At 71.4% G+C, this 114197-nt stretch carries 111 protein-coding genes, 1 pseudogene and 1 riboswitch (2 of these 113 running past the window's edge); of the genes and pseudogenes, 43 read left to right on the forward strand and 69 right to left on the reverse strand.

The features are described 5' to 3' along the window. The 20 genes from FS532_RS03800 to FS532_RS03895 all read right to left on the reverse strand — a co-directional run. On the reverse strand, positions 1–222 hold the start of the coding sequence (locus FS532_RS03800; RefSeq protein WP_144750410.1) for an RluA family pseudouridine synthase. It extends 702 nt beyond the left edge of the window; the window shows 222 of its 924 coding nt (coding positions 1–222); its start codon is at positions 220–222; the stop codon falls past the left edge of the window. Continuing rightward, positions 219–887, reverse strand: coding sequence for a signal peptidase II (gene lspA / locus FS532_RS03805; RefSeq protein ID WP_260852539.1), 669 nt, complete (start codon positions 885–887; stop codon positions 219–221). Before lspA ends, FS532_RS03800 begins: the two co-directional genes overlap by 4 nt. Before the next feature lie 2 nt (positions 888–889). Then, positions 890–1579 carry a DivIVA domain-containing protein gene (locus FS532_RS03810; protein WP_186321896.1) on the reverse strand — a complete coding sequence of 230 codons (690 nt, stop codon included), beginning with the start codon at positions 1577–1579 and terminating at the stop codon, positions 890–892. 183 nt (positions 1580–1762) lie between these two features. Continuing rightward, positions 1763–2050 (reverse strand): YggT family protein, encoded by a 288-nt coding sequence (locus tag FS532_RS03815; protein ID WP_402739348.1) that lies wholly within the window; start codon positions 2048–2050, stop codon positions 1763–1765. A 71-nt stretch (positions 2051–2121) separates the two neighbouring features. Beyond that, entirely contained in the window at positions 2122–2688 is a 567-nt protein-coding gene (locus tag FS532_RS03820) for a cell division protein SepF (RefSeq protein WP_144750412.1), read from the reverse strand. A gap of 43 nt (positions 2689–2731) precedes the next feature. Beyond that, entirely contained in the window at positions 2732–3457 is a 726-nt protein-coding gene (locus tag FS532_RS03825) for a YggS family pyridoxal phosphate-dependent enzyme (RefSeq protein ID WP_144750414.1), read from the reverse strand. A 6-nt stretch (positions 3458–3463) separates the two neighbouring features. Then, positions 3464–4624: a cell division protein FtsZ gene (gene ftsZ / locus FS532_RS03830; RefSeq protein ID WP_097179446.1), complete on the reverse strand. Its 1161-nt coding sequence runs from the start codon at positions 4622–4624 to the stop codon at positions 3464–3466. 150 nt (positions 4625–4774) lie between these two features. After that, positions 4775–6046, reverse strand: a complete 1272-nt coding sequence (locus FS532_RS03835) for an FtsQ-type POTRA domain-containing protein (RefSeq protein ID WP_144750416.1) — start codon at positions 6044–6046, stop codon at positions 4775–4777. After that, positions 6043–7467: a UDP-N-acetylmuramate--L-alanine ligase gene (murC, locus tag FS532_RS03840; protein WP_144750418.1), complete on the reverse strand. Its 1425-nt coding sequence runs from the start codon at positions 7465–7467 to the stop codon at positions 6043–6045. The genes FS532_RS03835 and murC overlap by 4 nt, the downstream gene beginning before the upstream one ends. Then, positions 7464–8621 carry an undecaprenyldiphospho-muramoylpentapeptide beta-N-acetylglucosaminyltransferase gene (murG, locus tag FS532_RS03845; protein WP_144750420.1) on the reverse strand — a complete coding sequence of 386 codons (1158 nt, stop codon included), beginning with the start codon at positions 8619–8621 and terminating at the stop codon, positions 7464–7466. The genes murC and murG overlap by 4 nt, the downstream gene beginning before the upstream one ends. Then, a complete protein-coding gene (gene ftsW / locus FS532_RS03850) occupies positions 8618–9922 on the reverse strand; it encodes a putative lipid II flippase FtsW (RefSeq protein WP_144750422.1) in 1305 nt (434 codons plus the stop codon). The genes murG and ftsW overlap by 4 nt, the downstream gene beginning before the upstream one ends. Then, on the reverse strand, positions 9891–11417 hold the full coding sequence (gene murD / locus FS532_RS03855) for a UDP-N-acetylmuramoyl-L-alanine--D-glutamate ligase (RefSeq protein ID WP_144750424.1): 1527 nt from the start codon (positions 11415–11417) through the stop codon (positions 9891–9893). Before murD ends, ftsW begins: the two co-directional genes overlap by 32 nt. Further along, positions 11410–12513 (reverse strand): phospho-N-acetylmuramoyl-pentapeptide-transferase, encoded by a 1104-nt coding sequence (mraY, locus tag FS532_RS03860; protein WP_079238834.1) that lies wholly within the window; start codon positions 12511–12513, stop codon positions 11410–11412. The genes murD and mraY overlap by 8 nt, the downstream gene beginning before the upstream one ends. Beyond that, positions 12510–14045: a UDP-N-acetylmuramoyl-tripeptide--D-alanyl-D-alanine ligase gene (locus tag FS532_RS03865; protein ID WP_144750426.1), complete on the reverse strand. Its 1536-nt coding sequence runs from the start codon at positions 14043–14045 to the stop codon at positions 12510–12512. Before FS532_RS03865 ends, mraY begins: the two co-directional genes overlap by 4 nt. Then, on the reverse strand, positions 14042–15694 hold the full coding sequence (locus FS532_RS03870; RefSeq protein WP_144750428.1) for a Mur ligase family protein: 1653 nt from the start codon (positions 15692–15694) through the stop codon (positions 14042–14044). The genes FS532_RS03865 and FS532_RS03870 overlap by 4 nt, the downstream gene beginning before the upstream one ends. 14 nt (positions 15695–15708) lie before the next feature. Further along, complete coding sequence (locus FS532_RS03875; RefSeq protein ID WP_260852540.1) at positions 15709–17478, reverse strand: peptidoglycan D,D-transpeptidase FtsI family protein; 1770 nt, start codon at positions 17476–17478, stop codon at positions 15709–15711. Between the two features lie 50 nt (positions 17479–17528). Continuing rightward, the gene (locus FS532_RS03880) at positions 17529–18227 is read right to left on the reverse strand and encodes a hypothetical protein (RefSeq protein WP_144750429.1); all 699 of its coding nucleotides are present in this window, start codon (positions 18225–18227) and stop codon (positions 17529–17531) included. A gap of 1 nt (position 18228) precedes the next feature. Next, positions 18229–19203, reverse strand: coding sequence for a 16S rRNA (cytosine(1402)-N(4))-methyltransferase RsmH (rsmH, locus tag FS532_RS03885; RefSeq protein ID WP_144750431.1), 975 nt, complete (start codon positions 19201–19203; stop codon positions 18229–18231). A gap of 106 nt (positions 19204–19309) precedes the next feature. Continuing rightward, positions 19310–19741: a division/cell wall cluster transcriptional repressor MraZ gene (gene mraZ / locus FS532_RS03890; protein WP_022906684.1), complete on the reverse strand. Its 432-nt coding sequence runs from the start codon at positions 19739–19741 to the stop codon at positions 19310–19312. Positions 19742–20485: 744 nt separating this feature from the next. Then, positions 20486–20878 carry a DUF3040 domain-containing protein gene (locus FS532_RS03895; protein ID WP_144750433.1) on the reverse strand — a complete coding sequence of 131 codons (393 nt, stop codon included), beginning with the start codon at positions 20876–20878 and terminating at the stop codon, positions 20486–20488. Between the two features lie 83 nt (positions 20879–20961). Between FS532_RS03895 and FS532_RS03900 the strand changes: the two genes are divergently transcribed. After that, positions 20962–22080: a polyprenyl synthetase family protein gene (locus tag FS532_RS03900; RefSeq protein ID WP_144750434.1), complete on the forward strand. Its 1119-nt coding sequence runs from the start codon at positions 20962–20964 to the stop codon at positions 22078–22080. Between the two features lie 72 nt (positions 22081–22152). On the opposite strand, the gene FS532_RS03905 is transcribed toward FS532_RS03900, so the two are convergent. Then, positions 22153–22509 (reverse strand): Rv2175c family DNA-binding protein, encoded by a 357-nt coding sequence (locus FS532_RS03905; RefSeq protein ID WP_260852541.1) that lies wholly within the window; start codon positions 22507–22509, stop codon positions 22153–22155. 229 nt (positions 22510–22738) lie between these two features. Here FS532_RS03905 and FS532_RS03910 point away from each other — a divergent pair, with 229 nt between their 5' ends. Both FS532_RS03910 and pknB read left to right on the forward strand, forming a co-directional pair. Then, on the forward strand, positions 22739–23893 hold the full coding sequence (locus tag FS532_RS03910) for a LysM peptidoglycan-binding domain-containing protein (protein ID WP_144750436.1): 1155 nt from the start codon (positions 22739–22741) through the stop codon (positions 23891–23893). A 151-nt stretch (positions 23894–24044) separates the two neighbouring features. Beyond that, on the forward strand, positions 24045–26069 hold the full coding sequence (gene pknB, locus FS532_RS03915) for a Stk1 family PASTA domain-containing Ser/Thr kinase (protein WP_144750438.1): 2025 nt from the start codon (positions 24045–24047) through the stop codon (positions 26067–26069). Positions 26070–26396: 327 nt separating this feature from the next. Here the strand turns inward: pknB and FS532_RS03920 are convergent, their stop codons facing one another. The 3 genes from FS532_RS03920 to FS532_RS03930 all read right to left on the reverse strand — a co-directional run bounded on the left by FS532_RS03920 (position 26397) and on the right by FS532_RS03930 (position 29549). After that, positions 26397–27782, reverse strand: a complete 1386-nt coding sequence (locus tag FS532_RS03920; protein ID WP_144750440.1) for a class II 3-deoxy-7-phosphoheptulonate synthase — start codon at positions 27780–27782, stop codon at positions 26397–26399. Between the two features lie 61 nt (positions 27783–27843). Beyond that, positions 27844–28584, reverse strand: a complete 741-nt coding sequence (locus tag FS532_RS03925; RefSeq protein WP_144750442.1) for a lysophospholipid acyltransferase family protein — start codon at positions 28582–28584, stop codon at positions 27844–27846. Positions 28585–28595: 11 nt separating this feature from the next. After that, positions 28596–29549 carry an ROK family glucokinase gene (locus FS532_RS03930; RefSeq protein WP_079238825.1) on the reverse strand — a complete coding sequence of 318 codons (954 nt, stop codon included), beginning with the start codon at positions 29547–29549 and terminating at the stop codon, positions 28596–28598. Between the two features lie 121 nt (positions 29550–29670). Here FS532_RS03930 and FS532_RS03935 point away from each other — a divergent pair, with 121 nt between their 5' ends. Then, the gene (locus FS532_RS03935) at positions 29671–31515 is read left to right on the forward strand and encodes an AMP-dependent synthetase/ligase (protein ID WP_260852542.1); all 1845 of its coding nucleotides are present in this window, start codon (positions 29671–29673) and stop codon (positions 31513–31515) included. Positions 31516–31820: 305 nt separating this feature from the next. Here the strand turns inward: FS532_RS03935 and FS532_RS18985 are convergent, their stop codons facing one another. From FS532_RS18985 to FS532_RS03945, 3 genes are all read right to left on the reverse strand, one after another. Continuing rightward, complete coding sequence (locus FS532_RS18985) at positions 31821–31952, reverse strand: hypothetical protein (protein WP_260852543.1); 132 nt, start codon at positions 31950–31952, stop codon at positions 31821–31823. A 117-nt stretch (positions 31953–32069) separates the two neighbouring features. Beyond that, positions 32070–32573: a peptide deformylase gene (locus FS532_RS03940; protein ID WP_144750446.1), complete on the reverse strand. Its 504-nt coding sequence runs from the start codon at positions 32571–32573 to the stop codon at positions 32070–32072. A gap of 1 nt (position 32574) precedes the next feature. Then, on the reverse strand, positions 32575–35985 hold the full coding sequence (locus FS532_RS03945) for a pyruvate carboxylase (RefSeq protein WP_144750448.1): 3411 nt from the start codon (positions 35983–35985) through the stop codon (positions 32575–32577). A 60-nt stretch (positions 35986–36045) separates the two neighbouring features. Between FS532_RS03945 and FS532_RS03950 the strand changes: the two genes are divergently transcribed. Next, on the forward strand, positions 36046–36858 hold the full coding sequence (locus FS532_RS03950; protein ID WP_079238821.1) for a ParA family protein: 813 nt from the start codon (positions 36046–36048) through the stop codon (positions 36856–36858). A gap of 322 nt (positions 36859–37180) precedes the next feature. On the opposite strand, the gene FS532_RS03955 is transcribed toward FS532_RS03950, so the two are convergent. The 7 genes from FS532_RS03955 to FS532_RS03985 form a co-directional block, all read right to left on the reverse strand. Further along, on the reverse strand, positions 37181–37741 hold the full coding sequence (locus tag FS532_RS03955; protein ID WP_070418635.1) for a MerR family transcriptional regulator: 561 nt from the start codon (positions 37739–37741) through the stop codon (positions 37181–37183). Between the two features lie 150 nt (positions 37742–37891). Next, positions 37892–38596, reverse strand: a complete 705-nt coding sequence (gene ftsR, locus FS532_RS03960; RefSeq protein WP_144750450.1) for a transcriptional regulator FtsR — start codon at positions 38594–38596, stop codon at positions 37892–37894. Next, positions 38596–39075, reverse strand: a complete 480-nt coding sequence (locus FS532_RS03965) for an FHA domain-containing protein (RefSeq protein WP_144750452.1) — start codon at positions 39073–39075, stop codon at positions 38596–38598. Before FS532_RS03965 ends, ftsR begins: the two co-directional genes overlap by 1 nt. Positions 39076–39265: 190 nt before the next feature. Then, entirely contained in the window at positions 39266–40819 is a 1554-nt protein-coding gene (locus FS532_RS03970) for a chitinase (protein ID WP_186321897.1), read from the reverse strand. Next, the gene (locus FS532_RS03975; protein WP_144750454.1) at positions 40819–43221 is read right to left on the reverse strand and encodes a glycosyltransferase family 2 protein; all 2403 of its coding nucleotides are present in this window, start codon (positions 43219–43221) and stop codon (positions 40819–40821) included. Before FS532_RS03975 ends, FS532_RS03970 begins: the two co-directional genes overlap by 1 nt. A gap of 382 nt (positions 43222–43603) precedes the next feature. Beyond that, on the reverse strand, positions 43604–44599 hold the full coding sequence (locus tag FS532_RS03980; RefSeq protein WP_144750456.1) for a FecCD family ABC transporter permease: 996 nt from the start codon (positions 44597–44599) through the stop codon (positions 43604–43606). Next, entirely contained in the window at positions 44596–45630 is a 1035-nt protein-coding gene (locus tag FS532_RS03985; protein ID WP_144750458.1) for a FecCD family ABC transporter permease, read from the reverse strand. The genes FS532_RS03980 and FS532_RS03985 overlap by 4 nt, the downstream gene beginning before the upstream one ends. Before the next feature lie 159 nt (positions 45631–45789). On the opposite strand from FS532_RS03985, the gene FS532_RS03990 reads away from it, so the two are divergent. Next, a complete protein-coding gene (locus tag FS532_RS03990; RefSeq protein ID WP_260852544.1) occupies positions 45790–47274 on the forward strand; it encodes a S1C family serine protease in 1485 nt (494 codons plus the stop codon). Here FS532_RS03990 and FS532_RS03995 read toward each other — a convergent pair. Both FS532_RS03995 and FS532_RS04000 read right to left on the reverse strand, forming a co-directional pair. Beyond that, the gene (locus tag FS532_RS03995; protein WP_144750460.1) at positions 47271–48428 is read right to left on the reverse strand and encodes a hypothetical protein; all 1158 of its coding nucleotides are present in this window, start codon (positions 48426–48428) and stop codon (positions 47271–47273) included. The genes FS532_RS03990 and FS532_RS03995 overlap by 4 nt on opposite strands. 201 nt (positions 48429–48629) lie before the next feature. Next, entirely contained in the window at positions 48630–48887 is a 258-nt protein-coding gene (locus FS532_RS04000) for a hypothetical protein (protein ID WP_260852545.1), read from the reverse strand. A 33-nt stretch (positions 48888–48920) separates the two neighbouring features. Here FS532_RS04000 and FS532_RS04005 point away from each other — a divergent pair, with 33 nt between their 5' ends. Beyond that, the gene (locus tag FS532_RS04005) at positions 48921–49283 is read left to right on the forward strand and encodes an RNA-binding S4 domain-containing protein (protein ID WP_070418630.1); all 363 of its coding nucleotides are present in this window, start codon (positions 48921–48923) and stop codon (positions 49281–49283) included. Here the strand turns inward: FS532_RS04005 and FS532_RS04010 are convergent. The 4 genes from FS532_RS04010 to FS532_RS04025 all read right to left on the reverse strand — a co-directional run bounded on the left by FS532_RS04010 (position 49277) and on the right by FS532_RS04025 (position 52682). Beyond that, entirely contained in the window at positions 49277–49648 is a 372-nt protein-coding gene (locus tag FS532_RS04010) for a DUF6578 domain-containing protein (protein WP_186321898.1), read from the reverse strand. The genes FS532_RS04005 and FS532_RS04010 overlap by 7 nt on opposite strands. Beyond that, entirely contained in the window at positions 49648–50595 is a 948-nt protein-coding gene (locus FS532_RS04015) for a J domain-containing protein (protein WP_144750462.1), read from the reverse strand. Before FS532_RS04015 ends, FS532_RS04010 begins: the two co-directional genes overlap by 1 nt. A 202-nt stretch (positions 50596–50797) precedes the next feature. Next, positions 50798–51874 (reverse strand): winged helix DNA-binding domain-containing protein, encoded by a 1077-nt coding sequence (locus FS532_RS04020; protein WP_144750464.1) that lies wholly within the window; start codon positions 51872–51874, stop codon positions 50798–50800. Between the two features lie 61 nt (positions 51875–51935). Beyond that, a complete protein-coding gene (locus FS532_RS04025; protein WP_144750466.1) occupies positions 51936–52682 on the reverse strand; it encodes a phosphotransferase enzyme family protein in 747 nt (248 codons plus the stop codon). 138 nt (positions 52683–52820) lie between these two features. On the opposite strand from FS532_RS04025, the gene FS532_RS04030 reads away from it, so the two are divergent. Beyond that, a complete protein-coding gene (locus tag FS532_RS04030) occupies positions 52821–53471 on the forward strand; it encodes a GntR family transcriptional regulator (protein ID WP_222121928.1) in 651 nt (216 codons plus the stop codon). Beyond that, the gene (locus FS532_RS04035; RefSeq protein ID WP_144750470.1) at positions 53468–54703 is read left to right on the forward strand and encodes an MFS transporter; all 1236 of its coding nucleotides are present in this window, start codon (positions 53468–53470) and stop codon (positions 54701–54703) included. The genes FS532_RS04030 and FS532_RS04035 overlap by 4 nt, the downstream gene beginning before the upstream one ends. 4 nt (positions 54704–54707) lie before the next feature. On the opposite strand, the gene FS532_RS04040 is transcribed toward FS532_RS04035, so the two are convergent. Further along, entirely contained in the window at positions 54708–55697 is a 990-nt protein-coding gene (locus FS532_RS04040) for an NUDIX domain-containing protein (RefSeq protein WP_144750472.1), read from the reverse strand. Positions 55698–55765: 68 nt separating this feature from the next. Next, a riboswitch (TPP riboswitch) is annotated at positions 55766–55861 on the forward strand. On the opposite strand from FS532_RS04040, the gene thiM reads away from it, so the two are divergent. From thiM to thiD, 3 genes are all read left to right on the forward strand, one after another. After that, the gene (gene thiM / locus FS532_RS04045) at positions 55850–56725 is read left to right on the forward strand and encodes a hydroxyethylthiazole kinase (RefSeq protein WP_144750474.1); all 876 of its coding nucleotides are present in this window, start codon (positions 55850–55852) and stop codon (positions 56723–56725) included. It overlaps the preceding riboswitch by 12 nt. Then, the gene (gene thiE, locus FS532_RS04050) at positions 56722–57378 is read left to right on the forward strand and encodes a thiamine phosphate synthase (RefSeq protein WP_144750476.1); all 657 of its coding nucleotides are present in this window, start codon (positions 56722–56724) and stop codon (positions 57376–57378) included. Before thiM ends, thiE begins: the two co-directional genes overlap by 4 nt. Next, on the forward strand, positions 57375–58844 hold the full coding sequence (thiD, locus tag FS532_RS04055) for a bifunctional hydroxymethylpyrimidine kinase/phosphomethylpyrimidine kinase (protein ID WP_144750478.1): 1470 nt from the start codon (positions 57375–57377) through the stop codon (positions 58842–58844). Before thiE ends, thiD begins: the two co-directional genes overlap by 4 nt. A 240-nt stretch (positions 58845–59084) precedes the next feature. Here thiD and FS532_RS04060 read toward each other — a convergent pair whose 3' ends face one another. From FS532_RS04060 to FS532_RS04075, 4 genes are all read right to left on the reverse strand, one after another. Then, the gene (locus FS532_RS04060) at positions 59085–59594 is read right to left on the reverse strand and encodes a metallophosphoesterase family protein (RefSeq protein WP_144750480.1); all 510 of its coding nucleotides are present in this window, start codon (positions 59592–59594) and stop codon (positions 59085–59087) included. Then, on the reverse strand, positions 59591–60061 hold the full coding sequence (locus tag FS532_RS04065) for a MarR family winged helix-turn-helix transcriptional regulator (RefSeq protein WP_144750482.1): 471 nt from the start codon (positions 60059–60061) through the stop codon (positions 59591–59593). Before FS532_RS04065 ends, FS532_RS04060 begins: the two co-directional genes overlap by 4 nt. A 101-nt stretch (positions 60062–60162) precedes the next feature. Next, positions 60163–60624, reverse strand: a complete 462-nt coding sequence (locus tag FS532_RS04070) for a VOC family protein (RefSeq protein WP_144750484.1) — start codon at positions 60622–60624, stop codon at positions 60163–60165. A gap of 22 nt (positions 60625–60646) precedes the next feature. Then, a complete protein-coding gene (locus FS532_RS04075) occupies positions 60647–60943 on the reverse strand; it encodes a GNAT family N-acetyltransferase (protein WP_097179476.1) in 297 nt (98 codons plus the stop codon). Between the two features lie 78 nt (positions 60944–61021). Here FS532_RS04075 and FS532_RS04080 point away from each other — a divergent pair, with 78 nt between their 5' ends. After that, entirely contained in the window at positions 61022–61669 is a 648-nt protein-coding gene (locus FS532_RS04080; protein WP_144750486.1) for an NADPH-dependent F420 reductase, read from the forward strand. A gap of 126 nt (positions 61670–61795) precedes the next feature. Here the strand turns inward: FS532_RS04080 and FS532_RS04085 are convergent, their stop codons facing one another. Continuing rightward, positions 61796–62764 (reverse strand): aldo/keto reductase, encoded by a 969-nt coding sequence (locus FS532_RS04085; RefSeq protein ID WP_144750488.1) that lies wholly within the window; start codon positions 62762–62764, stop codon positions 61796–61798. A 255-nt stretch (positions 62765–63019) separates the two neighbouring features. Here FS532_RS04085 and FS532_RS18590 point away from each other — a divergent pair, with 255 nt between their 5' ends. Beyond that, a complete protein-coding gene (locus tag FS532_RS18590; protein WP_186321899.1) occupies positions 63020–63865 on the forward strand; it encodes a hypothetical protein in 846 nt (281 codons plus the stop codon). A 113-nt stretch (positions 63866–63978) separates the two neighbouring features. On the opposite strand, the gene FS532_RS04100 is transcribed toward FS532_RS18590, so the two are convergent. Continuing rightward, complete coding sequence (locus tag FS532_RS04100; protein WP_079238798.1) at positions 63979–64836, reverse strand: LysR substrate-binding domain-containing protein; 858 nt, start codon at positions 64834–64836, stop codon at positions 63979–63981. A gap of 135 nt (positions 64837–64971) precedes the next feature. Between FS532_RS04100 and FS532_RS04105 the strand changes: the two genes are divergently transcribed. Continuing rightward, a complete protein-coding gene (locus tag FS532_RS04105) occupies positions 64972–66297 on the forward strand; it encodes an MFS transporter (protein ID WP_144750494.1) in 1326 nt (441 codons plus the stop codon). Positions 66298–66449: 152 nt separating this feature from the next. Here FS532_RS04105 and FS532_RS04110 read toward each other — a convergent pair whose 3' ends face one another. Further along, on the reverse strand, positions 66450–67097 hold the full coding sequence (locus FS532_RS04110) for an NAD(P)-dependent oxidoreductase (protein ID WP_144750497.1): 648 nt from the start codon (positions 67095–67097) through the stop codon (positions 66450–66452). A 92-nt stretch (positions 67098–67189) separates the two neighbouring features. On the opposite strand from FS532_RS04110, the gene FS532_RS04115 reads away from it, so the two are divergent. Both FS532_RS04115 and FS532_RS04120 read left to right on the forward strand, forming a co-directional pair. Further along, positions 67190–67558, forward strand: coding sequence for a winged helix-turn-helix transcriptional regulator (locus FS532_RS04115; protein WP_144750499.1), 369 nt, complete (start codon positions 67190–67192; stop codon positions 67556–67558). A 177-nt stretch (positions 67559–67735) separates the two neighbouring features. Continuing rightward, complete coding sequence (locus FS532_RS04120) at positions 67736–68764, forward strand: NADPH:quinone reductase (protein ID WP_144750501.1); 1029 nt, start codon at positions 67736–67738, stop codon at positions 68762–68764. Between the two features lie 25 nt (positions 68765–68789). On the opposite strand, the gene FS532_RS04125 is transcribed toward FS532_RS04120, so the two are convergent. Beyond that, positions 68790–68975 (reverse strand): hypothetical protein, encoded by a 186-nt coding sequence (locus FS532_RS04125; protein ID WP_079238793.1) that lies wholly within the window; start codon positions 68973–68975, stop codon positions 68790–68792. Positions 68976–69016: 41 nt separating this feature from the next. Then, the gene (locus tag FS532_RS04130) at positions 69017–69844 is read right to left on the reverse strand and encodes a GAF domain-containing protein (RefSeq protein WP_144750503.1); all 828 of its coding nucleotides are present in this window, start codon (positions 69842–69844) and stop codon (positions 69017–69019) included. Positions 69845–69957: 113 nt separating this feature from the next. Here FS532_RS04130 and FS532_RS04135 point away from each other — a divergent pair, with 113 nt between their 5' ends. The 3 genes from FS532_RS04135 (at position 69958) to FS532_RS04145 (ending at position 73963) form a co-directional block, all read left to right on the forward strand. Continuing rightward, on the forward strand, positions 69958–70695 hold the full coding sequence (locus tag FS532_RS04135) for a S1 family peptidase (RefSeq protein WP_144750505.1): 738 nt from the start codon (positions 69958–69960) through the stop codon (positions 70693–70695). Positions 70696–70911: 216 nt separating this feature from the next. Continuing rightward, complete coding sequence (locus FS532_RS04140) at positions 70912–71784, forward strand: patatin-like phospholipase family protein (protein ID WP_144750507.1); 873 nt, start codon at positions 70912–70914, stop codon at positions 71782–71784. Positions 71785–71857: 73 nt separating this feature from the next. After that, entirely contained in the window at positions 71858–73963 is a 2106-nt protein-coding gene (locus FS532_RS04145) for a S9 family peptidase (RefSeq protein ID WP_144750509.1), read from the forward strand. 69 nt (positions 73964–74032) lie between these two features. On the opposite strand, the gene FS532_RS04150 is transcribed toward FS532_RS04145, so the two are convergent. Beyond that, a complete protein-coding gene (locus tag FS532_RS04150; protein ID WP_144750511.1) occupies positions 74033–75226 on the reverse strand; it encodes an acyl-CoA dehydrogenase family protein in 1194 nt (397 codons plus the stop codon). Between the two features lie 47 nt (positions 75227–75273). Here FS532_RS04150 and FS532_RS04155 point away from each other — a divergent pair, with 47 nt between their 5' ends. The 3 genes from FS532_RS04155 (at position 75274) to FS532_RS04165 (ending at position 77811) form a co-directional block, all read left to right on the forward strand. Further along, entirely contained in the window at positions 75274–75882 is a 609-nt protein-coding gene (locus FS532_RS04155) for a QsdR family transcriptional regulator (protein ID WP_144750513.1), read from the forward strand. Then, positions 75879–76322, forward strand: coding sequence for an acyl-CoA thioesterase (locus tag FS532_RS04160; RefSeq protein WP_144750515.1), 444 nt, complete (start codon positions 75879–75881; stop codon positions 76320–76322). The genes FS532_RS04155 and FS532_RS04160 overlap by 4 nt, the downstream gene beginning before the upstream one ends. Before the next feature lie 373 nt (positions 76323–76695). Continuing rightward, positions 76696–77811, forward strand: a complete 1116-nt coding sequence (locus FS532_RS04165) for a hypothetical protein (protein WP_144750517.1) — start codon at positions 76696–76698, stop codon at positions 77809–77811. Positions 77812–78138: 327 nt separating this feature from the next. On the opposite strand, the gene FS532_RS04170 is transcribed toward FS532_RS04165, so the two are convergent. Together FS532_RS04170 and FS532_RS04175 are read right to left on the reverse strand one after the other, a co-directional pair. Then, positions 78139–78579, reverse strand: coding sequence for a VOC family protein (locus FS532_RS04170; protein ID WP_144750519.1), 441 nt, complete (start codon positions 78577–78579; stop codon positions 78139–78141). Between the two features lie 157 nt (positions 78580–78736). After that, positions 78737–82207, reverse strand: coding sequence for a proline dehydrogenase family protein (locus FS532_RS04175; RefSeq protein WP_144750521.1), 3471 nt, complete (start codon positions 82205–82207; stop codon positions 78737–78739). Positions 82208–82288: 81 nt separating this feature from the next. Between FS532_RS04175 and FS532_RS04180 the strand changes: the two genes are divergently transcribed. From FS532_RS04180 to FS532_RS04200, 5 genes are all read left to right on the forward strand, one after another. After that, positions 82289–83218 (forward strand): LysR family transcriptional regulator, encoded by a 930-nt coding sequence (locus FS532_RS04180; RefSeq protein WP_144750523.1) that lies wholly within the window; start codon positions 82289–82291, stop codon positions 83216–83218. A 91-nt stretch (positions 83219–83309) separates the two neighbouring features. Beyond that, positions 83310–84896 carry a hypothetical protein gene (locus tag FS532_RS04185; RefSeq protein WP_144750525.1) on the forward strand — a complete coding sequence of 529 codons (1587 nt, stop codon included), beginning with the start codon at positions 83310–83312 and terminating at the stop codon, positions 84894–84896. A 227-nt stretch (positions 84897–85123) separates the two neighbouring features. Next, complete coding sequence (locus tag FS532_RS04190; protein WP_144750527.1) at positions 85124–86530, forward strand: hypothetical protein; 1407 nt, start codon at positions 85124–85126, stop codon at positions 86528–86530. A gap of 295 nt (positions 86531–86825) precedes the next feature. After that, positions 86826–88424, forward strand: coding sequence for a putative Ig domain-containing protein (locus FS532_RS04195; protein WP_144750529.1), 1599 nt, complete (start codon positions 86826–86828; stop codon positions 88422–88424). A gap of 132 nt (positions 88425–88556) precedes the next feature. Next, positions 88557–89189, forward strand: coding sequence for an FMN-dependent NADH-azoreductase (locus tag FS532_RS04200; RefSeq protein WP_144750531.1), 633 nt, complete (start codon positions 88557–88559; stop codon positions 89187–89189). A gap of 24 nt (positions 89190–89213) precedes the next feature. On the opposite strand, the gene FS532_RS04205 is transcribed toward FS532_RS04200, so the two are convergent. The 3 genes from FS532_RS04205 to FS532_RS04215 all read right to left on the reverse strand — a co-directional run bounded on the left by FS532_RS04205 (position 89214) and on the right by FS532_RS04215 (position 91028). Then, the gene (locus FS532_RS04205; RefSeq protein ID WP_144750533.1) at positions 89214–89594 is read right to left on the reverse strand and encodes a hypothetical protein; all 381 of its coding nucleotides are present in this window, start codon (positions 89592–89594) and stop codon (positions 89214–89216) included. A gap of 11 nt (positions 89595–89605) precedes the next feature. Beyond that, positions 89606–89809 (reverse strand): type II toxin-antitoxin system HicA family toxin, encoded by a 204-nt coding sequence (locus FS532_RS19170; protein WP_369008464.1) that lies wholly within the window; start codon positions 89807–89809, stop codon positions 89606–89608. 145 nt (positions 89810–89954) lie between these two features. Next, a complete protein-coding gene (locus tag FS532_RS04215) occupies positions 89955–91028 on the reverse strand; it encodes an MBL fold metallo-hydrolase (protein ID WP_186321900.1) in 1074 nt (357 codons plus the stop codon). A gap of 88 nt (positions 91029–91116) precedes the next feature. Here FS532_RS04215 and FS532_RS04220 point away from each other — a divergent pair, with 88 nt between their 5' ends. Continuing rightward, positions 91117–92166: an ATP-dependent DNA ligase gene (locus FS532_RS04220; RefSeq protein WP_144750537.1), complete on the forward strand. Its 1050-nt coding sequence runs from the start codon at positions 91117–91119 to the stop codon at positions 92164–92166. 79 nt (positions 92167–92245) lie between these two features. Beyond that, positions 92246–92389 carry a hypothetical protein gene (locus tag FS532_RS18595; RefSeq protein WP_158521929.1) on the forward strand — a complete coding sequence of 48 codons (144 nt, stop codon included), beginning with the start codon at positions 92246–92248 and terminating at the stop codon, positions 92387–92389. 4 nt (positions 92390–92393) lie between these two features. Here the strand turns inward: FS532_RS18595 and ligD are convergent, their stop codons facing one another. Then, on the reverse strand, positions 92394–93425 hold the full coding sequence (ligD, locus tag FS532_RS04225; RefSeq protein ID WP_144750539.1) for a non-homologous end-joining DNA ligase: 1032 nt from the start codon (positions 93423–93425) through the stop codon (positions 92394–92396). A gap of 32 nt (positions 93426–93457) precedes the next feature. Here ligD and FS532_RS04230 point away from each other — a divergent pair, with 32 nt between their 5' ends. After that, a complete protein-coding gene (locus tag FS532_RS04230) occupies positions 93458–94342 on the forward strand; it encodes a DUF429 domain-containing protein (RefSeq protein ID WP_144750541.1) in 885 nt (294 codons plus the stop codon). Here FS532_RS04230 and FS532_RS04235 read toward each other — a convergent pair. Both FS532_RS04235 and FS532_RS18600 read right to left on the reverse strand, forming a co-directional pair. Further along, a complete protein-coding gene (locus FS532_RS04235) occupies positions 94317–94910 on the reverse strand; it encodes a Fic/DOC family protein (RefSeq protein ID WP_186321901.1) in 594 nt (197 codons plus the stop codon). The genes FS532_RS04230 and FS532_RS04235 overlap by 26 nt on opposite strands. Then, positions 94907–95098 (reverse strand): antitoxin VbhA family protein, encoded by a 192-nt coding sequence (locus FS532_RS18600; RefSeq protein ID WP_186321902.1) that lies wholly within the window; start codon positions 95096–95098, stop codon positions 94907–94909. The genes FS532_RS04235 and FS532_RS18600 overlap by 4 nt, the downstream gene beginning before the upstream one ends. A gap of 57 nt (positions 95099–95155) precedes the next feature. On the opposite strand from FS532_RS18600, the gene FS532_RS04240 reads away from it, so the two are divergent. After that, positions 95156–96358: a glycosyltransferase gene (locus FS532_RS04240; RefSeq protein ID WP_144750545.1), complete on the forward strand. Its 1203-nt coding sequence runs from the start codon at positions 95156–95158 to the stop codon at positions 96356–96358. A 142-nt stretch (positions 96359–96500) separates the two neighbouring features. Then, the gene (locus FS532_RS04245) at positions 96501–97121 is read left to right on the forward strand and encodes a uracil-DNA glycosylase (protein WP_144750547.1); all 621 of its coding nucleotides are present in this window, start codon (positions 96501–96503) and stop codon (positions 97119–97121) included. A 146-nt stretch (positions 97122–97267) separates the two neighbouring features. Here FS532_RS04245 and FS532_RS04250 read toward each other — a convergent pair whose 3' ends face one another. Further along, a complete protein-coding gene (locus tag FS532_RS04250) occupies positions 97268–97696 on the reverse strand; it encodes a DUF6892 domain-containing protein (protein WP_144750548.1) in 429 nt (142 codons plus the stop codon). Positions 97697–97828: 132 nt separating this feature from the next. Between FS532_RS04250 and FS532_RS04255 the strand changes: the two genes are divergently transcribed. Together FS532_RS04255 and FS532_RS04260 are read left to right on the forward strand one after the other, a co-directional pair. Beyond that, positions 97829–99286, forward strand: a complete 1458-nt coding sequence (locus FS532_RS04255) for an APC family permease (protein ID WP_144750549.1) — start codon at positions 97829–97831, stop codon at positions 99284–99286. Positions 99287–99377: 91 nt separating this feature from the next. After that, positions 99378–99998, forward strand: a complete 621-nt coding sequence (locus FS532_RS04260) for a hypothetical protein (protein ID WP_144750550.1) — start codon at positions 99378–99380, stop codon at positions 99996–99998. Here the strand turns inward: FS532_RS04260 and FS532_RS04265 are convergent, their stop codons facing one another. From FS532_RS04265 to FS532_RS18990, 3 genes and pseudogenes are all read right to left on the reverse strand, one after another. Then, positions 99999–100436 carry a hypothetical protein gene (locus tag FS532_RS04265; protein WP_144750551.1) on the reverse strand — a complete coding sequence of 146 codons (438 nt, stop codon included), beginning with the start codon at positions 100434–100436 and terminating at the stop codon, positions 99999–100001. A 94-nt stretch (positions 100437–100530) separates the two neighbouring features. Beyond that, a pseudogene (locus FS532_RS18885) lies at positions 100531–101028 on the reverse strand (DUF6264 family protein); the annotation flags it as partial. Continuing rightward, complete coding sequence (locus FS532_RS18990) at positions 100992–101372, reverse strand: DoxX family protein (protein ID WP_144750553.1); 381 nt, start codon at positions 101370–101372, stop codon at positions 100992–100994. The pseudogene FS532_RS18885 and the gene FS532_RS18990, both read right to left, overlap by 37 nt. 150 nt (positions 101373–101522) lie before the next feature. On the opposite strand from FS532_RS18990, the gene FS532_RS04280 reads away from it, so the two are divergent. Further along, on the forward strand, positions 101523–101858 hold the full coding sequence (locus tag FS532_RS04280) for a hypothetical protein (RefSeq protein WP_144750554.1): 336 nt from the start codon (positions 101523–101525) through the stop codon (positions 101856–101858). Positions 101859–101990: 132 nt separating this feature from the next. Here FS532_RS04280 and FS532_RS04285 read toward each other — a convergent pair whose 3' ends face one another. Continuing rightward, positions 101991–102482, reverse strand: a complete 492-nt coding sequence (locus FS532_RS04285) for a DUF427 domain-containing protein (protein ID WP_144750555.1) — start codon at positions 102480–102482, stop codon at positions 101991–101993. A gap of 184 nt (positions 102483–102666) precedes the next feature. Between FS532_RS04285 and FS532_RS04290 the strand changes: the two genes are divergently transcribed. Together FS532_RS04290 and FS532_RS04295 are read left to right on the forward strand one after the other, a co-directional pair. Next, positions 102667–104079, forward strand: a complete 1413-nt coding sequence (locus FS532_RS04290) for an amino acid permease (protein ID WP_144750556.1) — start codon at positions 102667–102669, stop codon at positions 104077–104079. A gap of 233 nt (positions 104080–104312) precedes the next feature. Beyond that, a complete protein-coding gene (locus tag FS532_RS04295; protein WP_144750557.1) occupies positions 104313–105092 on the forward strand; it encodes a glycoside hydrolase family 16 protein in 780 nt (259 codons plus the stop codon). 4 nt (positions 105093–105096) lie between these two features. Here the strand turns inward: FS532_RS04295 and FS532_RS04300 are convergent, their stop codons facing one another. Then, positions 105097–105546, reverse strand: a complete 450-nt coding sequence (locus FS532_RS04300) for a BLUF domain-containing protein (protein WP_260852546.1) — start codon at positions 105544–105546, stop codon at positions 105097–105099. 69 nt (positions 105547–105615) lie between these two features. Between FS532_RS04300 and FS532_RS04305 the strand changes: the two genes are divergently transcribed. Beyond that, positions 105616–105810, forward strand: a complete 195-nt coding sequence (locus tag FS532_RS04305; protein WP_144750558.1) for a hypothetical protein — start codon at positions 105616–105618, stop codon at positions 105808–105810. Between the two features lie 14 nt (positions 105811–105824). Here the strand turns inward: FS532_RS04305 and FS532_RS04310 are convergent, their stop codons facing one another. Both FS532_RS04310 and FS532_RS04315 read right to left on the reverse strand, forming a co-directional pair. Then, positions 105825–106133, reverse strand: a complete 309-nt coding sequence (locus FS532_RS04310) for a hypothetical protein (protein ID WP_144750560.1) — start codon at positions 106131–106133, stop codon at positions 105825–105827. A 24-nt stretch (positions 106134–106157) separates the two neighbouring features. Then, on the reverse strand, positions 106158–106700 hold the full coding sequence (locus FS532_RS04315; protein WP_144750574.1) for a hypothetical protein: 543 nt from the start codon (positions 106698–106700) through the stop codon (positions 106158–106160). 89 nt (positions 106701–106789) lie between these two features. Here FS532_RS04315 and FS532_RS04320 point away from each other — a divergent pair, with 89 nt between their 5' ends. Continuing rightward, positions 106790–110077: a DEAD/DEAH box helicase gene (locus FS532_RS04320; RefSeq protein ID WP_144750576.1), complete on the forward strand. Its 3288-nt coding sequence runs from the start codon at positions 106790–106792 to the stop codon at positions 110075–110077. Positions 110078–110094: 17 nt separating this feature from the next. Here the strand turns inward: FS532_RS04320 and FS532_RS04325 are convergent, their stop codons facing one another. After that, entirely contained in the window at positions 110095–110874 is a 780-nt protein-coding gene (locus tag FS532_RS04325; RefSeq protein WP_144750577.1) for an aldo/keto reductase, read from the reverse strand. 119 nt (positions 110875–110993) lie between these two features. Between FS532_RS04325 and FS532_RS04330 the strand changes: the two genes are divergently transcribed. Next, complete coding sequence (locus FS532_RS04330; protein WP_144750580.1) at positions 110994–111806, forward strand: HNH endonuclease family protein; 813 nt, start codon at positions 110994–110996, stop codon at positions 111804–111806. Here FS532_RS04330 and FS532_RS04335 read toward each other — a convergent pair whose 3' ends face one another. Then, a complete protein-coding gene (locus FS532_RS04335; RefSeq protein ID WP_144750582.1) occupies positions 111807–112571 on the reverse strand; it encodes a hypothetical protein in 765 nt (254 codons plus the stop codon). A gap of 111 nt (positions 112572–112682) precedes the next feature. Between FS532_RS04335 and FS532_RS04340 the strand changes: the two genes are divergently transcribed. Both FS532_RS04340 and FS532_RS04345 read left to right on the forward strand, forming a co-directional pair. After that, positions 112683–113471, forward strand: a complete 789-nt coding sequence (locus tag FS532_RS04340; protein WP_144750584.1) for an SDR family oxidoreductase — start codon at positions 112683–112685, stop codon at positions 113469–113471. Between the two features lie 92 nt (positions 113472–113563). After that, positions 113564–114197: the 5' portion of a GOLPH3/VPS74 family protein gene (locus FS532_RS04345; protein WP_144750586.1), read on the forward strand. 35 nt of this gene lie beyond the right edge of the window; the window shows 634 of its 669 coding nt (coding positions 1–634); the start codon lies at positions 113564–113566; its stop codon lies beyond the right edge, outside the window.

Genomic DNA, 114197 nt, shown 5'->3' on the forward strand with positions numbered 1-114197 from the left:
GATGATCCGGGGGGCTTCCTTCGGGGTCCATTCGACCTGGAGCCACGAGTCAGCGTGCAGCCGGTCGGACTTGTCCACGGTGACCCCGTCGACGGTCACACCACCGGCAGCGACGACGTCGGCCGCGAAGGAGCGGCTGAACCCGAGGAGCTTGGCGATGGCGGCGTCGACACGCTCACCGGCGAGCCCGTCCGGCACCGGCAGGGAACGCGACTCGGTCACGTCGCGTCGTGCCCGAGGGACTCGCGGCCGTCACGCGGCGCGCGCGGGTCGTCGGAGGCAGGAGCGGACGTGGAGGCGCCTGCGGCGTCCGGCGCGGACGCACCGGCCCCGGAGTCGGCCGCGTCCGCCGCTCGCTGCTGCTTCGCGGTGAGGGCGCGCGAGCCGTCGAGGTTCACGCCGAAGATCACGAGCAGGACGAAGATCACCATGCTGACGCAGATGAACGAGTCCGCGATGTTGTAGATCGCCGGCATCATCCACGGTGTCGAGATGAAGTCCACCACGTGGCCGCGACCGAAGCCGGGCTCACGGAAGAGCCGGTCGAGCAGGTTCCCGAGGGCCCCGCCGAGCAGCATGCCGAGCACCAGGGCCCACCACATCGAGCGGATGCGACGCGCGAACACGATGATCGCGACCACGACGGCGGTCGACACGATCGAGAACACCCACGTCATGTTCACCGCGAACGAGAACGCGGCGCCGGGGTTCCGCACGTACAGCAGCTGCAGTGCGTTGCCCAGCACGGGGACGACGGTGCCGTACGGCAGGTTGGCGACGACGAGCGCCTTCACGCCCTGGTCGAGCGCCACCACCACGACAGCGGCGAAGGCCAGTGCCGCGATCGCGCGGACACTGACCTTCGCTCGTGATGCTGGTCGCGACAACGTCAGTTGCCGACGCCCTGCGCCGACGCCGGCGCGGGGGTGAGACCGGACTGCTCGGGGGCCGAGCCGTCCAGCTCGTTGAGCTGCCCCTGGATGTAGCTCTTGAGCTGCGCACGGTAGTCGCGCTCGAAGGTGCGGAGCTCGTCGATCTTGCCCTCGAGCTGGCGCTGCTCCTGCTCGAGCACCGCGACACGCTGACGGTTCGTGTTCTCGGTGTCGGCGATGATCTGGCGCTGCTTGGCCTCGGCCTCGGAGACGAGGCGGGCGGCCTGGGCGGTGCCCTCGGCGATGAGCGCGTCGCGCTTCTCGACACCCTCGCGCACGTGCTCCTCGTGGAGACGGCGGGCCAGGGTGAGGAGGTTCGTGGTGCCCTCGGTGTCCTCGTCCGCGGCGACCGTGGTGGCCGGAGCGGCGGCGGCGACCGGAGCGGGCTCCGGAGCAGCGGCCACGGGGGCGGGCTCCGGCTCGGGCTCGGGGGTCGCGACCGGAGCGGGCTGCTCCGCCTGGGCCGGCTTCGGCGCCGACTCGGCGGCCTGCAGGCGCTGACGGAGCTCGTCGTTCTCGGCCGTCAGGCGGCGCAGCTCGACCACGACCTCGTCGAGGAAGTCGTCGACCTCGTCCTGGTCGTAGCCCTCGCGGAACTTCGTCGGCTGGAACCGCTTGTTGACTACGTCTTCCGGCGTCAAAGCCATTGCCGTCACCTCAATAGAACTGCTGAACGTGTGGAACCGTCTCGGTCCGACCGAATGTACCAGTCGTGCCGGGCGGTGCGGATGCCACGCCGGGGCGAGCATCGATCCCGACCACCGTACACCGACGGGGACCGTGAACCGTGACCATGACCGGGCGTGGCGCGTGTCGCGGCTGGTCCGCGACTAGATCAGGTAGCGCACGACCGTCATCGCGATGATGACGACGAGCATCACGATCGTCCACCCGAAGTCGAGCGCCACCGGCCCCATCCGCAGCGGCGGGAGCGCCTTGCGGACGGTGCGGATCGGCGGGTCGGTCACGGTGTAGACGAACTCGGAGACCACGAGGAGTCCCCCGCGGGGCCGCCAGGAGCGGTTGTACGCCTGCACGATGTCGAGCGCGAACCGGCCCCACATCGTGAAGAAGTACAGCAGGAGGAGGAAGTACAGGATCGTGAAGATCGCGGACACGATGGGGCTCGCTCGGCTCGGGTGGGCGTCGTCACGTGACGACGCTCACGGGGCGGGTGGGCCTGAGGGACTCAGGACTGGGCGAAGAAGGACGCCTCGATGTCGGACTCTACCTCAGGCGCCTCACCGCTCACCGCGACGTGCGCCGGGGAGAGGAGGAACACCTTGTTGGTGACCCGCTCGATCTTGCCGTAGAGGCCGAGCGACAGGCCGGAGGCGAAGTCGATCATGCGACGGGCGTCCGCCTCGGTCATCTGCGAGAGGTTGATGATGACGGGGATGCCATCGCGGAAGCTCTCGGCGATGGACTGGGCGTCCTTGTACTCGCGCGGGTGGACGGTGAGGATCTCGTTCATTTCCTGGACCGGTGCTGCCTTCTGTGCGGTCGTGTGCGAGCGGCGGAGCGGGGTGACCTGGGCACCGCGCTGGTGGGTGTGCGTCTTGGTCTCGACGGGGGCGGGCGCCACGGGCGCCGCAGTCGCCGCGGGGGCCTCCTGCGCTGCCGGGGACGGCGTCGGAGCCGCGGCCGGAGCGGACTGCTGCCGCGCAGGCTGCTGCTGCGGCTGCTCGTCCTCGTACTCGAGTTCCTCGTCGGCGAGGCCGAGGTAGACCATCGTCTTCTTCAGCGGGTTGGCCATGGTTCCTCCGGAGTTCGTGCTCGTGGATGCCCTTGGGACGAGGCTAGGGCGTGACCGGGCGTTCTCCCGTGATTGCGGTGCCGATCCGGAGGTGTGTCGCGCCCTCCGCGATCGCCTCGGCGTAGTCGTTGCTCATCCCGGCGGAGATGTCCGTGGCGTCCGGCGCGAGCGACACCACGCGTTCGGAGATCGACCGGAGCCGGGCGAAGGCCGCGCGGGGTTCTTCGTCGAGCGGCGCGACGGCCATCACCCCGCGCAACCGGATCGTGCCGGTGCCGAGCACCCGCGACACCATCGTCTCGACGTCGTCGGGCTGCACGCCCCCGCGACCCGGGTCGGAGGTCAGGTTCACCTGCACGAAGCCGTCCACGACGGGTGGCTCGGGTTCCGCCTCGGTCGGCGCGAAGGCGTCGACGACCGACGCGCGGTCGAGCGACTGCACGACGTGCGCGTAGCGCCGGACCTGCCGGGCCTTCTTCGACTGCAGCTGCCCGACGAAGTGCCACGTCAGCGGCAGGTCGGCCAGCGCCGCGGCCTTCTCCTGCGCCTCCTGGTGGCGGTTCTCCCCCACGTCGGTCACGCCGAGCGCGGCGAGGTCGCGGACGAGCGACGCCGGGTGGTACTTCGTGACGACGACGAGCGTCAGCTCGTCAGCCGACCGCCCTGCGGCTCGCGCCGCGTCGGAGATGCCCTGCCTGACGGACGCGAGACGCGCCTCCAGTCCGCCGTCTGGTGACGGATCGGTCTGGAGGCGCGGGTCGTCTGACAACGCTGCTTACTTCAGGAAGTCGGGGACGTCGAGCTCGTCGTCATCGTCGTCGAAGGCCGGGTCGGCGGCGCGCTGCGCCGGCGCCTCGTGCTCCTGCGACGCCCAGGAGGGCGACGAGTCCTCGATCGACCCGGTACCGACGGCGGAGGCCACGGGGAGCGTCGCGCCGGCCTCGGGGTCGACGTAGCTCGAGCGGCGTTCCTTCTGCTGCTGCTGCGGTTCGCCACCGTCGAAGCCGGCGGCTATGACGGTCACGCGCACCTCGTCGCCGAGGGTGTCGTCGATGACCGCACCGAAGATGATGTTCGCCTCCGGGTGGACGGCTTCCTGCACGAGACGCGCGGCGTCGTTGATCTCGAAGATGCCGAGGTTCGAGCCGCCCTGGATCGAGAGCAGCACACCGTGCGCACCGTCGATCGAGGCCTCGAGCAGCGGGGACGCGACGGCGAGCTCGGCCGCCTTGATCGCCCGGTCGGCACCCCGCGAGGAGCCGATGCCCATGAGCGCGGAGCCGGCGCCCTGCATGACCGACTTGACGTCGGCGAAGTCGAGGTTGATGAGACCCGGGGTCGTGATGAGGTCGGTGATGCCCTGCACGCCGGCGAGCAGCACCTGGTCGGCGGTCGCGAAGGCCTCGACCATGGAGATGCCGCGGTCGCTGATCTCGAGCAGACGGTCGTTCGGCACGACGATGAGCGTGTCGACCTCGTCCTTGAGCCCGGCGACGCCGTTCTCGGCCTGGGACTGGCGACGCTTGCCCTCGAAGCTGAACGGCTTCGTCACGACACCGATGGTGAGCGCACCGATGGACTTCGCGATGCGGGCGACCACGGGCGCACCACCCGTGCCGGTCCCACCGCCCTCGCCGGCGGTGACGAACACCATGTCGGCGCCCGCGAGTGCTTCCTCGATCTCCTCGGCGTGGTCCTCGGCGGCTCGTCGGCCGACCTCGGGGTCCGCGCCGGCGCCGAGGCCACGGGTGATCTCGCGGCCGACGTCGAGCTTGACGTCGGCGTCGCTGAGGAGCAGTGCCTGCGCGTCGGTGTTGATCGCGATGAACTCGACCCCACGGAGGCCGAGCTCGATCATGCGGTTGACGGCGTTGACGCCGCCGCCGCCGACACCGACGACCTTGATGACGGCGAGGTAGTTGTGGTTCGTGGTCACGTCAGTCAGGCCTCCGGTCGAACCCTCAACCTCTACTTGAAGTTCAGGGGCAATGCTGGTAGATGTGGTGCTGGCTTCGACGCTACGGGTGCGCTCCGGGCACTGTCGCCCCGCCACGCCGCGTGTCGCGCGATTCCGCGACTTCTTCCGCTACTTCTTCGCGCGGATGACGCCGTTGTCGGGAGCGCTGACGTCGTACTCGACGACGACACCGGGGTTCCGGGCCGCGTGGTCCTTGACGAGGGCCGCGAGCAGGGCCGCCTTGGCGTCCGACTGCTCCGGGTTGCCCCAGACCACGCTCGACCCGTCCTTCAGGGTGAGCGTCACGTCGTCCGCGGTCGACGCCTTCACGCTCGTCACCTGCTGGCGCACCGTCGACGGGAGCGCGAGCACGACCTCGGTCATGGTGCGGAACACCGACGAGCCGAGCTTCGCGCTGCCGATGTCGGCGACGGGCATGTTCGCGGGCTGCGTGGGCGAGGACTGCACGACGATGCCGGCCGGGTCCACCAGGTCGAAGGACTTCCCCGACTGCACGGCCACGACCGGGGTGCGCTCGGTCACGGTCACCACGAGGGTGTGCGGCGGCGCCTCCTCGGTCACGTAGCTCTCGATCAGGGGGAAGCCGGCGATGTCCTTCTTGATGGCGTCGAAGTCGAGCCGGGCGAGCGGGGTGCCGATCTGGTCGGAGAGGGCCTGCCGGAGCTGGGTCTCGTCGACGCGGTTCGTGCCCTTGATCTCGATCGTCTGCAGGGCCATCAGCGGCGAGAACACCGCGACGAGGATCGACACGCCGAACACCAGGACGATGCTCGCGGCGGTGATCCAGGCGGCGCGGCGGTGCCTGCTGCGACGCGTGAAGCGGCGGACCTCGGCGCGTTCGAGCAGGCGACGGCGACGCTTGGCGACCCGGGCCTCTCGGGCGGTCTCGGCGGCCCGGACACCGGCGCCGATCGGGGTCTCGTGGGCGTCGGTGGCCGCGTCGCGGTGCTCGTCCGCGAGCAGGTCCGCCACGGTTGCGCCCGCCTGCGGACGTCGCGCCCCGTCACTGTCGGGCGCGATGTCCGCCGCGGGGCGCGATTCGGGGTGGTCCTCGTCGGGCGTGTACTCGCGCAGCCGGTCCTTGACGGTCGAGAACCCGGCGCCGATACCGGCACCGAGGCGGCGACCGGCGGCGCCGGCGAAGGCGCCCGCTCGGTCGCGGGTCGACGTGCCGGACTCCTCCGGGGCAGTGGACGCGACCGCTTCGTCGACCGTGTCCTGCGGGGCGGGGTCGGGCTGCGCTTCCCGGACGTCCTGCCGTGCGTCCCGGGACGGACGCCGCGGGATCAGCGGGGCACGGCGCTGCCGGGGCGCCTGGGCGTCACCGGCAGGTGCGTCCGGCTGCTCCGGACGCTCGTCGAACCCCTCCGGACGCTTCACCGGGACAGCGCGCTCTCGTCGTGCTGCAGGGCGCCGATGACCTGGGGGATGATCCGGTACACGTCGCCGCAGCTCAGCGTCATGATGATGTCGCCCTCGCGCGCCACGGCGGCGGCACGGGCGGCGGCCTCGTCCCAGTCGGGCAGGAACTCCACGCGGGACTGGTCCGCGAAGCGCTCCTGAACGAGGGCACCGGTCACACCGGGCTCCGGGTCCTCGCGTGCGCCGTAGACGTCGAGCACGACGGTGTGGTCGGCGAGCTCCTCGTAGACCTTCGCGAAGTCCCCGGCCATCAGGCGCGTGCGGGAGTACAGGTGCGGCTGGTGGATCGCGATGATCCGGCCGTCGCCGACGACGTTGCGGGCGGCCTTGAGCGCCGCGGCGACCTCGGTCGGGTGGTGGGCGTAGTCGTCGTACACGGACACGCCGCGCTCGACACCGTGCAGCTCGAAGCGCCGCTGGGTACCGCCGAAGGACTCGATGCCGCGGATCGCGTCCGCCGGGGCGACGCCGAGTCCGGTCAGCACCGCGAACGCGCCGACGGCGTTGATCGCGTTGTGGCGTCCGGGGACGCGGAGGGTCAGGTGGTGCGCCTCGCCGCCCGCGCGGAAGTCGACCTCGACGCCGGCGGACTCGGTGACGCCCTCGATCCGGACGTCCGCGTCGGCGGCCTCGCCGAAGGTGACGACCTCGGGGGCGTCCTCCCGCTGGCGGACACCGGCGGTGACGGCCTTCGCGCCCGCGTCGTCGCTCGAGATGACGACCCGCTCGGAGGCCTTCGCGGCGAACTCGACGAAGGCCTCGATGAAGGCCTCCTCGCTGCCGTAGTGGTCGAGGTGGTCGGCGTCGACGTTCGTGACGAGCGCGACCGCGACGTCGTAGAGCAGGAACGAGCCGTCGGACTCGTCGGCCTCGACGACGAACAGGTCGCTCGACCCCGGTGCCGAGCTCGTGCCGAGCGACTGGATGACCCCGCCGTTGACGAAGCTCGGGTCGAGGCCGAGTTCGACCAGGGCGGTGACGATCATGCCGGTCGAGGTGGTCTTGCCGTGAGCGCCCGCGACCGCGACCAGGCGGTGCTCGGCGATCAGCGCGGCGAGGGCCTGCGAGCGGTGCAGGACGGGGATGCCGCGGCGCTGTGCCTCGAGGAGCTCGGGGTTGTCCGGCCAGAGCGCGCTCGTGACGACGAGGGTGTCCGCGTCGCCGACGTTCGCGGCGTCGTGGCCGATGTGCACCTCGGCGCCGAGGTCGCGCATCGTGCCGGTGGTGGCGGTCTCGCGGGAGTCACTGCCCGTCACGCGGTGGCCGGCGGCGAGGAACAGCCGGGCGATGCCACTCATGCCGGAGCCGCCGATGCCGACGAAGTGCACCGTGCCGAGGTCGTCCGGGATCGGCTGCGTCAGGTCCGGCTTGATGGTCATCGTTCCTCCGTGGTGCTGTCGTCCTGCGCGGTTGGCGCGTCCTGCGAGTCCTTCGCGGCGGGCGCGTCCTTCGCGCCCCGTGCGCGCTTCGCCGCGTCGAGGACGAGGTCGGTCATCCGGTCGGCGCCGTCGCGGTGCCCGACGCTGCCGGCGCGCACCGTCATGTCCGCGATCCGGGCCCGGTCCTGCAGGATGTTCAGGAGCTGGAACGTCACCCAGTCCTCGTCGAATTCCGCGTCGGCGACCAGGACCGCTCCCCCGGCGTCGACGACGTCCTTCGCGTTGTGGCGCTGCTCGCCGTTGCCGACAGGGTACGGCACCAGGACGCTCGGCAGCCCGACGGCGGTGAGCTCGCAGACCATGCCGGCTCCCGCACGGGAGACCACGAAGTCGCTCGCCGCGTACGCCAGATCCATCCGGTCGCAGTACGGCAGCACGTGGTAGCCGTCGAGGTCGCTCGGGCCGATGTCCGAGTTGCCGCCGACGACGTGCAGGACCTGCCAGCCCGCGCCGACGATCGTCGCCGCCGCCTTGTTCACCGTGCGGTTGATGCTCCGAGCGCCCGAGGACCCGCCGGTGACGAGCAGGACCGGACGGTCGGCGTCCAGCCCGAACTCGGCGAGGCCCTCGGCGCGGCTGGCACGGCGGTCGAGCGACTCGATCTCGCGGCGGAGCGGCATGCCGACGAGCCGGCCGTGCCGGAGCCGGGTGTTCGAGAAGGTCAGGCCGACGTGCTCGGTGAGGAAGGCCGCCAGGCGGTTCGCCAGGCCGGGCTTCGCGTTCTGCTCGTGCACGACGATCGGGGTGCCCGTGCGCCTGGCCGCGATGTAGGCCGGGGCGGCCGCGTAGCCACCGACGCCGAGGACGACCTCGACGTCGTGCTCGCGGATGATCTGCTCGGTGCGCTTGACCGCGCCCCAGAACCGCTTCGGGAAGCGGAGCGCGGCTGCGTTCGGCTTGCGCGGGAACGGCAGGCGCGGGATGGTCAGCAGCTCGTAGCCGCGCATCGGGACGAGCCGGGACTCGAGCCCCTCCGCGGTGCCGAGGACGATGACCTCGGCGTCCGCTTCGCGCTCGGTCAACCGGTCGGCGACCGCGAGCAGCGGGTTGACGTGGCCGGCGGTGCCGCCGCCGGCGAAGAGGTACTTGCTCACCGGAGTGTTCCGTTCAGGGTGCTGCGGCCGGTCGGGCCGTCGAGGGGGTCACGGCCGGTCGGGCCGTTCTTGCCGGGGAGGTCGCGCGCGAACGACAGCACGACGCCGATGGCGACGAGCGTCATGATCAGCGCCGACCCACCGGCCGAGATGAGTGGGAGGGGCACTCCGAGGACGGGCAGCAGGCCGAGGACCACGGCGATGTTCACGAGCGCCTGGCCGATGATCCAGGCGAGGATGCCGCCCGTGACGGTCTTCACGAACGGGTCCTTCGACTGCCGGATGACCTTGATCATGCTCACGGCGAGCACCACGAAGAGCGCGAGGACGACGACGGCGCCGATGAGCCCGAGTTCCTCGCCGATGATCGCGAAGATGTAGTCGTTGTCCGCCTCGGGCAGCCAGGACCACTTCGCCTTCGAGTTGCCGAGCCCGACGCCGAACACGCCGCCGGACGCGAGCGCCCACATGCCGTGCACGGGCTGCCAGCACAGGTCGGCGTACTGGTTCGAGTCCGTGCAGCCGGAGAGCCAGGCGCTGATGCGGACCTGGCGGGACGCCGACGCCATCGTGACGAACGGCAGCAGCACGGCCATCGCGACCACGCCGACGAGCAGGTGCTTCGCTCGGGCCCCGCCGACGTAGAGCGCGCCGAGCACGAGGATGAGCATGATCATCGCCGTGCCCTGGTCGCCACCGAGGATCACCAGCCCGAGGGACAGGAGCGAGGCGATCCCGACCGGGATGAAGACCTCTTTCCAGTCGTCGAGCTTGTCCCGCTTGACGTACATGATCGCGCCGATGCCGAGCACCAGTCCGAGCTTGACGACCTCGGACGGCTGCGCGGTGAACGAGCCGATGCCGATCCAGTTCCGGTTGCCCTGCACGTCGATGCCGAGCGGCGTGTACACGAGCAGCTGGAGTGCGAGGGCCGCGCCGAGCAGCCGCATCGCCCACTTCCGCCAGAGCCGCGCGGGCACCCGGCTGACGATGAGCATGAGGGGCACGCCGAGGACGGCGTACAGGCCCTGACGGGACGCCGCGCCGAAGAAGTCGTGCGTCGCGGCGTACTGCTCGACGCTCGACGACGACAGCACCATGACGACGCCGAAGACGACGAGGAAGAGCGTCACGCCGAGGATCGTGTAGAAGGTGCTCGACTCGGCGACGAAGACGTTCTTGACGGCGACGACGGCGCGGTTCGTGGTGCGGGTGGGCGCGGCTCCCGTGCCCGTGCCCGACGTCGTCCGAGCGCCCCGGTCGTGGCCGTTACGCCCCTGCGGAAGATCCGTCGTCGCCATCGGCGTTGCCTCCCAGGTGCTCGTGGACCGCGGCCGCGAAGCGCTCGCCCCGGTCCGCGTAGGAGCCGAACTGGTCGAACGACGCCGCGGCGGGGGCGAGGAGGACCGTGTCGCCCGGCCTCGCGACCGATGCGGCATGCCGGACCGCCTCGGGCATGACCTGATCAGTGTCCGCTGCTTCGACCTGCAGGACGGGCACCCCGGGCGCGTGTCGCGCGAATGCCTCGAGCACGGGGCCGCGGTCGGTGCCGATCACCACGACGGCACGGACGTCCGGACCGAACCGCTCAACGAGCCCGTCGACGTCGACGCCCTTGAACAGGCCCCCGACGATCCAGACGACCGTGTCGAAGGACGCGAGCGACGCCGTGGCCGCGTGCGGGTTCGTCGCCTTCGAGTCGTCGACCCAGGTGATGCCCTCGGCGGTGGCGACGAGCTCGGTGCGGTGGTGGTCCGCACGGAAGCCCTGCACGGCCGACCGGATCGCGCTCGGCTGCACGGCGGCGGCACGGGCGAGCGCTGCGGCGGCGAGGACGTTCATCGTCATGTGCGGGCTGGCGAGACCGGCCTGCTCGAGGTCGGCGACGGTCGCGAGCTCGAGTGCGCTGCTCTGCCGGTTCTCGGCGAAGGCGCGGTCGCACAGGACGTCCTCGACCACCCCGACGTCGCCGGGCGCGGGGATGCCCGGGCCGAAGCCCACCGCACGGCAGCCCTCGACGACGTCGGCTTCCTCGACCATGTGCCGGGTGACCTCGTCGGTCGTGTTGTAGACGCACGCCATCACGGTGCGCTCGTAGACCTTGGCCTTCGCGGCGCGGTATGCCTCGGCGGAGCCGTGCCACTCGAGGTGGTCGTCGGCGATGTTCAGGCACGCACTGGCGAGGGGCACCACGGCGCCGTCGCCGGACGTCGGCATGTAGTGCAGCTGGTGGCTCGAGAGTTCCACGACGAGGACGTCGAAGCCGTCCGGGTCGCGGACGACGTCGAGCACGGGCACGCCGATGTTGCCGCAGGACACCGCACGGAGTCCCCCGGCCTCGAACATCGCGGTGGTGAGCTGCGTCGTGGTCGTCTTGCCGTTCGTGCCGGTGATCGTCACCCACGGGGCGGCGACCGGGCCGCGGACGACCTTGTCGCGCACGCGCCAGGCGAGCTCGATGTCACCCCAGACGGTGCTGTTCGCGACGGACCACTGCACGGTGGCGTTGTGCGGCGGTAGGCCGGGCGACACGACGACGACGTCCGGCGCCTGCGTCTGGAGCGCGACGGGCACGGAGTCCAGCGGCGTCTGCACGAACTGCGCACCGATCACGTCGAGCAGCTCGACGCTGTCCGACGGGGCGTCGGTCGAGTAGACCGTCACCGCGCTGCCGAGCTCCACGAGGGTGTCGGCGACTGAGAACCCGGTGGCGCCGAGGCCGAGGACCGCGACGTTCAGGCCCTTCCAGCCCTCGGCGTACCAGCTGTCGAGACCTTCCAGGCGGGCGTCAACCAACTCGTGCGATCCATTCCAGGTAGAAGAGTCCGACACCCGCGGCGACGCAGAGTCCCGCGATGATCCAGAACCGGACGACGACCGTCACCTCGGCCCACCCCTTCAGCTCGAAGTGGTGGTGGAGGGGACTCATCCGGAAGATCCGCTTGCCGTGGGTGATCTTGAAGTACGCCCGCTGCAGGATGACCGAGCCGGTGACGATGAAGAACAGGCCGCCGATGAGGACGAGCAGGAGCTCGGTGCGGCTGAGGATCGCCAGGCCGGCGAGGGCACCGCCGAGGCCGAGCGAGCCGGTGTCGCCGAGGAAGATCTGCGCCGGTGAGGTGTTGTACCAGAGGAAGCCGATCAGGCCACCGCAGACCGCCGCCGCGACGACCGCGAGGTCGAGCGGGTTCGTCACCGTGTAGCAGGCGTGCTCGGTGCTGGCGTCGAGACGCGCGCCGCCGCAGATCTGGTTCGACTGCCAGAACCCGATGATCACGTACGACCCGATCGCCAGGATGCTCGACCCGGTGGCGAGGCCGTCGAGGCCGTCCGCCACGTTGACGCCGTTCGACGTCGAGACCGTCAGCAGGACGATCCAGGCCAGGAACAGGATGGTGCCGATCACGGTGCCGAGCGCCATGAAGTCGAGCCACGGGATGTCCCGGATCGCCGACACCATGGTCGACGCCGGCGGCTTGCCGTTCGCGGTCGGGACGACGAGCGCCACTGTCGCGAAGATCACGCCGACGATCACCTGCCCGAGCACCTTCGCCCAGCCGCCGAGCCCGAGGCTCCGCTGGCGCCGGACCTTGAGGAAGTCGTCGATGAAGCCGACGAACCCGAGGCCGACCATCAGGAACAGCACGAGCAGCCCGGACAGCGTGATCGAGTCACGGCCGACCAGGTGCCCGACGAAGTAGCCGAGCACCGCACCGATGATGAGGACGATGCCGCCCATCGTCGCCGTGCCGCGCTTCGTGTGGTGCGACTGCGGGCCGTCGTCGCGGATGAACTGTCCCCAGCCGAGGCGGTGGAACAGCTTGATGAACAGCGGCGTGAGCAGCAGTGTGAACACCAGCGACACGGCGCCGGCGATCAGGAGGGCGATCATTCGGTGACACCTCCGAGGCGGTCGCCGAGGAATCGCAGTTCGGCGGACTTCGAGGACTTGACGAGGACCACGTCGCCGGGGCGGAGCATGTCCTGCACGGAGTGGACGGCGTCGTCGACGTCCTCGATGAACACGGACTCGCCGTCCCACGATCCCTCGAGGGTGGCGGCCTGGTGGATCGGCAGGGCGGCGCGGCCGACGACCACGAGCTGCCCGATGCCGAGACGGACGACGAGCCGGCCGATGCGGTCGTGCTCCTCCGTCGAGAACTCCCCGAGCTCGGCCATCTCGCCGAGCACGGCGACGGTCCGCTCCCCCGGGCGCACGATCTGCGCGAGGGTGCGCAGTGCTGCCGCGGTGGAGTCGGGGGAAGCGTTGTACGCGTCGTTGATGATCGTGACGCCCTCCGGGCCGCCCTGGAGGAGCTCCATGCGCCAGCGCTCGGCGCGCGTCATCGACGCGAGCGCCGCTGCGCCGGTGGCGAGGGGGACGCCCCACAGGTGGGCCACCGTGAGCGCGGCGGACGCGTTCATGGCGTGGTGCTCACCCAGGATCGCGAGGCGGACGTCGACGGTCTCGGGAAGGTGATCCGTGCCTCTCCCCACCGGCACGGCCGGCTCGCCGCTGGCGCGTCGATCCGGAACCGGCGGCGTGGGCCCCGGCCGGGTCGCGTCCGTCGGACGGTCGCCTTCCTGGCTGACGGGAGGCGCGGTGAGGGTGAAGCGGGTGCCGCTGCGGTCCGTCTCGATGCCGGTGATGCGGTAGTCGGCGTCCGCCGACGTGCCGAAGCCGACCACCCGGGCGGCCGTCAGGTCGCGCATCGACGCGACGCGGTCGTCGTCCACGTTCAGGAGCGCCGTCGCTGTGGCCGGCAGGTCGGTGACCATCTCCGACTTCGCGCGCTGCGTCGCCTCGATGCCACCGAACTCGCCGGCGTGCGCGAGGCCCACCTTGAGGACGACCCCGGTGTCGGGCTCGGCGATCGAGACGAGCTTGGCGATGTGGCCGACGCCGCTCGCCCCCATCTCGACGACCAGGTAGCGGGTGTCGTGCGTGATCCGCAGCATCGAGATCGGCGCGCCGACGTGGTTGTTGAACGACCCCTGGGGCGCGACGGTCTCGCCGTGCTGCTCGAGGATCGTGCGGAGCATGTTCTTCGTGCTCGTCTTGCCGTTCGAGCCGGTGATGCCGACGACCTTGAGTGCTCCGCCGGCGCGGACACGGGAGACGACCTCGTGCGCGAGCGCGGCGAGGGCCTCGTAGCCGTCGCCGACGACGATCTGGGCGGTCCGTGCGTCGTCCGGCAGGTCGACGGCGCGTTCGGTGATCACGAGCGCGGCGCCCGCCTGCACGGCGTTCGGCACGAAGCGGTGTCCGTCGGTCTCCTCGCCGAGCAGCGCGAAGAACACGCTGCCCTCGCCCACGAGGCGCGAGTCGGTCTCCACCGAGCCGTCCACGACGCGCTCCGGCGCGCCGCTGAGGAGCTCGCCGCCGATCGCGGTGGCGATCTCGGCGAGGGTCAGGGCGATCATCGGGTGCCTTCGGTGCGGGTGTGGTCGGCCGGACCGGAGTTCGGCTCCCAACCGGCCTCGCGCAGGGCCTGGCGGGCCTCGTCGCGTGCCGAGTAGGGCGTGCGGACACCCTGGATGTCGCGGTAGTCCTGGTGGCCGGGGCCGGCCCAGAGGATCGAGTCGCCCTCGCCGAGCAGGCCGACGGCCGTGCGGATCGCGGCCTCGGGCGGGCTGACCTCGTGGATCTCGTGCTCCGGGAACGCGGCGCGTGCGGCGTCGACCAGGGTCTTCCGGATGGATGCGGCGTCCTCGAAGCGGGGGTGGTGGTCCGTGACGACGAGGATGTCGGATCCGGCTGCGGCGATGCGGGCCATGTCGGCACGCTTCGTCTTGTCGCGGTCGCCGTCGGCGCCGAACAGCATGAGCACCTTGCCGGACGTGAACTGCCGGACGGCCGCGAGGGTGTTCTCGAACGCGTCGGGGCTGTGCCCGAAGTCGACGTAGACGCTCGGGCCGTGGTCGCCCGAGACACGCTCGGTGCGGCCGGGCAGGTAGCACTCGATGGCGCTCGTCCGCTCGTCGCGCTGCTCGCGCTCGTCCTCGTCCGGGTAGCGGCGGTGGTTCGTCTCGAGCGCGTGCGCGATGGCGCCCAGCTCGAAACCGCCCTCGACGAGCATGACGATCGCCAGCGCGGCGTTCGCGGCCATGTGCCAGCCGATGAGGGGCACACGGGTGGTGAGCTCGCGACCCTCGGGCCCGGTCAGGCGGAACTCGGTGTACGCGGCGTGGGCCTCGACGATGTCGACGTGCCACTCGGCCTCGACGTCGGGGTGGACCGTGATGGTCGTGACCGGGATGCGGGAGTCCTGCACCACGCGGTGGCCCCAGTCGGTGTCCAGCGAGACGACGCCGCGGCGGGCGTGCTCGGGCTGGAACAGCGGGAGCTTCGCCTGGTAGTACTCCTCCATGTCGGCGTAGTCGTCGAGGTGGTCGTGCGACAGGTTCGTGAACGCCGCGACGTCGAAGACGATGCCGTCCACCCGGTGGCGGCTGAGGGCCTGCGCGCTCACCTCGACGGCGACCGCGCGCACCTCGCTCTCGCGCATCCGGGCGAGGAGCGCGTGCATCTCGCTGGCCTCGGGCGTGGTCAGGCGGCTCGTGACGCTGAGCGTGCCGATGTGGCGCTCCGCCGTCGAGCTGAGGCCGGTGACGAGGCCGAGCTGCTTGAGGATCCCCTCGAGGATGTACGACGTGCTCGTCTTGCCGTTCGTGCCGGTGACGGCGAACAGCTGCGGCAGGTCGGTCGCCTCGTCCGGGTGGGTGCGGTAGACCCACGCCGAGACGTCACCCAGCGCCGCACGGGGGTCGTCGACGACGAGCACGGGCAGACCGGCGGCCTGGGCGTGCTCCACACCGGCGTCGTCGGTGAGGACGGCGACCGCGCCGCGCTCGGCGGCCTCGGCCGAGAACTCCGCGCCGTGCCGGTTCGCACCGTGCACGCCGACGAAGAGGTCACCCGGCTGCACCTCGGCGGCGCTCAGGGTGACACCGGTCGTCTCGACGGCGTCGACCGAGCCGACGACTCGCAGACCGAACGCGTTCGCGAGTTCGGCCACGGCCCTCGGGGTCGGGTGTTCGGGTCGGAGGACCGGGGGGATCCGTGCGGACAAGTGCTCCTTCTTCCTCACCACGTGGTCGGGTAGGTCTTCGCCGGCGTCGTGGAGGGGGCTACTCGGTACTTCTCGAGCACCTGGGACATGAGAGTTCGGAACGCCGGAGCCGCTCCGCTGGACCACTTGTTGGCCTGCGGCTTCGTGAACGTCACCGTGACAACATACTGGGGGTCCTCTGCGGGTGCCATTCCGGCCACCGAGGTGATGCGCTGTCCGCCGTAGCCCTTCGACCCCTCGGCGACCTCGGCGGTGCCCGTCTTCGCGGCGATGTTGTAGCCGGAGATCGGCTTCATCCCCACGAGCGTGCCGCCCGTGACCACGCTCTGCAGCATGTCGGTGACCTGGGTCGCGGCGTTCGCGGACACCACGCGCGTCGGCTGCACGTCGGGCGCGTCGATCGTCTTGCCGTCGGCCGTCTCGCAGCCCTTCACGAAGTGCAGCGGGATCCGGACACCGTCGTTGGCGATGGTCTGGAAGATGCTCGCGACCTGGACCGCGGTCGTCGAGATGCCCTGTCCGAACATCGAGTTGATGTTCGTCTGCTGGTCCCAGTTCGGGCTCGTGCCGTAGTCCATCGACGGCTGGCCCGGGTAGTCGATCGCGGACTCGGGCTGGAACAGGCCGAACTTCTTCATGTAGTCGTACCGCTGCTGGGCGGTGAGGCGCTCCCCGAGCTCGGTGATGCCGACGTTCGACGAGTTCTGCAGGATGCCCGTCAGGGTGAGGTTCTCGGTCGCGTGGAACTCGGAGTCGTGGATCGACCCGCCCCACGGGAACGACCGCGAGTACGGGACGACCGCCTGGTCGGTCGGACTCGACTTGCCCTGGTCGATGAGCGCCGCCGCGATCGCCGCCTTGATCGTCGATCCCGGTTCGTAGGACGCGGTCAGCGCCCGTGAACCGAACGCCCCCTTGTCCGTGGTGGCGTCGACGTCGTTCGGGTCCACCGTCGGGTAGTCGGCGACCGCGAGGAGCTCACCCGTCTTCACGCTCGTGACCGTCGCCGTGGCGGACTCCGCCTGCAGCGACTTCGCGGCGGACGCGATCGTCTGCTGCGCCATGTACTGCAGGTCGCTGTCGATGGTGGTCTCGAGCGTGCCGCCGTCCTTGGCTTCCTTCGTCGTCACGGTGCTGCCGGGGAGCTGGACGCCGTCCTCACCGCGCTCGTACGTCTCGGAGCCGTTCGCGCCCGCCAGGCACTGGTTGTACGCGTACTCCAGGCCGGCCTGGGCGCCGTCGGTGCCCATGAACCCGGTGATGTTGCCCGTGGTCGCGCCCGTCGGGTAGGTCCGCGCGGACTGCTGCTCCGGGTACAGCCACGGGATGCCCAGTGCCCGGACCGCCTCGTAGTGCTTCACGTCGAGGCCCTTGACCAGGTACGCGAAGTCGGACTTCGGGTTCGCCGCGATGTTCTTCTGCATCGTGGCGACGTCCCCGCCCGAGGCCTTCGCCAGGGCCTTCAGCGCCGTGTCGACGGTGACGTCCTTGACGCGGGACCCGCCGAGCTTGCCCTCGAACTTCTTCACGAGGCGCGGGGCGGTGGTGATGTTGTACCGGGTCACGCTGTCGGCGAGTTCGGTCCCGTTGCGGTCGACGATCGAACCCCGGGTGCCGTAGATGGTCACCGGGATGCTGCGCTTCGCCTTCGACTGCTCGTTCAGCTCGGCGGCCTGGACCACCTGGATGTCCACCAGGCGGACCACGAAGACCGCCACGAGGGCGATCACGGCGATCATCACGACGCTGTAGCGCAGTCGTCGGTTGCGGATCGTCTTCGTCACGCGGTGCGGTCCTTCCCGGGTGGTGCGTCAGGGTGTCCCGAGCCCGCAGGTCACCGGGTGGAGGGTGCCTGGAGCTGGTTCGGGTCGGACTCTACGTCGGTGGTCGAGGAAGCCCCGCCCGACGCGCTGGCGCCTGCGGTCTTCCCAGCGTCGTCGGTCGTGTCGGCCTTCGAGTCGGTCGTCGTGCCCGTCGTGGCGCCTGCCGTCGCGTCGCTGCCCGTGGTCGAGCCGCTCTCCTTGCTCGTCGACGTGTCGCCCTGCTTGGCCGCCAGGGGGACGTCGTCCAGGAGCGAGTTCGGCACCTGGTTCGAGGTCGCTGCCGTGGCCTGGTCGGCGACCGCCGGGGTCGGCGTGCCGTACACCCGGCCGGTCTTCGGGTCGAGGTACACCGGCGTCGAGTTCGCGATCATGCCGAGGGCCTGCGCGTTGCGAGCGAGGTTCTGCGGGGAGTCGAGCACACGGAGGTCCTCGGACAGCGACTGCTGCGTGCGGGACAGGTTCGTCTGCTCGGCGCTCAGCGAGTTGAGCGTGTACGCGCCCTGGCTGAGCACCATGCTGATGCCGAGCTGCGCCAGGAGCAGGATGCCGAGCGCGGCCACCGCCACGACGGCGTAGGCGATGCGGGGGCGCGCGCGGCGCTGGGCCTTCGACGGCGTGACCTCGACGAGCTCCGGCCGGTCACGACGGGCCGGGCGCGGGGCACGGGACGGGACGACGGCGGGGTCGACGAGTGCGAGGTTCGTGCTCATGTCACTTCCGGATCCGCTCGGCCGCGCGCAGGCGCACGGGGGTTGCTCGTGGGTTGGCGGCGCGTTCGGCCTCGTCGGCCAGTTCCGCGCCCTTGACGATCAGGGAGAAGGTGGGGGCGTGCTCGGGGAGCTCGACGGGCAGGCCGGCGGGAGCGCTGGACTTCGTCCGCTCCACCAGGGCCCGCTTGACGATGCGGTCCTCGAGCGACTGGTAGGACTCGACGACGATCCGACCGCCCACCGCGATCGAGTCCAGTGCTGCCGGGATCGCCCGCTCGAGGACGCTCAGCTCCGCGTTGACCTCGATGCGCAGCGCCTGGAAGACGCGCTTGGCGGGGTGTCCCTGCCGCTGGATCGCCACCGGGGTCGCGTCGTGGAGGACCTGCACCAGGTCGCCGGACATCTCGAACGGCGCCGTGGCTCGACGCTCGACGATCGCCCGGGCGTACCGGCCCGCGAGCTTCTCCTCGCCGTAGCGCTGGAAGATGCGGCGCAGCTCGCCCTCGTCGTAGGTGGCCAGGACTTCGGCGGCGGTCTGCCCCTCGGTCCGGTCCATCCGCATGTCGAGCGGGGCGTCCTGGCTGTAGGCGAAGCCGCGCTCGGCCCGGTCGAGCTGCAGCGAGCTGACGCCGAGGTCGAACAGCACGCCGTCGACGCTCGTGAAGCCCTCGCCCTCGATCGCCTCGACGATGCCGTCGTACACGGTGTGCACCAGGCGGACACGGTCACCGAACCGGGCGAGGCGCTCCCCCGCGATGCCGAGCGCGTCGGTGTCGCGGTCGAGGCCGATGAGCGTCAGGTCCGGGAACCGCTCGAGCAGCCCCTCGGAGTGGCCACCCATGCCGAGCGTCGCGTCGACCACGACCTTGCCGGGCCCCTCGAGGGTCGGCGTGAAGAGGCCGACGATGCGCTCGAGCATCACCGGGGTGTGCGGGAACTTCGGCGTCCCGGTGTCGTTGCTGTCGTTCTCGGCCATGTGCAGCCCCTCGGCTCCTGGGCCGCGGGTCCGGATCCCCATCCATGCGACCTGACATCGGGGAAGTGATGTCAGGGCTCCACGGCTGGGAGTCCCGATCCACGGATCAGAAGATCCCCGGGATCACCTCCTCGTCGTTGTCGGCGAAGCCCTCTTCGACCTCGGCGTAGTAGGCCTCCCACGCGGGGGTCGACCAGATCTCGGCACGGTCACCGCTGCCGATGACCGTCAGGTCCCGCTCGAGCCCCGCGTACTCGCGGAGGTTCTGCGGGATGGTGACGCGGTTCTGCTTGTCGGGCTGCTCTGCGCTGGCTCCGGAGAGGAACAGGCGCATGTAGTCCCGGGTGCGCTTCGACGTCATCGGGGCGGTGCGGATGCGCTCGTGCAGTTGCTCAAACGTGTCCGCGCTGAAGACGACGACGCAGCGCTCCTGCCCGCGGGTCATCACGAGACCCCCGGACAGTTCGTCCCGGAACTTGGCGGGGAGGATCACGCGACCCTTCTCGTCGAGCTTCGGGGCATGGGTACCGAGCAGCACGTCGGGCCTCCCCTCCGCTCCACCGGACCGTTGTGTGCACCACTTTACTCCACTGCCCTCCCCCTGCCCAGGAATTCGCTCCCCGAATCGCCCCCGTGACCCGAATTGGGGTCGAGATCCGCTCGACTGTCGAGTCCGGCCGCCCGGATTCCCGCGGAACGACGGGCTGGTGGAGCGCGGCGGAGGGCGTGGAGGAAAGTGGAGGACTTTCGCAGCCTCCGCAGCCACAACCCGGCGCGGCGGCGCGGCGGCGCCGCCCCGAGGTCGCACGACATGCCGCGCGCACGACGTCGAGGTCGCACGACGCGCCGTCCCGCGGGCGCGGGGACGGCATGTTGCGCGACCTCACGGGGGTGGGGTCGGGGCCTCCGGGACGGGAGGCGCGGGGCGGCGCCGACCCGCGCCTCCAGACCGATGGTGGGTTGCGTCGCACCGTGCCGGGACGCCTCGCACGGCCGCTCACCCGAGCTCGCCAGCGGCCGAGCGGCCGGACGACCCTCGCCGGCGGACCCGCACCTCCCGGCCGTCGGCCGGTGGCGCGCCCTGGTCGCACGACATGCCGCGCGCACGTCGCGCCGGTCGCACGAACTGCCGCATCACGCTGGATCAGACGACACTTCTCGCGACCTCGAGACGGTCAGCGCCACCACCCCGGCCGACCAACCCGCCGACCAACCCACCCCCGGACACACGAAACGGGGCCGGCCCCGAAGGACCGACCCCGTGGAGGAGTGTGGAGAGCCGCTAGCTCTGGTCGTTCCGCTTGTCCCAGCGGTCGTTCATCCGGTCCATGAAGGAACCGTTGCCGCCCTGGCTGGGGCGCGATGCTCCGCCCGTCGTCGGCTTGCCGGCCCGAGGCGCCTTCGCCTTGGGGGCTCGCATGCCGGGACGCAACGCGAAGAGGACACCGGCGAGCATCACGACGAAGCCGAGGATGCCGATGAGCGGCTGGCGCATGACCAACCCGACGATGACGATCGCGACGCCGGCGAGTGCTCCGAGCACCCCGAGCGTGATCGACGTGTACGTCGGACGACCCTGGCGGCGCGTGACACGCGCCACGAAGTCGGAGTCGTTCTGGTAGAGACTCCGCTCCATCTCTTCGAGGAGTCGCTGCTCTTGCTCCGAGAGTGGCATCTGTGTTCCCTCTGTTCCTGGGATCGACGCGTGGTTGAGGTGGACCGAGTCTACGACTCGACCGCTCCACTAGGGTAGGGAGTGTGGCTGAGAGTACGCGATTAGTGGACCTCGTGTCGGCGCGCATCGATCGAGCGCTGGACGACCAACGTGAACGGCTCGCCGCGATCAGTCCGGACCTCGCTCCGTTCGACGCGTACGCCCGCGACCTGCTGTCCGGCGGCAAGCGGTTCCGCGCGCTGTTCTGCTACTGGGGGTGGCAGTCGGTGGCCGGACGATCCGGTTCGTTCGACCCACTCGCCGAGGGGTCCCGCCAGACCACGGCGGAGGCGATCGTCACGGTCGCGGCGGCCCTCGAGATCTTCCACGCGGCAGCGCTCGTGCACGACGACATCATGGACCGCTCGGACACCCGTCGCGGGCGTCCGGCAGCGCACCGTCGGTTCGAGTCCCTGCACGAGGAATCCGGCTGGGTCGGTGACCGCGGGTTGTACGGCACGAATTCGGCGCTGCTGCTCGGCGACCTCCTGCTCTCCCTGAGCGACGCGGTGTTCGACGAGGGCCTCGCGCTCCTCGAACCCGCTCGCGGACGGATCGTCCGGCAGGAGTTCCACACCATGCGCCTCGACGTCACCGCGGGGCAGTACCTCGACGTGCACGAGGAGACCGCCTGGCCGACGATCGACGAGGCCGAGCACCTCGTCCGGGCCCAGCGCGTCATCGTCTTCAAGTCGGCGAAGTACTCGGTCGAGGCACCCCTGCTCATCGGCGCCCTCGTGGCCGGTGCGACCGAGGCCCAGCTCGAGGGGCTCCGCGCGTTCGGCCTCCCCCTCGGCGTCGCCTACCAGCTCCGCGACGACATGCTCGGCGTCTTCGGCGACCCCGAGGTCACGGGCAAGCCCGCGGGCGACGACCTGCGCGAGGGCAAGCGCACCGTCCTCATCGCCTCGGCGCGGAAGACGCTCGCGAACGGTCCCCGCCAGCTCCTCGACGAGTTGCTCGGCGACCCTGACCTCGACGAAGCGCAGGTGCAGATGCTCCGCGCGACCCTGACCGAGTCGGGTGCGGTCGCCGCGGTCGAGCGGTCGATCGACCGCCACGTGCAGCGCGCGAAGGCCGCCATCGAGGCGGCGCCGCTGACGCCGTCGGCGCGCGAGCAGCTCGTGTCGCTGGCCGACACGGTCAGCCGTCGCGTCGCGTAGACGCAACCGGGAAACGGATTGGAGGCGCGGTGCCAGCTGGCACCGCGCCTCCAGTCCGTCTGTTGGGGACGTCTAGAGCAGCGACTGGGCGATGCGACGCACCTCGGCCTTGCGACCGGCGCGCAGCGCGGCGATCGGCGAGGTGCCGATGATGTCGTCGACGGTGAGCATCCAGCGCACGGCCTCGTCGTCGGTGAACCCGTTGTCGCTGAGGACGGTGAGGGTGCCGCGCAGCTCGGGCAGGGGCTCGCGGTCCTCGATGAACTCGCTCGGCACACGGAGGACGCCGCCGACGCGGGCCGCCAGCAGGGTCTTCTCCTCGAACAGGCGGTGGATCCGGCCGGGGCTCGTGCTGAAGAGGTCCACCAGCTCGGGGACGGTCAGCCAGCGCTCGGAGAGGGTCAGGTCGTCGACGGGTGCAGCACTCACGTGCCCCATGTTGCCAGAGGCGCAGGAGACCGCACACCGTCACGTTCGTCACACTCGTCACACACGCAACATCCGACTCTCTGGTTGACTTGGGAATCACGCCATGCCAGCGTTGAGCCACCTGTGAGTGCGCACGCGCGCGCACGGCTCACCGCAAGGACAGGAGAAACCCGTGGTCAACGCTGCAGACGAAGACGCCCGGCGCGCACGATCCGCCAGGTTCGCCACCATGCCCATCGTCCTCGCGGGGACGATCGCGGTCACCGCCGGTCTCACCGGGCCGGTCGCGCACGCCGAACCGCGCCACGAGGACGACAGCGCCAACAAGCGGCACGTCGACCAGGACCGCAACGTCGGGGACCGTCCGGTCTTCGGTACCGCCGTCGCCCGTCCGTCGCAGACCACGGTCACCACCGTCGCTGCCGTGTCGGCTGCGCCCACCACCTACACCGTCCGTCAGGGCGACACCGTGTCGGGCATCGCCGCCCGCTACGGCCTCTCCGCGCAGGAGGTGCTCGTGCGCAACGGCCTCGGCTGGAACACGATCATCCACCCCGGACAGACGCTGCACCTCGCCTCGACGCCCGCCGTGACGACCGCGTCGGCCAGCAACGGGTCGTCGGCCTCGGGCAGCTACCACGTCAAGCAGGGCGACACCGTGTCGGGCATCGCGTCCCGGGTCGGCGTGTCGACCACCGCGCTCCTCAGCGCGAACAAGCTGTCCCAGCGCTCGGTGATCTACCCCGGGCAGACACTGCGCGTGCCGTCGGCCGGGGCTGCGGTGGCCGCGCCGGTCGCGACTGCAACTCCTTCCGTCGCCTCGGGCTCGTCCGCGCGCGCCGGCAGCGTGAAGATCGGCACGGGCGACACCATCGCCTCGATCGCCTCGGCCCACGGGGTGACGGTGTCGGCACTCCTCTCGGCGAACGGCCTCACGTACACGAGCACGATCTACGCCGGCAAGACGCTCGTCCTGCCGTCGTCCGGCCCGTCCCTCTCCGCCGAGCAGCGGGGGAACGCGGCGACGATCGTCTCCGTCGGCCGCTCGCTCGGGGTCTCCGACCACGGCATCGTCATCGCCCTGGCCGCGGCGATGCAGGAGTCGAGTCTCCGCAACCTGTCGCACGGCGACCGCGACTCGGTCGGCCTGTTCCAGCAGCGGCCGAGCCAGGGCTGGGGGGCCGCCGCGGTGCTGCAGGACCCGGCGACGGCCGCGAAGCTGTTCTTCACCGGGAACCCCGGCCACACCCGCGGGCTGCTCGACATCGCCGGGTGGTCCTCCATGAACGTCACCACGGCGGCGCAGGCCGTGCAGGTGTCGGCGTACCCGAAGGCGTACGCACAGTGGGAGAAGACCGCGCAGAGCCTGCTGGCGTCGCTCTGAGCCTGGCCGCCCGGCGCGTGGGTCCGGCCGCCCGGCGCGCTTGCCCGCGCCTGGCCGCCCGGCGAACCCGAGTCATCCGCAAGATCGAGATTCGGTCACGACCGGTGCGTCAGTGCGGGTCCGTGCAGTCCCGATTCGTAGAATGCCGCCGATGACCACCAACGCCGCCACGGATCCGATGATCGGTCGCATGATCGATCACCGGTACCGCGTACGCTCCCGCATCGCGCGCGGGGGCATGGCGACCGTGTACCTCGCGACCGACGTCCGCCTCGAGCGACGCGTCGCGATCAAGATCATGCACGGGCACCTGGCGGACGACCAGGCGTTCCGCGAGCGCTTCATCCAAGAGGCCCGTTCCGCCGCCCGGCTGTCTCACCCGAACCTCGTCGGCGTGTACGACCAGGGCGCCGAGGACGACACCGCGTACATCGTCATGGAGTACATCCCGGGCATCACGCTCCGGGACCTCCTGCAGGAGCACCACGCCCTGACGCCCGAGCAGGCGACCGACATCCTCCGTGCGGTCCTCGCCGGTCTCGCCTCGGCCCACCGCGCCGGCATCGTGCACCGCGACCTCAAGCCCGAGAACGTCCTGCTCGCCGACGACGGCCGGATCAAGCTCGGCGACTTCGGGCTCGCGCGGGCGACGACCGCGAACACCGCCACCGGTGCAGCCCTGCTCGGCACGATCGCGTACCTCTCCCCCGAGCTCGTGACCCGCGGAGCCGCAGACTCCCGCAGCGACATCTACGCGCTCGGCATCATGCTCTACGAGATGCTCACCGGCGAGCAGCCCTACAAGGGCGAGCAGCCGATGCAGATCGCGTACCAACACGCGAACGACTCCGTGCCCGCGCCGAGTGCCGCCGTCGAGGGTGTGCCGCCGGAGCTCGACGACCTCGTCGCCTGGGCCACCGCGCGGAACCCCGACGACCGACCGAGCGACGCCCGCGAGATGCTCGACCACATGTCGGGCAACCAGCAGCGCGCGACGGGGCAGTACCGCACCGCCGTGCTGCGCCCCGAGAACGCGACCGCCATCCTGCCGGCCGGCAGCGCCTCGCCGTCGTCGGCGGACTCCGGCGACGCCACGACGATCCTCGATCCCGCCGGTGCCACCGGCGGGCAACGGCCCCCCGCACGCGGCGGCCGGAACACCCCCGGACCGCGCCGCACGGGGTCGCAGCCCGGAGCGCTCTCCCCCGCCGGTCAGCGCCTCGCCGACAAGTCCGCCAAGCGCCGGAAGCGCGGCTGGATCGTCCTGGTCGTCGTCCTCGTGCTCATGGCCATCGGCGGGTCGATCGGCTGGGCGCTCGGCCCCGGACCGTGGGGCAACGTCCGCATCCCCGAGGTCGCCGGCAAGTCCGTGTCCCAGGCGCGCCAGCTGCTCGAGGCACAGGGCCTCCACACGGCATCGACGACCGCCACCCGGTTCGACGCCGTCGTCGCGAAGGGCCAGGTCTCCACGACGAAGCCCGCCGCGAAGCGCGAGGTCCGCAAGGGCACCGCGATCCAGATCGTCGTGTCGAACGGCCCGAAGATGATCGCCCTGCCGGCCATCGTCGGCCAGCCGATCTCCACCGTCACCGCCGCACTCGACGACGACTTCCAGCTGCAGGACGACCAGTACCAGTTCTCCGCCGACGCCGCGAAGGACACCGTCATCGCGGCCACCGGCCTCGGCACCGACGGCGCGACCATCGACCTCTCGAAGACGGAGACCTACGGCGAACGCGGCCCCGTCACCCTCACGGTCTCGCTCGGCCCGGTCCCCGACGTCGTCGGCGGGACCGTGGACGAGGCGACCGCCGCGTTCGACGCGGTCGGCCTCACCATCGGCGCGCAGGAGGGCCAGTTCAGCGACGACGTGCCCGAGGGGCAGATCATCTCCGCGAAGGCGCAGGACGACCCCGCGGTCAAGGGCACGGCGGTCGACCTCGTCGTCTCGAAGGGCCCCGCACCGATCTCGCTGCCCGACGTCCAGGGGAAGACGATCAACGACGCCACCTCGACGCTCGAGAACCTCGGGCTGAAGGTCTCGGTCCCCGACTGCACGAACATCCTGTGCGGCTTCTACGACTGGAAGGCCTCACTGCCCGTCGACTCCACGGACCCGGCGGCCGGCACCACCGTGCACCGCGGCGACACGATCACGCTGGCCTACAAGCAGTAGGCGCGGCGCCGCGCCGCCGCCGGCTCGCGCCGGCTGCGCGAGACTCGCGGTGGGCGACGGTTCTCGCGGCCGCAGGCCCGAGAACCGTCGCCCAGGCCGAGTCTCGTGGCCGATCAGCCGAGACTCGGCACGCGGACGACGACGCGCGACGGGACGGACGGGAGGGACGGACGGGAGGCACGGTGCCAGCTGGCACCGTGCCTCCCGTCCGGTGGTGCGGAGCCGAGTCTCGGGTGAGGCGACAGTTCTCGTACCGCGTGACACGAGAACTGTCGCTGTGCGCGAATCCCGCGCCCAGCGACAGCGGCCCCGCCGCAGCGCGGCGCGCTACGCGCGCACGTGCGGGTGGGCGCTGAGCTCCTCGGCGACGAGGAACGCGAGCTCGAGCGACTGCATGTGGTTCAGCCGCGGGTCGCACAGGGACTCGTAGCGGGTTGCGAGGGTGGCCTCGTCGATCTGCTCCGAACCGCCCAGGCACTCCGTGACGTCGTCGCCGGTGAGCTCGACGTGCATGCCACCCGGGTAGGTGCCGACCTCGCGGTGGGCCTCGAAGAAGCCGAGGACCTCGTCCACGACGTCGTCGAAGCGGCGCGTCTTGTAGCCGGTCGGCGTGGTCAGGCCGTTGCCGTGCATCGGGTCGGTGACCCACAGCGGGTTGGCGTCCATGCCCTTGATCGCCTCGAGCAGCTTGGGCAGCTCGTCGCGGATCTTGCCGGCGCCCATGCGCGTGATGAACGTCAGGCGACCGGGCTCGCGGTTCGGGTCGAGCTTGTCGACCAGGGCCTTCATGTCGTCGACGCTCGTGGTCGGGCCGAGCTTCACGCCGATCGGGTTCCGCACACGTGACAGGAAGTCCACGTGCGCGCCGTCGAGGTCACGGGTGCGCTCACCGATCCAGATGAAGTGGCCGGAGGTGTCGTAGGCCAGACCGGAGCGCGAGTCGATGCGGGTCATCGGGCGCTCGTAGTCCATGAGCAGCCCCTCGTGCGACGCGTAGAACTCGACGTGCTTCAGCTCGTCGAAGTCGGCACCGCAGGCGTCCATGAACCGGATCGCGCGGTCGATCTCCTTCGCGAGGTGCTCGTACCGGGCGTTCGCCGGGTTCGACGCGAAGCCCTTGTTCCACGAGTGCACCTGGCGCAGGTCGGCGAAGCCCCCCTGCGTGAAGGCACGGACGAGGTTCAGGGTCGACGCGGCCGTGTGGTAGCCCTGCACGAGGCGACGGGGATCGGCCTGGCGGCTCTCCGGCGTGAAGTCGTAGCCGTTCACGATGTCGCCTCGGTAGGCGGGCAGCGTGACGTCGCCGCGGGTCTCGAAGTCGCTGGAGCGCGGCTTGGCGAACTGCCCGGCCATGCGCCCCATCTTGATGACGGGCATCGAGGCGCCGTACGTCAGCACGACGGCCATCTGCAGGATCGTCTTCACGCGGTCGCGGATCGAGTCCGCGGTGGCGCCGGCGAAGGTCTCGGCGCAGTCGCCGCCCTGCAGCAGGAACGCCTTGCCCTGCGCAGCGGAGGCGAGGCGCTCACGGAGCTTGTCGACCTCGCCCGCGAAGACGAGCGGGGGCAGCGTGGCGATCTCGGCCGACGCGGCCTCGGCAGCTGCGGCGTCGGGCCATGTGGGCTGCTGCTTGATGCGGAGCGTCCGCCAGTAGTCGAGGCCCTCGATGACGTCCGGATCCTGCAGGGCGACGAAGTCGGTCGACTCGAACAAGGGTGGTACCTCGGTGTTCTCGAAGGGGTGACGCTCCACCGGTCGGCGGGGCCTTCGAATCCTAACGTGCCGAGGCGTCCCGACCATTCCGCGTGACCTTGCCCCGGAGGACCTGCTCGCGCGCGGTGCTCGCCCGCTCCTTGACACTCGTCGCGTAGACGTCGTCGTACTCCTGGCGGCTCAGGCCGGCGAGTGCGTGCATGACCTCGTCGGTGACGCTGCGGAGGATGAAGCGGTCGGTCTCGAAGCCCTCGAACCGGGAGAAGTCGAGCGGCTTGCCGAACACGACGCCGACGCGCTTGAACTTCGGGATCCGCTGCCCGATCTGCTGGACCTCGCGCGTGCCGACCATGGCGACGGGGACGACGGTGACCCGGCCCTCGAGGATCATCCGGGCGATGCCGGTGCGGCCGCGGTAGAGCTTGCCGTCCGGGCTGCGGGTGCCCTCGGGGTAGATGCCGAGCTGTTCGCCGCGCGCCAGGACCTGCAGCCCCGCACGGAGCGAGGCCTCGGACGCCTTGCCGCCGGAGCGGTCGATCGGGAGCTGGCCGATGGCGTTGAAGAACGTCTTCGTCAGCCAGCCCTTGAGTCCGCGCCCGGTGAAGTAGTCGCTCTTCGCCAGGAACGACACGCGCCGGTCGAGCACGGCCGGCAGGATCACCGAGTCGATGAACGAGATGTGGTTCGAGGCGAAGATCACCGGCCCCTTGGCCGGAACGTTCTCACGACCGACGACCCACGGCCGGAAGAGGGTGAGGATGAGCGGACCGAGCAGGAAGTTCTTCAGCAGCCAGTAGGTCATCGTCGACTCCGTCAGGCAGTGCGGGCGTGGATCCGGGCGAGGTCGGCTGCGCCCACGACACCGGCGTCGTTGACGAGCTCGGCGATCACGAAGTCCGGCTCCGGGTGGTACCCGCGGGCCGGGAGGTTGTTGAGGTACGCCTGCTTGATCGGGTCGAGCAGCCGGTCCCCCGCGCTCGCGACACCGCCGCCGAAGACGAACAGCTGCGGGTCGAGCACGGCGGACAGCGAGGCGCAGGCCTCGCCGAGGTGCCGACCGAGCCGCCGCAGGGCCGCGAGGGCACCGGGGTCGTCGGCCAGGATCAGGTCGCCGACGATGTGCCCGTCGAGCTCGCCGCCGTTCGCCTCGCGCGCCTCGGCCAGTGCCTGCCCGATGCCGCCGGCGTCCGCGACGTCGTTCGCCATGCGCTGGAGGGCACGACCGGAGCCGTACTGCTCGATGCATCCGCGCGCGCCGCACCCGCAGGGCAGCCCGTTCGGCACGATGCGGAGGTGGCCGATCTCGCCGCCGGTGCCGAAGCCCCCGCGGAACAGTCGGTCCTCGGTCACGATCGCGCCACCGACACCGGTGCCGATCGTGAGCATGGTCATGTCGGACACGAGCCGGCCGGCACCGAAGCGGAACTCCGCCCAGCCCGCCGCGTTGGCGTCGTTGTCGACCGTGATGTGCAGGTCGCCGATGCGCTGCTGCAGCTTCTGGCGCAGCGGCTCGTTCCGCCAGCGGATGTTCGGCGTGTAGTAGACGATCGACTGCGATGCGTCGATGAAACCAGGGGCGGCGACGCCGACCGCGCTGACCTCGTTCGCGGCGCGCAGTCGCGAGACCATCGCGACGACGTCGTCCAGCATGGCGTCCGGGTCCGCAGCGTTGGTGGCCACCCGGTCCTCGGCGACGATCTCGCCCAGTTCCGTGACGACCGCACCCGCGATCTTGGTGCCCCCGATGTCGATTCCGATGGCGTGCACGAGGGTCGAGCCTACCGGTTCCGTGCGTCCACACGGAACGCACGCCACCGCGCCCTATGCTGGCGGTGTCGCCTCGAGGATGAGGCGCACTCGAATCGAACCGGCCGACAAGGGAGTCACCGTGAACGATCAGCGGCACCCAACCCCGATCACCGCACCCGACCACGGCTCAGCCGCGCGCCTGCTCTCCGAGCGGGCCAGGAAGACGCCGGACCGGCCGATCCTGGCCGAGCGCCACGGCGACACGTGGACCACCATCACCGCGGCCGACGTCCACCGTCGGGTCCGCGGGATCGCGAAGGGCTTCGTCGCCGCCGGCCTCGAACCCGGCGCCCACGTCGCGATCCTGTCGCGCACACGCCTCGAGTGGACGCTCGTCGACTTCGCCGTGTGGACCGCCGGCCTGGTGTCCGTCCCCGTCTACGAGACCAGCTCCCCCGACCAGGTGCGCTGGATCCTGTCCGACTCCGAGTCGGTCGCGATCGTGGTCGAGCAGGAGGAGCACGCACGCCGGGTCGCCTCCATCGCGCCGGACCTGCCGCACCTCGGGCAGCACTGGACGATCGACGGCGGCGGCCTCGACGACCTGACCCGCCTCGGCGAGGACGTCACCGACGCCGAGCTCGACGCCCGCACCGCCGACGTGCACGGCCACGACGACGCCACGATCATCTACACGTCGGGCACCACCGGCCGGCCGAAGGGGTGTGTGCTCCGGCACGACAACTTCACGGCGACCGTCGAGGGAGCCTCCGAGGCGATGCCCGAGGTCGTCGCGGACGATGCCTCCACCCTGCTGTTCATCCCGATGGCCCACGTCTTCGCGCGGTTCATCGCCGCGATGAGCGTCGCCGAGGGTGTCCTGGTCGGCCACGAGCCCGACACGAAGGACCTCATGCAGGCGGTGTCGACCTTCAAGCCGACGTTCCTGCTCGCCGTCCCGCGCGTGTTCGAGAAGATCTACAACTCCGCCGAGCAGAAGGCCGACCTCGGCGGCAAGGGGAACGTGTTCCGCGCCGCCGCCCGGACCGCCGTCGCCCACTCCGAGGCACTCGCGAAGGGGAAGGTGCCGCTCGGCCTCGCCCTGCGGTTCAAGCTGTTCGACAAGCTCGTCTACGCCAAGCTCCGTGACGCCATCGGCGGACGCGTGCAGTACGCGATCAGCGGCTCGGCCCCGCTCTCCCCGCGGCTGTCCCACTTCTTCCGGTCGATCGGCGTGCTCATCCTCGAGGGCTACGGCCTCACCGAGACCACCGCCCCCGCGACCGTGAACCGCGCCGGCGAGCTCCGGATCGGCAGCGTCGGCCGCGCGCTCCCGGGCGTGGAGATCCGGATCGCGGACGACGACGAGATCCTCATCCGCGGCGTCGACGTGTTCGACCGCTACTGGCGGAACGACGAGGCGACCGCGAAGGCGAAGCCCGACGGCTGGTTCCACACCGGCGACCTCGGCCGGCTCGACGCCGACGGCATCCTCACCGTCACCGGGCGCGCCAAGGAGCTCATCGTCACGGCGAGCGGCAAGAACGTCGCCCCGGCACCGCTCGAGGACGGCATCCGCGAGCACCCGATCGTCGGCCAGGTCGTCGTCGTCGGCGAGGGCAAGCTGTTCGTCGCCGCCCTCGTCACGCTCGACCGGGACATGCTCAGCGGCTGGTGCGAGACGCGCGGGATCACGCCGGCGCTCACCCCGCACGAGGCCGCCTACGACGAGCGGGTCCACCAGGCCGTGCAGGAGGCGATCGACGCCGCCAACCAGCGCGTGTCCCGGGCCGAGTCGGTGCGGTCATTCACCATCCTCGACACCGACCTCACGGAGGCGTCCGGGCACCTCACGCCGAAGCTGACGATCAAGCGGTCGGTCGTGGTGAAGGACTTCGCCGCGGACATCGAGCACATCTACTCGGGCTCGAAGGTGCAGACCACGGCGACGCCCGTCGTCGAGGGTCGCCGCCGCCGCGCGTAGGGTGCCGTTCCGCTCGTAGGAAGCAGATTCGCGCGTAGGAAGCAGATTCGCGCGTAGGGGGCTGTTCCTTCCGGCCCCCTACGCGCGATTCGGCATCCCAGGTCGCGTGCGATGGGTCAGAACGCGACCGCGTTCCGGCGTCGCCGCCTTCCGGCGTCACCGCCTTCCGGCGCAACCGCCTTCCGGCGCAACCGCCTGGAGGCCCGGATCACGTCCCTGGGACGCGATCCGGGCCTCCAGGCGGTTGCCACTGCGCGCGGGGCGCGACCCGCTGTCGGGTCAGCGCGTCGGCGTCTGCTGCGCGGTCAGTGCTCGAGCGTCTGCTGCGCATCCGGGGCGTCGAGGACGGCCGTCGAGGAGGTCGTGACCGGGACCTCGGCGGGGCGACGGTTGGTGCGGGTGCGGTGCGAGCTGAGCTCGTCGTTCTGAGCGGTCATGCTGGGTGTCCTGGGGGTGTGGGAAACGGTGTCGGTGGGAAGCCGACAGCAGCACGGTACCTCTTCGTCAGGACAAAGCGACAATCCCCCGTGGGGGTGTCACTCTCCTTGCAACCGTCAGTGGAACCAGTCCTGCTCGCGGATGTCGCGGAGCGCCTGCCGCCGGACCTCCGGGTCGAGCGTCATGACGTACACGGTCCCGCCGAGGTGGTCGACCTCGTGCTGCAGCGCCTCGGCCATCAGTCCGGTGCCCTCGAGCACCACCTCGGCCCCGTCGACGTCGACGCCACGGACCTTCGCGTACGGGTACCGGCGCGTCGGGTACGACAGACCGGGCACGGAGAGGCAGCCCTCGTCCATGAGCTCCGGCTCGCCCGAGACCTCGACTATCTCCGGGTTGAGGACGTAGCCGACCTCGCCGTCCACGTTGTAGGAGAAGGCGCGGAGGCCGACACCGATCTGGGGTGCGGCGACGCCGGCGCGACCGGGCTCCTTGACGGTGTCGATGAGGTCCTGCACGAGGTCGCGGATTCCCGAGGTCCCGAGAGCGTCGGGCCGGATCGGGTCGGACGGCGAACGGAGGACGGGGTCGCCGAACAGGCGGATGGGACGGACGGTCACGTTACTGCAGCACCACCAGGAGGTCGCCGGCGTCCACCTGCTGGGTCGCCGGGATCGCGAGACGGCCGACGGTGCCCGACATGGGCGCCGTGATGGCCGCTTCCATCTTCATCGCCTCGATGCTCGCCACGGCCTGACCGGCCTCGACGACGTCACCGACGGCGACCTTGAGCGTCACGACACCGGAGAACGGTGCCGCGACGTGCTTCGGGTCGGACTGGTCCGCCTTCTCGGCGGCCTTCGTCTCGACCTCGATCGAGCGGTCGCGGACGTACACCGGGCGGAGCTGCCCGTTCATCGTCGCCATGACCGTGCGGACGCCGCGGTCGTCGGCCTCGCCGATCGCCTCGAGCCCGACGAAGAGGTTCACGCCCTTGCCGAGCGGCACGGTGTGCTCCTGGCCGGGGCGGAGGCCGTAGAGGTAGTCGACGGTCGGGAGGACCGACAGGTCGCCGTACTGCTCGCGGACGCTCTCGAACTGCTTCGTGGGCTGCGGGAACAGCAGGCGGTTGAGCGCGCTCCGACGTTCCGGGCCTGCCGTGGTCAGGTTGGCCCGCTCGGCGTCCGGCACCGGCGTGATCTCGAGCCGGACGTCGCGGCCCTCGAGCACCTTCGAACGGAACGGCTCGGGCCAGCCACCCGGCAGGTCGCCGAGCTCGCCGGCCATGAAGCCGATGACCGAGTCCGGGATGTCGTACTTCTGCGGGTTCTGCTCGAAGTCCACCGGGTCGGCGTTGACGGCCGCCAGCTGCAGCGCGAGGTCGCCGACGACCTTCGAGGACGGCGTGACCTTGGTCGGGCGCCCGAGGATCCGGTTCGCCGCGGCGTACCAGTCCTCCACCTGCTCGAAGCGGTCGCCGAGCCCGAGGGCGATGGCCTGCTGGCGGAGGTTCGACAGCTGGCCGCCCGGGATCTCGTGCTGGTACACGCGACCGGTCGGCCCGGGCAGCCCGGACTCGAACGGGGCGTACGCCCGACGCACGGCCTCCCAGTACGGCTCGAGGTCGCCGACCGCGGTCAGCGAGATGCCGGTGTCGCGCTCGGTGTGCGCGAGGGCCGCGACGAGGGCGGACATGCTCGGCTGGCTCGTCGTGCCGGCCATCGGCGCCGCGGCGACGTCCACCGCGTCGGCCCCGGCCCGGGCGGCCGCCAGGAGTGTCGCGAGCTGCCCACCGGCGGTGTCGTGCGTGTGCACGTGCACGGGCTGGTCGAACCGCTCGCGCAGCGCGGTGACGAGCTTCTCGGCCGCACCGGCGCGGAGGAGCCCGGCCATGTCCTTGATGCCGATGACGTGCGCGCCGGCCTCGACCATCTGCTCCGCCAGGCGGAGGTAGTAGTCGAGCGTGTAGAGGTCCTCCGCCGGGTCGAGGAGGTCGGCGGTGTAGCAGAGCGCGGCCTCGGCGACGGCCGTGTCGGTCGCCAGGACGGCTTCGAGGGCCGGACGGAGCTGGCTGACGTCGTTCAGGGCGTCGAACACGCGGAAGACGTCGACGCCCGTCGCGGCGGCCTCGGCGACGAACGCGTCGGTGACCTCGGTCGGGTACGGCGTGTAGCCCACGGTGTTGCGGCCGCGGAGCAGCATCTGGATCGGGATGTTCGGCATCGCCTCGCGCAGGGACGCCAGGCGCTCCCACGGGTCCTCGCCGAGGAAACGCAGGGCGACGTCGTACGTGGCACCGCCCCAGGCCTCCACGCTGAGCAGCTGCGGGGTGAGCCGGGCCACGTGCGGTGCGACGGCGACGAGGTCCTTCGTGCGGACGCGGGTGGCGAGGAGCGACTGGTGGGCGTCGCGCATCGTCGTCTCGGTGACGGCGAGGGCGGTCTGGTCGCGCAGGGCCTTCGCCCAGGCGCTCGGACCGAGTTCGCGGAGCAGGTCGCGCTGGCCGGCGGGCACGGGCGCCGTCAGGTCGAGGGCGGGGAGCTTCTCGCTCGGCTCGACCGTCTGCGGACGCCGCTCGCCGTTCGGCTTGTTGACGGTGACGTCGGCGAGCCAGTTCAGGACCTTCGTGCCGCGGTCCTTCGAGACGTGGCCGCTGAACAGCTGCGGGCGCTCCTCGATGAACTTCGTCGAGACGTCACCGCGGGCGAAGTCCGGGTCCTCGAGGACGGCCTGCAGGAACGGGATGTTCGTGCTGACGCCGCGGATGCGGAACTCGGCGAGGGCACGCTTCGCACGGGCGACCGCCGCCGGGAAGTCCCGTCCGCGGCAGGTCATCTTCGCGAGCATCGAGTCGAAGTGCGGGCTGATCTGCGCGCCGGTGGCGACCGTGCCACCGTCGAGGCGCACGCCCGCGCCACCGGGGCTGCGGTACGTCGTGATGCGGCCGGTGTCCGGGCGGAAGCCCTGCGTCGGGTCCTCCGTCGTGATGCGCGTCTGCAGTGCCGCGCCGTGCACGCTGACGGTGTCCTGCGACAGGCCGAGGTCGCCGAGGGTCTGCCCGGCGGCGATCCGCATCTGGGACTGCACGAGGTCGACGTCGGTCACCTCTTCGGTGACGGTGTGCTCGACCTGGATGCGCGGGTTCATCTCGATGAAGACGTGCTGGCCGGCCCGCTCGCCCTCGGTGTCGAGGAGGAACTCCACCGTTCCGGCGTTCACGTACCCGATGGACCGGGCGAAGGCGACGGCGTCGCGGTGCAGCGCCTGCGCGATCGACGGGTCGAGGTTCGGCGCCGGCGCGATCTCGACGACCTTCTGGTTCCGGCGCTGGACCGAGCAGTCCCGCTCGAACAGGTGGATCGTGCCCGCGTCGGTGCCCGTGGCGTCGGCGAGGATCTGCACCTCGATGTGGCGCGGCCGGATGACGGCCTGCTCGAGGAACATCGTCGGGTCCCCGAAGGCGCTGTCGGCCTCGCGCATGGCCTCCTCGAGCGCGGCACGCAGCTCGGGCTTCGTCTCGACCCGGCGCATGCCACGGCCGCCACCACCGGCGACGGCCTTCGCGAACACCGGGAAGCCGATGGCGTCCGCGCCGGCGATGAGTTCGTCGATGTCGCGGCTCGCCGGGGTGCTCGCGAGGACCGGTACACCGGCCGCGATCGCGTGCTCCTTCGCGGTCACCTTGTTGCCGGCCATCTCGAGCACGTGCTCGCCGGGGCCGATGAAGGTGATGCCGTTCGCGGCCGCGGCGGCGGCGAGCTCCGGGTTCTCCGAGAGGAAGCCGTACCCCGGGTAGATCGCGTCCGCGCCGGACTCGAGCGCCACGCGGACGATCTCCGAGACGTCGAGGTAGGCACGCACGGGGTGCCCGCGTTCCCCGATCAGGTACGCCTCGTCCGCCTTGAGACGGTGCAGGGAGTTGCGGTCCTCGTACGGGTAGACGGCGACGGTCTGCGCCCCCAGCTCGTACGCGGCACGGAATGCACGGATGGCGATCTCGCCACGGTTGGCGACCAGGATCTTGCTGAACACGAGGTCCCTTTCAGCCCGGGTTGAGGTGAGACAACCCTACTGGCGGTAACGTTGCTGACCGTGCATGTACTCAGCGTGAGCTCCCTCAAGGGTGGTGTCGGCAAGACGACGGTGACGCTCGGCCTGACTTCGGCCGCGTTCGCCAAGGGACTGCGCACGCTGGTGGTGGATCTCGACCCGCAGTCGGACGTCTCGACCGGCCTCGACATCAACCTCTCCGGCCACCTCAACGTGGCCGACGTGCTCGAGAACCCGAAGGAGAAGATCGTCCGTCAGGCGATCGCCCCGTCCGGCTGGACGAAGGGCTCCCAGGGCAAGATCGACGTCATGGTCGGATCGCCCTCGGCCATCAACTTCGACGGGCCGCACCCGTCCATCCGGGACATCTGGAAGCTCGAAGAGGCGCTCGCCAACGTCGAGCAGGACTACGACCTCGTCCTCATCGACTGCGCGCCGTCGCTCAACGCCCTCACCCGCACCGCGTGGGCCGCGTCCGACCGCGTGACGGTCGTCACCGAGCCGGGGCTGTTCTCCGTGGCCGCCGCCGACCGTGCCCTCCGCGCGATCGAGGAGATCCGCCGAGGCCTCTCCCCCCGCCTGCAGCCGCTCGGCATCATCGTGAACCGCGCCCGCGTGCAGTCGCTCGAGCACCAGTTCCGCATCAAGGAGCTCCGGGACATGTTCGGCCCGCTCGTGCTCTCGCCGCAGCTGCCCGAGCGCACGTCGCTGCAGCAGGCGCAGGGTGCCGCGAAGCCCCTGCACGTGTGGCCCGGCGAGTCGGCGCAGGAGATGGCGCGGAACTTCGACCAGCTGCTCGAACGCATCATGCGCACGGGCAAGATCGGCCCGTACGCCGAGGGCGGCGCCGCGTAGCGCAGCGCGCGTCCGGTCGGCGAACCGCCGAGGTCGCGCAACACGCCGCACGCGCGCGCTGAGGTCGCGCGAAGCGTCGCGTCGACGGCATCCAGGCGGCAGAACGTGCGACCTCACGCTCGTCACAGGGCGGCATCGGCCTGGAGGCACGACGTCCGTCCGCCGAGCGCGTCACGTCGACCTGCGGCCGGCTCGCGTCACCGAGGTCGCGCAACACGCCGCACGCGTGCACCGAGGTCGCGCCAAGCGCCGCCGCGTCGGCACACGGGCGGCAGAACGCGCGACTTCACGCCCCACACGAGGGCGCGCGGGACGCCCGGCGTCAGGAAGCGCGGGATGCCCGGCGGGCAGCCAGCTCGTCGTCGGGGTCGGCCGCGGGCGTCGCGTCGAGCTCGACGAGGGAGCTCTCGACCTCGCGCAGGACCTTGCCCACCGCGATGCCGAACACACCCTGGCCACGGGAGACCAGGTCGATGACCTCGTCGTCGGAGGTGCACAGGTAGACCGAGGCGCCGTCGGACATCAGCGTCGTCTGGGCGAGGTCCGACACGCCCGACTCGCGGAGCTGGTTCACGGCGGTGCGGATCTGCTGGAGGGAGATGCCCGTGTCGAGCAGGCGCTTCACGAGCTTGAGCACGAGGATGTCGCGGAAGCCGTAGAGCCGCTGCGACCCGGAGCCGGCGGCCCCCCGGATCGTCGGCTCGACGAGCTCGGTGCGGGCCCAGTAGTCGAGCTGGCGGTACGAGATGCCGGCGGCACGGGCAGCGACGGTGCCGCGGTACCCGTTCTGCTCGTCGTGCTCGGGCAGGCCGTCGGTGAAGAGCAGCCCGAGGTCGTACCGGGTCATCTCCGACTCGGTGCCGGGGGTGTCGTTCCCACTCATCAGGCTGCCTTCCACGACGATCGAGCTCTCATCCGAACGTTCAATGACGGGTTGAGAGTTGTTCCGAGGTCCACGGTAGCGACTCGAACCGCTCCGGCGCGGGACATCCGACTCGGCGCGTCCGGCGTGTCGAGGATACGCCTCACGAGGTCATGCGTCGAGACGCCCGATCGCCGTCCGGATGAGGTTCGACCGGATCACTTCGAGGTGCCCGGCGATCTCCCGCGCGAGCTCGGTGGCCTTCGCCCGCGAGGTCGCGTCGCCGCGGCGGGACACCGGCATGAGGGCCGACTCGATGAGCCCGACCTCTCGCTCGGCGACGCTGCGCATGGTGCGGAGGTGTCGCGGCTCGATGCCGGTGCGCTGGAGTTCGACGAGTGCCTTGAGCACACCGACGGCATCCTCGCCGTAGGTGTCGGCGGCGGGCAGCAGCGAGGCGGAGACCGCGTCGGCGAGGAGCATCGGCGACGCCCCGGCCGCGCGGACGGTCTCGTCGCGGGTGTAGCGGCGTTCACGTCCGAGGATCGACGGCTTCGGCGCATCGCCACCACCGGGCAGGACGGGGTCGCGGCCGGCGTCGAGGTCAGCGAGGTAGTCCTTGATGACCTTGAGCGGGAGGTAGTGGTCGCGCTGCAGCCCCAGGATGACCCGGAGCCGTTCGAGGTCCGCTGCCGAGAACTTCCGGTAGCCGCTGGCGGTCCGGATCGGCGTGACGAGCTCGCGTTCCTCGAGGAACCGCAGCTTCGAGCTCGACAGGTCCGGGAACTCCGGTTTGAGGCGTGCGAGGACCTGCCCGATCGTGAGCAGGTCCGGTACCGCGGACCCCGCCCGGGCCGCGGAGGACCGTGCGGCCACTACGCGTTCGCCAGGCGCGCCAGGTCGACCCGGGAGGCGTAGAAGGTGAGGCGGAACTTGCCGACCTGCACCTCGGACCCGTCGGTGAGCGGCGCTTCGTCGATGCGGTCACCGTCGAAGTACGTGCCGTTGAGCGATCCGTTGTCCTTCACGCTGAAGGCGGTGCCGTGGCGGAGGAACTGCGCGTGCTTGCGCGACACGGTGACGTCGTCGAGGAAGATGTCGGCGTCGGGGTGTCGCCCCGCCGTGGTGACGTCCGAGTCGAGGAGGAACCGCGCACCGACGTTCGGGCCACGACGGACCACGAGCAGCGCCGACCCGGAGGGCAGGGCATTGATCGCCTCACGCTCCTCGGCGGACACACCGGACTCGGCGGTCAGCGCCGCGCCCATGTCCATGCTGAAGGTCAGTGTGGTGTCGACCAGCCGCTGCTCAGGGGTCTTCTGACCGTCCGGCTGCGGGACCACTGGTTCTGGCATCGTGGACCTCCTCCTCTTGGCGCACCAGCGTATCGGAAACGAGCGTCCGAACGGGAGCCCCGAACGGGGCTGGGGACAACTCGGCAGAACGCGTACAGCGAACGTACCGTGAACACGGAGCCCACGGCAGGGGAGCCGGGATCAAGAGGACTGGAGGCGCGGTGCCAGCTGGCACCGCGCCTCCAGTCCGTCACTTGGTGACGTCCTCCAGGATCTGCTTGATCTCGGAGTCCTTGAGCTTCACCCAGGGCGAGCCGTCCGGATCGCTCGTGGAGGCCTCGGGGCTCTCCCCCGTGTTCCACCACTTCGCCTGGTACGGAACACCGTCGAACAGGACCCGCGCGCCGGTGTCGTACTGCTTCGTGCCGGACCAGGCGTCGTACGTGCCGCTCGGCAGGGTGACCTGCTTGACCGGCTTCTCGCCCTTCAGCACCGGACCGACGAGCTGCCACGGCGTCTCGTAGGCGCTCAGCACCGGGTCGTCGGGCAGGTCGCCGGACGTCCACCACTTCGCCTCGTAGACGTTCTGGTGCCAGACGACCTTCGTGCCCTCGAGGTACGAGGCGTCCGAGCTCCACACCGGGTACGGGCTGGTGGAGGGGTTGTCCGTCGGCTGCACGGTCGCCGAGGGCTCCGCCTTCGTGACGTCCGACGCTGCGGCGACGATCCCGCCGGTGAAGCCCTTGCCGAGGACGTCCGCGTACAGCACGCCGTTCTGGTCCACACCGGAGCAGGAGTTCGACACCGTCGACAGGTTGACGTAGTTCGAGCCGCACGTGGTGTCCCGGTTGAGCGACCACATCGACATCCGACCGAGCCCGCGGTCCCGCGCCCAGGTGTTGAGCTTCTTCGCGTCGGCGAGGGTGAACACCTCGTCCTGGATGTCGTTCTGGCCGATCATCGGCGTCGCGCCGACCTTGTGCCAGAGCGTCGCGTCGGAGAGCGGGGTCCCGGCGCGCTCGTACAGGACGCCGAGCTGGCGCTGGACCTCCTGCAGGGTCTGCACCGAGGCGGAGTACATGCTCTGACTCGCACCCTTGCCCTGGCCGTAGTCCATCGTCATCGCGTTCACACCGGCGAGGTCGACCCCGGCCTTGAGGAACTGCGCGACCGCGGTCGTGCCGTCGCTCGTCAGCCCGGACGGCGCGGCCGGCAGCGTGAGCCACACGGCGAGCGGGTGGCCCGCTGCCCGGCGCTGCTCCTGGAGCGCGGCCACCGCGGCGGCCCGACGCTTCCCCGCGTCGTGGTTCGTGAGGTCGTCGCCCTCGACGTCGTAGTCGACCGTGCTGACGTCGTAGCGCTTCACGACGGACTCGTACGCGCTCACCAGATCCGAGCCGTTCGTGCACGTCGTGGCGAGCTCGTCGTTCGCCAGGCCACCGAAGGAGACGCCGACCTCCCCCTTCTGCTGCTGCAGGCGGGCGATGCGACGGTCGAGGTCGAGCGCGTCCGACGCGCCCTGCATCGAGTACGCCGAACCCCAGGTCGGGGTGCAGGCGTCGTCGTGGTCGGCGACCACGAAGGACAGCATGACGTCGCGGCCCTTGGCGGACTTCACGTCCTCGAACGCGAACGTCGGGGTCGCGGTGACGTCGGTGTAGGCGGCGAACCAGGACTGCTCGGTCTCGGCGGCCTGGGCGGACTGCCAGCGGTCGAAGCCGACGTACCCGGCGGTGGCGAGGGCGGCGGTGAGCACGACGGCGATGCCGACGCGCACCGGGGACAGTCGTCTGGTGGCGGCCATCAGGCGGCGCTCCGTTCATCCGTGGTGGTCGTGGGGATCGACGTGGTCACGACGGCAGCCCCGACGACGTCCGCGTGGTGCCGGACCGGCATCGTCTTCCCGCGGTGCCCGAAGTACAGGACGGCGCGCCAGTCCTCGGTGACGGGTTCCGCTTCGGGCAGCAGCCCCTTGCGGGCGCGCTTGCGTTCGGTCCGTGCCGCGTTAGTCGCCGACCGTCGCGCCGCTCGTGCGGACGGGTCGTAGTACATCCACTTCGTGGCCCACAGCCACACGTCGACGACCGAGTTCCAGATCCCGATGTAGGCGACGATCGCGTACAGGGCGAGCACGGCGTTGAAGGCGGCGAACACCGCGTTGCCCCAGTTCTGCGCCCCGTAGTCACGCACGAACGTGAACACCGAGAAGACGACCATGGCGTACGGCGCGAGGACGTACAGCGCCGGCGACGCCGTGCGGTCCCGGACCTTCGGCGTGCGGGCGAACGGGATCTTCTTCGCCGTGAGCGCCTGCTGGATGCTCTTCAGGACACCGGCGACGTTCACCGGCATGAGGATGAGGTTGAACCCGTAGATGCGGAACACGTCCGTGCGCTTGTACCCGCAGTACTTGAGGTCGCTCGACAGGAGCCAGAAGTACGGCAGGGCGGCGAGGAGCACCATCGGGCTGAGCAGCCGCGAGTCGTACGGGTAGGCCAGCAGGAAGATCAGGCCGAAGGACGCCCAGGCGATCGACGCCATGTAGTTGACGCGCAGGGACATCTCGACGATGCCGACCCGCTCCCCGCGGGCACGACGCTCGCGGACCTGGCGGATGTACTTCGGCAGGATGAGCAGCCCGCCGTTGGCCCAACGACGGCGCTGGACGATGAGCGAGCCGAAGTCCGGCGGGGTCGCGCTGTAGGACAGGCGCTCGGGGTAGTTCACGAGCGTCCAGCCGTGCATGCCGAGGTCGACGCTCGACTCGGTGTCCTCGATGACCGTGCGGTCCTGCACGTAGCGCTTCACCTCGAAGCCGCCGACGGTCTCGACCTCCTCGATGTCGCGGAGCGCCCGGGTGCGGATGACCGCGTTCGCGCCGACCCAGAAGGTCGCGTTGTGGCGGGACATGCCCTGGTGGAGGATGTGCTGGATGTCCGTGGTGGCACCGGCGAGCCGCTCGATGCGGGTGGCCGCGCCGCGGAACGACGAGTACGGCGTCTGCGTCACGGCGACGCGGGCGTTCTCCGGCTGCTCGAGGAAGTAGACCAGGCGCAGGCAGTAGTCGCGCAGCAGGACCGAGTCGGCGTCGAGCGTCAGGATGTAGTCGGACGAGGGGACCACCAGGTCGGCGACCGCTGGGTCGGACACGGTGCGCAGGATGGTGCCGGACGCGGTCTCCTCGAACGCGTAGGAACCGCCGAGCAGCCCGATGTAGGCGTTGAGGTTCATCGCCTTGTTCGCCTCGTCGGAGAGGTTAGCGTACCGCTTCCGCTCGAAGGTCGTGATCTCGGCGGTGAACGTCCACGCCAGGCGACGCTGCAGTTCGAGCGCGCGGGCGGAGGTGATCTCACTGAAGGACTCCCCCGCGTCGACGGCGTCGACGATCGCGGCCTCCAGCGCCTCGGAGGTCAGGCGGAACTCGTCGGCGAGCCCGATCAGGACCTGGTCGTGGAAGAAGTGGTCCACGTGGTCGCGGACCTCGTGCTCACGGGCGTGGCGGCGGAGCCAGGCATCGGCCCAGCGGTGGTGCTCGACGAGGTTGCGCAGGCCGTCGACGCTCGCGAACGGTGCCGCGGCGGCCTCGACCTCGGCGGAGAGCAGGGCCTCCTGGAAGCGCTGCGACGGCGCCGCGAGCTGGTTCTGGATCGTGGTGGCGACCGCACGGGTCCGCTCGAGCTTGTCGAGGGTCTCCGGGTCGGTCGGGAAGGGGTTGTCGTCGACGAGCAGCACGACGCGCAGCGAGGGGTACTCCTGCAGCGCGGCCGACCACAGCGTGGTGGCGACGACGTCGGGCTCCTCGGCGTAGCTCGGCACGAGGACCGTCATCGGCGACTCGTGGCCCTCGGCGAAGTGCCGGTCGAGCTCGGCGCGCGGGACCCGGACGTGGGTCGCGAACCGCTCCATCGCACCCTGGCGGGCGACCAGGTGCATGAGCGCGGAGAAGGTCAGGAACGTGACGACGACCAGGTACGAGATCGCCTCGGTGGTGAAGCGGAAGCTCTCGGCGCCGTAGTCCAGGAACTGGCGGATCACGGTGTACACGACGTAGGCGAGCCAGAACGCGATCGTCAGGATGATCGCGACGCGGCCGGAGACGAGCTTCCGGTCGGAGGGGCGTTCGTGCAGGGTGTCGAGCGGGCGGGTACGACGCTCGGAACCCCACTGGCGACGGCGCGCGGGAGCGCCGTCATGCAGTTCGGGCATGACAGTCCTTCGTTCCGCTGGACCAGCGCGCCATCGGGTCGGGCACTGTCGGGGAGTCCGTGCGGTCGACTCCGAACGTATGGGGACAGACCGAACGGTGCAGACACCCGGACGGGGGGTTTTGGGCGTGCCGTGCGGGAAACCGCACGATGTTGCGGGGCGCACGTCCGGCGCGTGTCGCTGCCGGTCGCGCGGGTGCGGTCGTGCGGGTGGTCCGGGCGTTCTGCCTGGAGGCACGGCTCGGCTCCGCCCCGCCGGTCGCGTCGGTCGGGTCGGTCGCGCAACACGCCGCTCACGTCCCCCGAGGGCGCACGAACTGCCGCCCCGCGGGCTCGCGGGCGGCAGAACGCGCGACCTCGGGCATCCTCGGGCGGCCGGACGGTCAGCGGCCGCGGGCGAGGAGCCAGAGCAGGTACGGCGCGCCGATGACACCCGTCACGACGCCGACCGGCAGCGCGTTGCCCGGGATCGCGAACTGCGCGATGAGGTCGCTCGCGAGGGTGATCGCCGCACCGACCGCGGCCGTCGGACCGAGTGCGACCCGGCCTCCCCCGACGAGCCGGCGGGCGATCGGCGCCGCCATCAGTGCGACGAACGACACCGGTCCCGCGGTCGCCACGGCCGCAGCCGTCAGGCACACCGCCGTGAGCAGGAGCAGGACCTTCGCCCGGTTCGGCCGCAGCCCGAGCCCGGAGGCGACCTCGTCCCCGAGGGTCAGGACGGTGAGCCGCGGGGACTGCAGGAGCGCGAGCGCCATGAGCACCACGAACGCGACCGCGAGGACGCCGACGAGGTTCCGGTCGACGGCGTTCAGGCTGCCGGAGAGCCAGAGGAGCGCGGTCCCGGCCTGGGTGACGGTGCCGCTGGTGAGCATCCACCCGGTGATGCTCAGGCAGATCGCGGCGACGCCGATGCCCACGAGGACGACCCGGTTGCCGGTGATCCCCCGCCGCCACGCGAGTCCGGCGATGACGAGCGACACCACCAGGGCGCCGACGAGCACCACCGAGAACAGGGTCCCGCCGCTGGCACCGAACAGCACGATCGCGGTCAGCCCCGACGCGCTCGCACCCGAGGTGATGCCGATGACGTCCGGGCTCGCGATCGGGTTCCGGACGACGCTCTGCACGATGCCCCCGGCGACGGCGAGCGAGGCGCCGACGAGGATCGCGCCGAACACCCGGGGCCCTCGGAGCTGCCCGATGACGAAGTCCGAGATCGTGTCGCCGTGCCCGACCAGCGCACCGGCGACCTGCACGGGCGACAGCGGGATCTCGCCGACCCCGAGGCCGACGAGCACGAGGGCGACCAGCAGCACGAGCGCGGCGACGAGGACGAGGAACTCGCGGCGCACCGCGGTGACCCGGACGCGGCTCACAGGCCCTTCACCGCCCGCGAGCGCACGAGCCAGATGAACACCGGGGCACCGATGAGGGCGGTGACGATGCCGACCTGCAGCTCCCCCGGGTACGCCACGACCCGTCCGATGACGTCGGCCACGAGGAGCAGCGCCGGCGACACGATGGCGGAGAGCAGGATCGTCCAGCGGTGGTCCGGCCCGCTCAGGCGCCGGACGGCGTGCGGGACGGCGAGGCCGATGAACGCGATCGGTCCGGCGGCGGCGACGGCCGACCCGGCGAGCAGGACGGTGACGACGCCCCCGATCGCGCGGACCAGCACGACCCGCTGCCCGAGCGACGCGGCGAGTTCGTCGCCGAGTGCGAGCGTGTTGAGCGACCGACCGAGGGCGAACGCGATCGCCAGACCGACGAGGACGGGGACGGTGATGACACCCGCGGTGCCGAGGTCCTTCCCCGCGAGCGCACCGACCTGCCAGAACCGCAGCTGGTCGAGCAGGCTCTGGCTCGTCACGAGCACGGCGGTGGTGATAGACGACAGTGCGGCGGCCACCACGGCACCGGCCAGGGCGAGACCGACCGGTGAGAGTCCGCGACGGGCGACGGCCGCGATCCCGTAGACGAGGAGTGCCGCCAGGGCAGCTCCGACGAACGCGAACGGCAGGTACGCCGCGGTGCCGCTGACGCCGAAGAGCGCGATCCCGGCGACGACCGCCAGGGTCGCCCCGGAGTTGATGCCGAGCACGCTGGGGTCGGCGAGGGGGTTGCGCGTGACGCCCTGCATGACCGCCCCGGCGACCCCGAGGGCCGATCCGGCGAGGAGCCCGACGACCGTGCGGGGCACCCGGTTCCCGAGGACGATGAGCCCGATCTCGTCGTTGCGGCCCGGGTGCAGGACGGTGTCGAGCACGGTCCCGAGCGGGATCGGCCGGGACCCGAACGCCACGGAGAGCGCCACCGCCACGGCGAGGACGACCACCGCCAGCACGGTCGCGCCGACGAGGCGGGACGCGGAGCTGGGCGCGGGAGGGGTGGGCGACGACGAACGCATGGGAAGTAAGGCAACCCTAACGGACGACCTCGTACGGCGACCCCCGAGCAAGCCGTGAGCAGCCGCAGGGTCCGTTCATAGGTTCGTCATGGGAACCGGGCTTGTACTCGTAGCCATCGACACCCGACCGGGTCGTCGAGGGACGACCGGAGAGCACCGATGAACGAGACCCCGAACCCCGCTGCCGACGAGAACGGCACCGCCCGCACCGACGCTGCGCAGCCGCAGGCCGGGGCGACGTGGGAGGCACCGCACGCCGACCCGTCGACCCTCCGCTCGGCGTACGCCTTCGACGGCAGCGGCCCGTACCTCTACGGCCCGGACGGCTCCGGCCCCTACGGGTACACACCGGACGGCCGCGGTCCGTTCCTGATCGGCAGCCCGGTGCTCCCCGGCTTCCAGCACGGCTGGGCGCACGGCGCCGCGACCGCGAACCACGCCGCGGCGAACCACGGCGCAGCGAATCACGGTACGAAGCGCCCCCGGCGGCTCGGGCTGATGATCGGCTCCGGCATCGCCGCCCTCGCGATCGTCGGTGCCGCGGGCGGGACGGCGCTCGGGCTCTCCACGCAGAGCACGACCACCACCTCCAGCCAGTCGCAGGGCACCACGACCCTGCCGGACACCGGCTCCGGCACGGACAGCGGCAGCGGCACGAACGGCTTCACGGTCCCCGGCGACGGCACCGGGAGCAGTGACGGCAGCACCGGATCGAGCACCGAGTCGGCGGCGACCGCGGCGACGAGCGCCCAGAAGAAGGGCGTCGTGACGATCAACACCGTCCTCAACTACGACGAGTCCTCGCAGGCGGCCGGCACCGGCATGATCCTCAGCTCGGACGGCACCGTCCTGACGAACAACCACGTGATCCAGGGCGCGACGAGCATCACCGTCACCGACGAGACCACCGGCAAGGAGTACAAGGCGGACGTCGTCGGGACGGACGCCACGAACGACGTCGCCGTGCTGAAGCTCGAGGGTGCGTCGGGCCTGTCCACCGTGACGCTCGACGACGACGGCGAGCCGAGCACCGGCGACACCGTGACCGACGTCGGCAACGCGGAGGGCACGGGCAACCTCGTCGCCGCCGAGGGTTCCGTGACCGCGACCGACCAGGACATCCAGGTGCAGAGCGAGTCCGGCACCGGCACCGAGTCGCTGACCGGCCTCATCGAGATCGCCGCGAACATCGTCTCGGGCGACTCGGGCGGTCCGGTCCTCGACAGTGAGGGCGAGGTCGTCGGCATGGCGACCGCGGCGTCCTCCGGTTCGGCGAACGTCACCGGGTACGCGATCCCGATCACGACGGCGAAGTCGATCGCGGACAAGATCCTCGCGGGCGAGTCCTCGTCGACGATCACCATCGGCCTGCCGGCGTTCCTCGGGGTCGAGGTCAGCGGCACGGCCACCACCGGCGGCGTCGCGGTCGCCGGCACCGTCGAGGGTTCGGGTGCCGCGAGCGCCGGACTCGCCGCGGGCGACACGATCACGAGCATCGACGGCACCGCCGTGACGAGCTCGGACGCCCTCACCTCGGCGATCCAGTCGCACTCCGTCGGCGACAAGGTGACGGTCGGCTACACCGACAGCACCGGCGCCGCGAAGACCGTGACGGTCACCCTGACCGCCGGCCCCGCCGCCTAACCCATCAGGGCACGCACCACCGAGCGGTACACGTTGGCCGGGGAGTCCGTGGAGAACACGGTCTCCCCGGCCTCCGTGCGTCCGACACGCGCGAAGCCCTGGCCCTCGGCATGCACGACGACGATCGGGTTCGGCTTGCCGGGCCGCCGCAACGACGACACCGTCCACGGCGCGGCCCAGAAGCGCGCGAGCCGCGGGTCCGCCTCGGCGATCGCCGTCGGCAGGTCCGGAGCGTCCTCCGCTCCGCCGGTGCGTCGCCCGAGCAGGTCTGCCCGGAGCGACCCCGTTCGGAACGGGAAGGTCCATGCCGGACCGATGCCGAGCCTCCCGGCCATCACCGCGACCACGCGCTCGACCGGCAGCCCGGTGACCACCGCGCCCGCCTCGTCGGTCCCGTCGACGACGGTCTCCGACCAGGCCTGGAGGCGCGTGGTGCGCCCGTCGGGCAGCCGCTGTTCCAGCGTGACGGGTTGGGCATCGCCGTCCCAGGGCTCGAGGAGCGTCTGGGTGGACTCGGGCAGCGTGCCGAGGCGGCCGACGAGGCCGGTCTCGATGAGTTCCCGGCCTGCGGGCGTGCGGAGGAGGGCGGGGTTCCAGCGCCGGCCGGCGAGGCTGCGGAGTGTCGTGAGGGCGTCCGGGCCGAGGTGGGGGCCGTCGATCGTCGGAGCGGGAGCGGCGACGGGCAGGTCCTCGAGCTCGCGCTGCACTCGCGACGGTGCGGGCTCGGTGGCCCGGACGGTGTCGAGGACGGCGAACACGAGGTCGTCGGTGGCGAGCATGCGCGCGAGGGGCCGCTCGACGGTCAGGTCGACGCGGTGCCGGCCGGTGACGAACAGGAGGTGCGCGCCCACGACGTCACCGCCCTCGTCGGGGCGGACGTACTCGACCAGGCGCGCCGGGGCTCCCGTGGCGGTCCACGGGTCCGAGCCGATGAGCCGCAGTCCCTCGACGGAGCCGGGGAGTCGCTCGAGCAGGCTCGTGTGCTCCTCGGCGATGGTGCGGTCGCTCGGACGGGAGCGGACGGTGAGCACGACGTCGTCGCCGGTGACGCGCAGGTCCGCCTGGGCTGTGTCCTCGCGGCGCCACGCGTCGGGGCGGCGGAGGGTCAGGCGGGCGGTGCGGTCCTCGGTGCCGAGCGGGACGGGGACTGCCATGGCACGAGGCTACGTCGGGGGTGGGGCGGGCGCGGTGGCGGCTCGCCGGGCGCGGGCGGACGGGTGCGGGTGCGGGGGTGCCGGTGCGCGCGGGTGGTGCGCGCCGCAGTGTGCGAGGTTCCGCGCACCGTGGGACCCGCGTGACCTCGCACGGCGCACGGGACCTCCCACGGTGTCGGCGCGAGGTCGCACCGTGCGAGGTCAGCGACGCGGCGGGCGGGGCGCAGGCGGCGGCGGGACGGGCTTCGCGGCGACGACGTCGGCGAGCGGGACCTCGACGGCACCCCGGCGGGTGTCGATCGTCACGGACGACGGAGTCCGGGCGACGAGGACCCCGAGGGCGTCCCGCGCTCCCCCACCGTGGTGCGCGCGCACGACCAGGCGGTCCCCGACCACGGCGTCCCGCAGGACCCCGAGCGCCAGCGCCCGGGCGATCGCGTCCTGCCCGCTGTCCTCCACCGTCCCAGCGTAGGGCGCGCCTAGAGTGTGGGGATGGCCAAGGCACGCGTGGACAGCTGGATCTGGGCGGTGCGGATCACGAAGACCCGCTCCGCCGCGACCGCCGCGTGCAAGGCCGGTCACGTCCGGGTGAACGGGGAGCGCGCGAAGCCCGCGCAGCCCATCGGCCCCGGGGACGAGGTCCGGGTGCGCCAGAACGGCTTCGACCGGATCGTCGTCGTCACCGGGATCATCCTGAAGCGGACGAGCGCCCCCGAGGCCGCGAAGCACTTCGAGGACAAGACCCCGCCGCGGCTCCCCAAGGAAGAAGCCGGCTTCGTCCCGATGCGCGACCGCGGCGCGGGACGCCCGAGCAAGCGGGAACGTCGGGACCTCGAGAAGCTCCGCGGCTACTGACGCTTCGGCTTGCCGTACGGGTCGACGACGACCTCGAACGCGGTCTCGCCGTCCCACTCGACCTCGACCGGCTGCCCCGTCCACCGTGCCTCGAGGTGCCCGTCGTCGTGCTCGTCGTTCCCGCACATCGCGGATCCGCTCGGGACCCGCTCGATCGCGACCCGTCCCTCGCGGCCGACGGCGAAGAGCTCGACGACGCGGCCTCGGATCCGCTGGTTCGGCACGGTGTCGTGCCGGACCTCGTCGAAGCGTCGCGCACCGTCCGCGGACACCACGCCGTACTCGACGACGTCGCCGATCTCGACGGCGGGCCCGCAGCACTCGTGCTCCCACCCGCCGACGAGGACCACCACCGGCTCGGCCATCAGACGAAGCGGACGGTCTGCTGCAGGCGGTCGCGGAGCTCGAACACGTCGACGCTCCCCTCGGGCGACCACACGCCGTTGAGCACCTGGCCGAGGGCGCTCCGCCGGACGACGAGCGCCGTGGGCTTCCGGGGCGAGCCGACGAGCTGGACGTCCTCGTCGACGGCGGAGTCCGGAACGACCAGCAGCCGGCCGGTGAACTTCACGCGGGTGGTCTTCTGCACGGCGCGGGCCGCGCGGACGAGTTCCTTCACGGGACGTTCCCCCGGCGCGAGGGTCTCGCCCGTGATCTCGCCGTGCTCGACGCGGACCGGGGCTCCCCAGTCGATGGACTCGAGCGCCCACAGGCCGCTCGGGGTGAGGACGGCGTGGTCGAGCTTGCCCTCGGCCCCGGCGTCGAGGTCGTGCCACACCGTCACGCCGATGCCCATCTCGGCGACGATCGAGGCGGTCGCCTCCTCGGCGAGGGCCTCGGCCAGCAGCCGACGGATGTGCCGTGGCGCGGAGCGGATCAGCGTGGGGTCGTACGGGTCCTCGATGGGGTCTCCCAGGCCGACCCACTCGCGTTCGGCCTGCAGGAAGACCTCACGCGACCGACCGCCGGGGTGTCCGTGGGACCGGGCCCGGGGCCGTGAATCGCGACGCGCCGCCGGGGGTGCGTAGGCGTCGCGACCGGTGTCGCTCCTCCAGGCCGACGAACCCGACGGGCCGGACGTGCCCTGCTGGCTGCCACGCTGGGAGCCCGCGTCGTAGGCGCGGCGTGCGGCGGGGGTGCCGACGCGTTCCCAGGCGATCTGGACCTGGCGGAAGCGGCGGGCGTCGCCGCCGAGGTCGGGGTGGGACTCGCGGGCGGCGCGGCGGTAGGCGCGGCGGAGTTCGTCGTCGTCGGCGGTCGCTCGGACGCCGAGGACTTCGTACGGGGTGGCGTCGGCCGGGCTGTCGGTCATGGCCCTGCGACATTACCCGAGGGAGCGTCGGAGTCCGCCGCGTGGCTGCTGGGTGCTGCCTGGAGGCGCGGGCGGCCCCGGCAGGTCGGCTCGCGTCGTCGTCGTCGCCGTCGCCGCCGACGCCTTCGAGTGAGCAGGAATCGTCGGGTCCAGTTCCGGCACTCGACGAACACTGCTCCGTCGACGGGTGCGAACCGGCGGATCAGGCGACGGAGAACGACACGGGGGTGGCGAGGAACGACGCGTAACGGCGGGCGGCGGCCTCGAGCGCGCGGACGGCAGCGTCGTCGAGCGGTTCGAACGGGGTCAGTGTGACCCGGACGTCCCGGGAGCGCTCCGTCCGGGTCCAGGCGCCGACGACCCGCCCGCGGAGGACGGCCATCGGCAGGAAGATCCCGTTGCCCCCGGGGACCACACGGTCGGCGTGCACGGGGTCGAGCTGGGCGGAGCGGTCGGCGTACCCGAGCAGGTACTCGTCGAAACCGGGCAGGAGGTGCCCGGTCGGGACGCCCCCGGTGGGCGGGCGGTCGGCGAGCGCGAGGAGCCCGTCGCCGAGGTCCTCCACGGTGTCGCCGGCGGCCGCCCGGGCACGTCGGACGTCGCCGAGCGGGAGCTTCGTCCAGCTCGCGGCATCGGCCTCGGTCGCGGGTCCCCGGCCGCGGAGGTACCCGACGAGCACCCGGCGCAGCGCTTCGTCCCGGTCGGGGAGGTCGGTGGTCGCCGGTGCCCAGTCGTCGAGGAGCACGAGCCCCTGGCCCACCCGTGCGGTCGGACCCCAGGCGACGAGCCCCTCCTGTGCGAGGCGGAGCAGCACGTGGTAGCCGCGACCGCCGGTCGGGTCGATGCCGGCGGACCGGTACGCGCTGAACAGGTCGTCACGGACGAGTGCCCGCCCGCCGGACAACGCGTCGACGGTGGTGTCACGGGCGGTGGCGAGGACCGCGTCGTCGATGCCGAGTTCCGTCGCGCGTCGGGCGATGGCGCGGATGGTGCGCTCGGCGGTCAGCGAGAGCAGCAGTCGGAGGTCGTCGGGGCGCATCGCGTGCAGGGTGCCGCGCATCGGCCACGAGCGGACGAGTTCCCCGCGGTCGAACGCGGCGCGGACGTCGTCGCGCGTCGAGCCGGGCGACCGGACACCGATCGCCCACAGCACCTGCCCGAGATCCTGCCCCTGGACGGCCGTCATCCGTTCGACCGCGGCGGCGGGACCGAGTCCGGGCACGGCGACCCCCTGCGCGGCGAGGCGCATCGCGCGCAGCTGGGCCGGGGTCGTCGTCACGGCACCAGCATGCCCGGTACCACCGTCACGCTCGACACCTCCGTCACGCCCGACACCACCGTCAGGCGACGGCGGCGGCGATGTCCTCGGCGTGCTCCTCGATGTACGCCACGTCGGCCCGGTAGAGCTCGGCGTGCCCGTGTTCCAGGTCGCTCACGAACTTCGGGTTGCCCGCGGCGGCCTCGGTCTCGATCGTCGTGACGAGGGCCACCAGCGAGCCGGTCATCGTCTCGGCGAGCAGCTCCCGTGACCGGGCGTCGAGCTCGTAGGCGCGGCAGAACTCCGCGGCGCGGTCGAGGCGCTCGTCGAGCGAGGGCGCGGTCGAGCCCTCGACGATGCCGGTCGTGAACGGGGCGAACCGGTACACGGCACTCGCCACGTCCCACACCCGGGGCCCGGGGTGGGCGGTGTCGAAGTCGATGAGCCCCACCGCGGCGATGCCGTCGTAGACGCAGTTGTACGGGGCGAAGTCGCCGTGCACGATCGTCTCGGCGGGGAAGCGCTCCGCCTGGGACCACACGTCGCGGGAGTCGTCCCGCGGGAAGGTCGCGGCGGCGTCGTGGTAGTGCCGCAGCAGGCGTGCGGTCGTGACGAGCGCGGCTTCGCTCGCGACGTCGGCGGTCCACGGGTACTCCCCCGCGGTGCCCGGCACGAACGACACCGTCTCGAGCGTGTCCCCGTGCTCGATCGGTTCCGGCGCCGCGACGAACCCCTGTTCGTGCAGGTGGGCGAGCAGCCGGTGCACGGTCGGTGTCCACGGCCCTGCTGGGCGGTGCACACGATCGTCGGCCCTGGTGATCCGCTCCATCGGAACCTCCTGTAGTACGTCTCCGTTGACGTGGTGGCCCAGCGTATCGGGCTGAGCAGCCCGGTGTACCGGTCCATTGTGAACTCCTCGTGTCACTATCGCATGCACCGTTGCATGCAAGGCGTAGAATCGATGATCGTGAGCACCCCGAGCACCCCCGTCACGAGCCAGGCAGCGTCCGACCGGGCGTACGACCACGTCAAGCGCGCCATCATCCGCGGCGACCTGCCCGGTGGCACCGCGATCAGCGAGAACGCCCTGTGCCACGAGATCGGCGTCTCCCGGACACCCGTGCACGAGGCGTTCCTGCGCCTCGCCGCCGAGGACCTGCTCACCCTCGAGTCCCGGAAGGGCGCCGTCGTCCGGCCGATGTCCCCGAACGAGGCGGTCGACGTGCTCGAGATGCGGGAGGCCATCGAGTCGACCGCGGCGACCCGCGTCGTGACCGACGGCCGCGCTGCGGACGTCACCCCGAGCCTCCAGGCCATGCTCGCGGAGCAGGAGCAGGCGGTCGCGACCGGCGACGTCGACCGGTTCATCGAGGTGGACGCCGAGTTCCACGGGGCCGTCATCGGCGCGTCGCGGAACGCGATCGCCGTCATGTTCGCCCGGACGCTGCGGGACCGGCAGCAGCGGCTCCGGCACCACCTGATGCGGCTCCAGCCGTCGCAGTTGCAGGCGTCGCTCGAGGACCACCGGGCGCTCGCCGCCGCGCTCGAGGCCGGGGACGCCGTCCGCTACGCCGAGGTCCTCAGCGCACACGTCGCGTCGCACCGAGGTGCGCTGTGAGCGCGGGCACCGACTCGATCGCGGTCCCGAGCGTCCGGGTCCTGCCGTGGGTCGCCGTCTGGGGTGCGGTGTTCGTCTGCTCGTGGGGCGGCAACCAGTTCTCACCGCTGCTGCTCATGTACGAGGAGCGTGCGCACTACTCGTCGCTCCTCGTCAACGTCTTCCTCGGCGTCTACGTCCTCGGGCTCGCCCCGGCACTGCTCGTCGCCGGGTCGCTGTCCGACCGGCACGGACGCCGGCCGCTCATGCTCGCGGGGATCGTCTCCGCCGTCGTCGGGAGCGGACTCCTGGCGTTCGGACCGCTCGGCGCGGGCTTCCTGATGGCCGGACGCCTGTTCTCCGGGATCACCGTCGGCATCGCGATGGCGGTCGGCAACAGCTGGGTCAAGGAGCTCTCCCAGGGACGCTTCGACCCGTCCGCCGACGCCGGCTCCGGCGCCCGCCGGGCATCGCTGGCGTTCACCCTCGGCTCGGCATCGGGTGCGCTCGTCGCCGGGCTGATCGCACAGTGGGGACCGATCCCCGAGGTCCTGCCGTTCCTCGTGCACATCTGCGTCGCGATCCCCTTCGCCGTCATCGTCTGGCGGACGCCGGAGACGAACCGCACCGGAGGCGTCCCCGGCCCGTGGTGGAGGCAGCTCGCGGTGCCGAGCGCCGGCCACCGCCGCTTCACCCGGGTCGTTCTCGTCGCGGCACCGTGGATCTTCGGCTCGGCGGCGATCGGGTACGGGTACCTGCCGACGAAGCTCGCCGGGGCGACCGGGATGTGGGGACTCCTGTTCGCCACCGCCGCCACCGTCGTCGCCCTCGGGGTGTCGAGCGCCGTGCAGCCCCTGGCGGCGCGGGTCAACTCGCTCCTCTCGGCACGCGGACTGCTGATCGCCGTGGGCCTCATGACCGCGGGCATCGCCGTGGTCGTCGTCGCGATCCAGCTGCAGTCGGTGGCGATCGGACTCGTGGCGAACGTGGTGATCGGCCTCGGCATCGGGCTCGCACTCGTGTCGTCGTTGCTCGAGGTGCAGCGCATCGCCGGGTCCCGCGACCTGGCCGGGCTGACCGGGGTGTTCTACGCGGCCGCCTACGCCGGGTTCCTGGCGCCCGCGGTGATCGCCACCGTGGCGAACGTCGTCGCCGTGCCCCTCATCCTGTGGGTCGTCGTCGGGCTCGGGGTGCTGTCGTGGCTGGCGATCCTGGTGTCGTCGCGGAAGCACATCCCGGCGCCCGCAGGCTAGGACCTCACAGCGAGAACTGCTCGCGCAGCCAGCTCGGGCCGTGCACCGCGGCGCCGATCGCCTCGACGCGGGCACGGAGCTCGCGGTCGGCGGTCACCACGACGACCGGTGCGTGCCCGGCGTCGAGCGCGGCCCGTGCGGCCTCGACGATCGCGTCGTCACCGGAGCCGGGCGCCCGGACGACATCGAGTGAGCAGGAATCGTCGGGTCGGGCATCGGCACCCGACGTCTTCTGCTCACTGAACGAAGCGGGCGAGCCCGACGCGCCCGCAGCGCCCGCGCCCGGCGCGCCCGCGCCGCCAGCACCCCGCGCCTCCCCCTCGAGCACGACCGTCCACCGCGGCCACCACCGGTCGAACGGCAGGTCCAGGAGCGCCGCCGGCACGCCCTCCGCGGCGAGCGCCTCGACCGACCCGAGCAACCGCGCAGCAGCCCCCGCCCGGTCCTTCCACCACCCGTCCGGCACGCTGCCGACGACGTTCGCGGCGTCCACCACGACGTGCGGTGTCGTCCCGAGCCGTGCCCGCAACGCCGGCCAGGACGCCCCGAACCCGGGGTGCAGGGGCAGGTCCTCGACGTCGTCGACGGGCACCCAGGCCAGTTCGAGGCTCTCGCGGTCCGCGATCACCGGTTCGAACGGACTGGAGGCGCGCCCCACCACCGTCGTGTACGTCCAGAACCCGAGGTCCAGCACGGACGTGTGCCGCAGGTCGACGCCGTCCTCCGGGACACCGGCTTCCTCGGCGGACTCGCGGAGGGCTCCGGTCACGGCGTCCTCGCCGAGGTGCCGGGCTCCGCCGGGGATCCCCCAGGTGCCGCCGTGGTGGCTCCACTCGACGCGGTGCTGCAAGAGCACCCGCCCCGAGCCGTCGTCGACGAGGAGCCCGGCAGCGCCGAAGCGCCCCCAGGCCTTGGTGCCGTCGGGGCCGATCGCCCAGGCGTCGCCGGGGTCGCGGGGGCCGGGAGGAGGCCCGGGAGGCGTTGCGTCTGGCACCCACCAAGCCTGTCACACGGCACCGCGCATGTGACCGGAGACGTCGGGAGCACGTCGTGTACGGTGTCGTCCGAGACACGGGGTGCCGCAACCAGCGGCTGAGATCACACCCGTCGAACCTGCTCGAGCTCGTACTCGCGAAGGGATCGTCCATGGAAACCGCTGCGCCCGAACCGTCCTGGGCCCACCGAACCGCCGAACTCCTCGAGGCCGTCCGTGCCCGGGGCCCGTTGGTGCACTGCATCACGAACACAGTGGTGCAGAACGTCACCGCGAACGTGCTGCTGGCCCTCGGTGCCTCGGCCGCGATGGTCGACGTCGTCACCGAGGCCGGGCCGTTCGCCCGGGTCGCCGACGCCCTGCTGGTGAACACCGGCACCCCGCACGCCGAGCCCCGGGCCGCGTCGCTCGAGGCCGCCTCGGCAGCCGTCGACGCCGGCACGCCCTGGGTGCTCGACCCGGTGGCGGTCGGCTCGCTCCCGGTGCGGACCGCGCTCGCCCGCGACCTGCTGGCGCTCGGTCCGACGGTGCTCCGCGGCAACGCCTCCGAGGTCCTCGCCGTGCTCGGTGCGTCCGCCGGTGGGCGCGGGGTCGACAGCACGGTGGGCACCGACGACGCGCGGGATGCTGCGGTCGCCGCCGTGGCCGGTCCGGACCCGGACGGGAGGCGCGTGGCCGCGGTCGCCGTGTCGGGTCCCGTCGACCTGCTGGTCGCGCCCGGCATCGGATCGGTGCGGGTCGCGAACGGCACCGAACTACTGACCCGGATCACCGGCGGCGGGTGCGCGCTGGGAGCGGTCGTCGCCGCGTTCACCGCGGTCTCCCCCGACGACGCCGGAGCGGCTGCGGTCGCCGCCGCCGCGGTACACACGATCGCCGCCGAGCTCGCGGCGCGGGACGCCGGCGGGCCGGGCACGTTCCAGCCGCTGTTCCTCGACCGGCTGGCGTCGCTCAGCCCGGAGGACGTCGTCCGCGAGGCCCGGATCTCGGTGGAGCAGGCACCCGAGACGGTCGGGGTCTCCGCGTGACCGGCACAGACGTCGGTGTCTACCTCGTCACCGACGGCGCGTTGTCCGACCGGCACTTCATCGGTGTCCTCGGTGTGGTCCGTGCCGCGGTGCACGGCGGCGTGCGGATCGTGCAGGTCCGCGACAAGGACGCCTCCGCGCGCGACCTGCTCGCCCTGACCTCCGCGGTGGCCGACGCCGTGGGCGACCGGGCGACGGTCGTGGTCGACGACCGGCTCGACGTCGCCCTCGCGGCGCGGCACGCCGGCCACCGGGTCGCCGGGGTGCACCTGGGGCAGTCGGACGTCCCGGTCGAGGTCGCCCGGGCCCTGCTCGGCGTGGACGCCCACGTCGGGCTGACCGCGAACACGCCGGAGCACCTCGCCGCCGTCGCCCGGCTCCCCCGCGGCACGGTCGACCTGCTCGGCGTCGGGGTCGTGCACCCCACCACGACGAAGGCTGACCACCCGCCGGCGCTCGGCCACGACGGGTTCGCCCGGCTCGCGGCCGCCACCGAGATCCCGTGCGTCGCGATCGGCGGGGTCACCCTCGACGACGTCGTGCCCCTGCGCGCCGCCGGGGCAGCCGGTGTCGCCGTGGTGTCCGGCATCTGCGCGGCCGCCGATCCCGGTTCGGCCGCCGCGGCGTACGTGTCCGCCTGGAGCGCATCGTGACCGCCGCACGGCCGACGGTCCCCCGTGTCCTGAGCATCGCGGGCACCGATCCGACCGGCGGCGCCGGGCTGCAGGCCGACCTGAAGTCGATCGCGGCGCACGACGGCTACGGGATGGGGGTCGTGACGGCGCTCGTCGCGCAGAACACCCACGGCGTGCGATCCGTGCACGTCCCCGACGCCGGGTTCCTCCGCGAGCAGCTCGACGCGGTGTCGGACGACGTGACGATCGACGCGGTGAAGATCGGCATGCTCGGCACCGCCGACGTCGTCCGCACCGTGACGGCGTGGCTCCGCGAGCATCGCCCGCCCGTGGTGGTGGTCGACCCGGTGATGGTGGCCACGAGCGGCGACCGACTGCTCGACGAGGACGCCACCCGCGCGGTGTCCGACCTGCTCGAGCTGGCCGAACTGGTGACGCCGAACCGACCAGAACTCGACGTCCTCGCGACGCTCGCCGGAACCGAACCCGGCAGCTCGCCGACGGCGACGGCACGGATCGTCGCCCGGACCTGGGACGTCCTCGTGCTCGCGAAGGGCGGCCACGACGACGGCGACACCTCCGACGACGTCCTCGTCTCGCCCGAAGGCACCGCGCGGACGTTCCCCGGCCCACGTGTCGCGACGACGAACACGCACGGCACCGGCTGCTCACTGTCGAGCGCGATCACGACGCTCGCAGCCCGCGACGGCGACTGGGAGCTCGCGATCGGCACCGCCAAGACCTGGCTGACCGCAGCACTCCGCGGAGCCGACGCCCTGCACGTCGGGACCGGCACCGGCCCGATCGACCACGGCGCCGTCGTCCGTGACGCCCTGCCCACGCCATCGTGGACGGACCGCTGGTGGACCGACGTCGCGGGCGTGCTGCAGGAGACGATCGACTGCCCGTTCCTGGTCGGCCTGCGGGACGGCACGCTCGACGCCGACGTCTTCGCGGGCTACCTCGCGCAGGACGTGCACTACCTGCGGGCGTACGAGCGGCACCTGTCGCAGCTCGCGTCGTGGTCGTCCGGCGACGCCGCGGCGTTCTGGACGGCGTCCGCCGAGGGCTGCGCCGACGAGGCCCGCGACCTCCACCACCGACGCCTCGCCGGCACGCACGCCGACGACCCGGTCCACCCGACCTGTGCCGGGTACCTCGCGCACCTGCAGGCGGCCGCCGACACCGGGTCGGTCGGAGTCCTCGCCGCAGCGGTGCTGCCGTGCTTCCGGGTCTACGCCTGGGTCGGCACGCAGCTCGGCGCCGTGCCCGCGGACCACCCGTTCGCGGACTGGATCGGGGCGTACGGCGATCCGGGCTTCGCGGAGGCCTCGGCCGCCGCGACCGCCCGTGTCGAGCAGCTCGCGACCGCTGCGACACCCGCCGAGCGCGGCGCGATGACCCGGGCGTTCCGCCGCAGCACCGAGTGGGAGCTGGCCTTCTTCCGCATGCCGCTGCTCGCGCCGGCGCGAGTCCCGGCCTGAACGCGAGAACAGTCCGTACGGACGAAACTCGGCCCACGCCCGGAAGGCGGTGCGGAACGGTCCGGAGGCGCGGGGCGGGGCCGCCACGCGCCTCCAGACCGTCAGACCGTCACCACACTGCGAAAGCGACACCGTCGCGCCGACGCACGTCGACCACCCCGCCAAGGCGACACAATCCCGCCACCCTTCGGCGGCAGACAGTCGCTTTCGCGGGTCGGGCCAGTCCGGAACGGGGTCGCGTCAGCGAGCCGGCGGCGACAGCCGCACCAGCTCGACGGTCAGGTCGTGCCGGTCGACCGTGCCGCGCATCCACGTGTGGTCCGGCTGGCGCCGGCGATCGGTCGGCGAACCGGGGTTGAGCAGGCGGAGCCCGGACGGCGCCACGGTGTCCCACGGGATGTGCGAGTGGCCGAACACGAGCACGTCGACGTCGGGGTACTCCGCGGTCATGCGACGCTCCCGGCCGGTCGCCGCACCGGTCTCGTGCACGAGGGCGAAGCGGAGGTCCTCGACGGCGAAGCGGGCGACGAGGGGCAGGCGGTCGTCGAACTCGGGTCCGTCGTTGTTCCCCCGGACCCCCTCGAACCGGCGCGACCGCGCCTGCACGGCGTCGAGCGTCGCGAGGTCCACCCAGTCTCCCGCGTGCACGACGAGGTCGGCGGCGTCGACGTCCGCCCAGAGCCGCTCCGGCAGGTCCTTCGCCCGCTTCGGCAGGTGCGTGTCGGAGAGCAGGACGAACGAGGTCGTCACGGTGCGGTGCGCCCGGGGACGGGCAGCCCCGCCTCGTCGGCGGCGCCGAGGCGTTCGAGCAGGCCGGCGAGCAGCGCGATGTCGTCGTCCGACCAGCCCGCGAGTCGTTCGTCGAGGGCGTCGCGGTGCAGCTGGACGGACCGTTCGAGTGCCGCGCGGCCCTCGTCGGTGACGCCGAGCGGCTTCGCGTTGCCCGTGCCGCCGTCCGTGGTCCGGATGAGCCCGGCGGCGAGGAGTCCGGAGAGCTGCCGCGAGATCGTCGACCGGTTGAGCCGCAGGTACCGGGCGATGTCGATGGCCATGCACCCGGGGTGCTGCACCACGAAGTCGACGAGGGACTGGTCGACGACGCTGAGGATGGACTCCGACCCACGGGCTCGGATGCTCGCACGACGGGTGATGCGGGCGAGCTCCGTGTAGGCACGCCCGATGTCGCTGTTGCGGACGTCGGGCTTCGGGTCGCTCATCGCCGGGCCTCCAGCCTGTCAGGGCCTGTTCGTTGCTGTGCCGGTGCCGACCGGCGGTGTTCGGTCCCGCCACCATACCGGCGGGTACGGTTCGCCGGGGGTCAGCGACCCGCCGCCGCGGCCTGCAGCGCAGGGATGTCGAGCTTCTGCATCTGCATCATCGCCTGGAATACGCGGGCGTTCGCCTCGGGGTCGCCCGAGCCGGTCATGAGGTCGCCCATCATCGACGGGGTGACCTGCCACGCGACACCCCAGCGGTCGAAGAGCCACCCGCACATCGACGGCCGTCCGCCGTCGGCGAGCAGGGCGTCCCAGATGCGGTCGAGCTCCGGCTGGTCGTCGACGTCGACCTGGAACGACACGGCATCGGTGTGCTCGTGCCCGGGTCCGCCGTTCATCGCCCGGTAGGGCCGGCCGAGGAGCGTGAACTCCACGACGAGCGTCTGCCCGTCCGGGGTCTTGCTCACGCTGTCGATGCTGCTGTCCGGGAACAGTGCGACGTAGTACTCCGCCGCCTGCTCGGCCTGGTCGTCGTACCAGAGGAACGGGGTGATCGTCGGCATGGGCGGGGCCCTCCGGTTCGGCTCAGTCCGCAGCGCCGCGGCTGAGCAGGTCTGCCTTCTCGGGGTGCTCGTCGAACCACTTGCCGACGAACCAGCACATCGGGACGATGCGCTTCGTGGAGTTCGCCTCGACGTCCGCGACCGCGAAGTCGACGAGTTCGGCGGCGTACCCGTGCCCGCGGTGCTTGGGCACCGTGTAGGTGTGCGGGAAGGCGATCGCGTCGCCGTTCTCGCGGTGGTCGAGGACGCTCACGAGTTCGCCGCCGACGTACATCGCGTAGCGGTCCTGGTCTGCCTCGTGCCGGAACTCGTGGTCCATGCCGCCATCATGCACCCGTGTGACCCCGCGTGACGGCAGCCGGGGAATGCGTCGGACCGGTCGGCGTTGCACGGACCCATGACAACCATCGGCATCATCGGCGCAGGCAACATCGGATCCCAGCTCGCACGACTCGCGGTGCAGCACGGTCACCAGGTGGTGATCGCGAACTCACGCGGCCCGGAGACCCTGACGGACCTCGTCGCGGAACTCGGCGACGGCACGCGGGCGGCGACCCGCGACGAGGCAGCCGCCGCGGGCGAGATCGTCGTCGTCACGACCCCGCTCGCCGCGATCGAGACGATCCCGGTCGAGCCGCTCGTGGGCAAGGTCGTGATCGACACGAACAACTACTACCCGCAGCGCGACGGGCACATCCAGGCCCTCGACGACGAGACCACGACCACCGCCGAGCTGCTGCAGGACCACCTGCCCGGCGCCCGCGTCGTGAAGGCGTTCAACCACATCGGTGCCGCGGACCTCACCGGCCACGCGACCCCGACGGGCACCCCGGATCGCCGGGCCCTCGTGGTGGCGGGTGACGACGACGCGGCCAAGGCCGTGGTGGCGGACCTCATCGACGAGTTCGGGTTCGACGTCGTCGACGCGGGCCCGCTCGCCGAGGGCTGGCGCATCCAGCGGGACACCCCCGGGTACGTCGCCCGGTTCACCGCCGACGAGCTCCGGGGCAAGCTGGCCGAGGCGAAGCGCTACCGCGACCAGTAGGTCCCGGCCGGCCGCGGCCTGCCGAGACTCGGGCCACGCGACACTTCTCGCGCGTTGGAGCGCGAGAAGTGTCGCCCACACCGAGACTCGCCTCGCGCGAGCGCCGCGAGCCCGGCCCCCGCACGTTCAGGCGCCGTCGAAGATCACCGTCATCTCGGCGATGTCGTCCTCCGACGGCGCCCACGCCGTGCCCGCCTCGGCGTTCTGCACGATCTGCTCGGGCTTCGTCGCCCCCGCGATGACGCTCGACAGCCCGGGCTGCGCCAGCAACCACGCGAACGTCGCCTGCAGCATCGTGACCTCGCGCTCGTCGCAGAACCGCTGGAACTCCTCGACGATCCCCCACGGCGCGTCGGCCAGTAGCTGCGGCTTCGCCTTCGTCAGTCGGCCGTCCGCGGGGCCGCCGTCCTTCGTGTACTTGCCGGTGAGCAGGCCGTTGTACAGCGGGAAGTACGGCAGGAACCCGAGCGCGTAGGCACGCACGGCGGGCAGGACCTCGTCCTCCACCGAGCGGGCGAGCGGGCTGTACTCGTTCTGCGCGGACACGAAGGCCGTGGTGCCGGCGATCGAGGCGGTGAGCTCGGCCTCGGCGATCTGCCACCCGGCGAAGTTCGAGTGGCCGATGTAGCGGATCTTGCCCTCACGGACGAGGTCGTCGAGCACGGACAGGGTCTCCTCGATGGAGGTCACGTCGTCCGGCCGGTGCATCTGGTACAGGTCGATCCAGTCGGTCCCGAGGCGCTTGAGCGACGACTCGACGGCGAGCCGCACGTACCGCCGGGAGCCGCGGACACCCCAGTCGGGGCCGTTCGCACCCTGCATGTCCATGCCGAACTTCGTGGCGAGGACGACCTCGTCACGACGCCCGGAGAGCGACTTGCCGAGCATCTCCTCGGACAGGCCGGGCCGACCGCCGTAGACGTCCGCCGTGTCGAAGAGGGTCACACCGGCGTCGAGGGCGGCACGGACGACGGCGTCCGTGCCCTCCTGCGACTCGGTGAACGTACCGGGTCGGCCGAAGTTGTTGCAGCCGATGCCGACGGTGGAGACGACGAGCCCTGACGGCCCGAGCGGACGGTGTTCGATTCCGGTCATGACTCGACCGTACCGGCGACCCCGGAACTGGGGCTGCGCCGGGCGCACGGGTTGCCGTTAGAACTGACGATGGATCAGCCTACGGAGGGAGCCGCAGTGGCATCGCATCGCATGCCGGACGACGAGCGACCGCGTCGCGCGGTCCCGGCTTGGGTCACGGCACCGCCGGAGGGCGACGGCCTGGAGGCACGCCCCACCCCTGTCGCGTCGGCCCCTGCACCCGAGACGGTCGGCCCCGGCAGCACGCTGCCCACCGTGCCGCCCGCATCCGCGCCCGGCGACGCCGACATCGTGGTCCCCGACTACCCGCCGCAGGAGGACCTGCTCCCGCCGGCCCCGACCTCGCCGGCGGTGCACACGGTCCCGTTCGAGCAGGCCCTGCTCGCGCCCGCGCCGGTGTCGCCGATCGACGCAGCTCCTCCGGCGCCCGTCGTGCCCGCGGTACCCGTCGTCGGGCAACCGCGGTTCTCCGTCCCCGGTCTGGAGCACGTCGTGGTCGAGGGCACCGAACCCGCCCCCACCGGCCCGATCGGCTACCGGACGCCCGCTCGCTTCGCCCGCCAGCAGGCCCCGCTCCCGGCTCCGGCGTCGGCTCCGACGCCCACCCGGTCGTTCGACGCCGTGATCGCGCCGCCCGCCTCGGCACCGACCGCCGCCCCGTCCTCCGCTCCCGCACCGGCACCGGAGTCCGAGACCACCGCACCACCCGCCGAGGCGACCGACGCCGACGGAGGCGAGCCGCGCCTCCAGGCTGACCCGGTGCGCGTCCGCAAGCCGCTCGTCGGGGCCACGCCGGGTGCCGTCCTCGGCGCCGTCGCCGGTCTGGCGACGCTCGGACTCGCGGCCGGGTGGTTCCTCGCTCCCGCGACCGTGCACGGTGTCGGGCTGGTGCTCGGTGTGCTCGCGCTGGTGCTCTCGATCGTGACGCTGCGGAACGGCGCGGCCACGTGGCAGCGGCCGATCGCGCTGCTCGGGGCGGTGCTCGGCGGCGTCGGCACGCTCGTGCTGCTGTGGGCGGTCGCCTCGGCGGTGCTGCCGCTCGCCGGCGTGACGCTCCCCGATCTCACCGGCACGGGCACGACCTCGAAGCTCGCCCCGTAGCGCGCCGGGCGCCGGGCGCCGTCGTTCAGTGAGCAGAAAACGTCGGGTGCGCGCCCTCGACCCGACGATTTCTGCTCACTCGACGACCGACTCGACGACCGTCGCCCACTCCCTCACACCGCGCGGACGACCCCGCGCGACAGGATCGCGTTCGTCAGGGCGTCGATCGGTTCCCGCTGCACCGTCGGGTTGGCGATGAGGACGTAGTCGACGGCCGGCAGGTCCGGCAGCCCGAGCCGCTGCGACACCTTCACGAGGTCCGCCGGGATGAGCGAGTGCGGGAACACCGCGACCCCGATCCCCGCCCGCACCGCCGCGAGCACGCCGTTCACGTCGCGGGTGTTGCAGGTGATCCGCCATGTGCGCCCCGCGGCCTCGAGGGCGTCGATCGCCATCTGCCGGCTGATGCTCGGCGCCTGGTACGCGATGAGCGGCACGGGCTCCCCTGGCTCGAGCGCGATGCCGTCCTGCGCCATCCACACCATCTGGTCGGTGGCGACGCGGGTGCCCTCGGCGGACTCCCCCGCGGTCTGCTTGATGAACACGAGGTCGAGCTGCCCGGCGTGCACCCGGCGGAGCAACGGCGAGGACTGGTTCACCGTCAGCTCGAGGTTCACCTGCGGGTGCAGGCGTCGGAAGTCCCGGAGGATGCGCGGCAGCTGCGTGATCGCGAGGTCGTCCGCCGCCCCGAACCGGAGCCGCCCGCGGGTCGCCGCCCCCGAGAAGTACGCGTCGGCGGTGGCGTGCGCCGCGAGGATCGTCCGCGCGAACCCGGCCATCGCGTCCCCGTTGTCGGTGAGCGCCACGCCCCGGGTGTCCCGTGCGACGAGGGTCCGTGCCACCGCGGTCTCGAGTCGTCGCACGTGCTGGGACACCGTCGGCTGGCTGATCCCGAGCCGCGCTCCGGCCTGCGTGAAGCTGCCCGTCTCGGCGACGGCCAGGAAGGTCTGCAGCAGGACCGGATCGAGCACGGGCACCTCGTTCGTTCGCGCGGTCATTCGACATCGCAATGGACTGATAGCCACCATAGGGGTATCGAATGACCCGCGGGCACGTAGTTTCGATGGGGTACCAGATCCGCAGCCGACGTCCGGAGATCCCCCACCGTGAGCGCGTCACCGACGACCCTCCCCCCGCCCACCGAACCGCTCCCGATCCAGGCCACCCGACCGCCGTGGCGCCACACCCTCATCGCCCTGTCGGTGCCGAACTTCCGGCTCTTCACCGCCACGAACCTCGTCGCCATGACCGCCGGCTGGATGCAGCGGATCGCGCAGGACTGGCTCGTCCTGCAGCTGACCGGGTCGGTCGCGCAGGTCGGCATCACGGTCGCGTGCCAGTTCGCGCCGATGCTGCTGTTCGGGCTCCTCGGCGGCGTGCTCGTCGACCGGTTCTCGAAGCGCGCGCTGATGATGATCACGCAGGGCTCGTTCGCGGTGCTGTCCGCGCTGCTCGCCGTGCTGACCCTGACCGGCGTCGTGCAGGCGTGGCACATCTGGGCGATCGCGTTCCTCGTCGGCATGGTCACCGTGATCGACAACCCGGCGCGGCAGGTGTTCGTCACCGAGATCGTCGGCCACGAGCACCTCCGGAACGCCATCAGCGTGAACTCGTCGGTGTTCCAGCTCGGCGGGATGATCGGTCCGGCACTCTCGGGTGCCCTGCTCGTCGCGGTCGGGGCCGGGTGGTCGTTCGGCGTGAACGCGATCGCCTGCGTGGCGGTCGTCGTGACGCTCGGGTTCCTGAAGGTCTCGGAACTGCACCGCACACCCCCGGCGCCGCGCGGCAAGGGCCAGCTCGTGGAGGGTCTCCGCTACGCCGTCCGGAAGCCGACCATCATCGTGCCCGTGATCTTGGTGGCGTTCTTCTCGGTCTTCGCGTTGACGATGCCGGTGCTGCTCTCGGCGTTCGCGTCGAAGGTCTACGACGTCGGCGCCGGCGGCTACGGCGTGTTCAACTCCGCCGTCGCGATCGGGGCACTCGTCGGCGCGCTGCTCTCCACCCGGCGCGCGACCGTCCGGCTCCGCACCATCGTCGGCGGGGTGTTCTGGACGGGGATCCTGCTCGTCGTCTCCGGCTCGATCCCCGCGATCGCGCCGTTCACCGTCGCGCTGGTCGCCGTCGGGATGTCCCAGCTGCTCTTCCAGACGGCGTCGAACTCACTCGTTCAGCTGTCCTCGAACGTGGCGATCCGCGGCCGCGTGATGTCGCTCTACGTCCTCGTGCTGCTCGGTGGCCAGGCGATCGGTGGCCCGCTCATGGGGCAGATCGTCGACCACTTCGGTGCCCACGTCGGCATGGTCGTGGCGGGCGGCGTGCCGGCCGCGGCCGCGGCCGTCGTCGGCCTGGTGCTCGCCCGCCGGGGCGGGCTCCACCTGGCGGTCCGGATGCGGCACCACATGCCGGTTCCGTCGATCGTCGGTCACCGCTGACGGACTGGAGGCGCGTGGCGGGCCCGCCCCGCGCCTCCAGTCCGCCCGTTGCGGGTGGGGGGTGGGGGGGCAAAACACCGGTGCCCACACTCGACACCGCGGAATCCCGCGGTGCGTTGCGTGAACACCGGTGTCTTGCGAAGGGCAGTGCGTCAGTAGGCGACGCCGAAGCGCGCGCGGTGGTGCGCCGGCGACGCGATCTCGTCGACGAAGGCCAGCGCGTAGTCCTCGCCGGAGATGTCCGAGTTGCCGTCGGCGTCGGTGAGCAGGACCTCGTCCGTGGTGCGGTAGGTGCCGCGACGCTCGCCGGGGTTGTAGCCGCCGAAGGCCGCCGCCGGGCTCACGTAGAACCAGTCGACCTCGGTGTCGCTCGCGCGGAGGGCGTCGAGGATCTGCGCGTGGCTCTTCGCCTCGCCCTTGAACGCGTCCGGGAACTCGGCCGAGTCGAACAGGCGCGGGCCACCCTCGGCGACGAGCAGCGAACCGGCACCACCGACGATGCCGAGGCGGGCACCCGCGGCGGCGGCTGCGTCGACGAACGGCTGGAACTTGTCCTTGAGCTCACTGCCGTCCGCCTGCACCGCGTGGAGGGCGACGACGATGACGTCGGCGCCCTTCGTGACGTCGGCGACGAAGTCGGCGTCGAAGGCGTCACCCTGCGCGAGGGTGAGCCCCTCGGCGGCCTCGAGCTTGGAGGTGTCGCGGGCGACGGCGGTGACGGCGATGCCGCGGGACAGGGCCTCGCGGGTGATGGCGGAGCCGGCGTAGCCGGTGCCACCGAAGACGACGATGCTGGTCATGGAGCTTCCTTTCGTGGAACGTTGACACTCACCGTACAAGCGTTACTCTCTTTGAGTAAGTAGGCACCTCACGGTGCGTAACGGAGGTCGTCGTGTCAGCACTCGAGTACAGCCCCTACGCCGCCGAGTGTCCCTCGCGGCAACTGCTCGACCGCATCGGCGACCGGTGGAGCGTCCTGACGATCGGCACCCTGGCCGACGGTCCGGCACGCTACTCGGCGATCGCCACCCGGGTGCAGGGCGTGTCGCAGAAGATGCTCACGCAGACACTCCGAGCACTCGAACGCGACGGACTCGTCACGCGCACGGTCTTCCCCGAGATCCCGCCGCACGTCGAGTACGAGCTGACCGATCGCGGCCGTTCCCTGCGCGAGGTGCTCGAGCCACTCGAGGACTGGGCAACCTCGCACATGGACGACGTCGCGGTGTCGCGCGAGGAGTACGACGCGCGGACGCGCTGAGCGCGCGGCGCCCGGCGCCCGGTGCCCGGCGCGCGGCGGCCCCGCGCGGTCACTCGGTGAGCAGGAATCGTCGGGTCACCGGACGTGACCCGACGATTTCTGTTCACTGGATGCGGTGGGCGCGCGGACCTGAACGCACCCGGAATCCCCGCACCACCACCGTGGTTGCCTGGGGACATGCGATCAGTCGTCTACACGAAGCCCGGTGACTCGTCCGTCCTGACCCTCGAGGAACGCCCGCTCCCCGAGCCCGGCCCCGGCGAGGTCCGCGTCCGGGTCGTCGTCTCCGGCGTGAACCCGACCGACTGGAAGGCCCGCGCCGGTGGCACCTACGGCGACGGACTGCCGTTCCCCGATATCACCCCGAACCAGGACGGCGCCGGCGTGGTGGACGCGCTCGGCGACGGCGTCGAGGAACTGTCCGTCGGCGACCGCGTCTGGCTGTACATGGCCGCCGCGAGCCGCCCGACCGGCACGGCGCAGGAGTACACGGTCGTTCCCTCCACTCGTGCGGTCCGGTTGCCGGAGGGCACCGGCTTCGACGTCGGTGCCTCGCTCGGTGTGCCGGCGATGACCGCGCACCGAGCCCTCACGACGCACGAGCAGGGGCCGTCGCGCCTCGGCCCGGGCGCCCTCGACGGGAAAACCGTCCTGGTCGCCGGTGGTGCGGGTGCGGTCGGCCACGCCGCGATCCAGCTCGCCCGATGGGCCGGCGCGACGGTGATCACGACCATCAGCTCCGACGCGAAGGCCGCCCTCGCGACCGCGGCGGGCGCCCACCACACGGTGAACTACCGGTCGGAGGACACGGCGGCCCGCATCCGTGAGATCGCCCCGGACGGCGTCGACATCGTCGTCGAAGTGTCCATCCCGCAGAACACCGGGCTCGTCGCGGACGTGCTGGCGAACCACGGAGTGGTGTCGATCTACGCGAACAACGGCGGTGACGAGGCCACGCTGCCGATCCGCCCGAACATGAGCGTGAACGCCCGCTACCAGTTCCTGCTGCTCTACACGATCGGCGACGACGCCCTGCACGCAGCCGCCGAGGACGTCACCTCAGCCCTGCGCGACGGGGTCCTGCCGGTCGGCGAGGACGCGGGACTGCCACTCGTGCGGTTCCCGCTCGAGGAGACGGCTGCCGCGCACGACGCCGTCGAGTCCGACACGGTCGGGAAGGTGCTCATCGACGTGACCACCGAGTGACGCGTGCGGTACGGATCCCGCCCGGTCAGCGAGCGAGCCGGGCGGCGATCCGTGCTTCGACCCGGCGTCGTGCCGCTGCACGCTCACGTTCGATGTTCGCCGCGATGACCTCGAGGTCTTCGTAGTCGGCGTCAGTGGTGTCGTCGGTCCAGTTCGGGGTGTACACCCGTGAACGTCCGAAGGGCTTCGGTTCGGGGGTCACGATGGTCATGGGGGGATCGTACGTCGAGCGTCCGACAAATCGTGTGAGCATCACGGGCCTTTCCGAGAGTCGCGGTCCCGTTCCGGGGACGAGTAGGTGAGGGAGAACGCCACCGCCATGAACGCGGCGACCACCGCGACGGTCTTCGCATCGAGATCGGTGAACGCATCAGGGGCCGGCGAGTCGACGGTGAGCATGCCGAACGAGTACTCGTGCGACCGGATGACGACGGAGACGTACGACCGGTACCGCGGTTCGAAACCCGGCAGGTCCTGGTCGACGTCGACGTCCGCCGCACGGTCCCCGACGATCCGCGGTGCGCCGCCGACGAGCACCCACTCGAGGTTGCGGTCCCCGTACGGCGTCCCCGCGCGGAAGACCCCGGCGGTGTCGCCCGCTCCGCCGTGCCCGATCGGTTCGAGCGCGCCCAGGTCCGCCGAGAGCTGGTACACGTTGGCGCGGACGTCCGGGACCTTCGGGAGCAGGTAGAAGGCGAGGGCCACCGCGACCCGGTCGGCGAACGCCGGGAGTTCGCTCCGACGGTCACGTCGCCGGAGTTCGGTGAACCGGACGAGCCGCGTGGCGAGCTGCCCGAACGCGTACCGGACCGCGGTCCCCTGTTCGAGCTCGACGGCCGCGGAGTCGTCTGCGGCGGCGATCCGTGACGCCTCGGCACGGCGGGCCCGCACCACCTGCACGAGCACCGCGGCGACGAGGACGACGAGCCCGAACACGACGAGCGACACCCGCACCGCCGACGTCGCGACGAGGTTCGGCAGCTGGAACGCCGCGGTGGGCGCTGCGGCCACCACGATCGGCCACACCACCGCGCCGATGCGCCCGGCACGTGTCCGGCGTCGTTCCTGTTCCTGCCCCATGCCTCGACGGTAGGCGGTGCCACCGACGCGGACGGAGTTGTCCACAGGGTGACGTGTGTTGTCCTCCGCAACGCTGACTTGACCCCCGAACAGGGGGCGCGCACGATCTGTCCATGAAGCAGCGACAGAACCTCAAGGCCCTCGCCTTCACCGCGACGGCAGCCCTCACCCTGCTCGGCGGCGCCCTCGGCGCCACCTCCGCGAACGCCGCCACGGCGTCCCCGCAGGTCATCGGCGGCGAACCCGCACCGACCACCCCGTGGGAGGTCCAGCTCGTCTTCCAGCAGGGCGGCACCGACACCTTCGGGTGCACCGGCGAACAGCTCAACGCCTCGTGGGTGCTCACCGCCGAGCACTGCGTCGACGGCACCACCGCGATGAACGTGTACCACTCGAACAGCACCACGAACCGGGGCACCGCGACGGCGGCCGACCGGCTCTACTCGGCGCCGTCCGGCGACATCGCGCTCGTGCACCTGCGCACGCCGAAGACCCTGTCCTCGTACGCACAGCTCGACCTCGGGTTCAGCCCGAAGTCCACCGGCACGGGGACGATCCTCGGGTACGGCAACCGCGCGAACAGCGTCCCGACCACCGGGCTCTACCAGGCCAGCGTGAACCTCACCGGCAGCTCGACCGACGCGTACGGCGGCCTCGCCCAGCACGTCACCGGGGTCTCGGGCGCCTCGAACCACGGTGACTCCGGCGGCGCACTCGTCGTGAACGGCAAGGTCGTCGGCGTCTGCTCCACGGGTGACGTGGCCGACCCGGGCGCGAACACGCACGCCGGGTCGAACTACGCCGTCCTCGCCCAGTCCGCCAGCTGGATCCGTTCGACCGCGGGCGTCTGACCCCTCGGCGCTCCGGGTGCCGAACCGCGCGTAGGAGGCCGAATCGCGCGTAGGAAGCTGGAACTTCTGACCTCCTACGCGCGATTCCGCTTTCCATGTCACGTGATGTGGGCAGTTCCCATCAACGGACTGGAGGCGCGTGGCGGCGCCGCCACGCGCCTCCAGTCCGTCGCCGGTCGCCACCACGGCGACACCGCAGCCTGGTAAGCAGGTCCCATGACCGACGTCTCGACGCCCGCACCCGGAACCAGAGCACTCGTCCTCGGGGGTGGCGGCGTCGCCGGCATCGCCTGGGAACTCGGGGTGCTCACCGCGCTCCGGGACGCCGGGGTCGACCTCGACGCGGCCGACCTCGTGGTCGGGACGAGCGCCGGCAGCGTCGTCGGCACGTTCGTCCGGTACGGCGGGCTCCAGCAGGCGTACGACCAGCAGCACGCCCCCGTCCCCACCACCTACGAGGAACCGGTCGCCATCGACGGCGAGGACTTCCAGCAGCGCATCGGCGCCGTCCTCGAGGGCGCGACCTCCGACCAGGACGCCCGCGCACGTCTCGGGCTCCTCGCGCAGCAGACCACGACCGGGCAGACCGACGACGAGCGCGTCGCCACGTTCACCGAGACCCTGCCCGCGACGGAGTGGCCCGCGAAGCCGCTCGCCCTGACGACCATCGACGCGACGGACGGCACCTTCCGCGTGGTCACCGCCGCCGACGGGATCCCGCTCCCCCGGGCCGTCGCGGCGAGTTGCTCCGTGCCCCTCGTGTGGTCGCCGGTCGGGATCGAGGGACGCCCCTACATCGACGGCGGTCTCCGCTCGGCGACGAACGTGGACGTCGCCGCTGGGTACGAGCGCGTCCTCGTCGTCGCCTGCGGCCCCGAGGGTCCGTCGCCGCTCGGGCCGTGGCTCGACGTCGCGGTCGAGGGACTCCGCGCCGCCGGCAGCTCGGTCGAGGTCGTCGTGGCGGACAGCACCGCGCAGCAGGCGTTCGGGACGAACTCGCTGTCCCTCAGCACACAGGCGCCGTCCGCCGACGCCGGACGGACCCAGGGCAGTGCGGTCGCCGAGGGGATCGCGGCGTTCTGGGCGTGATCCGGACGGGCACTTGTCCACAGGTCGGCGTCGTGACCGCCGCGCTGTCGGGTCTCGCCGATAGCGTGGGGGCATGACGACGCCGTTCTCGGACCTCGACCAGTACACCGCTCTCCCCCGCGTGGACGGGATCGCAGTGAGCCCGGACGGCTCCCGCGTCGCGCTCACCGTCAGTGTGCTCGACGCCGACGGCACCGGGTACCGGCGGTCGATCTGGGCGGTTCCTGGCCCGTCGTCGGACTCCGACTCTGCCCCGGTCAGGTTGACGCGCTCGTCGAAGGGCGAGGGCGGGGTCTCCTTCACCCGCTCCGGTGACCTGCTCTTCGTCTCCGGGCGTCCCGACGGTGAAGGCGACAAGGACAGCGACGCCCCGCAGCTCTGGCTCCTGCCCGCCACCGGTGGCGAGGCCCGACCGGTCACGAAGCTCGCGGGCGGGGTGGGCGGGGTGCTCGGGACCGCGTCTGCGGCCGACACCGTCGCGGTCACGGCCGGACTGCTGCCCGGGGCCGGCACCGACCGCACGGGCGTGGTAGCTGCCGACGCCGAACTGCGCGGGCGGCGGAAGGACCGGAAGGTGCAGGCGATCCTGCACGAGACGTACCCGGTGCGGTTCTGGGACCACGACCTCGGCCCCGACGAGACGCACGTGCTGACGCTCGACCTCGCGACGCTGCGGGAGCCGGCTCTGCACGAGACGCCGACCGAGTCGGGCGCGTCCGACGCCCCCGCTTACCCGGCCCACCTCCCCGTGCTCACCGACCTCACGCCGGCACCCGCTCGGTCCCTCGAACACGTCGACGGGGTGGTCGCGCCCGACGGCTCGGTGGTCGTCGCGACGGTCGCCGTCCAGGAGGCCCGTGGTTCGCGATCGACGATCGTCGCCTTCGACGTCGCGAGCGGCCAGAGCACGGTGCTGTGCAGCGACGACGCCGTCGACCACGAGACACCCACCCTCAGTCACGACGGGCGGACCCTGGCGTGGGTGCGGACGCCGCGCTTCACGCCGCAGGGTGCGACGCAGCAGGAGATCTGGGTGGCCGACCTCGACGGCACCACGGTGTCCGGTGCACGACGCATCGCCACCGACTGGGACCGCTGGCCGAACGAGCTGGTCTTCGCGCACGGCGACGGTGCGCTCCTGGCGACGGCGGACCAGGACGGTCGCGCACCGGTGTTCCGGCTGCCCCTGGACGGCGGCGCCGTCGAGCAGCTGACCCACGACGACTGGGCGTACTCGAGCCTGCACGTGGCGGACGCGAGTGGCGAGGTGGTGGCGCTCCGTGCCTCCTGGGCGGCCCCGCTGCACCCCGTGCAGATCGCGACCGACGGGACGGTGACGCCGCTCGCGACACCCGCCGCACTCCCCGACATCCCCGGCCGCCTGGAGGAGGTCGAGACGACGGCCGCCGACGGCTCCCGCGTGCGCGGCTGGCTCGTCCTGCCGCCGTCCGACGCCGGCGACGGGCCGCACCCGCTGCTGCTCTGGATCCACGGCGGCCCGCTGAACTCGTGGAACCAGTGGTCCTGGCGGTGGAACCCGCAGCTCGCCGCGGCGCGTGGGTACGCGGTGCTCCTGCCGGACCCCGCACTGTCGACCGGGTACGGGCTCGACTTCATCAACCGGGGGTGGAACGCCTGGGGTCAGGCGCCGTACACGGACCTGATGGCGATCACCGACGCGGTCGTGGCCCGGGACGACATCGACGAGACCCGGACGGCTGCGCTCGGCGGGTCCTTCGGCGGCTTCATGGCGAACTGGGTCGCCGGGCACACCGACCGCTTCCGAGCCATCGTCACCCACGCCAGCCTGTGGGCGCTCGACCAGTTCAACGGCACCACGGACATGTCGCAGTACTGGCAGTCGATCTTCGACGCCGACGGACTGCACGAGAACGACCCGCAACGGTTCGTGGCGGACATCACCTCACCGATGCTCGTCATCCACGGCGACAAGGACTACCGGGTGCCGATCGGCGAGGGCCTCCGGCTGTGGTCCGAGCTGGCCGAGCACCACGCGTCGGCCGACGGGACGATGCCGCACCGGTTCCTGTACTTCCCGGACGAGAACCACTGGGTGCTCAAGCCGCAGCACGCGGTGGTCTGGTACGAGACGGTGTTCGCGTTCCTCGAGCAGCACGTGCGCGGCGGCGAGTGGCAGCGACCGGAGCTGCTCGGGTAGGGCGCCGGGCCGATCCGACCCGGGTCGGCCTGCGTTGGCCTGCGTTGGCCTGCGTTGGCCCGGTCCGACCTACACGAACGCGGCCTGGCCGGTGATCGCGCGGCCGACGATGAGGGTGTTCACCTCGCGCGTGCCCTCGTACGAGTAGATCGCCTCGGCGTCCGCGAAGAACCGCGCGACACCCTTGTCGAGCACGATGCCGTTGCCGCCCTGCACCTCGCGGCACCATCCCACGGTCTCGCGCATCTTCGCGGTCGCGAACGCCTTTGCCAGGGCGGAGTGCTCGTCGCCCCCGACGCCGGCGTCCTGCATGGCCGAAGCCTGCGTGCAGAGCGCGATCGAAGCGGTGATGTTCGACAGCGACTTCACGAGCAGGTCCTGCACGAGCTGGTGCGACGCGATCGGCTTGCCGAACTGGATCCGCTCGCGGGCGTAGGCGAGGGCGGCTTCGTAGGCGCCGACCGCGATGCCGACGGCCTGCCAGGCCACCTCGGTGCGGGTCAGGCGGAGCACCTCGGCCGTCGAACGGAACGAGTCGGCGCGCTGGAGTCGACGCGACTCCGGCACCCGCACCCCCTGCATGACGATGTCGGCGTTCTGCACCCCACGCAGCGCGATCTTGTCCTCGATCTTGGTGGCGGTGAAGCCGGGGGTGTCCGTGGTGACCAGGAAGCCCTTCACCTGCTCGTCGGCGACGTCCTTCGCCCAGATGACGACGACGTCGGCGAAGGTGGCGTTGCCGATCCAGCGCTTCTCACCGTCGAGCACCCACGAGTCGCCGTCGCGGCGGGCGGTGGTGCGCAGGCCACGGGCGGAGTCGCTGCCGGACAGCGGTTCGGTCAGGCCGAACGCCCCGATGAGTTCGCCGGCGGCCATGCGCGGCAGCCACTCGCGCTGCTGTTCCTCGCTGCCGGCGACGGCGATCGAGTTCATCGCCAGACCCGACTGCACACCGATGAACGTCGCGACGCTGGCGTCGACGCGTCCGAGTTCGAGCGCAGCCCACCCGCGGTACACGGCCGAGTTCTCGAACTGGCGCACCAGCGGGATCCCCGGCCCGTACATGCCCAGCTCGGCGAGGGGCGCGATCACCTGCATCGGGAACTCGGCGCGTGCCCAGTACCCGTCGGCGATGGGCGCGACCTCGCGCGCGAGGTACTCGCGGAGCCGCCCGATCGACGCGCGCTCCGGCTCGGTCAGCTGTTGTTGGAAGCCGTAGAAGTCCGATTCGAGGAGGCCCGTCGTGGGCGTCAGCGTTGACATGGAACCAACGATGCATCATTCTCGAAAACGTTGCAAGAGAGGACCGCGTGTACACATCGGATTCTGCGCTGCGCGCCTTCCGGGAGGCCCGCCACACGTTCATCGACGGCTCACGGATCGACATGGGCGCGTTGGCTGCCGCACTCGGCGTGGACCGTACGTCGCTGTTCCGGTGGGTGGGCAACCGTGACCGGTTGCTGTCCGAGATCCTGTGGTCCCTCGCAGTCCCGACGCTCGACCGGGCGTCCCGTGCTGCCGACACGATCGGGTCGTCCGGAGCGGCGCGCATCGTCGACGTGCTCGACCGGTTCACCGCCGACCTCATCGAGGCCACCTACTTCCGCGCCTTCCTGACCCGCGAGCCCGCGCGGGCGATGCGCCTGCTGACCACCTCGGAGAGCGACGTGCAGAGCCGGTTCGTCGAGCGGGTCACCGCGCTCGTGGTCGAGGAGCAGTCGTCCGGCGAGTTCGATCCGGCGCCGTTGTCCTCCGAGGAGCTGGCAAGGCTGCTCGTCCGGATCTCAGAGTCGTTCACCTACGCTGAGTTCATCTCCGGCGAGGCCCCCGACCCCGTCCGGGCACGCGCCGCGTTCGAGTACGTGCTGCGCCCCGCCGCCGATCACGCCACACCCGCACCTCCGATCGGAGACCGATGACCATCGACGAGTACCCGTTCCGCCGCCTCTACCCCACGCGCTGGAACGACAACGACATGTTCGGGCACGTCAACAACACGATCTACTACTCGGCGATGGACAACGCGTCGACGTACTGGTTCCGCGAGGAAGCGGGCCTGGACCCGTTCACGTCGGAGTGGATCGCGGTCTTGGTGTCGTCGAGCTGCCGGTTCGTCGAGTCCGCCGTCTGGCCGGACGTCATCGAGGTCGGGATGCGGTCCAAGCACCTCGGCAACACCAGCCTGTCGTGGGAGTTCGGCCTGTTCCGTCAGTCCGACGGAGCCCTGCTCGCCACCGGTGAGTTCGTGCACGTCATCATCGACCGCGAGGGCGCCCGCCGACCGATCCCCCTGCCGGAGTCGCTGCGCGCGCTCGTGACCGGCACGATGGTCGCCCAGGAGCCCGCCGTCGCCGACTGACCCACTGCCCGTCGCGCCGGACCCGGCCGCGCCGCCGCACAACCAAAGCGCTCCCGAACCACGCGATCGTGCGGTTCGGGAGCACTTTGGTTGTGCGAGCCGAAACCGAATCGGGTCAAGGCCGGTGGTCGTCCCGCTGCGGCCGGCGCAACCGAGCCGCCAGGTCGTCGCCGGCGGGCTTCGCACCGTTCAGCGTGCCGACCACAGCCCCGATCGTCCGCACGACGAACCCGATTCCCGACCAGGCGCTCTCCGACTCGAACTGATCACATAGATTTCCGCGGTTGCGGAACACGACTCCTCAGAACGTCGGTGACTGCTGTTAGTCTCCGGCCAGAGGCGACGACGCCTCACCTACCCGAGGAGCCCGTAAGTGGAAGCATTTGTGATCATGCCCTTTGGCGGAGACTTCGACGAAGTCTTCACCGATCTGATCGAACCAGCTCTCGCCGAGCTCGGCTTCAAGGTCACGCGCGCTGACCTGTCCAACAATCAGGAGCAGATCCTGAAAGACATCGTCAACATGATTGCGAGCGCGGAGCTCATCATCGCCGACGTCACCGGCCTGAACGGCAACGTAATGTACGAACTCGGCCTGGCACACGCGATGGGGCGCAAGACTGCGATCATCACACGCAACATCGATGAACTCCCGTTTGATCTGCGCTCGTACCGCGTGACCTCCTACAAGACAACGTTCACGGCGGCGCCCGCTCTTGCCAAGCGCCTCAAAGAGATTGGGCAGGGTGTCATCGACGGGACGGCAACATTCGGCAACCCTGTCCAGGATTTCGCGCCTGCATCCATCGGGAGAGATGAGCGCGTATCCGAAGCTCCCGCGGCTCCAGCCACCAGCGGCAGTTCGGAGTCGTCGCCCGGTACGGACAGCGCTGCCGACTTCGGTCTACTGGACTGGACCGATGCCGTCACAAGAGCGTCTGATCGGGTCAAGGAGAAGGCCGACCTCATCGGTGAGGCGACTTTCGATATCGGCGAACGCGCGGAGAAGGCTACGAAGCGGATGAACTCCGCAACCGAGCAACTCGGCGCGAGCGCGGCACCTACGCTCTTGCGTCTGATGAAGGAGACGGCGGCAGAGTTTGACAACTACGCCGAGAAACTTGAGCGACTGAACCCGGAGCTGGCGGACGCAGTGAAGGAGCTCGGGGACGGTACGAACGGCATCGCGCGGAGCCGCCGCGCAACGACAGATCAGGAACGCGCAATCATGCGAACTGAAGTCGCCGACTTGAGGGACGCCGAAGCGACGTTCGAGACCGCGGTGAACAGCGTGATGGAGTTCGGGCTGATCGTGGCTGACCTGCCGCCAGTGCAGCAGGACATGACGCGTGCAGGACGTCGCGTTACAAATGCCATCGGCGAGACTGCGCAGATCATCGAGACCTGCCGCTCGGAGATTGCTCGCGCCCGCACTTTGCTCGAAGCCCGGCTCGGTGAGGACGACGACTCGACGCCGGCGGCTGCCTGACGACGTCTTGCTCTGCCGGGCCGATCGGACCTTGCTCTCGACTTCGACGAGGAACGTGGATCACCCTCTGGGGCCCAGGACTTTGATCCCTTAGGAACGTACCTCCGGGACGTTCTGTCTCCATACGGGCCATTCTGGCCAAGATTCTGAGAATGACGAAGCCCCCGAGATGAAGCTCATTTCGGGGGCTCTCGTCGTACCAGGTCATGATCGGACCGATGAGCTCCCCGGCCTTGTCGATCCCCATCCGCGACTGCCCGCCGAACTCCGCGAGCTCGTGACCGGCTCGATGGTCGCGCAGCAGCCCGCCGTCGCCGACTGACGACCTCAGCTCTTGAGGGCAGCGAGCTCGAGGTTGATGTCGTCGGGGTCCTGCACGGACAGGATCACCATGCCGGCGTCGCCGAGGTCGGTGACCTCGCCGTGCTCGACCCCTGCGGCGTCGAGACGTGCAGCCGCCTGGTGCAGCTCGTCGACCGACCCCACGACGAAGCTCACGTGGTCGAGCCCGACGGTGTCCGGGTTGAACGTCTGCCCCGCCGGAGCGACCGGGCGGAGACCGAAGACCTGATCGCCGAGCCGGAACACGGAGCCGCCGTAGAAGCGCTCGCGGTCCTCGCGCACGCCGGGCTCGTCGACCTGGTCGCTGAAGTCGATGGCCGGATCGGTGCCGAGCAGCTGCTGGTAGAACGCCTTGCTGCGGTGGATGTCGGTCACGGTGACGCGGACGTGGGCGAGGGCGGTCGGGCGTGCGAACGGTTCGGTCATGGTGGAGCTCCTCCGGGTTCGACCCGACGCAGGGCCGTCGGGTGCGCGCCGTGGTTGCGACGCGCACCCGAGGCAACGCTGTGCCCCTCCGAAGTACCCGACACCATGCGGCGACCGGACAGCGGCGCTGGACCCGAACGCCAGCGCCGCGGTCCGGTCAGATGAGGTCGTCGGTCAGGTGGTTCGGCGTGCCGAAGCGGTGCGCCGTAATCGAGACCGCCTGCTCACGGACGAACGGCAGTATCTCGAGCCGACCGGCCTCCGTCACCGGGCCGCCGTACACCGCGACGTCCGGACGCCCGCCGACCGCCGAGTACAGCGCCGACGTGTTGCCGCCGATGAGCCGCACACGGGTCGACGGGCCCGCCGCGATGGACGACGCGAAGGACTCGTCGGAGACCGACTGCGAGATGGACCGGGCGATGGGCAGCGAGCGGATCGCCGAAGCGACGGACTCGGGCAGCGCCGCGACCGTCGACACCTCGATCGTCGTGCCGGCTCGGAGTGCGGCGGCAACGACGCGCACGAGCTCGACCACCGAGGCGTCAGCGTCGGAGTCTGCAACCGCAGCGAGCCGCACGTGCACCGACGGGAACGGCAGGTACCGCGCGATGTTCCGCTCGGCGGTGAGGGCCGAGACGTCGGTCGCGGTGCCGAACAGCGTCGACCAGGCCTGCTCGTCCGATGCCAGCGACCGGTCGAGCACAGGCGACGTGACCTCGGTCGCCCGGACGAACGCATGCACCGCGGCGGATGGAACAGCCGACGCAGTCGACGCAGCGGGCGCCCACGACCCCAGCCCGAGCAGGTAGTTCAGCCCGCCGGCCTTCGTGCCCGCGCCGACGGCCGACTTCTTCCAGCCACCGAACGGCTGCCGACGGACGATGGCGCCCGTGATGCCGCGGTTGACGTAGAGGTTGCCCGCCTGGATCCGCTCGAGCCAGGTGCCGATCTCGGCCGGGTCGAGCGAGTGCAGGCCCGAGGTCAGGCCGTAGTCGACCTCGTTGACGATGTCGATTGCTTCGTCGAGGGTGTCGGCGGTCATCATGCCGAGGATCGGACCGAAGTACTCGGTGCGGTGGAACTCCGAGCCGCGTCGGACGCCCTGACGGACACCCGGGCTCCAGAGCTTGCCGGTCTCGTCGAGCCGCTTCGGCTCGACGGCCCAGGACTCGCCCGCGCCGAGCGTCGTCAGGCCGTCGAGCAGCTTGCCCGACGCCGGCTCGATGACCGGGCCCATCTGCGTCGCGGCGTCGGTCGGGTAGCCGACGGTGAGCGAGGACACGGCGTCGAGGAGCTGGTTGCGGAAGCGCTTCGACTTCGCGACCGAGCCGACCATCACCACGAGTGACGCGGCCGAGCACTTCTGGCCGGCGTGTCCGAAGGCCGAGGCGACGACGTCCTTCACCGCGAGGTCGAGGTCCGACGACGGGGTGACGATCACGGCGTTCTTGCCCGAGGTCTCGGCGAGCAGCGGCAGGTCAGAGCGGAACGAGCGGAACAGCTCGGCGGTCTCGTAGGCACCGGTGAGGATGACCTGGTCGACCATCGGCGAGGCGATGAGCTGCTGGCCGAGGTCGTTCTCGGACACCTGCAGGAACGCGAGCACGTCAGCCGGGGCTCCGTGGGCGTCGAGCGCGGTCTCGATGATCGACGCGAGGACGGCCCCGGAGCGCGCGGCGGGCGGCGCGGGCTTGAGGACGACGGCGGACCCGGCGGCGAGTGCGGCCAGGGTCGAGCCGGCGGGGATCGCGACCGGGAAGTTCCACGGCGGCGCGACGAGGGTCAGCGTGGCCGGGGTGAACGTGGCACCGTCGAGGTCGTCGAGCTGGGACGCGAGCGAGCCGTAGAAGTGCGCGAAGTCGATCGCCTCGGACACCTCGGGGTCGGCCTGGTCGATGGTCTTGCCGGTCTCGGCGGCCATGACCTCGATGAGTGCTGCGCGGTTCGCCTCGAGCGCGTCGCCGACAGCGTGCAGCACGGCGCCACGAGCGGCACCGGACCAGGTCCCCCAGACCGCACCGGCGGCCTGGACGCGAGCGAGCGCCGCGTCGAGCGACGCGGCGGAGTCGACCCGGGCCTCCTCGACGGCGCGGACGCCGAGCGTCGACGACGCGATCCGGTCCGTGATGGCCGACCCCCACTGACGCACCGACGCGACCGACGGGTCGCTGTCCGGCGTGTTCTCGAACCGGCCGGGCCCGGGGCGACCAACGGCCGCGTAGCGGTCGGCGACGCGGTGGGACGCGGGGGCAGCGAGCCCCTCCGGAGTGGCGAGCGGCACGAGCGAGGCGCGGAACCGCTCTTCTTCGCGGGCGAACAGCGGCGGCGACGACACGAGCGAGAAGACCGCGGACATGAAGTTGTCCTGCGAGGCGCCCTCTTCGAGGCGGCGGATCAGGTACGCGATCGCGACGTCGAACTCGCCCGGGTGGACGACCGGCGTGTAGAGCAGCAGCGAACCGACGGTGCGGCGGACGGCCTCGGCCTGTCCCTGTGCCATGCCGAGCAGCATCTCGAACTCGATGCCGTCCCGCACGCCGCGCTCCCCTGCGAGCAGCCAGGCGTGGGCGACGTCGAACAGGTTGTGGCCGGCGACGCCGACGCGCACGTTCTCGATGCGCGTCGGGGTCAGCGCCCAGTCGAGGACTCGCTTGTAGTTGGTGTCGGAGTCCTGCTTGGTGTGCCAGGTGGCGAGCGGCCAGCCGTGCACCGATGCCTCGACCTGCTCCATCGGCAGGTTCGCGCCCTTCACCAGGCGGACCTTGATGCCGGCGCCGCCACGGGCACGACGGGCCGCGGACCACTCCTGCAGGTGCTCCATCGCGGCGAGCGCGTCGGGCAGGTACGCCTGGAGCACGATGCCGGCTTCGAGGCCGGTGAACTCCGGCTCGTCGAGGAGCTTCGTGAAGACCGCGATGGTGAGGTCGAGGTCTTTGTACTCCTCCATGTCGAGGTTGATGAACTTGGCCGGGGACGCCGACGCGGCCCGGCGGAAGAGGGGCCGGAGTTTCTCGATGATGTCCTCGACCGCGTGGTCGAACGCCCACGGCGAGTGCGGGTGCACGGTCGAGGAGACCTTGATCGACACGTAGTCGACGTCGTCGCGGGCGAGGAGCTTGTGCGTGCCCTCGAGCCGGCGGGCTGCTTCGCCCTCGCCGAGCACGGCCTCGCCGAGCAGGTTGACGTTCAGCCGGACGCCGTCGCGCTTGATCTTGGCGATGGCCGGGCCGAGCTTGGTGTCGGTGGCGTCGACGATGAGGTGGCCGACCATGTTCCGGAGGACGCGGCGCGCGATGGGCACGACGACGCCGGGCAGTGCCGGTGCCATCCCGCCACCCAGGCGGACGAGCCCACGGAGCGCTGCGGGCAGGAACCCGGGCGCACCGGGAGCGATGGCGCGGAGCTTGCGGGCGGCGACGCCGAGGTCCTCGGGTCGGACGACGCCGTCGACGAACCCCACGGCGAAGTCGAGCCCGGCGGGGTCGGCGAGAACCCCGGCGAGCTGTTTCGCCGAGCCGTCGACCGGGTAGGTCTCGGCTTCGGCGAGCCACTGTCGCACGAGCGCGACGGACTGGTCCGCGAGGGCGTCGTGGTCGGTGGCGGGGTGCTCGTGCAGGGTCGTCATGGGTTCAGTGTGGAGCGCCGCATGCTGAAGCGGAAGCAACGGTTCGTGACGAATACCGTTCAGCGGAGCTACAGTGTCAGCGTGCTCGATGTCCGCCGTCTCGTCCTGCTCCGTGAGCTCTCCATCCGGGGCACGATCGCCGCGGTCGCCGAGGCCGTGAACTTCACCCCGTCGGCGGTCTCGCAGCAGCTCAGCGCCCTGGAGCGCGAGGCCGGCGTGCCCCTGCTCCGGAAGGCCGGTCGGCGGCTGCAGCTCACCCCGCAGGCCGAGGTCCTGGTGCAGGCGGCCGGGCACGTGATGGACGTCCTCGAGCTGGCGCAGTCGCAGGTCGAGGAGACCATGCCGACGGTGCAGGGTCGGATTCGCGTCGCGGTGTTCCAGTCCGCGGCCCTCGCCCTCATGCCGAACGCCCTGCACGCCATGGCGACCGAGCACCCGGACGTCCGCATCGAGATGGTGCAGCGGGAGCCGGAGACAGCACTGCACGAGACCTGGGCCCGCGACTTCGACGTGGTCATCGCGGAGCAGTACCCCGCGCACGCGGCTCCGCACCTGCCGGGGCTGCACCGCGAGGACCTCACGACCGACGCCGTCCGGCTGGCCCTGCCCCCGATCGACACCGCACTCGCTCCGGTGTCGTCGATCGAGGACGCCGAAGCACTCCCCTGGGTGATGGAGCCGCGCGGGACCGCGTCGCGGCACTTCGCCGAGCAGGTCTGCCGACGCTGGGGTTTCGAGCCGGACGTCCGCTACGAGACCGCCGACCTGCAGACGCAGATCCGCCTGGTGGAGTCCGGGAACGCCGTCAGCCTGATGCCCGACCTGATGTGGACCGGTCGCACGACGACGTGCCGGCTGGTCGAGCTGCCCGAGCACCCACGGCGGACGATCTTCACGGTGGTCCGGTCGGCCGGGTCGTCGTCCCCCGCGGTCCGCGCGCTCCGCCACGCCCTCGAACGCGCGGCCGCCGCGGTGGGTGACGCCGGTACGGACGTCGTGACCGATCTGTGACCTCCGACACGTCAGGACCGGTCGTCGTCGAACACTCCCTGGGTAGAGGACGCTGATCGAGCGTCCCACCCAGGCATCCGAGGGGGATCCCATGAACCAGTCCTGCAAGTACACGCTCCGCCGCAACGCGGCGATCGGAGCGGCCATCGCGATCGTCACCGCCTCGTCGGCGTTCGGCATCGGGGCGAGCGTCGCCTCCGCGGCCACCGACGAGGCCGCCGCACCGAGCAGCACCACCACGTCCGCACCGCAGGACGCAACCACCGCGGCCACCGCGACCACCGCGACCACCGACTCCGACACGCAGCAGGCCGCACCGGACGACGCGCCCGCCGACCCAGCGCCGGCCACCGACCCGGCACCCACCACCGAGACGGCGGCACCGGACGACACGCCGGCACCCACCCCGGCCGGGACCACCACGCCCACCGCGGACCCGGGGACGACGACCCCCGCCGCCGAACAGCCCGCTCCCGAGGCATCGACGCCGGTCACCTGGGCAGAGCCGTCGACCGAGGACGCGCCGATCGTCCTCACCGCGACCGCCGGCCAGCCGTTCTCGCACACCTTCACGGCCCAGGGCGGCGACGGCCCGCTGGAGTACCTCTTCGCCCCGGTGAACTTCGACCCGACCAACGACGTCAACGGCTGGTCCTGGAACGAGCAGACCGGTGTCCTGAGCGCCACCCCGAAGAGCACGATCGACGGGCCCGCACTGTTCCTGGTCACCGCGACCGACATGCACCAGACCGCCAAGCAGTACGTCCAGGTCGACATCGAGCCCGGCGCCCCGGTGGGTGTCACGTTCGGTGTCGACAGCTCGGACTCCGACGTCAGCTGGCAGGTCGACGCCGACGGGACGATCCGTGAGTACACGCCGGGCGGCACCGGTGAGACCGTGGTGTCGGAGGTCCCCGCCACCGTCGGCTCCTCGATGACCCTCGCGGGGCTGGCCGTCGATGCGCTGGGCAACCGCACCACCCCGGGCGACGGGTACCCGCGTTCGACCGTCACGAGCACCACCGCGTCCGACGGCGTGGTCTGGGACCCGAACTGGTCGGCGAACACGGTGACGTTCTCGGAGCCGGGCACCCGCACGCTGACGGTGTCCGAGGGCGGCGTGTCGACCTCGTTCACGGTCCGCGTCTCCGAAGCCCCCGCTGCCGTCGCCGGCATCGCCGTCGGGGTGCTCCCCGCGGACGAGACGTCCGGTGACCGTTGGGGCGTCGAGGGCGACGTGATCACCTACTACCCGGCGGACGGCGACGCGCAGCGTGTCGACGCGATCCCGGCCCGACAGGGTGACCGGGTGCAGATCCGTGCCCTGGCCGTGGACGCCGACGGGCAGCCGGTCGGTGACCACACCGACCTCACCTTCACGAGTGACGTGGCCAGCGACCGCATCGAGTACGACCCCGAGGCTGCGGCCACCTGGGTGACCTTCGACCACGCGTCGCCGCACACGATCACCGTGGCCTACGGGGACGTGACGAGCACCATCCGCTTCGAGGTGCAGCCGACCGCGACGACCGTGGCCTCGACCACCCACACGCCGACCGCGTCGGGCACCCTCGCCTACACCGGTGCCGACGAGTCCGGCCCGCTCGCGTGGGCCCTCGGCCTCCTGGCGTCGGGCGCCGGCCTGCTCGTCTGGCGCCTGCGTCGCCGACTCAGCTGAGGCACGTCACGGCGACCGCCTGACGGACTGGAGGCGCGGGGCACGACCGCCCCGCGCCTCCCGCCCGTCGTCGCGCGATCCTGTGAGAAACCCCAGATCAGAGCGGGTAGTACCGAGATAAAACCGTGATCTCCGGCGGGACCGGAACGGGCCCGCGAACCGTAATGTCAGCACTGACGAGCGCACGACCACCGGGCGCTCGCGACCCGGACTCCCAGGGGGGAACCATGCACCAGTCCACCAAGCCGCCCGTCCGCCGCGCGGCGACGATCGGCATCGTCGTGGCGGCGACCGCCATCGGCTCGGTCATCGGCGTCGGCGCGTCCGCGACGGCGGCGACGCCGACGGAACCGACGACACCGACGAGCACCACCACGGCCACCGCGACGCCGAGCGCCAGCCCGACGACGGAGACGCCAGCGCCGACGCCCAGCGCCAGCCCGACAGTGAGCGCCAGCCCGACGCCGAGCGCAAGCCCGACGCCGAGCGCGAGCCCCGCCGCGAAGGACTCGGACAGTGCCACCCCGGCCGCAGCACCGGGTGACGGCAGCGACCTCGCGTTCACCGAGCCGTCGACCCAGGCCGCCCCGCTCGCCCTCACCGCCACGGTCGGCACGCCGTTCAGCCACACCTTCACCACCACGGGCGGCGACGGCACCGTCGCGTACGCCATCCAGGACGCCCCGTCGGCGGACTACACGGTGAACGTCGAGACCGGCGAGCTGAGCGGTACCCCGACGACCGCCGGCACGTTCGACTTCGAGGTCGTCGCCCTCAGCGGCTCGACACAGGTGACCGAGTACGTCCGGCTGACCGTCTCGCCGTCGCCGGTCGTCTTCACCGAGCCGTCGACGAAGGCGAAGCCGCTCGCCCTCACCGCCACCGCCGGCGCGACGTTCACGCACACCTTCCGCACCACCGGCGGCACGGGGTCGCTGGCGTACGCGATCCAGGACGCGCCCTCGACCGACCTCACCGTCAACGTCGAGACCGGCGTGCTCACCAGCACGGTGACGACGGCGGGCACGTACGACTTCGAGGTCGTCGCTCTCCGCGGCACCGCGACCGCCACGGAGTACGTGCGCCTCACCGTCCTGCCGGCCGCACCCGTCGGGGTCCTCGCGATCGTCGACACCGGCACGCCCGGTGCGACGGTCTGGTCGGTCGCCCCCGGTGGCGTGATCAGCGCGTTCACCGGCGGCGGGGAGCCCCTCGGCACCGTGTCGTCGATCCCCGTCCAGCAGGGCGGCTCGCTCGAGGTCTCCGGCCTCGCCGTCGACCGGTTCGGCAACCCGACCGCGCCGGCATCCGTGGGCACCGGCTTCGGCGCGACGGTGACCAGCTCGGTGGCGTCCGACCCGGTCGTCACCGATCCCCGGGGCGACGCCTCGAAGGTGACGTTCCCGCACGCCTCGGACCACCGCCTCACCATCACCCAGGGTGGCGCCTCGACCACGTTCGTCGTCGCCGTCCGTCCGGTCGCCACGGCCGCGGTCGCGACCACGACGGGCGGCACCGGCAGCACGCTCGCCTACACCGGCGCCGACGAGACCACGCCGTTGGCGTGGGCCCTCGGCCTGCTCGCCGCGGGCGGCGGGATCCTGGTGCACCGGCTGCGTCGCCGGCGCGCGTGATCGCGACCCGGTAGCGGACTGGAGGCACGGTGCCAGCTGGCACCTGGGCCCACGCCGGCCGGCACCCGGCAGACGCGCCAGCGGCTGCCGGGCCGTGCCCGGCGGGGAGCCTCCAGTCCGTCCGTTGGTTCCGCACGTCCTCGGGTTCCCGCACGGACCCCCAAGCCGGGTCACATTTCGGTCTCCGCGATCGTGTCGACCGTCGCCAGGCCCTACGATCCGATCGTGGCCGAGAACTCTCGGCAGATTCTTACGATCCGGCACCCGACCGGACCTGGACCACCTGGGGGATCCCGTGCGCCGTAGCACCTCCACCGTCCGACGCGCCTGCGCCGTCGGCACCACCGTCGCGTTGATCGGTCTGTCGACCGGTCTGGGCGTGATGACCGCCACCGCGGCCTCCGCGGCCGAGCCGGACCCGATCGTCGCGACGTCGGACGCTTCGCCGCAGGGCACGACCGGCACCACCGGCGAATCGAACGCCACCGACGGCGGCAGCACCGCCGGGACGGGCACGTCCGGCACCGGCTCGAGCTCCGCCGCGTCCGGGTCCGGCACCGGGACGGACACCGGCGCGTCCGGGGCTGACGCCGGCTCGACCGACGCCGACGCCGGCAGCGGCAGCGGTACCGGTGGGACGACCGTCACGGACGGCGGCAGCACGGCACCCACCGGCGGCAACACCACCCCGACCAACGAGGTCGCACCGCCGACGACCGTCGCACCGACCGTCCAGGCCGCACCGGCCACCGTGAAGATCGCCGGCGCCGCGAAGGTCGGTGTCACGCTGCACGCGCAGACCACCGGCTACGTCGGCCCGCACACCTACGCGTGGACGCGCGACGGCGACGTCACGGTGCTCACGACCGACGACTCGTACACGCTCACCGCGGACGACGTCGACCACGTGATCACCCTGACGGTCACCGACACCGACACGGCCACCCCGACCTCCGCGTCGACCGCCAAGGTCACCGAGGACGTCGCCTTCGCCGACGCGGACGGCAAGACCGCCGACAAGCCCTTCACCCTCACCGAGGACGCGGGCGTCGCCTACTCGCACTCCTTCGCCGTCAGCGCGGGCAGCGGGACCGTCTCGTACGCGATCGGCTACACCGACCCCGACGACGTCGACCCCGAGGACGAGAGCACCCCGGAGGACTCCCTGCCGGACGGCGTCGAGCTCAACACGAAGACCGGCCTGCTCAGCGGCACGACGTTCTCCTCGGGCGTCTACGACTTCACGGTCGTCGCGTCCAACGGCACCTCGACGGCCACCGAGTACGTCGAGATCGTCGTGAACCCGGGCGTCGCGGTCGGCGTCCTGGCCGTCGCCGCCGACACCAGCAGCGAGGACGTCTTCAACGGCACGAAGGACTCGAACTCCTGGATCATCCAGCCCGACGGCTCGATCATCACGATCCACCAGCCCGCCGACTTCGACCAGGACCCGACGTTCGAGGACGGCGGCCAGCCCACCGTCAAGCAGGGGCAGTCGCTCTGGATCCAGGGCTACTCGGTCGACGAGTACGGCAACCAGACCCAGGATTGGGACCCGGAGACCGGTGACCTCCCCCGCCCCCTCGTGACCAGCAACGTCGCCAGCGACCAGATCGCCTGGGACGACGACGAGTACGCGACCCGCATCACGTTCCCGCACGCCTCCACGCACATCATCACGGTGGCGCAGGACGACGTCTCGGTGACGTTCCCGGTCACGGTGGTGCCGAACGCGGCGACCGTCGCGGTCGTGAAGCCCGTCGCCTCGGGCCGTCAGCTCGCCTACACCGGTACCGACGCGACGGGCGCCCTCCCCTGGGCCCTCGGTCTCGTCCTCGCCGGCGCCGGCCTCATCGGTGCGCGCACGCTGCGTCGCCGCCAGACCGAGCGCTGACCCCCGGACGCCTCCCGTCAGTCGCGTGCCCGCGCGGCTGACGGGAGGCCCACCTCGGCCCCGCCCCGCCCGTCACCGGCGCGGCGGGGCCGTTCCCGTCATGCGGCGGCCGTCGATCGGTAGCGTGGGCACATGCCCACGCTCCTGCACATCGACTCGTCCGCCGATCTCGCACACTCCCGCTCGCGAGCCCTCACCGCAGCCTTCGCCGACGCCTGGCGCGCCCGCGGTCCGGAGTACACGGTGGTGCGCCGCGACCTGCACGTCGACCAGCTCCCCCACCTGGAGTCGTCGGCACTGCACTGGGCAGCGGCGGACCGCACCGACGACGAGGTCGTGGCACCCGAGGCCGACGCGCTCCGGCAGGAGGTCATCGACGAACTCCTCGCCGCCGACGCCGTCGTGGTCGGGGCGCCGCTCTACAACTACACCGTGCCGTCGACCCTCAAGGCGTGGATCGACCGCATCCACGTCCCCGGTGTCCTCGCCGGTGACGTCCAGCCCCTCGCCGGCCGCCCGGTGGTCACCGTCGTCAGCCGCGGTGCCACGTACGACGCCGGCACCCCGACCGAGGGCTGGGACCACGGCTCCCCCGTGCTGCACCTCATCCTCGGCACCGCCCTCGGCATGAAGCTCTACCCCGTCACGGTCAGCGCGACACTCGCCGACCGGCTGCCCGACCTGGCACCGCTCGCCGACCACGCCGCCGCCGAGGTCGCCGACGCGACGACGACCCTGGAGCGCCTCGCCGCCACGATCGTCTGACCCCGGTCGGGTGGCACCGCCGGCTCAGGACGCCTTGCCGAGCTGGTGGATGCGCTGCGCGGAGAGCCCGAGAACCGACGAGATCTCGGAGTACGTGTACCCCTCGGCGCGCATGCGGGCAACGACGTTGCGTGCGAGTCGAGCAGCCTCGGCCGCGTCCCGCCGAGCGTGCTCGGCGAGTTCGCGGGATGCTTCCCACTCGCCTCGGGTGTCCTCGGGCAGCACGAACTCCAGGTCGATCACGACGTCGGTCTCCGGGACGTCGAGCGTCAGCGCGACGCACTCGCGAGCCATCCACTCGGCGTCCGACGCGCGTCGCGACTGTGTGACGGCGCGCGCGTCCGGGATCGCGATCGACCACCAGCGACCTTCGCGGTGTGCGGTCGCGTGGTACCTCGTACTCATGGTTCCTCCGATCATCGCCAGCTGTCGGGTGCATCCGGGAAGACCCGGATGACCTGTCTCACGACACCCGGACTGAGTTCACGGTGTCGTGGGACGACGAGCCGCCCACCGTCCGGTCCGCGCCAGACCTCGTGACTCCCACGGACGCGGTCCACCCACCACCCTCGGTGTCGGAGGAAGTCGGTCACAATCCGGTGGGGAACGGCTCGCACCACGGTATCAAGCCCTCCTAGTCATAGCCATCAAGAGCCACTTGACGACGTGGCTTCAGGACGATTCTGACCCGGCGCGGAGGTGGGCCGCGGGAGGGCGGCGCGATCGGTGGACGGATGCTCGGTACGCGTCGCCTGTGGAGGACGATCAGGCCGGGCGGACCTCGTCGGCTCGTCCGAGCAGTGCCGCGTGGAACGCCGTCTGCGTCAGGGCACTCGCGAGGAGGAACCCCGTCATCGATTCGATCCCGCCGCTGAACGGCACCCGCGACGCGACCTCGTACAGCGTCGGCGAGGACAGCGCCGACGCTGACACCGCCGACGAGGACAGCGCGTCGAGCGCCTCAGCGACGTGCCGGGACCGCTCGTCCCGGTGCCTCACGAGGGTCCGCGCACGGGCGACGACGTCCCGGAACCGGTACTCGTGCCCCGGGCACACCTCGAGGTCCGCGTACGGGTCGAGTCGCCCGAGCGACGCCAGGTAGTCGCCGAGCGGGTTCGTCGTCGTGCGTCCACCGAGCCCGATCCCGGAGTTGATCCGGGGCAGCACGTGGTCGCCGGTGAACAGGAGTCCGTCGCCCTCGTCGACGAAGCAGCAGTGCCCGGCCGTGTGCCCGGGCGTCCAGAGCGTCCGGATCGTCCGCCCGGGGACGGGCAGCACGTCGCCGTCCTCGAGCAGCAGGTCGGCGAAGGGCTCCGCGGTCCGCCCGAGTCCGATGCGGCGACCGCTCCCCCAGGCCTCGACCACGCCGGCGCGCAGGTCCTCCGGCAGCCCCCACGTCGCGATGTCGGCATCGTTCGCGGTCGCGTCCTCGCGCTCACGGCGGAGCGCCTCGACCTCGAGCCGGTGCATCGCGACCCGGGCACCGGTGGCTCGGCGGACCGCCGCAGCGGCACCGAGGTGGTCCGCGTGCAGGTGCGTGACGACGACCAGGCCGACGTCGTCGAGCGACCGGCCGATCGCCGACAACCCGTCACTGAGACCCTGGAGGTCGTCGTCGGACGCCCACCCCGGGTCGATCAGCGTGAGCGACCGGTCAGAGCCCTCGACGACGTACACGAGCGTCGCGTCGGGCACGCCGAACCGGAAGGGCACGGCGAGGGTCCAGATGCCCGGCCGGACCTCCTCGACGGGAGGCAGGACGCCGTCGCGGAGCGCGGCGGCCTGCACGGGGCTGATCGGTTCCGGTGCCGGCGCTGCCGGCGGTGGCACGGTCGTCACGCGTTCCACCCTACTGGCGCGACCGGCGGGACCAGGGCGAGCCGCGCCTCCAGGCAGTCTGCCGCGCCCACGCGAGTAGACAGGCCGCATGGAGATCGCACCGATGCTCGCCAAGGCCGTCGCCACCGTCCCCGAACCCGACAGTGTGAAGGGTGGTCTGCGGTACGAGCCGAAGTGGGACGGTTTCCGCGGGATCGTGACGATCGACGGCGACGACGTCGAGATCGGGAGCCGCGGTGCCAAGCCGCTGACCCGGTACTTCCCCGAGCTGGTCCAGGCGTTCCGCGCGCAGTTCGGCGGACGGGAGCACCCGGTCGTGCTCGACGGCGAGGTGGTGCTGCGCTCCGGCGAACCGGGTTCCGAGCGGCTCGACTGGGAGGCCCTGTCACAGCGGATCCACCCGGCAGCCTCGAGGATCGCGAAGCTCAGCTCCGAGACGCCCGCGCAGTTCGTCGCGTTCGACCTGCTCGCCGTCGACGGGTCCGAGCTGCTCGACCTGCCGTTCGACGAGCGGCGCGACCGGCTGGAGTCACTCGCCACGGGGATGTCCGACCCGCTGTTCGTCACGCGCACGACCCTCGACGTGGACGTCGCCCGCGAGTGGCTCACCACGTTCGAGGGCGCTGGCCTCGACGGCGTCGTCGCGAAGCCCCGCGCGAAGCCCTACGAACCGAACAAGCGCTCGATGCTCAAGGTGAAGCACCACCGCACTGCCGACGTCGTCGCGATCGGGTACCGCGTGCACAAGAGCGGTACCGGCGTCGGCTCCCTGCTCGTCGGGCTGTACGGCGACGACGGCGAGCTCCGCCAGGTGGGCGGCGTGTCCGCCTTCTCCGACAAGCGACGGGTCGAGTTGGTCGACGAGCTCGACCCGGTGGTCCTCCGGGATGCGGACGGGAGGCCCGTCACCGGTGACGGGGAACGGTCGCGGTTCTCGTCGGGTCGCGACACGTCGTTCGTCCGGCTGGCGCCGGAGCGCGTGCTCGAGGTGCGGTACGACCAGATGGAGGGCGATCGCTTCCGGCACACCGTCCAGTTCGAGCGCTGGCGTCCGGACCGCGAGGCCCGGACGTGCGGCTTCGACCAGCTCGAGGTCCCCTCGGCCTACGACCTGCGCGACGTCCTGGTGTCCGATTGACGCGTACGCATGGAAGTAGTTAGGCTAACTAGTAACTTGGGGGTGCGGCACCTGCCGCCACGAGCGACGGGAGCGGGACATGATCATCGACGGCATCAGCGACGCCCACCGCGGGACCTGGTCACGTCTGACGCGGCTGCACACGGCGAGCGTCACGCTGCCGACACAGACGACGCGGGTGATCGAGCCGAAGCTCCTCGGCGAAGAGACCAGCGCGGCGTAGCCCGCTAGTCCGTCGCAGTCGGCTTCTTCGCGCGCGACGGCTGCACGCGGGGAGGCTCCCCCGGCATCTTCGGGAAGTCCGGCGGGAACGGCAGCTCGCCCTCCCCGTTCTCCAGGTCGCGCGCCCACCACTCAAGCAGCGGTGCGATGCTCGCGGGCGCTTCGTGCATGGTCTCCCAGGGATCACCGGTCGCCCGGAGCCGGTCCGGGACCGTCCGGATCGTGAAGGCCGTGGGATCGGCGTCGTCGAGCTCGTCCCAGGTGATCGGCGTTGAGACCGCTGCGTGGGCCAGGGCGCGAGGGCTGTAGGCGCCGGCCATCGTCCGGTCGCGGTTCGCCTGGTTGAAGTCCACGAACACCCGCTGCCCGCGCTCCTCCTTCCACCACGCCGTCGTCACCCGGTCCGGCATCCGGCGCTCGAGCTCCCGAGCCGCCGCGATCACCGCGTGCCGAACGTCGAGGAACTCGTGCTCCGGCCGGATCGGGGCGAACACGTGCAGACCGCGGTTGCCGCTCGTCTTGATCCACGCCGTCAGCCCCACCTCGTCGAGGACCTTCCGGAGCTCGTGCGCGATCGGTACCGTGTCGCGGAAGTCCGTGCCCGGCTGCGGGTCCAGGTCGATGCGGAGCTGGTCCGGGTGGTCGCTGTCCTCCGCACGCGAGGCCCACGGGTGGAACACCACCGTGTTCATCTGTGCTGCCCACACAGCCACGGCCGGCTCGTCCACCACGAGCTGCGGGTGCTTCCGGCCGCTCGGGTAGGTCACGGTCACAGAGCGCACGTAGTCGGGCGCGCCCTTCGGCGGGTTCTTCGAGAAGAACTGTTCGCCGTCGACGCCGCCCGGGAACCGCTGCAGGGAGATCGGTCGGTCGCCGTTCGCAGCGACGAAGGCATCGCCCACGGTGACGAGGTACTCGGCGAGGTCGAGCTTGGTGATCCCGGGCTCCGGCCAGAGCACGCGCGAGGGACTGCTGATCCGGACCTCCCGGTCGCCGTCCGGCCCCGGGACCGTCAGCGTCGTCGCTTCGCTCGCCATGCAGCGGAAGCTACACGGTGCACGATGGACGGGTGACGGAGTACATCGGGGTCGACCTGGCATGGGGGCTCGGGACCGACCGCAAGCACGCGAACGAGACCGGACTCGTGGCGATGCGTGCTGACGGGACGATCACCGACGCCGGCTGGGCCCGTGGCGTCGACGCCGTGACCGACTGGATCGCCGAGCACCTCGGGCCACGCTCCCTCATCGCCGTCGACGCCTCGCTCGTCGTCACGAACCCGACCGGCATCCGCGAGGCCGAACGGCAGGTCGGCCAGCGCTACGGCCGGTGGAAGGTCGCCGCCAACCCGACGAACCTGGCATCTGCGGCGAGCGCCGGCGCCCGACTGCTCGAGCGTCTGACCGCGCTGGGCGTTGCGTACGTCTCCGACACCGCGGCGATGCACGGCCGCACCGGGCCGGCGGCGTTCGAGTGCTACCCGTACACGACCCTCGTCGGCGTGGAGGAGCTCGGCTACGACGACGAACGTCCTCGGTACAAGCGGCTCGACCTCAAGGTGCCTGCAGCCGAGGCGCGGGCACGTCGGGCGGAGGCGTTCGACGAGCTCGTCCGACGGCTCCGGACGACGCCGCTCGACCCGCCGCTGCAGCTGGACTCGCACCCGCTGACCGCCGTGCTCGCCGGACCCTCCGGGATCCACGGACCGACGCACAAGCACCGGGAGGACCTGCTCGACGGTGCGCTCTGTGCCTGGACGGCCGCGTTCTGGGAGCGGCACGGCGACGGGCGCGTGCAGATCCTGGGAGGCGACACGAGCCTCCCGGCAGACCCGCTGGACGAGGCGGGCCGGCAGCCCGTCGTGGTGGCGCCCGCGCGCCCGTCGCAGCGGCGGCCAGCGGGACTGGATCCCTCGCGACGTCCGGAGACTACGGACGATCCGTCGGCTGGATGACCTTCTCGAACAGTTCACGCAACGGTCGGAGATCCCCGAGCATCGACCGGCGGGCCGCGTGGTGGTTCTCGGCCGTCGGGGCGTTTCGCCAGTCCAGGACGACTCCGTGCTCTTCCGCGTACTCCCGCCAGAACTCGCGCTGGGTCCGGCCGTTGCCCTCCATGAAGGGGTGGACGTAGTTGAGCACCGCGAACTGCTGCGTGAGGAAGTCCAGCGGCTCCGTGCGGATGCCCGGGTCGTCGCGCAGATGGTCGTCGAAGCGTTCCATCCTCGACGGGATCAAGTCCGGGGGCAGGAAGGGCTCGTCCGGGTGCTTGGCGATGCCGTCCAAGCGGTACTCGCCAGCCCACTCGTAGACGTCCTGGAACAGGTACGCGTGGATCCGTCGGACACGGTCCGAGGGTCGGAGGCCGATGAGGCCGTCCACGTCACCGAGCAGGAGGTCGAGTTCTCGGTCTTGAACCTCGGGCACCTCGAGCGCGGCGAGCTCGTGACGACTGGTGGCCCCCAACTTGTTCCGGAGGACGTACTGCTCGTCGTGGTAACCCCCGACGGGCCGCGGACTCACCGGCGGTGGGCGATCGCCCGGAGTTCCTCGCGAGTGATGTCCCCGTTCGCGAAGCGTTCCATGTTCTGGATCCACTCCGCGTTGTCCTCGAAGCCCTCGAGTCGACCGGAGTGCACGACCGCCGCGACGGCACGAGTGCGCTTGACGCGCTCTGCTCCGCTGACGGGTCGAACAGTGCGCTTGGCCATGCTCCAATGCTACGCCGCGATCGGCGCCGGTTCCAGGCCCGCGGATAGGCTTCATCGGTGAGCACGACGACGGAACCCCTGCGCATCGGGCTGGTGTCGCTGCACACCTCCCCCGGAGACGAACCCGGATCCGGCGAGGTCGGCGGCATGAACGTCGTCGTCCGGCACCAGGCCGAGGCCCTGGCCGACCGTGGCCACCACGTCGACATCATCACGCGGCGTTCCGCGCCGACGCAGCCCGACTCGGTGTCGCTCGTCCCGGGCGTCTGCCTGCGGTTCCTGTCCGCCGGCCCGGCGGAACCGGTCCCGAAGGGCGAGCACGACGCGTTCATCGAACCGTTCCGGCACGAACTCGAACGGCTCGGCCCGTTCGACGTGCTGCACTCGCACCACTGGTTCTCCGGCGCGGCCGCCCTGCCCGTCGCTCGCGAGCGGGGCATCCCGCACGTGCAGTCCTTCCACTCGATCGCGGCCGACAGCGACACCCCGCTCTCCGAGGGCGAGCGGCCGGAGTCCCACGGTCGCATGGCCGGCGAACAGCTGCTCGCTCGGGAGTCCGACGCCGTCGTCGTCGTCTCCGAGGCCGAGGCCGACACGGTGCGCACGCGACTCGGCGGGGAGTCCGGTCGGGTCTGGATCGTGCCGCCGGGGGTCGACGGGTCCGTGTTCCGCCCCGCCGCGGCGGGTGCGCGCCGCGCGGACGTCCCGTACGTTGTCGCCGCGGCGCGCGTCCAGCCGTTGAAGGGGTTGGACCTGGCGATCGAGGCGATCGCCGGCATCAGCCTGGAGGCACGCCCCACCCTCGTCATCGCGGGCGATGCCTCGAGTGAGGCGGGCGACTACGTGGACGAACTGCGTCGGCTCGCCGCCGCGCACGGCATCGCTGACCGCGTCACGTTCGTCGGTCCGCAGTCGCGGGCCGACCTGGCGTTCCTGTTCCGCGGCGCGGCAGCCGTGCTCGTTCCGTCGCACTCGGAGACCTACGGGCTCGTCGCGCTCGAGGGTTCCGCTTCCGGGGTGCCCGTCGTGGCCGCCGCTGCCGGGGGCCTCCGTGAGGCCGTGGTCGACGGCGAGACCGGGGTCGTGCTCGAGTCCCGCGACCCCGCGGTGTGGGCAGCGGAGATCGAGCGGATCCTGACCGATGCGTCGTACGCTTCCGGGCTCGCGGCTGCCGGGCGGGAGCACGCCGAGCGGCTGAGCTGGGACCGGTCGGCCGAGGGGCTCGAGGACGTGTACCGCCGCGTGGTCGGTCGCGCGTGAGCGGGGCGGGCATGCTCGCACCGTGCGAGGGCGCCGCAGTGTGCGAGGTTCCGCGCACGGTGGGACGCCGCGTGCCTCGCACAGTGCTCGGCACCTCGCACACTGGCCCCGCCAGGGGTGCGAGCTCGCACGGTGCGAGGTCATGGTGAGCACGTTCGACGGGTTCTGGGCTGCGCTCGACGCCGTGCCGGTCGCGGACGACGCCGAGGCCCTGTACGACGTCTCGACCGCCGAGGGGCGGCTCCGCCGGACGAACCTGGAGCGCTACCTCGACCGCGTCGGGACCGGCGCGGACACGGTACTCGTCGCCGAGGCCCCGGGCTGGCGCGGCATGACGAACACGGGCGTGCCGTTCACGAGCATGCGCGAGCTCGGCCCGGAGTACCTCGCACCGCCGGAGCCGACCGCTCCGTGGGAGGCGTCGTCCCGTGTCGTGCAGGCCGCCCTCGCCGAGTGGCAGGGTCCACTCCCCCTGGCGTGGGCGATCTTCCCGCACCACCCGTTCGCGGCGCCGGACCCGCTGACGAACCGGACGCCGCGGCCGGCCGAGGTGCGGGACGGCGCTCCGGTCGCGCTCGCCCTGCTCGAGGCCCTGCGGGCGTCCGGCAGCACAGACGAGGTCCGCGTCGTCGCCGTCGGGCGGAAGGCGCAGGGGGCACTCGCGCTGGCGGGGATCGACGCCGACGCGGTCCGGCACCCGGCGCAGGGCGGCGCGAAGCAGTTCACCGAGCAGGTGCTGGCGCTGAACCGCCGCACGAGCTGACCTCGCGCCGGAAGCGCGAGCGCAGGTCGCACGACATGCCGCATCGCTCCCACCGAGGTCGCACAAGGTGCCGCTTCGACGCACTCCGGGCGGCAGTTCCCGCGACCTCGCGCGCCGCGGCCGTCAGGCGGAGCGCGCCGCGGCCGTCAGGCGGAGCGGACCTCGACGCCCTTCGCGGCGAGCCGTTCTGCGACGTGCGCCGGGAGCGGTGCCGCGGCGTACACCGTGGTGAGGGCCGGGAGGTCGAGCACGTCATCCCAGTTCTGCGGGTCGTAGCGGTCGTCGGAGCCGTCCCACCCGGGGTGCACGTCCTGCAGGACCTCGAGGTCGGAGTCGACGGTGACCTCGGTCACGAGCGACAGGTGCGACGGCAGGAGGTCGAGGTCGTCGTAGTACTCGCGTGCCCGGTCGTCCTGCCCCTCGACGTCGAGGTCCTCGTCGGCCTCGTCCTGCTCCTCGGGGTCGTACGGCTCGAGGACGTCGAGGTCGTAGCAGAGCACGTCGAGCACGAGGAGCTTCGCGTTGAAGTCGGCGAACTCGACGGCTTCCTCGGTGGTGTTCGAGTCGTCGTACATGGCTCGGAGCGTAGCGGTCGGCCCCCGGGACGTCCGGAGACCGCGTGTCCCGCAGGACACGACCGTGTTGCGATCAGCGGGGAGCTTCCTGTGAAGGCGGACAGAATGGTGTCCCCCGGAAGAGGCTGACGCATGGCCACCACCAACACAGAGCGCCCGCAGACGGAGCAGCCAGAGCTCAAGCGGGTCATCGGTCCCAAACTCCTCCTCTTGTTCATCGTCGGGGACATCCTCGGCACGGGCGTCTACGCGCTCACGGGGCAGGTCGCGGCGGAGGTCGGCGGAGCAGCGTGGCTCCCCTTCCTCATCGCGTTCGCCGTCGCGCTGCTCACCGCGTTCTCGTACCTCGAACTCGTGACGAAGTACCCCCAGACCGCCGGTGCCGCGCTCTACGTGCACAAGGCGTTCGGCATCCACTTCGTCACCTTCATCGTCACGTTCATCGTGATGTGCTCGGGCATCACGTCGGCGTCGACGGCGTCCCGGGCGTTCGCCGCGAACCTCGGGGCCGGTTTCGGACTCGAGCTGCCGAACGGCGTCGTGATGCTCATCGCCATGGGATTCATGCTCGCGGTGATGGCGATCAACTTCCGCGGTGTCAGCGAGAGCGTGAAGACGAACGTGGTGCTCACCCTCGTCGAGCTGAGTGGCCTCGTGATGGTGATCCTCATCGGCTTCTGGGCGATCGCCGGCGGCAACGCGGACTTCTCCCGCGTGGTCATGTTCGAGACCCCGGAGGACAAGACGCTCCTGCTGTCGGTGTCGACGGCGACGTCGTTGGCGTTCTTCGCGATGGTCGGCTTCGAGGACTCGGTGAACATGGCCGAGGAGACGAAGGACCCCTCGCGGATCTTCCCGAAGGTCATGCTCACCGGCCTCGGCATCACCGCGGTCATCTACGTGCTCGTGTCGATCTGCGCCGTGGCCGTGGTGCCGATCGGTGAGCTCGCCGGCAACGAGACGCCGCTCGTCACCGTGGTGCAGACCGCGGCCCCGGACTTCCCGATCGCCGACCTGCTGCCGTTCATCTCGATGTTCGCCGTCGCCAACACGGCGCTGATCAACATGATGATGGCGTCGCGCCTGCTGTACGGCATGAGCAAGCAGGGTGTCCTTCCGGGCTTCCTGGCGAAGGTCTCGCCGACCCGTCGCACCCCCTCCACCGCGATCGTCTTCACGACCCTCATCTCGCTGCTGCTGATCGGCTGGGTCTCGCTCGACCCCGACTCCCCCATCGTGGTCGTCCTCGGTGGCACGACGTCGCTCCTGCTGCTCTCGGTGTTCGCCGTGGTGAACCTCTCCGTACTGGTCCTGCGGCGCGACAAGGTCGACCACAAGCACTTCCGCGCCGGGGTGGTCATCCCGATCATCGGCGTGGTCACCTGCCTGTGGCTGGTGCTGCCGTTCTCGTCCGGTCGTGACCCGCAGCAGTACCAGATCGCCGGTGCGCTGCTCGCGCTCGGCATCCTGCTCTGGATCGTGACGTGGTTCACGCACGGCCGGAAGCAGACCGACAAGGCGCCGACAGGCCTGGTGACCGAGCCCACGAAGGTGCAGCGGCAGCACGACCACGACCACCGCGACGTCTGACGACACCCCCGATCGGGCGGGTGCGGTTCCCAGGCGGCGCACGTAACCTCGTCGTGCTCCGCCTGACCCGCCCCGCTCGAGAGGACCCGCCATGCGCCGCGTCGGCATCACGCTCGCGTCGGTCTTCGGCGCGGGCGTCGTCGCGATAGGCATCGGTGTGGTCGTGGTGATCGTCATCGCCGTGAACTCGCTGGCCGGTGCCGCGAAGTCCGTCACGGCCGACGCCGCCCCGACCTGTCCGGACGTGGCGTCGAAGACCATCGGCGGGATCGTCGTCCCCGCGGGCCCGGTCGCCGGGTTCTGCCAGGACCGCCTGGTCAACGCCGCGTACGTGATCGAGGCCGCCCAGGCGCTCGGCATCGGCCCGCACACCCAGGCCGTCGGCGTGATGACCGCGATCGGTGAGTCGAGCCTGGTGAACCTCGACCACGGGGACGCCGCCGGCCCGGACAGCCGCGGCCTGTTCCAGCAGCGGGACAACGGCGCCTGGGGCACGTACGAGCAGCGGATGGACCCGTACACCGCGGCGTCGATGTTCTACGCCAAGCTCGTCAAGGTGCCCGGCTGGAAGACGATGACGCCGACGCAGATGGCGCACGCCGTGCAGATCAACTCCGACCCGGAGCACTACGCGAAGTTCTGGCCCGAGGCCAAGGCGGTCGTCGAGGGGCTGACGAGCCAGAAGGTCCCCGACACCGCACCGCAGGGCTGATCACGCCACTTCGCTGACGTCGTCGAGGTCGTCGAGCGACACGATCGCGACCCCACCCGTGTGCACCGCGACCTGCGCCCGGATCCGCACGCCGTGCTCGGCGAAGGTGCACGCGCAGGCGTCGACCCACTCCCAGTCGATCGGGAACAGCCGGGACTCCCCCGGACGCTCCCACACGAGCACGACCTCCGTCGCGGCCATATGCACGACGACGTCGGAGGTGAGTGCGGCGAAGTCCTCGACGTGCTCGTCCGGCTGCCACGGCAGGTCCGAGATCGGCATGACGAACGAGATCGGCACGGCCCGCTCGTCGAGGAACAGGACCCAGCACTGGCGCGTGATCGGGCGTTCCACCAGGGCGGTCACGAGGTCGATGACGTCGTCGTCGGTCCGGACGGCGGTGTGGATGAGGCGGTCGAGCATGTCGGTGTCTGGCATGCCTCCAGACTCCCGCTGACGCCCCGGACCGCGAGCCCACGACGAGCGATCTGTGGAGGGACCCACCGACGGACCGCGCTGTGGAGGAGGACGCTCAGATGCCGTGCGTGATCGCGCTGTCCACGAGCAGGATCGCCCCGAAGAACACTGCCACGACCGCCGCGATCCCGACCAGGGCGAACGGCCACGACAGCCGCCGGCGCACGAGCCGCAGCACGCAGACGACGAGCGTGGCGACCAACACGAGCGCGACGAGCACCGGGCCGACGTAGACCACCGCGCCACCGAGCGCCTCGTCGCAGCTGTTGCCGGGAGCGCTGCACGAGTTGAACGCGAGCGACAGGAACACGATGCCGCCCCCGGCGACCACCGACTCGGCTGCCAGGAGGACGAGCAGGGCCGTGGTGGCGACCACGTCCGCGACGCGACGGCCGCCTGCCAAGGGGTGTCGTGCCTCCCGTCCGAACGCCGCCGGACCGGACCCGAGCGGATCGGGACCCGACTCGACCCGACCGGCACCGGAGCCGGGCGGTTCCGCCCTCGTCGGGGCGTCCATCATCCTCGCCGCCCGCGCGTGGACCAGAGCGACGCGGCGATCAGCAGCGGCTGGCCGAACAGCCGACCGATGCGCTTGACGTCCGAGTCGAGGCCGAAAGCATCGCGGCGGTTCAACCACTGCGAGATGTTGCCGGGAAAGACCGCGACGAAGAACAGCGCCGCGACGGTGCCGACGACCCGCCGGCTCCGGCGCGGTGCGAGGACGAGGGCGCTGCCGAGGCCGATCTCGGCGACGCCGGAGGCCAGCACCGTGGTGTCCTCGTCGAGCGGCACGAACTCCGGCACCTGAGCCCGGAAGTCCTGCCGCGCGAACGTGAGGTGGCTCGTCCCCGCGAAGACGAGGGCCAGACCGAGCAGGACACGGAGGAAGGAACGCATGCCTCCATCGTGCCCGTCCGAGGCGACCGCGGTCCGGCAGCGCTCCGAACCGGACAGACACACGCCCGTCCGTGCGCGCGCCCGCCCCCGCGCCCGCACCCGCGCGCCCGCGCCCCCGGGCCCCCGCGCATCCGAGGTAGATTCACGTGCATGGGAGGAGCCTCGCGAGACCACGAGCCACCCGCTGCTCCGGCGACGTTCGCGGTGCTGCTCGGGCCGGTCGCGTTCTACATGGGGATCATCGTCCCCGCGGCGTCGATGGGACGGCACGTGCTGCTCGGGGCGGCGTTCGGCGTGGTGTGCGTGCTGAGCGGCTGGCGGGCCCTGTCGATCGCCGGACACCGCAGGATCGCGGTCCGGGTCTGGTCGTGGATCGGGATCGTGATCGGGGCGCTCGGCCTCGTGATGCTCGTGTGGCAGCTGCTCGTCATCGCCACCGGGGGCGCGTTCCCGCCGCCGTTCTGGTCGCCGTACGCGCACCGATGACGCCGGCGCGGTCGCGGTTTCGCGCTCAGCGACAGATCACGCCGGCGATGCCCCGTGAAGTGTCGCTCAGCACGAAATCCACCGAACGACACCGCCGAACGACACCACCCACGCCCGCGCGCGCACCCGCCCTCACCACCCGAGCGTGCCCGCCCCGCCCTTGAACGGCCCCACGACACGGGACGTGATCCACCCGCCGTAGAAGTCCCCGTCCTGCGCCTGCACCACCTCGCCGCCGACCTCGCACGAGTCCATCGCCGACGGGTAGATCGCCACCCGGTCACGCAACGACTCGTACCCGGGCATCGGCGTCGGGTAGTTCCACGCTGCCCGCGGAGCCACCACCCCGTCCCCACCCACGACGTCGAAGTACCGCGCCCGCCCCTTGAACTCGCACATGCTCGACCCCTCGGCCGGCCGGAGCTCCAGGTCGGCCATCGGCAGGTAGTACACCGGCGGGTGCGAGGTCTCCAGCACCCGCACCGCATCGGTCGTGTCGGCGATCACGACACCCCCGAGCCGCACCCGCACACGCTCGCGGACGGGTTCGACGGCGGGCGGGCGTGGGTAGTCCCAGACTGATTCCTGTCCGGGGCCGGGTTCGGTTCGGTTCGGTCGACGCATGCTCCCCGTCTACCCCAAGACCCTGTACCCCACGACCCCGCCTGGAGGCCCGGCACCCGTCCGCCCCGCCGCCCCGGCCCGCCACCTGGTCCCGCCCCGCGCGGGGCGCGCCCCGTGGTGCGGCCCGCCGCCACGCCTGCTCCGCCACCGCGCGCCGAACGCCCGCAGGGTGCAGAGTGGGCGCGTGACGACGACGACACGCACCCTCTTCCGACGGAAGCCGATCGAGACGATCGACGACGAGACCGGTGGCGAGGGCGGCCTGAAACGCCATCTCGGCCTCTGGCAGCTCACCGCGATCGGCATCGGCGGCATCATCGGCGCCGGGATCTTCACCCTCGCGGGTACGGTCGCGAACGGCATCGCCGGCCCCGCGGTGCTCATCAGCTTCCTCGTCGCCGGGGTCGCGAGCGCCGCCGCCGCCCTGTCGTACGCGGAGTTCGCCGGCCTCATCCCGAAGGCCGGCAGCGCGTACACGTACGGCTACGCGGTCCTCGGCGAGATCGTCGGGTGGTTCATCGGCTGGGACCTGCTGCTCGAGTACACCGCGATCGTGGCGGTGGTCGCGATCGGCATCTCCGGCTACGTCGGGTTCCTGGTCGGCCAGTTCGGCATCGACCTGCCCGCCTGGATGCTCGGCGCGCCCGGCACCGGCGACGGCCACGTGATCGACGTCTTCGCGATCATCCTCTGCCTGCTCACCGCGTTCGTCCTCACGCGCGGCATCCGCAGTGCGGCGCGGTTCGAGTTCGTCGCCGTCGGCATCAAGGTCGCCCTCGTCGTGCTCATCGTCGTGCTCGGCGTGTTCCACATCAACAGCGCGAACTACTCCCCGTACTTCCCGTTCGGCTTCGGCGGCGTGATGACCGGCGCCGCGACGGTGTTCTTCGCGGTGTTCGGCTACGACGCCATGTCGACCGCGGCCGAGGAGTCCACCGACGCCCGGAAGCACATGCCGAAGGCGATCCTGCTCTCCCTCGGCATCTCGATGGTCCTGTACGTCCTGGCGACCCTCGTGCTGACGGGCATGCAGAAGTACACCGACATCGACCCGGCCTCTGGATTCTCGTCGGCGTTCGCGTCGGTCGGCCTCGGCGGCGTGGCGAACGTCATCGCGATCGGCGCCATCGTCGGCATCATCACCGTCCTCGTGACGTTCATGCTCGGTGCCTCCCGCGTCTGGTTCTCGATGAGCCGCGACGGACTCATGCCGAAGTGGTTCGCGAAGACCGACCCGAAGCGCCACGTCCCCACCCGCGTGACGTGGATCCTGGGCATCGCCTCGGCGGTCCTGGCGGGCGTCCTGCCGATCGGCGTCGTCGCCGAACTGACGAACATCGGCATCCTGCTCGCGTTCGTGGTCGTCTGCTCCGCGGTCATCGTGCTCCGCTACCGCCAGCCCGACCTCGACCGGCAGTTCAAGCTGCCGTTCATGCCGGTCATCCCGATCATCGGCGTCATCGCGTCGCTGTGGCTCGTCACGTTCCTGCAGTGGGAGACCTGGGTCCGCTTCGCGATCTGGTTCGCGATCGGCCTCGGCGTGTACTTCGGCTACTCCCGGAAGCACAGCAAGCTCGCCGAGCACGCCGACCGCTGACCCGCCCCCGCCCCGCCCGCTCCCCCTTGCGCGAGACCGCATGGCCCCGCACCGGACCGCAACCGGCGTGCGGGTGACCGCAGCGGCACCGTGGCGGAACCGCACGCGTCCCGCACCGTCTGACCGCACTTCCCAGTCCTGACGCGTAGACCCCCCTTCCAGGGGACAGAACCCCGGCATCCGGCTGCCTAGCCTCGTGACACCCACTCACGAGAAGGACGGCCGGCGACCCGATGGTCAAACACTTGCTGATGATCGCGGCGATCGCGGTGCTCTCCGCCGGGCTGAGCCTGACCGCCGTGAGCACCGCGGAGTCCGGCGAACCCGACCCCACAGGGAGCGCCGTGCCGACCCGTTCAGCGAGTTCCGTCCCCACCCTCCCCGACCTCGGCGCTCCCACGTTCGAGGAGGACTTCGACACCCCGGCTGCAGCCGGCGGCCCCTTCGCCGCGACGTACGCGCAGTCCTGGCAGCCGTACCCGGACGGCATGGGCGGGAAGTACTGGTCCGGGAAGATCATCAGCGCCCACGACGGCTCCATGGACGTCGCGATGGACGGCGAGCACGGTGCAGCCGGCACGTTCGGCACACCGACCGGCGCGTGGACGCACGTCGGGGGCACCTTCAGCATCCGGGCGCGAGCGACGGGCGGTGGCGACAACGGGCTCGCGGTGATGCTCTGGCCGACGTCGGACGACTGGTCGGAGGGCGAGCTCAACTACCCCGAGGGGAACTTCGACGGCGCGGTGCACGCGTTCCACCACCTGATGGTGCCCGGACACGAACAGGAGAAGGTGTCGTACACCGCGGACGTCTCCTGGCGCGACTGGCACACGTACACGACGCAGTGGGTGCCGGGGAAGTACGTCGAGTACTACCTCGACGGCAGGCTCGTGATGTCCGTGACGCACGACGTCCCGACCACCCCGCACCGGTACATGTTCCAGATCGGCAACTGGGGGTCGAGTGGGCACCTGCTGATCGACTGGGTTCGGACCTGGGACCGGACCTGACCGCTCAGCCGTCGCGGCGGTGCTTGCCCTTCGCCGCGGTCGGATCAGCCATCGGGTGGTTCCGGAACCACCGGAGGAGTTCCCGCGACCGGCTCGAGTCCGCACTGCGGTCCCCGGTCTCGAGGAAGTCGCTGAACCCCTCGGGCACCGCGGCCCCGTCGGCGTCCCGGTCGTACGCCATCGACCACTCGGGGAAGCGCCGCGTGTGGATGCTCTCCTCGGCGAGCAGTCGGACGTCGTCGTGCCGGTCGTCCGCGAGGATGCGCTGGTACGTCGACAGCACCGCGTCGTACGGACCCTCGAGCAGCTGCATGAACCGGCCGTTGCGGTGGACGAGGAGCCCGGTGAGCCCGTCGGCGGTGTTCCGCGAGCGGGCGTGTTCGAGCACCCCTTCGAGGGCGTCGTCGTCGAACGGCTCGGCGGCCGAACTCATGTAGACGAGTGACTGCAGCATGCCCTCGATCCTGCACGGTCGGACGCGTCGCCGACGCCCCCAGAACGGGCTGCCCGCCAGAATGGTCGGATGGTCCTCCGCACGCTGATCGCGTACGCCGTCGTCACGGTCGTGGTGGCCGGTCTGGTGTCGACGCTGCTCGCGTGGTGCTCGGTCCGCCAGCCCGTCCTCGTGTTCGTGGTCGCCGGCGCCGTGGGCTTCGCCGTGGCCCACGCGTCGCTCCGGCACCGCTGGCACCAGCACTCAGCGCGTGAGCGCGACTGACGAGCGCGTCGGCTCTACCCCTCGCGCACCTCGCGCACGTTCTGCGCCTGCCACCCCACGGGCACCGACTCGCGGAACGCCCGGAGTGCGTCCTCGTAGCTGCCGCCGGTCGCCTCGTGCGGCTTCGTGTCCCGCGCCCGGGCAACGGCACGCACGGTGGTCTCCCCCGTCGCCTTGCTCGTCACCGCGTTGATCTGCTGCAGCTCGAACCCGTCCAGGTCGAGCGCAGCGATCGCGGCCTGCCGAGCCGCCTCGATGTTGTCCCCGCTGCCCTCGGACTCTCGGGTCTCGGTCGATCGCAGTTCGCCTCGCATGGTCGTCACCGAACCAGTATGGCTCGGTCGGTTTCAGTCGAGCGGCGTCCAGTCGAGCACCTGGCCGTCCTCGGTGCACCAGGTGGTGTCCGCACCGTCCTCGTTGACAACGCCGTAGCTCGGCGCCCAGTACACGGCGTCGATGTCCTCCTGCTTCGGGAAGGTCCCGACGACGGTGCCGTTCGACACGTCCGGCTCGCCCGGGACGGGATCGACGTCGTTCGTCTCCGAGTTGAAGAGTCCGTACGTCGTGCCCGTGATGCTGTCGAACTCGATGTAGAGGCCGATGTGCTTCGTCTGGCCCTCGTTGCCGAGCTGGACCTCGTACGTGTTCCGCTGACCGCCGTCGTCGGTCGGGACACCCTTCCACTCGACCCGGTAGGCGTCGGCGGTCTCCTCCAGGGAGACACTGCCGCCGCCCGACGACAGGTGGCAGGACGCCTTGCCCGGCGTCGCCGCGGCCTTCGTCCGGGTCGGTGTCGGTGCGGCGTCTCCGGAGCCGCCGGCCGCGCACCCGGCGAGCACGGTGGTGAGCAGCAACGCGCCCGTCACCAGCGCGCCGGATCGTCGATGCATCCCCATGGTGTTCCCCCTGTGTCCCTGCGCCGGTTCTGCGCGGATCCACCGTAGCAGCGGGCGTCGGTGGCACCTGGCAGAGTTGACCCGTGCCCGCCGCCCCGATGATCGACGCCGTCGACGTCATCCGTTTCGTCGGGCCGCAGACCTTCGGCCGCGCCCGCGACCTCGTCCGCGCGGGCCTCGTCGACGACGCCGTCTGGCACGACGACGGCACGGTCACCGCGACGGTCACCGGGTCCACCGACGACCCGTACGAGCTCCGGGTCGAGACCACGCCGGCACGCGGCGAGTTCGTCCGCCCGGTCCGCAGCACCTGCACCTGCCCGATCGGCGGCGAGTGCAAGCACGTCGCTGCCGCCCTCCTCACGATCAACGCGCGCGCCCTGTCCGCGGCCGCCGGCCCACGCCCGGAAGCGCCGGCTCCGCCGCCTTCGGACTGGAGGCACGACCTCGCCCGCCTCGCCGGTGACGACGAGCAGGCGGTCACCCCGCAGGGCACCCCCATGGGCCTGCAGTTCGAGTTGCGTGACGCGGTCTCCGCCCGGCTCGCCTCGCGTGCGCGAGCCGCCGGTCGGGCGCTGCCCACTGCCTCGCGGTCGGTGCGACTCGGGGTCCGCCCGGTGACCCGCAGCGACGCCGGCAACTGGGTACGCGGGCAGTTGACGTGGGGCACGTTGCCGTACTCGATGAACCGGCTCGGGCTCTCCCCCGAGCAGCACGGCTGGTTCCTGCAGTTCGCCGCGCTCCACCGTGCCGGGCAGCTCGCTGGGCTCCCGGGCGAGGCCGACTGGGTGCACCTCGACGACTTCGGCAGCCCGTTGCTCTGGCCGTTGCTCGCGCAGGCGCCGGGCCTCGGCATCGCGTTCGTCACGGGCAAGCGCGAGGGCGGGGCGGTCCTCGGCGCCGAGGCACGGGTGATGCTCGACGTCGCGCGACAGGACGACGCGCTCGTGATCGGCGCGAGCACGGTGCTCGACGGCCGCCCGATCCCCGAGGGCACCGCGCGGATGATCGGCGACCACGGCGTCTACGCCTTCCGCGAGAGCCCTGAGTTCCACGTCGTGTTCGCCCCGACGCCCGGCCCGGTGCCCGAGGACCAGCGCCGCATGCTCGTCGACGGCAGCCGCATCACCGTGCCCCGGGACGAGGTCGAGGAGTTCCTCGCCGACTGGTCCCCGAAGCTCCGCGGGGCGCTCGGCCTCGTCAGCTCCGACGGCTCGATCGAGCTCCCCGAGCGCACCCCGCCCGAGCTCGTGCTCACGGCCACGTTCGAGCCGGCCCGGGCTCCGCGGACGGACGACCGCGTGCACCTGCAGTGGCGCTGGCACGTCGACGGCCGCAAGGACCCGGTCGCACTGCACGGCCCCCTGCCGGACCTGACCACCCTGCGGGCAGCGGACGACAGCGCCGGATCGGCAACTCCGGGCGGCGGACTGGACTGGTTCGCGGACGGCACCATCGACGGCGCCGACGTGGCGGTCTTCGCGAACGAACTCCTGCCGGAGCTGCCGTCGCTCGGCGTCCGCACGGTGGTACAGGGCGAACGCGTCGACTACGAACGCCTGACCGGGCGCCCGCACATCCGCGTCACGACGATGCCGTCCGACAAGCACGACTGGTTCGACCTCGGCATCTTCGTGACCGTCAACGGCAAGCAGGTGCCGTTCACACCGCTGCTCCGGGCGCTCGCGAAGCGCGACCGGCGGATGAAGCTCGTCGACAACTCGTACCTGTCGCTCGCCGACCCCGCGTTCGACCGGCTGAAGGAGCTCATCGAGGAAGCACGCGACCTCGACGAGTGGGAACCCGACCAGCCGATGACGGTCACACCGCTGCAGGCCGGCATCTGGTCGGAGTTCGACCAGCTCGCCGACGAGACCTCGCACGACGAGCGGTGGCAGGCGATCGCGTCGGGGCTGCTCGGCGCGACTCCCCCGGCGGACGTCACCGTGCCCGAGACGGTGCACGCCGAGCTCCGGCCGTACCAGCACGCCGGGTACGCGTGGCTGTCGTTCCTGATGGCGCACGGCATCGGCGGGGTACTCGCGGACGACATGGGCCTCGGCAAGACCCTGCAGGTGCTCGCGACGATCGCCGCCGCCCGGCAGTCGTCGCCGGAGGCGCCGCCGTTCCTCGTCGTCGCGCCGACCTCGGTCGTCGGCAACTGGGCGTCCGAGGCCGCGAAGTTCACGCCGGGCCTCCGCGTGACGACGGTGACCGCGACCTCGCTGAAGGACCCGGCCCGGGTGTCCCGCGCGGCTGCCGCGTCGGACGTCGTCGTGACCTCGTACGCGCTGCTGCGGCTCGACGCCCCGGCGTACACCGATCTGTCGTGGTCGGCCCTCGTGCTCGACGAGGCGCAGTTCGTGAAGAACCCGCAGTCGCAGACGCACCGGGCCGCGGTGGAGCTCCGCGCGCCGGTGAAGTTCGCGATCACCGGCACACCGCTCGAGAACGGACTGACCGACCTCTGGGCACTGTTCCACGTCGTCGCGCCGGGGCTGCTGTCGTCGTGGTCGCGCTTCGGGGACGACTACGTGAAACCCCTCGCCTCCCCCGACCTCCGCGGCGCCGCCCGCCAGGAGCTCACCGAGCGACTCCGGCGACGCATCCGGCCGCTCATGCTGCGGCGGACGAAGGAGAGCGTCGCAGCGGACCTCCCGCCGAAGCAGGAGCAGGTCGTCCGGGTGACGCTCGACCCGGCGCACCGGGCCCTGTACGAGACGACGCTGAACCGGGAGCGCCTGAAGGTCCTCGACCTCATCGACGACCTCGCGCGGAACCGGATGATCGTCTTCCGCTCGCTGACCCTGCTGCGGATGCTGGCGCTGTCACCGGCTCTGGTCGACGGTTCACGGGAGGACCTGTCGTCCGCGAAGCTCGACCTGCTGCTCGACGAACTCGAACAGCTCGCCGCCGAGGGCCGTCGTGCCCTGGTGTTCAGCCAGTTCACGTCGTTCCTCCGCATGGTGGCCACCGCCCTGGACGACCGGGGCGTCGGCTACGAGTACCTCGACGGCTCGACCAGACGCCGGCCCGAGGTCATCGACCGCTTCCGGAACGGCACCGCCCCGGCGTTCCTCATCTCGCTCAAGGCCGGCGGGTTCGGGCTCACCCTGACCGAGGCGGACACCGTCTTCGTGCTCGACCCGTGGTGGAACCCCGCTGCCGAGAACCAGGCGGTCGACCGCACTCACCGCATCGGGCAGACCCGGTCGGTGAACGTGCAGCGGTTCATCGCGGAGGACACCATCGAGGAGAAGGTCCTCGCCCTTGCGTCGAAGAAGGCCGAGCTGTTCGCCACGATGATCGACGACGACGCCCTGTTCGCCGACGACCTGACGGCCGACGACATCCGCTCCCTGCTGGAGTGACGCCGCCGGCCGGGTGGTCAGTGCCCGAGGCCGTCGATCCGTGCGACCTCGTCCGGGCTCAGCTCGATGCGGGCCCCGGCGGCGTTCGACCGGATGCGCTCCGGGTTCGACGACTTCGGGATCACGACGAACCCGTGCGCGACGTGCCACGCCACGATGACCTGCGCGCTGTCGGCGTCGTGGGCGCCGGCGATCTCGAGCAGCGTCGGATCCTGCAGGTTGCTCGCCTTGAAGGGGCTGTAGCCCTCGAGGACGACACCGCGCTCGGCGAGCCCGTCGGCCACCGCGGCGTCGAACTCCACCGGGCTCCACTTGATCTGGTTCACGGCCGGGGTCACGCCGGTGGCCGACACGAGTTCGTCGATCTGGGCCAGGGAGTAGTTGCTCACGCCGACGGCCCGGGTGAGCCCGTCGGCCTGCGCCTGCACGACCTGTTGCCACACGTCGGGGCGGGCCTCGCGGTTCGGCGGCCAGTGCACGAGCCAGAGGTCGAGGTGGTCGAGCCCGAGCTGGTCGAGGCTCTCCTCGATCGTCTCGCGCACGCGGTCGGCGTTGTCCGGCGGCAGCTTCGTCGTCACGAAGACGTCGTCACGGGCCAACCCCGAGTCGGCGATGGCCTTCCCCACCCCGCGCTGGTTGCGGTAGCCGGTGGCAGTGTCGATGTGCCGGTAGCCGGCCTGGAGCGCCTCACCCACGGCGGCGGGGGCATCGGCGTCGGGGATCTGCCAGGTGCCGAAGCCCAGGAGCGGCATCGACCCACCGGTGACGGACACGGACGGATTGGCGTAATCGGTCATGTGCCCGTGTCTACCCCTCGACCCTCCGCGGGGGTCCCGGGAGATGTCCGAGGTCTCCGGCATGATCGTCGAGGCCGTCCGGCCCGCACCACCCGCACCACCAGGAGCACCACCGCAGCATGACGTCCCGCCGACGCCGCACCCGCACCAGTCTCACGTCCGTCCTCGTCGTCCTCGGGCTCGCCGTCGGGGCGTACGCGCTCCACACGACCGGCTTCCTCGCACCCGATGCCGAGGCCGCACCCGCCGTCACCAGCGCACCCGCGGGGTCGGACGCTCCCGTCATCACGACGGAACCCGCCGCGCCGGAGACGACCCGCGCCTCCAGGCCGGGGTCAGAGCCGACCACTTCGGTGACCGGCACCGCGACCGACCAGCAGGACGCGCAGACCGCGCGGGCGCAGCTCGCCGACCTGCCCGTCAAGGGCAAGGCGCCGGCGACCGGCTACGACCGGGTCGGGGACTTCGGGACGGCGTGGCTCGACGTCGACCGGAACGGGTGCGACACCCGCAACGACGTGCTCGCCCGGGACCTGACGGAGATCACCCGACAGGGACGGTGCAAGGTCCTGACGGGCACGCTCGTCTCGCCGTACACCGGCGCGACGATCGACTTCGTCCGCGGGAACACGACCTCGACGCTCGTGCAGATCGACCACGTCGTCGCGCTCGAGAACGCCTGGCGCACCGGCGCGCAGCAGCTCCCCCAGGCCCAGCGCGAGGCACTCGCGAACGATCCCGACAACCTGTTCGCCGTCGACGGGCACTCGAACGCGCAGAAGCGTTCCGGCGACGCCGCGACCTGGCTGCCCGCCGACAAGTCCTTCCGCTGCACGTACATCGAGCACCAGGTCGCGGTGAAGACGAAGTACCGGCTGTGGGTCGCGCCCGCCGAGCACGACGCGATGGCGAGGATCCTGCAGGCCTGCTGATCACCGACGTCGGGCCGCGCGCCCCTCCCGGGCGAACCACACCATCGACGCGACGACGAGCACCAGGGCGAGCCGCGCGATCCAGAGGAGCGCCGGGCTCGCCGGCTCGCGGAACGGCACGCCCAGCAGGACGCCGACGGCTTCGAGCAGTCGACCTCCGCGACCGACGTACCCGTGGGACTCGCTCGGCACCGCGAACGTCACGGCGATCGCGAACGCCACGATCGCCAGGAGCATCGCCGCGAGCGACGCCGCGACACGGCTGCGCCCCGTGCGGCCGATCAGCGTGGCGACCAGTGTGACGACGGGCAGCACGACGAGCATGTCGACCAGCCACGCGAGCAGCAGCCCGATCGCGGACAGGAACGCGAACATCAACGAGAGGAACCACCCGGTGGGGTCGTCGTCACGAACGACCACGACGACGCCGAGCGGGAACGCCAGCACCACCAGCACGAGGTCGAGCAGGAGCAGGTCGAGCGCGGTGCGGCGGCCCTCCCGCGAGGTCTGTTCGGCAGCCCGTACCCGGTTGCGGCTCTCGAGCGAGTCGAACGGGTTCCACCGCAGCCCCACGACGAGTCCGGCGATCGCCATCGCGCAGAGCACGCTCGTGATGCCGGTCCCCCAGTCCGGGTCGGGCGTCAGCACCAGGAGCGCGACCTCCCCCACCGCTGCGAGCGCGAACGCCACGCCGATCACGAGCAGCACCGCCTGCCTCCGTGTCCCGTCCCACACGATCCTGCTCAGCAGCGTCCTGTTCCCCACGGCACGGCAGCCTAGCGCCCACCGGTGCCGGTTTTATACGACAGGTGTAGCCTAGTTCGGGCCGATGCGGACGCACCGACCTTCACCGTCGAAGACCCCAGGAGGCCTCCCATGACCACTTCCCGCTTCACCGACCGCGTCGTCCTCATCACCGGCGGCGGTTCCGGCCTCGGCCGCGCCGCCGCCGTGCGCCTGGCGACCGAGGGTGCCGCACTCTCCCTCGTCGACGTGTCCGCCGAGGGTCTCGAGGCATCGAAGACCGCCGTCCTCGACGCCGCCCCGGACGCCCAGGTCCTGACCACCGTCGCCGACGTCTCCGACGAAGCCCAGGTCGAGGCGTACGTCACGGCGACCACCGAGCGCTTCGGGCGCATCGACGGCTTCTTCAACAACGCCGGCATCGAGGGCAAGCAGAACCCCACCGAGTCCTTCACGGCCGCGGAGTTCGACAAGGTGGTGTCGATCAACCTCCGGGGCGTGTTCCTCGGCCTCGAGAAGGTCCTCGCCGTGATGCGCACGCAGGGCAGCGGCATGGTCGTCAACACCGCTAGCGTCGGCGGCATCCGCGGCATCGGCAACCAGTCCGGGTACGCCGCCGCCAAGCACGGTGTCGTCGGTCTGACCCGCAACTCCGCCGTCGAGTACGGCCGGTACGGCATCCGCATCAACGCCATCGCGCCGGGAGCCATCTGGACGCCCATGGTCGAGAACTCGATGAAGCAGCTCAACCCGGAGAATCCGCGCGGGGCCGCCGAGGAGTTCATCCAGGTCAACCCCGCCAAGCGCTACGGCGAGGCTCCCGAGATCGCAGCCGTCGTCGCCTTCCTGCTCTCCGACGACGCGTCCTACGTCAACGCGACGGTCGTCCCGATCGACGGCGGGCAGTCCGCCGCGTACTGACCCACGCAGCCCGGCGCGCGCCGACCTCGGTGTGCGCTGGGCATCGGCCTGGAGGCACGGCGCACCCCCGCCACGCATGGCAGGCTGCGAGCATGGCTGAGCAACTCACGGTCCCGCAGGCGTTCGCGCTGCTCCAGGTCGAGTCCGACGGGCGGAAGTCAACGGACGTCCAGACCCTCGACGCCGGGCTCGCCGGCGCCGTCCTCGCCGACCTCGCCCTCCGTGGCGTCGTCTCGCTGCAGGACGGGCTGGTCACCGTCGTGAACGGCGCCGCGACCGGCGACCCGGTGCTCGACGGCGTCGTCGGCACCATCGCGGCGACCGACAAGCCCCGCAAGGCGAAGTGGTGGATCACCCGGCTCGCCAAGCGCCCGCTGCGCGACGACGTCTTCGCCGGGCTGATCGAGCGGGGTGTCATCACGCTCGAACAGGGCAAGGCGCTCGGCATCTTCCCCACCACGAAGTACCCAGAGCGCGACGGCGGCCCCGAGACCCTGCTCCGGTCCGCGATCGCCGACGTCCTCGCGCAGCGGTCGGCTCCGACGCCGTTCTCAGCAGCGGTGATCGGACTCCTCGACGCGACGAACACCCTCCGCAAGCACTTCGGCAAGGTCGACCGCGCGCTCGTCAAGGAGATCACCTCGGGCAGTTGGGCGACCCCGGCGGTGAAGGCCGTCCTCGAGGAGATCCAGATGGCCGCGATCATGGCCAGCGTCGCGGCGACCA

The organism is Curtobacterium pusillum (genome assembly GCF_007673235.1).
Taxonomy (GTDB): domain Bacteria; phylum Actinomycetota; class Actinomycetes; order Actinomycetales; family Microbacteriaceae; genus Curtobacterium; species Curtobacterium pusillum_C.

Bases quoted from the DNA above. Each gene is read 5' to 3' on its own strand.
- FS532_RS03820 (WP_144750412.1), bottom strand. From the start codon at position 2,688: ATGGCCAACCCGCTGAAGAAGACGATGGTCTACCTCGGCCTCGCCGAC.
- FS532_RS04300 (WP_260852546.1), bottom strand. From the start codon at position 105,546: ATGCTGCAGTCACTCGTCTACATGAGTTCGGCCGCCGAGCCGTTCGAC.
- FS532_RS04175 (WP_144750521.1), bottom strand. From the start codon at position 82,207: ATGACGACCCTGCACGAGCACCCCGCCACCGACCACGACGCCCTCGCG.
- FS532_RS04025 (WP_144750466.1), bottom strand. From the start codon at position 52,682: ATGGAGCGGATCACCAGGGCCGACGATCGTGTGCACCGCCCAGCAGGG.
- FS532_RS04245 (WP_144750547.1), top strand. From the start codon at position 96,501: ATGGTGAGCACGTTCGACGGGTTCTGGGCTGCGCTCGACGCCGTGCCG.
- FS532_RS03810 (WP_186321896.1), bottom strand. From the start codon at position 1,579: ATGGCTTTGACGCCGGAAGACGTAGTCAACAAGCGGTTCCAGCCGACG.
- FS532_RS04145 (WP_144750509.1), top strand. From the start codon at position 71,858: ATGACGACGCCGTTCTCGGACCTCGACCAGTACACCGCTCTCCCCCGC.
- FS532_RS04255 (WP_144750549.1), top strand. From the start codon at position 97,829: ATGGCCACCACCAACACAGAGCGCCCGCAGACGGAGCAGCCAGAGCTC.
- FS532_RS03990 (WP_260852544.1), top strand. From the start codon at position 45,790: ATGAACGAGACCCCGAACCCCGCTGCCGACGAGAACGGCACCGCCCGC.
- FS532_RS03985 (WP_144750458.1), bottom strand. From the start codon at position 45,630: ATGCGTTCGTCGTCGCCCACCCCTCCCGCGCCCAGCTCCGCGTCCCGC.
- FS532_RS18985 (WP_260852543.1), bottom strand. From the start codon at position 31,952: ATGACCGCTCAGAACGACGAGCTCAGCTCGCACCGCACCCGCACCAAC.
- FS532_RS04150 (WP_144750511.1), bottom strand. From the start codon at position 75,226: ATGTCAACGCTGACGCCCACGACGGGCCTCCTCGAATCGGACTTCTAC.
- FS532_RS04010 (WP_186321898.1), bottom strand. From the start codon at position 49,648: ATGGCCGAGCCGGTGGTGGTCCTCGTCGGCGGGTGGGAGCACGAGTGC.
- FS532_RS18990 (WP_144750553.1), bottom strand. From the start codon at position 101,372: ATGCGTTCCTTCCTCCGTGTCCTGCTCGGTCTGGCCCTCGTCTTCGCG.
- FS532_RS04170 (WP_144750519.1), bottom strand. From the start codon at position 78,579: ATGACCGAACCGTTCGCACGCCCGACCGCCCTCGCCCACGTCCGCGTC.
- FS532_RS04070 (WP_144750484.1), bottom strand. From the start codon at position 60,624: ATGCCGACGATCACCCCGTTCCTCTGGTACGACGACCAGGCCGAGCAG.
- FS532_RS03995 (WP_144750460.1), bottom strand. From the start codon at position 48,428: ATGGCAGTCCCCGTCCCGCTCGGCACCGAGGACCGCACCGCCCGCCTG.
- FS532_RS04205 (WP_144750533.1), bottom strand. From the start codon at position 89,594: ATGAGTACGAGGTACCACGCGACCGCACACCGCGAAGGTCGCTGGTGG.
- FS532_RS03975 (WP_144750454.1), bottom strand. From the start codon at position 43,221: ATGCCCGAACTGCATGACGGCGCTCCCGCGCGCCGTCGCCAGTGGGGT.
- FS532_RS04075 (WP_097179476.1), bottom strand. From the start codon at position 60,943: ATGGACCACGAGTTCCGGCACGAGGCAGACCAGGACCGCTACGCGATG.
- FS532_RS18600 (WP_186321902.1), bottom strand. From the start codon at position 95,098: ATGGCCAAGCGCACTGTTCGACCCGTCAGCGGAGCAGAGCGCGTCAAG.
- FS532_RS04330 (WP_144750580.1), top strand. From the start codon at position 110,994: ATGACGTCCCGCCGACGCCGCACCCGCACCAGTCTCACGTCCGTCCTC.
- FS532_RS04005 (WP_070418630.1), top strand. From the start codon at position 48,921: ATGGCCAAGGCACGCGTGGACAGCTGGATCTGGGCGGTGCGGATCACG.
- ftsW (WP_144750422.1), bottom strand. From the start codon at position 9,922: ATGGCGACGACGGATCTTCCGCAGGGGCGTAACGGCCACGACCGGGGC.
- FS532_RS04325 (WP_144750577.1), bottom strand. From the start codon at position 110,874: ATGACCGATTACGCCAATCCGTCCGTGTCCGTCACCGGTGGGTCGATG.
- FS532_RS04265 (WP_144750551.1), bottom strand. From the start codon at position 100,436: ATGCCAGACACCGACATGCTCGACCGCCTCATCCACACCGCCGTCCGG.
- FS532_RS04250 (WP_144750548.1), bottom strand. From the start codon at position 97,696: ATGTACGACGACTCGAACACCACCGAGGAAGCCGTCGAGTTCGCCGAC.
- FS532_RS04260 (WP_144750550.1), top strand. From the start codon at position 99,378: ATGCGCCGCGTCGGCATCACGCTCGCGTCGGTCTTCGGCGCGGGCGTC.
- FS532_RS04125 (WP_079238793.1), bottom strand. From the start codon at position 68,975: ATGACCATCGTGACCCCCGAACCGAAGCCCTTCGGACGTTCACGGGTG.
- FS532_RS03895 (WP_144750433.1), bottom strand. From the start codon at position 20,878: ATGCCACTCTCGGAGCAAGAGCAGCGACTCCTCGAAGAGATGGAGCGG.
- FS532_RS04085 (WP_144750488.1), bottom strand. From the start codon at position 62,764: ATGACCGGAATCGAACACCGTCCGCTCGGGCCGTCAGGGCTCGTCGTC.
- FS532_RS03970 (WP_186321897.1), bottom strand. From the start codon at position 40,819: ATGGCCGCCACCAGACGACTGTCCCCGGTGCGCGTCGGCATCGCCGTC.
- FS532_RS03965 (WP_144750452.1), bottom strand. From the start codon at position 39,075: ATGCCAGAACCAGTGGTCCCGCAGCCGGACGGTCAGAAGACCCCTGAG.
- FS532_RS04315 (WP_144750574.1), bottom strand. From the start codon at position 106,700: ATGCATCGACGATCCGGCGCGCTGGTGACGGGCGCGTTGCTGCTCACC.
- FS532_RS04190 (WP_144750527.1), top strand. From the start codon at position 85,124: ATGCACCAGTCCACCAAGCCGCCCGTCCGCCGCGCGGCGACGATCGGC.
- FS532_RS04340 (WP_144750584.1), top strand. From the start codon at position 112,683: ATGACCACTTCCCGCTTCACCGACCGCGTCGTCCTCATCACCGGCGGC.
- thiM (WP_144750474.1), top strand. From the start codon at position 55,850: ATGGAAACCGCTGCGCCCGAACCGTCCTGGGCCCACCGAACCGCCGAA.
- FS532_RS04220 (WP_144750537.1), top strand. From the start codon at position 91,117: ATGGAGATCGCACCGATGCTCGCCAAGGCCGTCGCCACCGTCCCCGAA.
- FS532_RS18595 (WP_158521929.1), top strand. From the start codon at position 92,246: ATGATCATCGACGGCATCAGCGACGCCCACCGCGGGACCTGGTCACGT.
- FS532_RS04140 (WP_144750507.1), top strand. From the start codon at position 70,912: ATGACCGACGTCTCGACGCCCGCACCCGGAACCAGAGCACTCGTCCTC.
- FS532_RS04120 (WP_144750501.1), top strand. From the start codon at position 67,736: ATGCGATCAGTCGTCTACACGAAGCCCGGTGACTCGTCCGTCCTGACC.
- FS532_RS03910 (WP_144750436.1), top strand. From the start codon at position 22,739: ATGCCCATCGTCCTCGCGGGGACGATCGCGGTCACCGCCGGTCTCACC.
- FS532_RS04135 (WP_144750505.1), top strand. From the start codon at position 69,958: ATGAAGCAGCGACAGAACCTCAAGGCCCTCGCCTTCACCGCGACGGCA.
- FS532_RS04305 (WP_144750558.1), top strand. From the start codon at position 105,616: ATGGTCCTCCGCACGCTGATCGCGTACGCCGTCGTCACGGTCGTGGTG.
- FS532_RS03880 (WP_144750429.1), bottom strand. From the start codon at position 18,227: ATGAGCACGAACCTCGCACTCGTCGACCCCGCCGTCGTCCCGTCCCGT.
- FS532_RS04160 (WP_144750515.1), top strand. From the start codon at position 75,879: ATGACCATCGACGAGTACCCGTTCCGCCGCCTCTACCCCACGCGCTGG.
- FS532_RS04185 (WP_144750525.1), top strand. From the start codon at position 83,310: ATGAACCAGTCCTGCAAGTACACGCTCCGCCGCAACGCGGCGATCGGA.
- FS532_RS04110 (WP_144750497.1), bottom strand. From the start codon at position 67,097: ATGACCAGCATCGTCGTCTTCGGTGGCACCGGCTACGCCGGCTCCGCC.
- FS532_RS04285 (WP_144750555.1), bottom strand. From the start codon at position 102,482: ATGCGTCGACCGAACCGAACCGAACCCGGCCCCGGACAGGAATCAGTC.
- FS532_RS03925 (WP_144750442.1), bottom strand. From the start codon at position 28,584: ATGACCTACTGGCTGCTGAAGAACTTCCTGCTCGGTCCGCTCATCCTC.
- FS532_RS03865 (WP_144750426.1), bottom strand. From the start codon at position 14,045: ATGATCGCCCTGACCCTCGCCGAGATCGCCACCGCGATCGGCGGCGAG.
- mraY (WP_079238834.1), bottom strand. From the start codon at position 12,513: ATGATCGCCCTCCTGATCGCCGGCGCCGTGTCGCTGGTGTTCACACTG.
- FS532_RS04130 (WP_144750503.1), bottom strand. From the start codon at position 69,844: ATGGGGCAGGAACAGGAACGACGCCGGACACGTGCCGGGCGCATCGGC.
- ligD (WP_144750539.1), bottom strand. From the start codon at position 93,425: ATGGCGAGCGAAGCGACGACGCTGACGGTCCCGGGGCCGGACGGCGAC.
- FS532_RS04280 (WP_144750554.1), top strand. From the start codon at position 101,523: ATGGGAGGAGCCTCGCGAGACCACGAGCCACCCGCTGCTCCGGCGACG.
- pknB (WP_144750438.1), top strand. From the start codon at position 24,045: ATGACCACCAACGCCGCCACGGATCCGATGATCGGTCGCATGATCGAT.
- FS532_RS04200 (WP_144750531.1), top strand. From the start codon at position 88,557: ATGCCCACGCTCCTGCACATCGACTCGTCCGCCGATCTCGCACACTCC.
- rsmH (WP_144750431.1), bottom strand. From the start codon at position 19,203: ATGGCCGAGAACGACAGCAACGACACCGGGACGCCGAAGTTCCCGCAC.
- FS532_RS03955 (WP_070418635.1), bottom strand. From the start codon at position 37,741: ATGAGTGGGAACGACACCCCCGGCACCGAGTCGGAGATGACCCGGTAC.
- FS532_RS04065 (WP_144750482.1), bottom strand. From the start codon at position 60,061: ATGAGCGACCCGAAGCCCGACGTCCGCAACAGCGACATCGGGCGTGCC.
- FS532_RS04015 (WP_144750462.1), bottom strand. From the start codon at position 50,595: ATGACCGACAGCCCGGCCGACGCCACCCCGTACGAAGTCCTCGGCGTC.
- FS532_RS04295 (WP_144750557.1), top strand. From the start codon at position 104,313: ATGGTCAAACACTTGCTGATGATCGCGGCGATCGCGGTGCTCTCCGCC.
- FS532_RS04080 (WP_144750486.1), top strand. From the start codon at position 61,022: ATGACAACCATCGGCATCATCGGCGCAGGCAACATCGGATCCCAGCTC.
- murC (WP_144750418.1), bottom strand. From the start codon at position 7,467: ATGACCATCAAGCCGGACCTGACGCAGCCGATCCCGGACGACCTCGGC.